Here is a 113172-nt window from a genome sequence, read left to right as displayed (position 1 = left end):
GCCACTGATCGTGGAGGCGGGCTGGGGCGGGGTGTCCACGCGGATGGTGGCCGAGCGGGCGGGGGTCGCGCCGGGGGTGGTGCACTACCACTTCTCGTCGGTGACGGACCTGCTGGCCGAGGCGGGCACGGAGGTGACGGGGCGGCTGCTGGAGGAGTTCGCGGGCGGCCTGGCGCGGCACGCCGACCTCGGCGACGGGGTGCGCTGGATGATGGCCGAGCTGGGCCGCTATCCGGGCACCGACCCCGCGTCGCTGCTGGTCGCGGAGCTCTACCTGGCCGCCACCCGGATCCCGGAGCTGCGGGAGCGGCTGCGCGGGCAGGTCGGCGGGTTCCGGACGGTCGTGGCGGCGTGGCTGCGCGAGCGGGGGCACGAGGGCGACGCGGACGCGGTGGCGGCCGTGCTGGCGGCGGCGATGGACGGCATCGTGCTGCATCGCGCGCTCGACCCCGCCCTCGATCCGGACCGGCTGGCCGCGCCGCTGCTGGCCCTGGTGCGGGAGGGGACCCGATGAGAGCGGTGGTGTGCGGCGCCGGCATCGCGGGGCTGACGCTGGCCTGGCACCTGGAGCGGGCCGGGTGGGACGTGGAGCTGGTGGAGCGGGCCGGGTCGTTCCGCGACGGCGGCTACATGATCGACTTCTACGGCCCGGGTGCCGAGGTGGCCGCGCGGATGGGGCTGAGCGAGAGGCTGCGCGAGCTGCGTTACGAGGTGAACGAGCTCGGCTACGTGGACGGGGACGGGCGCACCACCAGCCGGCTGACGCTGCCGCCCGGCGCGTACGGGGTGACCAGCCTGCTCCGGGGCGATCTGGCGCGGGCCGTCGCCGACCGGGTGCGCTCGCCCGTGCGGTACGGACTCACCGTGGACGCGGTGGAGCAGGGCTCAGGCGGCGTGCGCGTCCTGCTCTCCGACGGGACGTGGCGGGACGCCGACCTGCTCGTGGGCGCCGACGGCGTGCACTCACGGGTGCGGGAGCTGGTCTTCGGGCCGCGGGAGCGGTTCGTGCGCTACCTGGGCCACCACGTGGCCGCGTACTCGCTCGACGACGAGGAGCTGAGCCGGCGGGTGGGCGTGCGCTACCGCATGCTGACCGTTCCCGGGATGATGGCGGGCGCGTACGCGCTGCGCGGCGGCCGGCTCGCGATGCTGTTCCTGCACCGCGAGCCCGATCCGGCCTGGCCCGCCGCCCCCGCTGCCGCGCTGCGTGAGCGGTACGGGCACCTGGGCTGGATCCTGCCCCGGGTGCTGCCGCACTGCCCGGACCCGCCGGAGCTGTACTACGACCAGGTGAGCCAGGTGGAGATGGACGCGTGGAGCCGGGGCCGGGTGGTGCTGCTGGGCGACGCCTGCCAGGCGGTGTCGCTGTTCGCCGGGCACGGGGCGTCGCTGGCGATGGCGGCGGCCCGGGTGCTCGCGGAGGAACTGACCGGTGGCGGACCTGACGTGCCCGCCGCGGCGGCGCCCGGCGGAGGGCTCTTGGCGGACGTGCCCGCCGCGGCGGCGCGTTACGAGGCGCGGATGCGCGGGCCCGTGGCGCGGGTGCAGCGGTTCGGCCGCCGGTTCGTCAAGTGGATGGCGCCGCCGAGCCGGGGCCGGATCGCGGCCCGCGACTGGCTGCTGCGGCTGGCCGCGCTGCCGGGCGCGGGGCGGCTGCTGGCGGGCAGGCTCGGCCCCGGAGGTCACGAGCTGTTCAGCGCTTCACCTCATGCACCTGGCTCCTGGCCGGAGCGCTGATGCGCACCTTGCTCCCCCAGCCGGTGTAGCGGGTGTCGACGCTGATCGTCTCGCCGCCGTTGTGGCTGCGCCGCCACGGTCCGGACGCGGCGGGGAAGGTGGTGACGAGCCTCGCGGGAAGCTCGCCCGCGCTCAGCGTGAGCCGGTACTCCAGCACTTCCGGATCCGTGGGTTTGATCACCTTGGAGAGCCGGAACCAGGAAGAGATCTTCCACAGCTCTCCTTCGCTGATCTTGCCGGTGTACGTGCGCCCGGACTTCTCGCCGGAGGTGATCAGCGCCTTCAGCGTGGCGGGCTCGGCCGGGTTGATCGTCTGGCTGTACCGGCCGCCCAGGCCGAGAGAGGCGCGGGGGAGCTTGACCCAGGTCTTGCCCTCCGGCGCGCTGCGGGACAGGATGCCCCCCTTGACGTAGGTCCGCTTGCCGACGGCGATCACCCGCTCGTCGTCCACGATGCCTCCGAGGTGGTCCGCGTCGTTTTTCACGGTGCGGGCACGCACCTCGACGGCGGCGGCGCCCTTCCGGTCCAGCGTCAGCTTCCCGGTGCGGCGCAGCGCCGCCGTCGTCCCCTCCAGGTCGATGTACGAGACGGTGTCGGTGAACTTCAGCCCCGTGCCCTTGGCCAGCCGCTTCTGCAGGACCTTCACGGGGTCGGCCGGGGCGGTCGCGTGGGCGGGGGCGGCGGCGAGGAGGGCGGCGGCGCCCGCCAGCGCGGCTATGGCACGCTTCATCGGATGTCCTTCATGATCAGTACGGGATCGGGGCATCCTCGCAGACGATCATCACGGGGACGTCTCGGGGCCGTGTGAAACGATCGAGCCGAGCGTTGTCCCCTCACCCAGAAAGACGCGCATGGAGCCTGTCATCCACCACTTCAGGGCCTCCGGGGTCTCCGTGGTGATCGAATGCCCCTCCGACGCCCTGCCCGCCATCCTGTACTGGGGGCCCGACCTGGGCCCGCTCGACGACCGGGCGCTGGCCGCGCTGGCCTCCTCGCTGCGGCCCCGCCTCGACCTGACCTCCGACGTCCCCGTACGCACCGGCCTGGTCCCCGAGGCGCGCACCGGCTGGACCGGCATGCCCGGCCTGCGGGGTCACCGCGCGGGCCGCGACTGGTCGCCCGCCTTCACCGCCGTCACGTACGGGCTCGAAGAGGGCGGCGGGGTGCGGGCGCTCACCGCGGAGGCCGCCGACCCGCGCGCCCGGCTCACGCTGTCGCTCACCGTCGAGCTGCATCCTTCGGGGCTGCTGCGGGCCAGGGCCGGGCTGCGCAACGACCACGCGGACCCGTACACGCTGGAGGCGCTGCACCTGGCGCTGCCGGTGCCCGCCGTCGCCACCGACCTGCTCGACCAGGCCGGCCGCTGGTCCAAGGAACGGGTCCCGCAGCGGCGGCCGATCACCGTCGGCACCCACCTGCGCGAGGGCCGCCACGGCCGGACCGGCGCCGACGCCGCGACCGTGCTGTTCGCCACCACCCCGGACGCGGGCTTCCGGCGCGGCGAGGTGTGGGGGGTGCACGTCGCGTTCAGCGGCAACCACCTCTCCTACGCCGAACGCGTCCACACCGGCCGCACCCACCTCGGCGGCGGCGAGCTGCTGCTGCCGGGCGAGGTCGTGCTCGCCGAGGGCGAGTCGTACCCGGGGCCGTGGATGTACGCGGCGTACGGGCGCGGGCTCGACGAGGCCGCGCACCGCTTCCACGGCTTCCTGCGCGCCCGCCCGTCCCATCCGCCGGCGCCGCGGCCGGTGGTGCTCAACACGTGGGAGGCCGTCTACTTCGACCACGACCTGGACCGGCTGACCGAGCTGGCCGACCGGGCGGCCCGGATCGGCGTGGAGCGGTTCGTGCTGGACGACGGCTGGTTCAGGGGCCGGCGCGACGACCGGGCCGGGCTCGGCGACTGGTACGTCGACCCTGAGGTGTGGCCCGGTGGGCTCAAGCCTCTGGTGGAGCGGGTGCGGGCGCACGGCATGGAGTTCGGGCTGTGGTTCGAGCCGGAGATGGTCAACCCGGACTCCGACCTGGCCCGCGCCCATCCCGAGTGGATCATGGGGGCCGGTGACCGGCTGCCGCCCACCGCCCGTCACCAGCAGGTGCTCAACATCGCGCACCCGGACGCGTACGCCTACGTCAAGGAACGGCTGCTGGCCCTGATCGGCGAGTACGACATCGACTACGTCAAGTGGGACCACAACCGCGACCTGGTCGACGCGGGCTGGGCGGCGACCGGCAGGCCCGCGGTGCACGAGCAGACGCTCGCCCTTTACCGGCTGCTGGCCGAGATCCGCGCGGCCCGTCCGGGGCTGGAGATCGAGTCCTGCTCGTCCGGGGGCGCCCGGGTGGACCTGGGCGTCCTGGAGCACACCGACCGGGTCTGGGCCAGCGACTGCATCGACTCGACCGAACGGCAGCAGATCATGCGCTGGACCGCGCAGCTGCTGCCGCCGGAGCTGATCGGCAGCCACGTCGGCGCGCCCCGCTCGCACACCACCGGCCGCGTCCACGCGCTGCCGTTCCGCGCGGTGACCGCGTTCTTCGGCCACTTCGGGCTGGAGTGGGACCTCACCACGCTGACCGAGACCGAGCTGGCCGAGGTGGCCGCCTGGATCGAGCTGCACAAGCGGCACCGGGAGCTGCTGCACACCGGGACGGCGGTGCGGCTGGACGAGGCGCCTGAGGGCTTCCAGGCGCACGGGGTGGTGGCCGGTGACGGCTCCGAGGCGATCTTCGCCGTCGCCATGCTGGCGCTGCCCGTCACCTGGCCACCGGGCCTGCTGCGGCTGCCGGGGCTCGACCCCGGCACCGCCTACCGCGTCCGCCCGCTGACGCCGGTGCGCTCCCGGCCGCGGAACGGCGACCCGGTCTGGGTCACGGGCGAGCACGTGCTCACCGGGCGGGCGCTGGGCGTCTCCGGCATCGGGATCCCGTCGCTGTCTCCGGACGACGCGGTGCTGATCCACCTCACGGCGGTGTGACGGGCGACCGGCGGTCAGTCCGGCCGGCTCTGCCGCCGCCGCTCCTTCGCCAGCTCCTCGCGGAGCCGATCGAGCTCGGCCTCCAGTTCGAGGATGCGGCGGACGGCGACCAGCGTCATCCCCTGGTCGGTCATCCCGATGACGTGGCGCACGACCAGGATGTCGCGGCGCGAGTAGCGCCGCTGGCCGCCCGGTGAGCGCCGGGGGCTGATCACGTCGTGCTGGTCGAGGCGGCGCAGGAACGCCTGCTGGACCCGGAGCATGTCGGCCACCTGCCCGAGCGTGTAGAGCGGCGCGTGATCGTCGTCGATCGGCAGCTGGGACATCATGGCCTCCTCCGGGGCGGGGGGCGGGGAGCCGCCCCCCGCGCGGTGCGGCGTCAGCGCCTGATGGCCTTGACGTCCGCGCGCTGGATCTCGACCTTGCGCGGCTTGGCGCGCTCGAGGACGGGGATCCGCACGGTCAGGACGCCGTCCGCGTAGGCGGCGTCGATCTTGTCGCTGTCGAGGTGCTCCGACAGGTAGATCCGGCGGGTGAACGCGCCCATGGGACGCTCGCGGACGAAGAGACGCTCGTCCGCGCCGGTCTCTTCCTCACGGTGGGCGCTGACACTGAGGACACCCCGGTCGATGGTGACCTCGATCGAGCCGGGGTCGATGCCCGGCAGGTCGAAGCGGAGCACCACGTCGTCGTCGCGGCGCAGGCCGTCCATCGGCATGACGGCTCCGCCGGCGCCGAAGGCCTGACGGGTGAGCCGGTCGAACTGGCGCTCGAACTCCTGCAGGAACGGGTCGACGGTCGTCAGGAGCATGTCTGAACCTCCTCGCTGGCTAGGCGCTAACCTCCAACTGCATTTGTAGGTTACGTCAGACTCCACGAGAAGGCAACCGCCTCCGCGTCAGCCGCCGGGCAGGGCGCGGAACACGGTCCCCTCCCCCGTCAGCGTCAGCTCCGGGGCGTTCGCCGGGACGAACGCCGACTCGCCGGGCCCCAGTGTGAGCCCGCCCACGACGGCGTGGCCACCGGTGCACAGCAGGATCTGCGGGACCCCGCCCGGCACGGTGTGCGCGGCCCCCTCGGCGAGGTCGTGGCGGACGAGCGCGAACTGGGTGGCCGGCGGGTGGTAGCCGTGCCGCCCGTCGTCCGCGGACGGCCGGACCCGGTGCGGCGGCGCGGGCGTGAAGTCGACGATCCGCATGAGCTCGGGCACGTCGCGGTGCTTGCCGGTCAGGCCGCAGCGCAGCACGTTGTCGGAGTTGGCCATGATCTCGACCCCGACGCCGCCCAGGTAGGCGTGCGGCACCCCGGCGCCGAGGAAGATCGCCTCGCCGGGCTGGAGCCGTACGTGGTTGAGCAGCAGCGCGGCGGCCACGCCCGGATCCCCCGGATAGGCGCGCGCCAGCTCCGCGTACACCGCGAGCCCGCCCGCGGGACCGGAGCCGCCGCGGGAGGGCGCGCCGGTCAGGGCGTGCTCCACCGCTTCGCGGGCGTCCTTGGAGGCGTCGCCGAGCATGTCCTGGAAGACCTCGCGGAGCGCTTCACCGGCGGGGCGGGCGCGCAGGGTCTCCACCCAGCGGCCCGTCTCGGGGATGTCCAGGCTCTCCAGCAGGTCCGCCGCCTCGTCCGGCGCGCGGAAGCCGCAGAGCCCGTGGAACGGCGTGAGCGCGCACACCATCTCCGGCTTCGGGAACGGGTCGCGGTAGGTGCGCGCCGGGTCGCCGATCGGCACCCCGGCGGCCTCCTCCCGGGCGAACCCGGCCCGCGCCTGCTCGGCCGTCGGGTGCACCTGCAGCGACAGCGGGCCCGCCACCGCCAGCACCTTGAGCAGGTAGGGCAGGCCGGGGCCGGACGCCCCGGCCATGCCCAGCGGGTCACGGGCGATCAGCTCGGTGAGCGGGACCCCGCCCACGGTGGACGGGGCGGCCGGGTGGGCGCCCATCCACATCTCCGCTTGCGGTTCGCCGGTCGCGGGGGTGCCGAACAACTCGGGGAAGGCGGTCGGCGACCCCCACGCGTAGGGCTGGATCACCGGCGCCAGCCGCATCGGTGCCGTCACGTCGTCTGCTCCTCTGGGACGGGGCTGCGGGACGGCACCAGTCTAGGGACGATCGATCAGCGGGCCGCGTCGCCGGGCCGGTCGTACGCCCCGGTCACGGCCGGGCTCAGCGGTCCACGTACAGCCTGCCGAACTCGGCCTGCGGGGTGCTGCCGGCGAAGTTGCGGTCCACCTCGGCCCGCTCGGCGGCGCTCGGGTTGGCGTTCGTGCAGCTCACGGGGGCGCTGGAGCCGGACATCAGGTCGGTGCAGCGGCCGGTGCGCCGGTCGGGCAGGCCCAGGATGTGGCCGATCTCGTGGGCGGCGATGCGGACCGGGTGGTAGCCCTGGTCGGTGGCCTGCCGGCCCATCCAGATCCGGCCCCGGCCCAGGCTGGTCGGCTGGGCGCGGGGCCAGCCGTCGTCGGCGACGACGACGAAGTCGGCCGGCGTGCCCGCGACGAGCCGGACGTTCACGACGCTGGCGTTCCAGATCTGCGCGGCCTGGTCGACCGCGCCGCGGAACTCCGCCGCCCGGCTGGCGTCGTAGCGGAGGACCCTGACCAGGGCGGTGGCCTGCGCGGGTGTGGTGGCCAGCAGGAAGGCCAGGGTGAGGATGAGAGAGAGCGCGAGACGGAGGGGTCTTGGCATCGTGTCTCCTCGGACAGTGGGGGTGCTGTCACGGTAGACGCGACGGCATCGTCCGGGGACAAGGCACTTTGCCCCTATCACCGCGGTATGGTTCACCGGTCCTCTCGGTAGTCGGCGGCGACGCCGATGAGGGAGATGAGGCCGGCGGCGAACTCCATGGCCTCGGCGTGGCCCTCGGCGAAGGGCGGCTGGAAGCCGACGCCCTCCCAGGCCCCGGTCCGCGGGTTCCACAGGTCGCTGCCGACCTCGAAGTCCCACCCGTAGACGCCGTGGTCGTACCAGAGCTCGTCGGCGGAGTTGCCCGCGGCCGAGTAGAGCACGTCGGTGACCGGCCCGGTCTGCTGCGGCCAGGTGACGGTGCCGCGCTCGGCGGCGATGGCCTCCAGGATGGTGCGGGCCGAGCGCAGGAAGTACGCCTCCTGCTGACGGCTGGGCCTGGGCAGGGTGACGCGGCCGTCGAGCCGGTAGGCGCCGGGCGGCCACATGAAGTAGCCGCCGTAGCTGTGCACGTTGAGCGCGAACCGGATGTTCGGGTACGTCTCCGCCAGCCAGATCACGTTGCGGCTCTCCGGCTCGGAGTGCTCGCCGGGCCCGGCGTAGGTGCCGCTCTGGCAGTTGGCCGAGGCGCCGAAGTAGCCGTCGAACAGCGAACCGACGGCGTAGTTGCGGTTGACGTCCACGCCCCAGGTGTTCCGCAGCGCCGGGTCGGACTGGGCGGCCGGGCAGTGGTTGGTCATGTTCTTGCGCTGGGCGTTGAAGTCGTAGAAGGAGTAGTTGGCGCCGTCGGGGTTCACGGTCGGGACGATGAAGATGTCGGCGCGGCGCAGCAGCTTCCTGGTGGCCGGGTCGCGCGGGTAGTTGCGCAGCAGCCGCTCGGCCGCCTCGATGGTGACCAGCGGCGTCACCCACTCCCTGGCGTGCTCCTGGGCGTAGGCGAGGACGCCGGTGCGCGAGCCGTCCCGGTGCGTGCCGATGCGCAGCGCCAGCACCCGCCACGGCTCCCGCGACACGTCCGCGGGCGCGCCGAGGAAGTCGCTGAGCTGGGTGAGCGGCGCGGGCGCCAGGACGCCCGCGCCCGGGTCGGTCCGGTACGTGGCGGCGGTCACCGGGCTGCCCGGCGCGCCGGTGATCGCGGCGGCGACCTCGGCGGCGGTGCTCACCGGGGCGCCGGAGCCGTCGGTGGCCAGGCTGACCCTGACCTGCTTGCCGTCCACGACCACCGCCAGCGTCCGGTCGGCCGCGCCCGGGTCGGACAGCTCCACGGCCAGGTCGTTGCCGCCTTCCGACCCGTACGCGCGCGAGGTGACCACGACGGCGGCGCCCGGCGGGGTGCCGATGAGGGCCTGGGCGTGGCGCCGGTAGCCGTTGGTCAGGTGGGGCAGCTCGATGATCTCGGTGAGGGCGGGGAAGCGGCGGTGCAGGTCCTTGACCCGGGCGTTGAGCTGCGCGGGCGGCATGTACTGGGTGATGAAGTCCTTCTGGTAGCCCGGCCGGTCGCGGTCGGGCCGCTCGCCGTCGGGCCACTCCCCGACCCGCGCCTCCGCCACGCCACCCGCGGCGGAGGTGATGGTGACGCGGTCCGGCCTGACGCCGGCGGGCACCGGGACGCTGAACTGGTGGCCCAGATAGGCGCCGGCGTCCACGTACGGGACCATCTCGACCTGGCCGGTCGCGCCGCCCCTGCCTTTCCAGGTCACGGTGAGCGCGGCGTCGGCGCCGGCGCTGCTGGACGCCTCGACCGACAGGAAGTAGCCGTCGCGGGACTGGAACCACACCGCCCGCTCGACCACGATGCGGTCCTTCGTGCCGCCGCGGTGCTCGGGGGCGGGCGCCGGGGTGCCGGTGGCCAGGGTGGCGCCGAGCGGGCGCAGCTCGGCCAGCCGGCTGGGGGTGACCACCGCGTCGACGCGGATGCTGCCGTCGGGCTGCGGCCGCACCCGGCCGGTGAGGTCGGCGCCCGAGCCCACCAGCCGCTCCAGCGCGGCCCGGTCGGGCACCGTGAGCGTCACCAGCGAGGCGGGCTCCGGATCGGCGGGGCCGGCGACCGCCGGGAGCGACGGCTCGGCGGCCACGAACGTCGTGAGCACCATCGCCAGGACAACTGCGGACGCCCGTGAGCCACGCATCGGTTCCTCCGGTGATCGCCGTATGGCCGTCATTGAAGGCCGAACCGGCGACTCCGGCAAGACCCAAGGTTCCGTCGCGAGGGTACTGCGCTGAACGATCTCGCCCCAGCACAATGGGCGGGTGTCTGGACATTCCCGCGTCACCGTGCGGCGCGTCAGGGCGGACGACGCCGAGGAGTTCGTCGCGCTGTCCGGCGCGAGCCGGAGCCTCCATCACGGCTGGGTCAGTCCGCCGACGTCCGCCGAGGCGTTCGAGGACTACGTGGGACGCTTCGACGGTGTCACGGCGGTCGGCCTGGTGGTGTGCGTGAGCGACACGGGCCGGCTGGCCGGGTTCGTCAACCTCCGCGGCATCGTCCGGGGCGACGAGCACCGGGCCACCATCGGCTTCGGCGGTTTCGCCGCCACGGCGGGCCGGGGCTACATGCGCGACGGCGTGCGACTGGGCCTCGGCTACGCGTTCACCCTGCTCGCGCTGGACCGCGTCGAGGCCGACATCCAGCACGGCAACGAGGCGTGCCTGAAGCTGGCCGCCGAGGTGGGATTCCAGCGTGATCGCGCGACCGTGACCCGCATCCACGTCGGCGGGCTGTGGCGCGACCACGAACGGTGATTCATCACGTCCGGCATGCTGCGTCGGGCCGACGGGACAGTGACGCGGCAGCGCGTTTAGCGACCTCGCGGCTCGGGAACTCTCGTTGCCGTACCTGGGGCCGCTCGTCCTCGGCCGGGGAGCTGATCAGCGTGCTGGACGACGGGGGCGCCGACGCCGCTCCCGGCGTCGAGTGGCCCGCGGATCTCGATGTCCAGCGGCTTCTGGAGGGCGGCTGGCGGCCCACCGCGTTCCACCAGTTCGTCCTCAAGCTGCACAGCCGGTGCAATCTCGCGTGCGACTACTGCTACATGTACGAGATGGCCGATCAGGGCTGGCGTCTCCAGCCGCGCAGGATGTCCCGGCCGATCATCGACAGCGCGGCCGCGCGGATCGCCGAGCACGCCCGCTCGCACGGCCTGGACCTGGTCGAGGTCGTCCTGCATGGCGGCGAGCCGCAGCTCGCCGGCGTCGATCACCTCCGCTACGCGGTGTCCGCGCTGCGCCAGGCGATGCCTCCCGGCGTCCGGCTCACGGCGCAGGTGCAGACCAACGGCACCCTGCTGGACGGGCCGTTCCTGGACCTGTTCGCCGACCTGGGCGTGCGCGTCGGCGTCAGCCTGGACGGCGGTCGCGAGGAGCACGACCGGCACCGCCGCCGGCCCATGGGCGAGGGCAGCTACGAGGAGGTCCGGGCCCGGCTCGACCTGCTCACCACGGAGAAGTACCGCCACCTCTTCGGAGGGCTGCTCTGCACGATCGACCTCGCCAACGACCCCGTGGCCACCTACGAGGCGCTCCTGGAGGTCGGCCCGCCCTTCGTCGACTTCCTCCTCCCCCACGGCAACTGGAACACGCCCCCGCCGGGTTGGTCGCCCGAGCACCCGCACTACGGTGAGTGGCTCATCCGGATCTTCGACAGGTGGTACGAGGCGCCGCGCAGAGAGACGCACATCAGGCTCTTCCACCAGATCATGCTGCTGGCGGCGGGGAGGGCCTCTCGCAGCGAGTCCGTGGGGCTGTCTCCCGCCGCGCACGTCGTGGTGGAGACCAACGGCGGCATCGAGCAGGTGGACACCCTCAAGGCGGCGTATCCCGGCGCCGCCGCGACACCTCTGCACGTGCTGCGCGACCCGTTCGACCGGGCGTTGCTCCTGCCCGCCGTGGCCGCCCGCCAGATCGGAGCCAGGGCGCTGTCCGACACGTGCGCGGCGTGTGACATCCACCAGATCTGCGGCGCGGGGCTCTACTCCCACCGCTACCGTCCGGGCGCGGGTTTCCGCAACCCGTCGGTCTACTGCTTGGACCTCTACCGGCTCATCACCCATGTCCGGCGCCGGTTCGACGCCGACCGGAAGGCCCGCCAGGCTTCGGCCGGTCCCGGCGGCTGACGGCGTCAGATCGGTGGCGGGTCGATGTCCAGGTCGAGATGGCGCTGGTTGGCCGCCACCTTGACGTCCGCGTGTTCCCTGCCCAGGGTGGCGGCGTAGTGCTCCATGGTCCGCTCGAAGAGGATCTCGGCCTCCTCCTCACGTCCCGACGCGCGAAGGTCCGCCGACAGGTTAGACGCCGCGGCCAGGGTCGTGGGGTGCCGTTCGCCCAGCAGGGCGGTCAACCGCAGATGGTTGTCCTCGCCGAGCCGGCACGCGGCCTCCAGGTCGCCCAGCTCCGCCAGGTCGCTGGCGAGGTTGATGGCGATGATGAGGGAGTAGTGGTGGTCGCGGCCGAGCCTCTTCTCGATGCCCTCCAACGCCTGCTGGTTGAGCCTGCGGGCCTCTTCCGGCCGGCCTCTCACCCGGTGCAGCAGGGCGACGTTGCTGACGCAGCCGCAGGTGTAGGGGTGCTCGGCGCCGTACAGCTTGGGGAAGCGCTCCATCGTGTCGACGGCGAGCTTGAAGGCCTTCTCCGCCTCGTCGTTGACGCGCAGGGAGTTGGACAGGCAGGCCGCGGCGGCGAGAGTGCCGGGATGTTCCAGACCGTAGAGCCGGACGTACCGCGCGTGCACCTCCCGGGCCATCTCGAGCGCCTCCGCCCTGTCGCCCGCCCGTAGCAGCGAGATGGCCAGGTCCTTCTTGGCCAGCAGGATGCGGTAGTGATCCGCGTCGAGCTGCTCCTGCCCGTAGGCCAGGGCGTCGTGGCCGATGTCGCACGCCTCTTCGTACTCGCCGCAGCCGCGCACCGCCCGGCTCAGGCTGTTCCACAGGTTCAGGACGGTTCCCGTCTGGTCCTGGCGTTCGCCCTGCTGGGTCCGGAGCGCTTCCTCCAGGATCTCCCGGGCCTTCCAGTAGTCGCTCAGGAGCCCGTGGTCGATCGCCAGGTTGTTCATCGCCCGCAGCGTGCGCACGTGTCCGGGCCCCAGGACCTTCTTGTGGAGGTTCACGGAGTTGGTGTCATGCTCACGCGCCTCGCGGAAGAGCCCCTTGGCACGGAGATCGGCCCCGATCCCGTTGAGCAGGGCCAGGGTCTCGGGATTCTCGTTGCCGACCGCCTGACGCAGCGAGGCGAGCGTCCTGGTGTTCAGCTCGAACGCCTCGTTGTACTTCCCGAGGTAGCGCAGCAGGTCGCCTTCGGCCTTGGTCGCCTTGAGCACGTACACGTCCTCCGGGCCCGAGTCCCTGGTCCACTGCTCCCTGAACACCCGCACGTGTTCGCGCATGGAGACGTGGTTGCCGGAGGCGCTGAGGTAGTTGACGACGTTGAGCGCGAAGTCGCGCACGCCCGGCCGCAGGCTCTCCGCCACCTTCGCGGGCGCGATGTGCGGGAGCAGGGCGTCGTACCGGGCCCAGGCGGCCGGCACGTCCAGGTCGCTCGGGGCCCATCCCACGAGCAGCGAGTGGACCTCCGAGCGGATGGACTGGTGCTCCTCCGGACGCAGCTCCTCGCGCACGAGCGCCTGGATGAGGCGGTGCACCTGAAGCGTGCGCAGGCGGCTCTCGTTGTCGATGCGGACCAGGGCGTACTTGTTGAGCTTGCCGATGGCCCTGCCCAGGCGGATCGGGTCCGCCACGAGTTCGGCCGTCTGCGCGCGGACCGGTCCCTCGACCGGGGCGAAGACCGCCCGCGGGATGGGCTCGGGCCCGAAGAACGCGCAGCAGCGGAGGAGCTCCATCGCCTCGGGCGACTGCTTCTTGAGCTGCGCCATGGACAGCTCCCAGGCGGCCGTCATGGAGTGCCGGTACTCGATAGGCTTGCCCTCGCTGAGCAGCCGGCTCGTCCGCTCCTCCAGGAGCCTGAGGTACTCGTCGGTCGGCATGCCGGTCTCGGTCTGCAGAGCGGCCGCCTGTTCGAGCGCCAGGGGGAGGTCGCCGAGAGCGTCCGCGAGCCGGGTGGCGTCCTCGTCGGTGATCGCGCGGCGCATCCGCCGTTTGAAGAACTGGACGCTCTCCTCCCGCTGGAAGACGTCGATGGCGACGGTGTCGACCACGTTCTCCCAGCGATGGTTGCGGGATGTGACGAGAACGTGCCCGGGACCTTCGGACGGGATGACGTCGGTGAAGTCCGCGGGCTCGTCCGCGTTGTCGAAGATCAGCAGCCACGCGGAGTACGGAACGCCGCGGCGGAGCGCGTCGAGCACGGCGGCCGCGGCCTCCTCGATGCCCATCGCGGACGGCTCGGGCAGGCCGAGGCGAGGGGCGAGTTGCGCCAACGTCGTACGGACCAGGCCCGGCTGGTCGGCGGGCACCCACCAGACGAGGTCGTAGTGCTGCCGGAAGCGGTGCGCGTACTCGACCGCCGCCTGTGTCTTGCCGACACCGGCGAGACCGTACAGGGCGTGCGGGACCACGGCGGTGACCTTGCCGGCGATGTCGCTGCGCAGCCGGTTGAGCAGCTCCTCGCGCCCGGTGAAGTTCTTGTTGCGGGGCGGGACCTTCCACACCTCGGGATGGTCACCGGCACCTGTCATCGTGACACTCGGTCCGTCGGTCACCCGCGCCGCCCTCCCCGCCTCATGCGTCGATCGGACGATTGCACTGCTCGAATAAGGGGCAGCATACGAACGATAGATGCCGTCAAGACAGGCCTTCGCCGAAGACTACGCGCGGTTCGACAAAGGCACCCCGTGCGAAGACTGCTGAAAAAGGGAAACACCTTTTCTCGCGCTACCGACAGCACTTAATACGGCGCCGGGGACTTCCGCTGTATAACCCGGGAGTCACATCAAAGTCGAAAGCGTGGACGACCGATCACCCTTTGTGGTGAAGCTTGACCCGTAACCGCAGGCTGGTTCAGCTACACCGACGCCATGAAACTCCTCGGTCAGCCGAGCGAGGTGGTCAGCCGGCTCGATCGGCTGACCGGTGGCTTCCTGCTGGCTTTCACCGGGGTCGAGCCGGAGTTCTTCCTCGGGCTGTTCGACGCCAAGGCCGAGTTCGCCCGGCTGAGCCGGGACGCGAGTGCAGCCCTGCAAGACAGACGGCTCGGGCTGGGCCGGTATCGGCGGACGCAACGGGTCGCCGCCGCGCACGCCGTCATCGTCCTCACCGGGTTCTTCGACACGGTCAGGCAGGGCGGCCGGTTCCTCGGTCCGGGCCTGAGCCTGTTCAAGGCGGAGCAGGCACGCCTGGCCGGCGCTCCCGACGCCTCGTCCAACCGGCTGGGCGACCTCGCGGAACACCTCCTGCGCGCCAAGCTCCCCTGCCCGGGTCCCACGCAACCCACGAACGGGTCCTGGTCTTCCTGGGCGCGTACTACGAGGGCCTCGCGGAGCGGCTGCTGGACTTCCTGCGGGGCCTGCGGCTCTGGGAGGAACTCCGTGAGGCCGAGCGCGAGCGGGCGGAGCGGTGGCTCCTCGACGAGGTGCCCACCGCCGCCCTGGAGACATATCAGGAGCTCTTCCACCGCTTGAGCACCGAGGTGCCGGAGGTCGGGTCCTGGGTGAACCGCACCGACCACCAGGCGACGCGGGCCCTCATCGGCGACCTCGGAGCCGGTCTGACCGACCTGCGCCGGGACCTCCTGTCGGTGGCGACCGGCCCGCGGGCGGAGGGAGTCCGGGCCGCGCTGTCCCGCTCCTACCAGGCCCTGCTGGACAAGCCCATCGTCTCGGTGGCCGATCTTCCCCCTGAGGTGCGGATGCCGCCCCTGGCCGAGGCGTACATCGTCCCGTCCTTCCGGCAGGCGGTGACGGACAGCGCCGCCCGGCCCGCCGAACAACGCTGGTGGCAGGCCTTCCCGGTGCGGGACGATCTCCGCGGGTTCCTGTTCGGCTATCTCACCCACCCCGCCGCCACCCAGTCACCCCTGCTCGTCCTCGGGCAGCCGGGAGCCGGCAAGTCCCTGCTCACCAAGATCGTGGCGGCTCAGCTCCCGCCCGAGGAGTTCCTCGTGGTCCGCGTGCCACTGCGCGAAGTGCAGGCCGAGCACGACCTGCAGACGCAGATCGAGAGCGCGGTACGGCAGGCCACCGGGGAGTCCATCCACTGGCCCATGCTGCACCGTCCGGACACGAACACCGTCGCCGTGATCATCCTCGACGGCTTCGACGAGCTTCTGCAGGTGACGGGCGTCAGCAGTTCGGACTATCTGGAGAAGGTGGCCGCGTTCCAGGCGCGGGAGGCGGAGCAGTCACGACCGACCGCGGTGATGGTCACCAGCCGGACGGTGGTCGCCGATCGGGCCCGCCTGCCCAGCGAGACCGTGGTGATCCACCTGGAGCCTTTCGGGGACCGCCAGATCGCGCAGTGGGTCGGCATGTGGAACGCCCGCCACACCGGCTACTTCCACAGCCGCCGGCTGGAACCGCTCGACCTGGACACGGTGCGCGGGCTCAGGGAACTCGCCGCCCAGCCCCTGCTGCTGACGATGCTGGGGCGGTACGACATGGACGGCAACGCGCTCCGGCTCGTGGGAGTGCGTCTGGGCCGCGCCGAACTCTACGAGAGGCTCCTCGTCCGGTTCGCCGAGCGCGAAGCCCTGAAGAGCGGGCGGGGCCTGCCCGACCGGGACGTCAACTGGACCGTCAGACGGGAGCTCACCCGGCTGTCCGTGGTCGCGTTCGCCATGTTCAACCGCAACAGCCAGTGGGTCACCGGCGACGAGCTGTCCAGCGATCTCGTCATACTCCTGTCCGAGACGGCGGCACGGAAGACGAACCAGTTCCAGGCGCCTCTCGATCCCGGCGAGCTCGTCGTGGGCAAGTTCTTCTTCGTGCACGAGTCCCAGGCGATACAGGACACCAAGAAACGCAAGAGCTACGAGTTCCTGCATTCCACCTTCGGCGAATACCTGGTGGCCCGGCTGACGGTGCTGGAGATCCTGGAGCTGGCCGAGGTGGCGCGCGGGCATCGGAGCCACGCGCGGCCCGTCCGGCACGACGACGACTTCCTGCACGCCCTGTTATCCCATGCCCCGCTCTCGGCCCGGGAGTCCGTTCTCGAATTCCTCCAGGACCTCCTGGCCGATCTGCCCCCGGACACGCGGGAACTGCTGAAGACCACCCTGCTGGAGATCTTCCGCGACGCGCTCTACGCCCGGACGTCCTCCCAGTACGGCTCCTACCGGCCCGGCCGCGTCAAGGAGCTGCGCACGCTGCCCATGCGCCTGGCCGTCTACAGCCTGAACCTGCTCATCCTGCTCGCCATCTGCGGCGGCACCGTCGGCGGCAAGGAGCTCTTCCCCGAGCCGATGCAGGTGGTCAGCAGGTGGCGGAGCCTCACCCGCTTCTGGAGGTCGCAGGTCCCCTACAACGCCTGGGTGAACCTGGCCCGGGTGCTCGACGTGGAACGCACCTGGAGGGACGGCGAGCGCACGGTGCTGATCCGCTGGGCGGGGCGGGACACCTCGTCCCCGCCGGACGGCGACCTCTACTGGACCTACGACAAGGCGCCGGAGGACACCGACCGCGGGCACGTCTCCTGGATGTACGAGGACTTCCAGATGGCGGCCAGGAGCCTCCACTTCCTCTGCGGGTACGAGGAGGAACTGCTGCTGCACGCGGTGGCCCCGCTGGCGCCCGAGCTGAGCAGATCCCTGACGACGGTCGCCGGCTACTGGGAGGACCAGGCGAAGTCGCCGGCGCACGCCCTGCTCCGCATGTGGATGCTGTCCAGCAGGGCGTGCGCCGCCGCCGACCTCGCGGACGCGTACGCCGAGTGCCTGCGGATGAGCCAGGCGTTCGCGCCCTTCGCCGAGACGGACGCTCTCGCGTACCTCGACGTCGTCCTCGGCCACCTGGCGCTGGACGCGGCGCGGCTGCGGGGCGTGCTCACCCTCGACCGCCTCCATCTGCACCACAACAAGCCGTCGATCGAGTCGAGGATCCGCACGGCCGTCGCCGAGCTCGGTCTGGCATGAGGGCTACTGCCGGGGTGCGGCGGGGGCGGTCGAGCCGCGTACCACGAGTTCGGTGGCGAGCTCGATGTGGTGGGAGTCGATCCGTTCGCCGGCGGCCAGGCGCAGGGCCCGCCGGAGGGCGACGCCGCCCATCTCGCGGAGCGGCTGGCGGACGGTGGTCAGCGGTGGTGAGGCCATGCGGGCTATCTGGGTGTCGTCGAAACCGACGACGCTGAGGTCGTCGGGGACGCGCAGGCCGCGCGCCCGCGCGGCCTCCATCACGCCGAACGCGGTCTCGTCGCAGCCGGCGAAGATCGCGGTCGGCGGTTCGGGGAGGGTGAGGAAGCAGGCGCCGGCCTCCACTCCGTCGCCGTAGCGGAACCTGCGGTGCTGGATGTACTCCTGGCGCACCGCCACGCCCTCGGCCTCCATGGCGGCGCGGTAGCCGTGCAGCCGCGCCTGGTTGCACGCCGCCGTGGCGGGGCCGCCCAGGTAGGCGATGCGCCGGTGGCCGAGGGAGAGCAGGTGCTGGGTGGCGGCCAGCCCGCCGGCGAAGTTGGTCGACCCGACACTGGTCACGCGGGTGCGCGGCAGGTTGAGCGGGTCGATCACCACCAGGGGCAGGCCGGCCTCGGCCAGGGCGGCGAGCTGGGCGGCGGTCAGCTCGCTGGTGACGGCGACCAGCGCGCGCCGGCCGGTCGCCGCCAGTTCCCTGGCCCACCTGCTGGTGCGCTCGGAGCCCTTGCGGATGCTGATCACGACGGACACGCCGAGTTCGCCGCCGGCCCGCACCGCCCCCTGGATGATCTCGTTGGAGTAGGCGTTCAGGTCGGAGTCGAACTGCAGCTCGACGGTGCCGGCGGTCTCGTCGCGCCGGGGCGGCGGGGCCACGTAGTCGTGCTGCCGCAGCGCCGACAGCACCAGCGAGCGGGTCGCCGGCGCGACGTCGCTGCGGCCGTTGAGCACCTTCGAGACGGTCGCGACCGACACGCCGGCGGCGGCCGCGATCGTGGCGAGCGTGGCGCGCTTGGCCGGCACGGCTAGTCCCGATCCCCCGCCGGGTGCACGTCCACCGGTGTGAACAGCCGCCTGTCGTGGCCGACGGCCCGCAGCGGCCCGGTGAGCCGGACGGTGCCGGCGCACGGCAGGTCGCGGGCCGAGGTGCCGGCGAGCACCTCGATGTCGCCGGGCTCGACGATCCGCTGCAGGTCGCGGCCGGTGAAGGCGGTGCGGTCGGCGTGCACGCGGAAGCGCACGTCGGCGGCGGCCCCCGGTTCGAGCCGGACCCTGGCGAACCCGGCGAGCTGCCGCACGGGCCGGGTGACCTGGGCGAGCATGTCGTGCAGGTAGAGCTGGACGACCTCGTCCCCGGCGCGGGCGCCGGTGTTGCGGACCCGGACGGAGACGGTGAACTCGCCGTCGGTGGGCACCTCGGTGTCGCTGATCCGGAACTCGCCGAGCTCGAAGGAGGTGTAGGAGGTCCCGTACCCGAAGGGGAAGAGCGGGGTCGGGTCGAGGTTGCTGATGCCGTCGCTGTCGGCGCCGAGCGGCGGCTGCAGGTAGGTGTGCGGCTGGCCGCCGGGGGTGCGCGGGATCTGCACCGGCAGCCTGCCGCCGGGCTGGACGCGGCCGGACAGCACGCCGGCGATGGCCGCGCCGCCCTCCTCGCCGGGCATGAACGCCTGGACGAGCCCGGCCGCCCTGGGGTGGATCTCGCCGAGCGCGTACGGGCGGCCGGAGACGACGACCACGACGACCGGCGTGCCGGTGGCGGCCAGCTCGGTCACCAGGTCCTCCTGGACGCCGGGCAGGCGCAGGTCGTCGGCGTCGCAGCCCTCGCCCGAGGTGCCCTGCCCGAACATGCCGGCCAGGTCGCCGACGACGACCACGCACAGGTCGGCGTCGCGGGCCGCGGCGGCCGCGGCGGCGAACCCGGAGCGGTCCCCGTCGCGCACGTCGCAGCCGCGCTCGTAGGCGATCTCGGCGCCGGGCAGCTCGGCGCGGAGCGCGTCGAGCACGCTCGGCGCGTCGATGCCGAGACCGAGTCCGGGGTAGCGGGGCAGCACGTGGTTGGGGAAGGCGTAGCAGCCCATGAACGTGCGCGGGTCGTCGGCGCACGGCCCGACGACGGCGATCCGGCGCGGGGCGGTGCGGCCCTCGCCGAGCAGGGGCAGCGCGCTGCCCGCGTCGAGCAGGACGACGGACCTCTCGGCCAGTTCGCGGGCCAGCTCCCGATTGGCCTGCGAGTCCAGCTCGACGGTCTCGGCGCCGGTCACCGAGGACTGTGGCGTCCAGTCCGGGTCGAGCAGCCCGAGCTGCGCCTTCTGGGTGAGCAGGCGGCGCACCGCCCGGTCGATCAGCTCCTCGGGCAGCTCGCCGCGGCGCACCCGCTCGGCCAGGTGCTGGCCGAAGCCGAGGGTGTCGGGCAGCTCGACGTCGAGGCCGGCGGTGAGCGCCTGCACCCCGGCCTCGCCGGCGTCGGCGGCCACGAGGTGCATGGTGGCCAGGAACGGGATCGACCAGTAGTCGGAGACGACGGTCCCGGTGAACCCCCAGTCGTCGCGGAGCACCTCGGTCAGCAGCCACGGGTCGATGGCGGCGGGGACGCCGTCGACGTCGGAGTAGGAGTTCATCACCGAACGGGCGCCGCCCAGCTCGATGGCCGACTCGAAGGGCGGCAGGATCATGTCCATCAGCTCGCGCCGGCCCATCGGCACCGGGCCGTGGTTGCGTGCCGCCCGCGAGGCGGAGTAGCCGGCGAAGTGCTTGAGCGTGGCGATGACGCCCGCGCCCTCCAGCCCGCGCACGTACGCGGAGCCGATCATCGAGACGAGGTACGGGTCCTCGCCCATCGTCTCCTCGACCCGGCCCCACCGGTAGTCGCGGACCACGTCCAGCACGGGCGCCAGGCCCTGGTGCACGCCGACGGCGCGCATGTCGCGCCCGATCGCGGCGCCCATCCGGGCCACCAGCTCGGGGTCGAACGTGGCGGCCCAGGCGATCGCCGCCGGGTAGACCGTCGCGCCGTACGTGGTGAAACCGGTCAGGCACTCCTCGTGGACCAGCGCCGGGATGCCCAGCCTGGACTGCGCGATCACCTCACGCTGCAACCGGACCACCTCGGCGGCGCCCTCGGCGGGGCTCACCGGGCGGCTGCCGTGCACCCGCGTCAGATGGCCGATGCCGTGGCGGACCGCCTCCTGGAACGGGGAGGTGTTCGACGCGGCGAACGCGTCCTGCAAAGGGGCCACGTTGCCGGTGCCGCCGTCGCCCGGATCGGGGGCGGAGACGGGCTCACCCATGGTGTTGCCCTCCCACCGGCTGCCGAGCTGCGCGACCTTCTCCTCCACCGTCATCTCCGCCAGCAGGGCGTCCACCCGCTCCCCTACCGGAAGCGCGGGATCCTGCCAGGGACGGAGGGCTTGGCCCGCCGCCGGCCGATCTAGAGCCGTCATTGATCGCTCTCCTTAGAGGCGGCTCTTTGCCGCAAAGTTTCGAAACATTTCGGACGCGCTGCGCGGGGGTGGCGTGGGAGCGCTCTCGGCTCCAGATCACCCAGCGTGGCGCCCGTGCGAGCGTATCCCACTCGTCTCGCTCTTGCCGAGAGGGAGTTTCGTGCGGGGAGAGGTTGACACCCCTTCGGCCGAAATCTAGATTGGCGTGCCACGCGGTCGTTTCGAAAATGTTTCGACACTGTGGAGCCGCGGCACCATCCCCCGGCGTTCGAGTACGGAGATCAGCGTGGAATCCAGGACAACGTCTCGCCGCAACTTCCTCGCCCTGTCCATGGGCCTGCCCCTGGGAGCCGCGCTCGCCGCCTGCGGCACCTCCGGCCCCGGCAGCACGAGCACCAGCGGCGGTGGCGGTGGTGGCGCCACCGCCAGCTACTGGTACCTGTCGACGGAGCCGCAGGAAGGCGTCCGCAGGCGGACCATGGAGCGGTTCAACCAGGCCAACCCCAACGGGAAGATCGTGGGGACGACCTTCCAGAACGACGCCTTCAAGACGAAGATCAAGACGGCGATCGGCGCGGGCGAGGCGCCCACGATCATCTGGGGCTGGGGCGGCGGCGGTCTGCGCAGCTACGTGCAGGCCGGCCAGGTCGAGGACCTCACCTCGTGGTTCGACGAGAACGCGGCCGTCAAGGACAAGCTGTTCCCCTCGTCCTTCGGCGCGGCGACCGTCGACGGCAAGATCTACGCGATCCCCTGCGAGACGATGCAGCCGATCGTCCTGTACTACGACAAGCGCGCCTTCGAGAAGATCGGCGCCGAGCCGCCCCAGAGCTGGGGCGACATCATGGACCTGGTGCCCAAGTTCAACGCCAAGGGCATCGCGCCGTTCTCGCTGGGCGGGCAGTCGCGCTGGACCAACATGATGTGGCTGGAGTTCCTCTTCGACCGCATGGGCGGCCCCGAGGTGTTCCAGGCCGTGTTCGACGCGGAGAAGGACGCCTGGTCCAACCCCGTCGCCATCGACGCGCTGACCAAGATGCAGGACCTGATCAAGGCCGACGGCTTCATCAAGGGCTTCTCCTCCATCACCGCCGACTCCAACGCCGACCAGGCGCTGCTCTACACCGGCAAGGCCGCGATGATGGTGCACGGCGGCTGGACGTACGGCAGCATGAAGCAGGACGGCGGCGACTTCGTCTCCGGCGGTAACCTCGGCTACATGAACTTCCCGCCGATCGACGGCGGCAAGGGCGACCCCGGCAACACCGTCGGCAACCCCGGCCAGTACATGTCGATCTCCGCCAAGGCCACGGCCGAGCAGAAGGAGATCGCCAAGAAGTTCTTCTCCACCGAGGTCGTCAGCGACAAGTCGGCCGAGGAGTGGGTGGGCACCGGCGCGGTTCCCGTGATCAAGGGCTCGGAGAAGTTCTTCACCGGCTCCGAGGACGCCGACTTCCTCAACTTCGTCGTCGGCATCGCCAACAACGCCAAGGTCTTCCAGCAGTCGTGGGACCAGGCGCTCAGCCCGACCGCCGCCGAGGTGCTGCTCGACAACATCGCCAAGCTGTTCCAGCTGTCGATCGGGCCGCAGGAGTTCGCCACCAACATGAACGCGGTCATCGGCAAGTGAGCACGATCGTCACCGTTCCACCCCGGGGGAGACCGCCCGCCGCCACCCGTGTGCGCGGCAGCGGCTCCCTGGTGTGGCTGGCCGTCCCCGCCCTGCTGGTCTTCCTCGCCTTCGGCGTGATCCCCCTGCTCGGGGTGCTCGCGCTGAGCTTCACCACGTGGGACGGGCTCAGCCAGGACATCTCCTTCAGCGGGCTCGCGAGCTGGAGCGCGGTGCTGAGCGATCCCGGGCTGCCGCACGCCCTGTGGGTGACGTTCCTCATCATGGCCCTGTCGTGGCTGGTGCAGACGCCGGCCAGCATCCTCATCGGGGTGTTCCTGGCGGGCCATCAGCGTTACCGCACGCTGATCGCCGTGCTGTACTTCATCCCGCTGCTGCTCAGCTCGGCCGCCATCGCGATCACGTACAAGGCGCTGCTCGACCCGAACTTCGGGCTCGGCGCCGGCCTGGGCCTGGACTTCCTGGCGCAGGACTGGCTCGGCGAGGGCCCCCTCGCCGTCGGCGTGGTGATCTTCGTGGTGTCCTGGCAGTTCATCCCGTTCCACTCGCTGCTCTACCAGGGCGGGGTGCGGCAGATCCCGCGCTCGATGTACGAGGCCGCGGAGCTCGACGGAGCCGGGCGGGTGCGCAAGTTCTTCAGCATCACCCTGCCTCAGCTGAAGTACACGATCATCACGTCCTCGACCCTCATGGTGGTCGGCTCGCTGACGCTCTTCGATCTGATCTTCGTGCTGACGGCGGGCGGGCCCGGCGACGCGACCAGGGTGCTCGCGCTCGACATGTACAAGCGGGGATACCAGGCCAACCTGATGGGCCCGGCCAGCGCCATCGCCGTCATCCTCGTCCTGGTGGGCCTGGCCCTGGCGCTCGTGCTGCGCAGGCTCGGCGGGCGCGACGCCAGTGCGAGCCAGCTTGAGGGGGCCTGACATGGCGACCACGCTGTCCGACAAGCCGGGCCGGACCGTGATACGGCCGTCCGGTCGCCGCCGCCGCAGGACGAGGCCGCGCGAGACCAAGAACTGGATCGGCGGGACGATCTCGTGGCTCTGGCTGGCGATCGTGATCATCCCGATCTACTGGGTGGTCATCACCAGCTTCAAGGCCCAGAGCGACTACTACCTGTCGAACCCGATGGCGCCGCCCACCGCGCCGACGCTGGACAACTACCAGCTGGTCATCGAGTCCGACTTCCCGCTGTACTTCCTCAACAGCCTCATCGTCGCCGTCGGCTCGGTGGTCCCGGCGGTGCTGTTCTCGTTCATGGCCGCGTACGCGATCGTGCGGGCGAGCACCAACCGCTTCCTGAGGTCGGTGAACTGGCTCTTCCTCATGGGCCTGGCCATCCCCCTGCAGGCGACGATCATCCCGATCTACCTGATCATCATCAGGCTGCATCTCTACGACAGCCTGCTGGCGCTCATCCTGCCGTCGATCGCGTTCGCGATCCCGCTGTCGGTGCTGGTCTTGGCCAACTTCATCCGGGACGTGCCGAAGGAGCTGTTCGAGTCGATGCGGCTCGACGGCGCGAGCGAGCAGACCACGCTCTGGCGCCTGGCCTTCCCGCTGACCCGGCCGGCCGTGGTGACGGTGTCGATCTACAACGCGCTGCAGATCTGGAACGGGTTCCTGCTGCCGGTGATCCTGACGCAGAGTCCCGACAAGCGGACGCTGCCGCTCGCGCTCTGGTCGTTCCAGGGGGAGTACAGCGTCAACGTGCCCGCGGTGCTCGCCTCGGTCGTGCTGACCACGCTGCCGATCCTGATCCTGTACGTGGTGGGCCGCCGCCAGTTGCTGAGCGGCCTGACGGCGGGGTTCGGCAAGTGATCTGAGTCCCGCGCCGGGGCAGGAGTCCTCCCATGGAGGACGTGTGGGATCTCGTGGTCGTGGGCGCCGGGCCCGCCGGTTCCGCGGCGGCGCTCGGCGCGCTGCGGCGGCGGCCCGGCGCGCGGGTGCTGGTGCTCGACAAGGCGGACTTCCCCAGGGACAAGGCGTGCGGCGACGGCATCGCGGCCCACGGGCGTGACGAGCTGGCCAGGCTGGGCGTGCCGGGGCTGATCGACGACTACCGGCCCACGCCCCGCCTGACCGTGGTCTCCCCCGGCGGCACGCGGGTGTCGGCGACCGCGGCGCGGCCCAACCACGTGGTGCCGCGCCGGGTCTTCGACGCCCGGCTGGTCGAGGCGGTCCGGGCGGCCGGGGCCGAGGTGCGGCGCCACCGGGTCAGGGAGCTGGCCGAGGCCGGGCCGGTGGTGGTGATCGACGGCCGGATCCGGGCGCGGGTCGTGGTCGCGGCGGACGGGGCCAACTCGGCGGTGCGGCGGCTGATCGGGCTCCCGGCCACGCCGGAGCGGCACACCGCCATCGCCGTGCGCGGGTACGCGGACGTGCCCGACGAGGACGACGTGCAGCTCATCGCCATGCAGCGGGCGGGCTGGCCCGCGTACGCGTGGTCGTTCCCCATCGGCGACGGCACCGCGAACGTCGGGTTCGGGATGCTGCTGCCCCGGCTGCACGCCACCGGGCTGCCCGGGCGGCAGGTGCTGCACGGCAGGCTCGCCGAGCTGCTGCCCGACCGGCCCGCCCGCGACCTGCGCGCCCACCACCTGCCGCTGTCCACCGGCCGGCCGGCTCCCGGTGCCGGGCGGGTGCTGCTCGCCGGGGACGCGGCGAGCCTGATCAACCCGCTGACCGGCGAGGGGATCTACTACGCGCTGCTGTCGGGGCGGCTGGCCGGCGAGGCGGCCGCGGACGCGTCCGGCGACCCGCTGCCCGTCTACCGGCGCGGCCTGCGCGCGGCGCTGGGGCGGCACCTGCGGACCACGGACGTGCTGGCCCGGCTGGCGCAGTCGCCGGGGTTCATCGACGCCGCCATCGCCACCGCCGCCCACCGCAAGGAGGTGTTCGACCTGCTGGTGGAGGTGGGGCTGGGGTCGGGGACGGTGCCCGTCCCGCTGGCGTACGCGGTGGCCTCCCGCTGGCTGCGCGACACCGTCCGCCACCACCGACGCGGCCGTTGACCGTTGTATCCGCCCGCCATCAGCCGGTGAGGGAGGCACCGCCGGTCAGCAGCAGCGCCACGTCCACGCCCGCCACCGCGACGGCCGCCGCGAACGGCACCCGGGGGTGGTTGCGGGCCAGCAGAAGCCCGGCAGCCGTCAGGACGACGGCCGTGGCCAGCGCGATCCAGCCCATCAAGCTCGTACGGGCGAGGCCGGGAAAGGCCGGACCGTCCGCTTCGTCGGCGGACGGATCCGTGCTTGCCGGGGCCGATGGGGATGAGCCGTCCAGGAGCGCGGCGGAGTGGCCCGTGGCAGTCGAAGGTTCGGCGGTGGGAGGGGTCGTGGTGGATGGGCCGAAGGCGAGCAGGCAGGTGGCGGCGAGGAGCGGGAGCGGGAGCAGGGCGCGCAGGCGGGCGGCGCCGAGCCGCTGCGGCCAGCCCCGCACGCCGGTCGCCAGGTCGTCCGCCAGGTCCGGCAGCACGTTGGCCAGGTGAGCCCCCACCCCGAGCAGGGCCGCCGCCGCCGTCGCCCACCAGGCGGGCCACGGCTCCCCCGGCAGCCCCAGCGTCACGAACGCGGGCAGCACCCCGAACCCCACCGCGTACGGCGCCCACGACAGCAGGGTCGCCTTCACCCCCAGGTCGTACGCCCACGCCGCGAGCACCCCGGCGAGGTGCGCGGAGCCGGCGAGCACCCCCGAGGCGAACGAGAGCGGCACGCAGCACGCCAGCGCCACCGCCGCCGCGATCCCGAGGGCACGCGGCGTGATCGTGCCGTCGACCGCCGGCTTGTCCGCGCGCCCCGCCGCCACGTCGCGCCCGGCGTCGGCCGCGTCGTTGCACCAGCCGATGGACAGCTGGCCCGACAGCACCGCCAGGCCCACGAGCAGGCATCCGGCCGCGCCGTGCCCGGCCGCGGCGGCGAGCGCGGTGACCAGTGCCGTGACCGCCACGGTGGGCCCGGGGTGGCAGCCGCGCGCCAGCCCGGCGATCATCCGGCGCCCGTCGTCCGTCACAGGCCGATGCTACTCGGAAGATCCCTTCGGCAGGCGCTCGCGACGGGTGACGAATTGACCGGGCCTGACCGGCCGATCTACAGGGAAGACCGCCCGCTGGGCTTAGCAGATCAACCTGGGGGGAACCGTGGCATCGACGAGTGTTTTCGGCCGCCCGCCCAGGGGAGCCCTCCATGACCCATATCGCCGCAGTTCGCTGCGCCTTTCCCCCGAATCGATACGCACAGGCCGAGTTGACCGACATGGCGGCCCGTGTCTGCCTGCCTCCGGACGCCGACCGCCGCCTGCTCGACCGGCTGCACCGCAGCGCCCGCGTCGAGTACCGCAACCTGGCCCTGCCGATCGAGGACTACGAGAAGCTGGACGGCTTCGGCGCGGCCAACGACGCGTACGTGACCGCCGCGGTCGAGCTGGGGCGGGAGAGCGTCCGCGCGGCGCTGGACGGCGCCGGGCTGGTCCCGTCCGACGTGGACATGATCATGTTCACGTCGGTGACCGGCATCGCCGTGCCGTCGATCGACGCCCGGCTGGTGGGCGCGCTGGGTCTGCGGCCCGACGTCAAGCGGCTGCCGGTCTTCGGGCTGGGCTGCGTCGCGGGCGCGGCCGGGATCGCCAGGCTGCACGACTACCTGCGCGGCTGGCCCGACCACGTGGCCGTGCTGCTGTCGGTGGAGCTGTGCTCGCTCACCGTGCAGCGCGGCGACGGCTCCCCCGCCGGCCTGGTCGCCAGCGCCCTGTTCGGTGACGGCGCCGCCGCCGTCGTGGCCTGCGGCGACGGCCGCGCTCCGGACGAGACAGACGACCCGGCGGCCGGGCCTGTCGTGGTGGCGACTCGCAGTCATCTGTATCCGGACTCGGAGCATGTCATGGGCTGGCAGGTGGGTGGCGACGGTCTGCGGGTGGTGCTGGACGCGGGCGTGCCGGAGGTGGTGCGCCGCTACCTGGCCGACGACGTGCACGCGTTTCTTGGCGATCACGGGGTGACGGCCGGCGAGGTGTCGGCCTGGGTGTGCCATCCGGGCGGCCCGAAGGTCCTGGAGGCCGTGTCGGACGTGCTGGACCTGCCGCCGGGCGCGCTCGACGTCACCTGGCGCTCGCTGGCGGCCCACGGCAACCTGTCGTCGTCCTCGGTGCTGCACGTGCTGGGCGAGACGCTCGCCACGCGGCGGCCGGAGCCCGGCACGTGGGGGGTGCTCATCGCGATGGGCCCCGGTTTCTGTTCCGAACTCGTCCTGCTGCGCTGGTGACCCCATGACCTGGTATCTCGTCCTCATCCTGCTGGTCGGCCTGGAGCGGCTGGCCGAACTGGTCGTCTCCAAGCGCAACGCCGCCTGGAGCATGGCGCGCGGCGGCGTCGAGACCGGCCGCGGCCACTACCCGTGGATGGTGCTCCTGCACACGGCGCTGCTGGCCGGGGCGCCGCTGGAGGTGTGGCTGGCCGGGCGGCCGTTCCTGCCGGAGCTCGGCTGGCCGATGCTCGTCCTGGTGGTGGCCGCGCAAGGGCTGCGCTGGTGGTGCATCACCGCGCTCGGGCCGCGCTGGAACACCAAGGTGATCGTGGTGCCGGGGCTGCCGCTGGTGACGCGCGGCCCGTACCGGCTGACCTGGTTGCGCCACCCGAACTACGTGGCGGTAGTCGTGGAGGGGTTCGCGCTGCCGCTGGTGCACACGGCGTGGGTGACGGCGCTGGTGTTCACCGTGCTGAACGCGGCGCTGCTGACGGTGCGCATCCGCACCGAGAACGCGGCGCTCCTGCCGGCCGGGCGGCCCGCCACGTGATCGACGTGCTGGTCGCCGGTGGCGGCCCGGCGGGGCTGGCGACGGCCATCCACGCGGCGCTGCTCGGCATGGAGGCGGTCGTCGTCGAGCCGCGCGCCGGCCCGGTCGACAAGGCGTGCGGGGAGGGTGTCATGCCCGGCGGCGTGGCGGCGCTGGCCGCGATGGGGGTGACGGTGCCGGGGCGCCCGCTGCGCGGCATCCACTACCTCGACGACCGGCGCGGGGTCCGCGCGACGTTCGGCCCCGCCATGGGGCTGGGCGCGCGGCGCGTCGCCCTGCACGCCGCGCTCGCCCGGCGGGCCGCCGACCTCGGCGTGAAGACCGTCACCGGCCGGATCGCGCACGCCGTCCAGGACGGCGACGGGGTCGAGGCCGCCGGGCTGCGGGCGCGCTGGCTGGTGGCCGCCGACGGGCTGCACTCGCCGCTGCGCCGGTCGCTCGGGCTGGACGCGCCGCCCGGCGGCGTGCGGCGGTACGGACTGCGCAGGCACTACCGGGTGGCGCCGTGGACCGACTTCGTGGAGGTGCACTGGTCGGGCCACGGCGAGGCGTACGTCACCCCGGTGGGCGACGAGCTGGTGGGCGTGGCGATCCTCAGCTCCGTGCGGCGCACGTACGACGAGCACCTGGCGGGGTTCGGCGCTCTGGCCGAGCGGCTGCGGGGGCCCGCCGTGACGCCGGTGCGCGGCGCGGGGCCGTTCCGCCAGCGGGCGCGGGCGCGGCGCGCCGGGCGCGTCCTGCTGGTGGGCGACGCGGCCGGGTACGTGGACGCGCTCACCGGTGAGGGGGTGTCGCTGGCTGTGCGCTCGGCGGAGATCCTGGCCCGCTGTCTGGCTGAAAACCGGCCCGAGGAGTACGAGGGCGCGTGGCGGCGGTTGTCGCGCACCCACCGGCTGCTGACGGGCGCGCTGGTGCAGGTCGCGCGGCGGCCGGCCACGGCGCGGCTGGTGGTCCCGGCGGCGCGGGGGCTGCCGGGGGTGTTCACGTCAATCGTCCGGCTATTGGCCTGAAACCGGGTCGGTCCACCCTGCCCTTATGGCTGATACATGCACTTTTAGCGTTATGAGCCGGTTCTGTGGTCCTCCGGGGGTGGTGAACGGCGGATGGCTCTCCGGCCTGCTGGCGGGCGAGCTGGGCGCGGCGGGGCCGGTGGAGGTGACGCTGCGCGCCCCGGCGCCGGTCGACACGCCGTTACGGGTGGCGCACGCGCCGGACGGGCTCGGGCTCTTCGCGGGAGATCGGCTGCTGGCCGAGGCCAGACCCGCCGCCGGGGACCCGGTGCCGCCGCCCGCCGTGTCCCTGCGTGCCGCGGCGGAGGCCGAGCGGCGCTTCCCCGGCCACGGGAGCCACCCGTTCCCCGGCTGCTTCGTGTGCGGCCCGCGCGAGGACGGGCTGCGCGTCCATCCGGGCCCGACGGCCGACCCGGAGGTCTTCGCCGCGACCTGGTTCGCCGACCCGGAGCTGACCGGCGGGCAGGAGGTCCTGCCGCCCGCGTCGGTGTGGGCGGCGCTCGACTGCCCCACCGGCTGGACGCATCTCGCGCCGGGCGGCGCCGCGCTGCTCGGCAGGATGACCGCGCGGCTGCGCCGCCCGGTCAGGGCCGGCGTCACGTACGTGGTCGTCGCCCGCCGCGACGGCAGGGAGCGCCGCAAGCTGTTCGCCTCCGCCGGGCTGTACGAGCCGGACGGCACTCTGGTGGCCGCCTGCCGCACGACGTGGGTCGAGACCCGGGCGGCCCACGCCGGGAGCCCGGCCACGGGAACCGCCGTGGACCCGGGACTGCTGGAGCGCATCCGCGGCGGCGTCATCGGCGAGGACGAGGTCCTCGACGGCCCGTACGGGCCGCGCCGCATCACCTACGCCGACTACACCGCCTCCGGGCGGTCCCTGGACTTCATCGAGGACTTCATCAGGGCCCGGGTGCTGCCGCGTTACGCCAACACGCACACCGAGAGCTCCGGCACCGGCCTGCAGACCACCCGGCTGCGGGAGGAGGCCCGGCGGATCATCCACGACGCCGTGGGCGCCGGCCCGGACGACGTGGTCCTGTTCTGCGGATCCGGCGCGACCGGGGCCGCCAACAAGCTCGTCGCCATCCTGGAGCTGCGCGACCGCGCCACCCGCGCGGGCGGCCGGCCGGTGGTGTTCGTCGGGCCGTACGAGCACCACTCCAACGAGCTGCCCTGGCGCGAGTCCGGGGCCGACACCGTCGCCATCGGCCAGGACCGCGACGGCCGCATCGACCTCGGCGAGCTCCGCGCCCAGCTGGTGCGGCACGCGGACCGGCCGCTGCTCATCGGCAGCTTCTCGGCCGCCTCCAACGTGACCGGCATCCTGTCCGACACCGAACCGGTCTCCGCGCTGCTGCACGAGTTCGGCGCGCTGTCGTTCTGGGACTACGCCGCGGCCGGGCCGTACGTGCCGATCCGGATGGCGGCGAGCGCGCCGGGGCGGACCGACCACAAGGACGCGATCTTCCTGTCGCCGCACAAGTTCCCCGGCGGCCCGCAGACCCCGGGGGTGCTGGTCGTCCGGCGGGACCTGGTGCGCAACCGGGTGCCGACCACGCCGGGCGGCGGCACCGTGCGCTACGTGAGCCCCGGCGAGCACCGTTACCTGGACGATCCGGTCGCCAGGGAGGAGGGCGGCACCCCGGGGATCGTCGAGTCGATCCGCGCCGGGCTGGTCTTCGCGCTCAAGGAGGCCGTGGGCACCGGCCTCATCCAGGAGCGCGAGGAGCGCCTCCGGGAGCGGGCGCTGGAGCGGTGGCGGCGCAACCCGGACATCGAGATCCTCGGCGACGGGCCCGCGCGGAGGCTGCCGATCTTCTCGCTGCGCGTCCGCGCGGGAGACGGGCTCTACCTGCACCACAACTTCGTGGTCGCCGTGCTGAACGACCTGTTCGGCGTCCAGGCGCGCGGCGGCTGCTCCTGCGCGGGCCCGTACGGGCATCGGCTGCTGGGCATCGGCGCCGGGCGGTCGGCGGAGCTGCGCGACCAGATCGGGTACGGGTACGAAGGGGTCAAGCCCGGCTGGGCGCGGGTCACCTTCGCCTATTTCATGTCCGACACCGTGGCGGACTACGTCGTCGACGCCGTCGACCTGGTCGCCTCCCGGGGCCGGCGCCTGCTCCCCCACTACCGGTTCGACCTCCGTACCGGGCTGTGGCGGCACCGCGAGGCGGCCGAGCCCGCCGTCAGCCTGTCCGACCTGGTGTTCCGCTCCGGAGAGCGGCCGGCCCCGGGTGCGCGGGCCGGGGAGGACGCGCTGGCCGGCTACCTGGCGCGGGCGCGCGAGCTGCTCGCGGCCCTTCCGGACGAGCCGGACGCGAGCCAGGCGCGGCTGCCCGGAGACGCGGAGCGGCTGCGCTGGTTCGCGCTGCCCGCCGGGTGCGTGGCTCCGGAGGTGAGTTCCAAGTCGGTTGCAAGTCAGATGATCTAGGTTGGCCCGCCATGAGGAGATTGGTGCCGGCGGGCGCTCTGCTGGTGTGCCTGAGCGGCTGCGTGATCACACCCATGGCCCCGATGACCGCGGACACGCGGGCGGGAGAGCCGGTCGAGACCGCGCGGGAAGAGGGGGATCGCATGGGCGTCGAGCCGGGGGTGCTCAAGGGCAGGGTCGTGGGCGCCGACGGCAGGCCGGTCCAGGGGGCCAAAGTCGTGGCCGACAACCAGTTGCTCTACAACAGCAACCTCATCGTGTCGACCGACGCCGACGGCCGCTACCGGGTCGAGACCGACATCGCGGCCACGTTCCACGTGACGGCCTCGATGACGGTCGAGCACAACGGCGCCTCCTACCAGGTGGACCTGTCGCCGGACGACGACTCCTCGTTCGCCGGCCCGACCGGCGCGATCAGGGACTTCACCTGGAAGCTCACCGGCGAGAAGGCCGACGGCCTGGGCCACTACGGCGGGTCGGTCCTGTTCCACCTGGACATGACCGACCCGCGGAACCCGGAAGCGTTCCTGGAGGACGAGAAGGTCGAGCTCACGCTCACGCCCGAGAGCACGCTGCTGGACGGGTCGCAGGGTCAGGTCATCACCCGCAGGGCGGTCCGCACCCCTGACGGCTCCGGCCTGGTGGACGTCCCCATCGCCCGTTACCGCGTCTCGGCGTCCTACGAGGGACGCCCGCTGCAGGTGCGGCTCCGCGGTCAGGACGCGTACGCGCCCGAGATCGTCGCGGACTTCTCCCAGTACATCTCCAGCGTCTACTGGATCCAGCTCGAACTGAAGCTCTGACCTGTCACTTCCGGACTCCGCCCATGCCGGGGTCGGGCGTCATTTCACCTGAGGGGCGCTTTACCTGCCAGGTCATCGACCTAGCGGGGAGTGCGCATGAAAATGGCCGAGGGAGCGATCACTACCGCTCGCGATGACCCGGAGCACCGCATGACCCCGGAGGAGACGATGACAGCCCCATCCCTGTCCGCGTTCGATGTCGATTCCCGCACCGATTTCGTGGCCGCCAACCGATATGCGGGCATCGTCACTGATCGCTGGCATGCGCTTGGCGGTGGTCCGAACGGTGGTTACCTGATGGCGATGTATCTGCGTGCGCTGAAGCAGGAGATGCCGTTCCCCGATGTGCTCGTCGGCTCCGCCTTTTCCTGCGCCCCGCGGTCATCGGACCGGCGGAGTTGCGCACCGAGATCATCCGGACCGGGCGGCGTGTCGCCACGGGCCAGGTCGTGCTGTCGCAGGAAGGTAAGGAGCGACTGCGGGCGACGGCCACCTTCGGCACCCTCGACCAGGCCAACGGGCGTACGCTCGTCACCGGCGAGCCGCCGGTGCTCCCGGACCCGGATGACTGCGTCGATCCGCTCGGCGGCAAGTCGCTGGACGGTGTCAGCATCACCGAACGTGTGGAGTTCCGGTTCGCCGAGGTGCCCGGCTGGTGGCGAGGGAAGCCCGCCGAGCATGCCGGAACAGAGTTCTGGATGCGCTTCCGGGACGGCCGCCACGCCGATCCAGACGCGTTGCCGTTGCTGCTGGATGCCGCACCTCCGGCCGTGCTGGCCGTCGGCGAGTTCGCTTCCGCCACGCTCGAGTTGACCGCGCATCTACGGGCCCGGCCCGCTCCTGGCTGGCTCGCCTGTCGCGCCACCACGCGTCACCTGATCAACGGATACCACGAAGAAGACTTCGAGATCTGGGACACCAAAGGCGTCCTCGTCGCCCAGGGCCGGCAACTCGCCATGCTCCCGTAATCGGTGTCACGCATGCTGCTGCGTGCCGTACCGCTTCTACAGGGGCAGCCCCGCCGTCGGCGAGTTTCGCGAGCCCTCTCGCTCTCGGATCCGCCGGCGGCAGTACATAGGGATGGCGTCACCTGAGTCGGCGTCGCTCATATTCGGGGACGGTCACCACTGCGGCGTGGCACATATCTGGCCGATATCCGCTATTTCCCATCCTGGATGGAGATCCAGCGATGTGGGGCGCCGTATCTCGCGCGCGCCCTTCACGTCCAGCCTTGACAAAATTCGGATACATCAAGCATTTGCCACAATCACGATAAATCGGATGGTCACAAAACGACAACTTTCCCTGGAAGTGTCCGAAACTGGCCAGTGCGAGAACCCGTACAGGGGCGAGGGCGTCTCTTACTCGCGGCCGGATGACCATCCCCCGACATTCCACGTGCCGGGGATTCACCTGAGGAATTCCTCTATGAATGCAGGCGTGCGACACAGGAGCTGTCGCGCATCCCGCGGACGCGTGGCCCTGGCGCCGACGATCGCCCATCCGCTCCACGGGGCGTGCCGGCGCCCGGGAGGAGGCTCGTGAACCGCTGTGTGATCCAGCTCGACCTGCGCTCCACCACCGGCGAGGAGGCGGTCGCGCGGGCCGGGGCGCTGCTGTCGGACGAGGAGCAGCCCGATCTCCGGCTGCTCCTGCTGGTCGACGAGGCCCGGGCGCTGAAGGCGCATCAGCGCGCGTACGAGACGCTGACGTCCTCGGGGTACACGGACGAACTGCTGTGCGTCGCGGTCGGGCCGATCGACGGCAACCCCCCGAGACTGGAGGTGCCGGGCAGCCTCGCTCAGGGTGCGGGGATCATCTGGGTGCCGGACCCGTGCGGGATCGACTGGGAGCTCGCCGCCGCGGCTCCCGCCACGCGCAGGAAGCGGAGTCACGGGCCGGAGACCGAGCTGCTCCGGCTGCTCGACGTCCTGTCCCAGCCGGAGGTCTTCCACGGGACCCTCAGCCGCGTCCGGCGGTCGCCGGACCTGATCGCCAACCCCGGCCTGCGGCTGATGGGACCGAGCGGCGACGCGGGCGATCTCCAGCCGGCCATGGCCTCGGCCGCCGCCCGCATCCTGGCGCCGGGCAGAGGCCGGGCACCGAAGCTCCCCTGTGGCGAGGAGCACGGGCAGAGCCGGCCGATCCGGCTCCGTTCCGGCGGGCCGCTGGCGGTCGCCGCCGACGAGGCCAGGACGGCCGTCGCCGAGGCCACCGCGGTGGCCGGCGAGCTGATCGACGGTGCCTCCTTGTTCACCGGCGCCCCCGGCGCCGAGGCGGTCGCGGCCGGCGCCGGCCGCCACCTGAAAGCGCTGCGGGCGCGGCTCGAAGACCTTCTCTCCGCCGCGCACACCACCACGGGCCTCACCACCCGTCAGCAGGAGTCGATCGAGCGGGCCGGCGTCGTCCTCCCCGGCTTCGAGGAGTTCGAGCCCGCGGTGGCGCGTCACGCCATCAGCGGCTACCTGACCCGCGGGCTGCGGGCGGGAGCGTCCCTGCCCGTGCTCATCGGCGGCCTGGACGGGTGGCAGGAGAGACTGACGCCGGCGGGCAGCGGAGCCCGTCTCCCCGACCTGCGCCGGGCCTGCCCCGACGAGCTCCTGACCCGGCTGCTCCGTCCTCTGCCGATGCCGGAGCCGCAGAGGTGGCTGCCGGTCATCGGGCTGGTGACGGCCGCGCTCGCGACGTTCACCCCCTTCGGCCCGGCCGGCGGGGTGCTCATGGCGGCGCTCTGGACCCTGCTGGTGGCGCTCACCGTGACGCGTGGTCCTGGCGGACGGCTCGGCGCCCGGGCCGGCGCGCTCGTCGCGAACGCGACGGCGGGGGCGGCCGGGGTGGTGTGCGGGACCGTGATCACCATCAGGGCGATTCCCGCGCCCCTGCCGCCGGCGGTCTGGGCGCCGCTGCTCGTCGCGGCGCTGACCCTGGCGCTCGGGGCCGCGCGCGCCTCATGGCGGTCCAGAGCCGGCGCCTGGGCCCGGGATCGCGGGCTGGATTCGGCGGAGCGGGCGGTCGGCGACCTGCTCGCCGTCGCCACCGCCGCCGCCGGGGACTGGGCGCGGGCGGGGGCGCGGGCCGCCACCGCCGACGCGGCGGCCCGGATGGGCGCGGCGCTCGAACAGGTCTCCGCGGTGATCCGGAACCACGTCTCCTCGGCGCAGGTCATGCCCCGGCCGGACCCCCGGATCGAGCGCTGTCTCGCCGACCTGGTGGAGCGGGCGATGGCGCCGCGGGTGCGCGACCTGGCGGCGGGTTCGACCGCCGAGCACGCCGAGTGCGCCCGCGTCGTGACCACCGAGCTGCTCGCCGTCTGGCACGCGCACGCGTCCGAGCACGGGGTGTACGCTCCACCGCCGTTCGCCCGCGAACGGGACGGGGAGGCGGCCGCCCTACCCGAGGAGGAACTGCCCGAGCTGATAGCGGCCGCCGGGGCCGACGCGCACGCGACCATGTGGCAGCTCTGCGCGGCCGAGGACCTGCCCCTGCTGGACCTCGGCTCGGCGCCCACCGCCGTGGTCCGGTTCGCGCCGCAGCGCGACCGCGCCGCCCTCGAAGCCCTCCTGCCCGCCGGAACCGTGTGGACCCGGTCGGCCCGGCGTGCCGGCACCCTGCGCCTGGTCCCGGCACGGCCCGGTATCGCGTACCAGAGCCGGGCGGACGAGGCGGAGCAGGAGGCCGGCCGCTGATGTCACCCCCCAGCCGGCCGTCGCCAGGCCGGCCGGAGGGGTCGCTTCCCCTACTTTCGCGGGGTGCGGATGCGCGGGATCGGCACCTTCGACCAGTCCATGTCCGAGGCGAGGTAGAAGCTCGGGTAGGCGGGCTGGTTGTAGGTGGTCTGCTGGCGCGCGACCTCGGCGCGGTACTGCGGGTCGTGCATCAGCGTGTACAGCTTGCGGTCGGTGACCTCCGTGCTCAGGTAGATCCGTACGGCGGTGCTGTCGGCGGTGCGCACCAGCAGTTCCTCGCGCCAGTCGCCGAGCACGTCGGCGACCAGGCCGGGGTTGCCCTTGGTCCAGTTGTTGGTGAGCGTGCCCTCGGCGGTGAGCAGGGTGCCGCGCTTCCAGTCGTCGATGGTCGGCGTCTGCAGCACGGTGGTGGCGGTGCCGTTGACGACCTGGGTGGTCATGTCGGCTGCCCAGCGGATGCTCATGTTGGTGCCGGGCACGTTCCTGCCCAGGTGGTCGCCGCGGGCCGACCAGAGGCCGGCGTCGATGGCCTGGTCCGGCGGCATCGAGGACCACGCCTCCAGGCCGCGGACGGCGGGGTCGATGTCGCCGGCCATGCCGCGGCCGGTGTCGACGCCGCTGTAGCCGCCGAACAGCACCTCGCCGGTGGCCGCGGCGCGCATGGCCCAGCCGTACGGGGCCCACCGGCCGCCCTCGTGCACCGTCCAGATCTCCAGGCCCTCGCGGTCCGGGTCGAGGTCGGCGACGTGCATGGCGTCGCCGTGGCCGAGCCGCACGTTCTGGCCGGGGACGGCGCTTCCGGGCGGGCCCTCGGCGAACGAGGAGTACAGCAGGCCGCCGTCGTGGTCGATGGTCGCGGCCCCGTACACGATCTCCTGCTTGCCGTCGCCGTCCACGTCGGCGGCGCTCAGCGAGTGGAAGCCCTGGGTGGTGAGGGTGGCGTACTCGGGGTCGGTGCCGTCGACGCCGTGCGGGGAGGCGTTGAACGGGTTGTCCATCGGCACGTGGCCGCTGTCGACGTACCAGGCCTCCTTGAGCCGCCTGCCGTCCCAGTCGTAGGCGACCAGCGTGGAGCGGGTGTAGTAGCCGCGGGCGAAGACCGCCGACGGGCGCTCGCCGTCGAGGTAGGCGACGGCGGACAGGAAGCGGTCGACGCGGTTGCCCGGCTCGACCCTGGCCATGGCGTAGTCGCCCCACAGGAGGCCGTCGTCGCCGCGGCCGGGCTTGTAGGGAATGGTCTGCAGTTCCCTGCCGGTGGCGCCGTCGAAGACGGAGAGGTATTCGGGGCCGGTGAGAATGAAGCCCTCGAATTCCCGCAACCGGTTGTTGCCACTGCGGGCGGGCGCGTACACGTCCACGAAGTAGGTCGCCAGGTCGGCGGCCGACTCGCGGGAGAGCGGGTAGGCGTGCCGGGGCTCGATGCCGAACGCCTGCTCCAGCGTGGCGGGCCAGCGTCCGGCCACCACCTCGGGGTGCTCGTGCCAGCCCTGGAACATCTCGACGAGGTGGTCGAAGTAGCCGGCGGCGCTCTTGCGGTAGTCGTCGGCGTGCGAGTATCCGGCCCTGACGTCCTTCTTGGGCATCGTGATGTGGCGCTCGGACAGCACGCGGCCGTCGCGGCCGTAGCGGGTGACCTTCGTGCCGGGCGCGGTCTTGAGCATGGCCTCCGAGCGGCCGTCGCCGTCGAAGTCGTAGACCAGGAACTGGGTGTAGTGGGCCCCTGCGCGGATGTTGACGCCCAGGTCGAGCCGCCAGAGCAGGGTGCCGTCGAGCTCGTAGGCGTCGATGTAGGCGTTGCCGGTGTAGCCGCGCTGCGAGACGTCCTTGGAGTTGGACGGGTCCCACTTGACGACGTACTCGTACTGGCCGTCCCCGTCGACGTCGCCGACGCTCAGGTCGTTGGCGGAGTAGGTGTACGCCTCGCCGGCCGGGGTGACGCCGTCGGCGGGCTTCTTCAAGGGAAGATCGTGAAACGATTCAACCCACGGCGTCACGGCAGGGCCGCGTGGCCCCTCCCGTCCCTTGACGATCGGGGCGATCCGGTAGGAGGACGCGGCGGTGCCCGCGCTGTCGAGATAGTTGGTGCTGTCGGTGACGGTGGCGATCGGCCGGCCGTCGCGGTAGACGCGGAAGTCGGTGCCGGTCATGCCCCACCGGCCGTGCCCGGTGACCTCGTCACCGAGCAACCGCCAGCTCAGGAACACGCCCTGACCTGTCGGGACCGCGACCAGGCCGCGGTCGAGGCGTTCGAGCTGGACGCCGCCGTGGCGGCCATGACCGTCGCGGCCCGCCTCGGCGGGCTGGGCGGCGAGGGTCAGCGAGAGCAGGGCGGCGGAGGCGGCCGCCAGGAACCGGCGGGCGCTGCTGGGGGGAGACATGCCCGGATTGAATCGATATAACAACCGTTTGTCAAGAGCGGGATTCCTCGCGGCGACATTTCCGCAGGAATCGCTGTTCGGCTTCTCCATTGGATTTCGTTCGGGTAAATGTCAATTGGTGGACGGGACAGAGAGCAGTGCCCGGGAGCCGCTCGTACGGGTGAAAGGCCTTCACTGGGAGGCCGACGGCCGGCCGCGCGGCCTGACGCCCGACCCGCTGGCCGTGCGGTCCGGGCAGACGGCGGTGCTCGTCGCGCACGACGCCGAGGAGGCCGACCTGGTCGCCGACTTCCTGCTCGGCCTGTCCTGGGGCCACGACGGCGTGATCACCATCGGCGGCGAGCAGGTCACGCAGGCGACGTGGGAGCGCGAGATCGGGCTGGTGCCCGCCGGCGCGGGGCTGCTCCCCCACCTGACCGTCGAGAAGAACCTCGTGCTCACCTCCTTCGACGAGCGGGCCAGCGCCCGGGTCCAGGGCCGGGTCGCGTACATGGCCAGGCGGACGCAGATCGAGGGGTTCCTGCACGCCCGGCCGCACGAGCTGGCGCACGACGAGCGGCTGGCCGTCGCGCTGACCCGGGTGCTGTGCCGGCACCGTCCGGTCAAGGTGGTGGTGATCGAGGACCGTACCGGGTTCGGGCCGTGCCACGCGGCGGTGAGCGCCGCGCTGAGCGCCGACCCGGGGCTGGCGGTGCTGGTGATCACCGACGACCGCACCCGCGTGGCGAGCCTCGCGCCTCCCACGCTGTTCTGGGATGTCACCGACTGGGACGTGACCGACGAGGAGGTGGCGGGTGCTCAGCCGTAGACGGTTCCTCGCGGCGATCCCCGCCGCCGGGCTGGCCGCCGGGTGCGCCGGGACCAGGCCGCTGCGGGTCGCGGTGGTGTGGAGCGGCGACGAGTTACGCCGGTTCCTCACCGTGGCGCGCGACTACCCGCACCGGACGGTCACCGTCTACTCGGCGGGCGACAACATCGCCGCCCTGCTGCGCGGGCCATCGACGGAGGTCGCGCCGGACGTGGCCGTCATCCCCCGGCTCGGCATGCTGTACGAGCCGGGGATCCGGGCCGGGATCAGGCCCTTGGAGGACCCGCCGCCCCAGCCGGAGTTCTGGCGGCGGCTGGTGTCGCCGGTGCCCGGCCGGGTGCTCGGCGCCTGGTTCAAGATCGCTCACAAGTCGCTGGTGTGGCACCGCGACGACCACGGTCTCCCGCTTCCCGAGACGCTCGACGCGTGGACGCGGCCCCGGGGCACGCTGTCGATCGGCGCGGCCGACGGGTGGATGCTCAGCGACTGGTTCGAGAACGTGCTGCTGGCCCGCAGCCTCGGCACGTACCCCGGGCTCGGCTCACAGGCGGAGCTGTGGGGGTCCGCCGAGGTGGCGGAGGCGCTGGAGCTGCTGGCGGCCGTCTGGCAGGCGGGCATGACCGCGGAGCAGGGCCGCCGGGCGCTGACCCTGCAGTTCCACGACTCGATCCTGGACGTGTTCACCTACCGCACCGCCGATCTGGTGGCCGCGCCCGACTTCGCCTGGCCCGTCATCGCCCGCTACGGCGCGGCGGGCGTGACGGCCGCGCACTTCCGCTTCCCCGCCGCCTCGGCCGCCGCCGGGCCGCCGCTGGTGGTGGGCGGGGACATGGCGCTCGCGCTGAACGCGGGCGACCCGGACGCGGCCGCGTTCGTCACCTGGCTGACGGGCCCCGACCGGCCCGCTCCGCTGGAGGCGTGGGCCGGCGAGGGCGGGTTCCTGGCTCCGCACATCCCGCCGGAGGTGTCCCCGCCGGGGCTCCGGGGACCCGCGAGCGAGCTCGTCCAGGCGCGGAACGCGCGGTACGACCTGTCCGACCGGCTGACCGGCCCGCTCGCCGGGGGCGACGGGCGGGGGCTGTGGCTGATACTCACCGACCTGTTCACCGCGGCGACCGTGACGCGGGAGCGTCCGGCGGCGGCCGCCGCCGCGGCGGCCGCCCGGCTGGTGGCGACGGCCCGCAAGGGGGCGGCGTGAGCGAGGACGCGTTCCTGTACGAGGTGGCGCCGCACCACGACACCCGGGGCCCGGCGGCCCAGCACGGGATCGGCCGCTGGCGGGCGGCCCGCTACCTGCTCCTGGCGGTCCTGCTCGCGGCGGGGGTGCTGCTCGCGCCGCTGGCCGCCACGGTGCTGATCAGCCTGTCGGACGGGCTCGGCCACTACCGGGTGCTCGCCGACCCCGACGTGCTGCGGGCGCTCGGCAACTCGCTGGTCTGGCTGGGGCTGGCCGTGCTCGTGTGCGCCGCCGGGTTCGGGCTCGCCTGGCTGGCACGCGACGTCGGCCCACGGCTCGGCGGCGTGCTCCGCGTCGTCCTGGTGCTGCCGGCGGTGGTCTCGCCGCTCACCACCGGCGCGATCTTCCGCCTGCTGTTCGACACCAACCCGCAGCGGGGCGCGGTCAACGCGGTGCTGGCGGCGTTCGGCGCCGACGTGGCCTTCCTCGGGCTCGGCTGGATCTGGCTGGTGCTGGGGCTGGCGTTCTTGTGGCAGTGGTCGGGGGTGGCGTTCCTGGTCTTCCACGAGGCGCTGGCCAGGATGCCGGCGAGCCTGCTGCGGATGGCGCAGGCGTTCGGGCTGGAGCGGCGCCGCCAGATCTGGTCGATCGTGCTGCCGTCGCTGGCCGGGGCGGCGTCGCTGGCGTACCTGCTGGCGGTGGTGGCCGCGGCCCGGGTGTTCGACCTGGTGCTGATGGGGGCGCCGGGCTCGATGCAGCCGTGGGTGGAGCCCGGCGGCCAGTTCTGGTGGCGGCACCACAGCGACCTGGGCACCGGGCCCGCCGCCGCGCTCGCCGTGCTGCTGTCGGTGCTGGTCGGGCTGCTCGCGCTGCCCGCGCTGGCCGGGCTGCGCCGGCAGGTGACCTGGCCGGAACAGCGGGCCGCCCCGCACGGGCGGCGCTCGCGCCGGCGGCTGCTGATGGGGCCGCTGGCGGCGCTCTGGCTGCTGCCGTTCGTCGTGCTCGTGCTCACCTCGCTGCGCGCTCCGGAGACGGCGGCCGTGTCGGGATGGTGGCACATCCAGGCCGACCTCCGCTCGTACGGGGACGCGCTCGCCGACAGCGGGTTCACCGGCGCGCTGCTGACGACGCTGGTGCGCACCGTGGTGGTGGTCGCGCTGGTGCTGCTGGCCGCGGTCCCGGCCGCGTACGTGCTCGCGCAGGAGCACCTGGTGCCCCGCAGGGCCTGGCACCCGGTGCTCCTGGTGGCGGTGGCGCTGGCGGCGCTGCCGCCGCAGGCGTTCGCGGTGCCGCTGCAGGAGTCCCTCAGCCGGCTGGTCGGCTCCACCCTGGCGCTGGTCACCGTGCACGCGGCGCTGGTCATCCCGCTGGCCGTGCTGGTGCTGCACCGGGGGTTCGCGCGGGTGCGGGCGCCGGTGATGGCCCGGCACCGGTGGGCGCTCGTGCACGCGGTGCGCGAGGGGTCTCCGTCGGTGGTGCTGGCCGGGGTGCTGGCGTTCGTGCTGGTGTGGAACGACACGCTGGTCGGGCTGCTGCTCAACTGGCCGGCCGGCGACCATCTGCCGCTGATCCTGCTGGAGCAGAATCGCCACTTCATGAGCACGGCCGGGACGCTGGCGGCCCAGTCGGTGATCGCGACCGCCGTGCCGGTGGCCCTGGTGATCGTCACCAGGCGCCTGCTGTACCGCGGGCTGACGGGCGGGGTGCGCGCATGACCGGGATGTCGCGCAAGGAGCGGCTGCGCTTCTGGCTGGACCGCACCTCCCGGCAGGCGCGGGCGCACCTGCCCGAGCTCGGCCTGTCCGGGCTGGTGACGGCCGGTGAGCTGGTGCTGCTCCTGCAGGACGAGTTACGCGGGAAGGCGATCGACGCCGTGGTGGCGGTGCTCCCCGCGCCGCTGCTCATCCCGCTCGCGATCGTCGCGCCCGTCGTGGCGGGGCTCGGCACGCACCTCACCCGGCGCCTGCGCGCCCGCGAGACGCCGCCGCCGCTGCCCGTCGGCGGGCAGATGTCCTTCCCGGACCGGGTGGAGCCGCTGCTCGGGCGGGGGGACAAGGTGCGCGAGGTGGTGGACCGGTCGCATGACAGCGGCGTCGTGGTGGTGCAGGGCGGGACCGGCACGGGCACGTCCACGCTGGCCGTGCACGCCGCCTGGGAGCTGGCCCCGGAGGAGAGCCGGCAGCGGTACGTGGACGTGCGTGGCCCCGACCGGGACCGGCCGGAGACCGAGCTGAGCGTGGCCCAGCGGGTGCTGCGCGCGCTCGGCAGCCAGCCCGGCCTGATCCAGGAGCCGCACGACGCCGCGCCGCTGATCAAGGAGGCGCTCTCCGGCAGGGACCGGGTGCTGCTGCTCGACAACGTGAGCACCTGGAGCCAGGTCGCGTGGCTGCCGCCCCGGGTGCCGGACGCGCACATCGTGATCGCGGGCGAGCTGGCCGGAGAGCTGCCCCAGCACATCAAACCGGTCCAGGTGGGCCCGCTCTCTGCGGAGGACGGGGAGGCGCTGCTGGCCGCGCAGGTCCGCGACGACCGGGTGACCGGCGACCCCCTGGCGCTGCGGTCACTGGTGGAGGCGTGCGTGCGCAGCCCCGCCGAGATCGTCAAGCTCGGCCGGTGGCTCGCGCGGAACCCGGGCGTGACGCTCGCCGCCCTGGTCGACGACCTGAGCCGGCTGCCGGTGGACGAGAGGCTGGGGTTCGTGCTCCAGCGCAGCATGCAGGGGGTGGGCCCCGCCGCCAAGCGGCTGTTCGTGCTGCTGGCTGGCCTGCCGGTGGCCGAGGTCGACCATCGGGCGGCGGCGGCCCTGCTCGGCGTGCCGTCCGCGGACGACGCCATCGCCGAGCTGGCCGGGCGCGGCCTGGTGGAGAACGTGCGCATGACGCGCGTCCGGGTGATCGGCGCGTTCCACGACAGCGGCTCGGCCGACGACGCGGCCTGGCGGCGGCTGGTCGAGCACTTCGCCGCCCAGGCCGAGGCGTACGCCTCCCTGCTGCCCGACGATCCGGGCGCGGGCGCCTGGTTCGCCGCCGAGGACCGGGTGCTGCTGCAGGTGCTGGCCCGCGAGCAGCCCGTACGCAAGACCGCACGCGCGCTCGGCCGCATCGGCGCGGCGCTGGAGGCCTGGTTCGCGCTGGAGCAGCGGCACGAGGACCGGCTGCGGGCCGCCGCCCTGCTCGCCTGGGCGGCGTGGGAGCTGGGCGACGAGCGCGTACGGGCGGCGGCCGAGCTGCGTCAGGCGAAGGCGCTGATCACGCTCGGCAATCCGGAGAAGGCGCGCCAGCACTTCAACCGGGCCGCGGCGGCGTGGGGTGCGGTGGAGGCGTGGCCGCCCGAGCTGCACCTGACGCACGCGACGATCCTGCTCGCCTCCGGCGACGAGTTCACCGCCGTGGAGTCCGCCCTGGTCCGGTACGGCCAGGCGCTCGCCCACGGTGACACGGCCGGCCACGCGATCAGGCTGGTCAACGTGGCCGCGCTGCTCATGCGCCGCGCCCAGCCGCTGGACGGCGGTGAGGCGCGGCGCCTGTACGCGGACGCGCGGGCCGTCCTGTTCGAGGCGCTGCACCAGGCCGAGCAGAGCGCCGACGAGCGCACGCGGGCGCACGCCCACGAGCTGCTGGGGCTCGCCCACTGGCAGCTGGACCACGCTCGGGACGCCATGAAGCACTGGAAGGAGTCCGAGCGGCTGTACGAGCGGACCGCGGACGACATCGGCCGGGCCCGCTGCCGGGTGCAGCGGGCGACCGCCTGTGCGGCGGAAGCGGCCGCCCTCCCGGACCGGGCCGCGGCGCTGGCCGGGGAGGCGGCGCGGCTCAGACGGGAGGCGGCGGCGCACCCGGACCGGGCGGCGCGGCTGGAACGTGAGGCCGTGGCGGTGCTGGAGGAGGCGTCCGCCCTGCCGGCCCACGCGGCCGCGCTGGAACGGGAGGCGGTCGCGCTCCTGCGGGAGGCCGAGCCGCGGCTACCACCGGAAGGCCTCACCACGGCACTCGCCCACCTGCAACTGGCCGCCCTCTGCCGCGCCGAGGCGGCCCAGCACCGCGCGGCGGGCCTGGCGGCGCTCGCGCCCTGGGACGGGATCGCCGAACCCCGGCAGGTGACCGAGATCCGCAACCGCCTCCAACCACCCGAACCCCATCCGCCAGCCCCATCGTGACCCCCTACCGTCGCCGGATATCTGCGGGGACAGGTCGAGCGACCCCCCACCACAGCCACAACCACCTGCAGACACCGGAAACCTGAGAGGACAGACCAAGCCAGCCCCACCACAGCCACAAACACCCGCACACGCCGGAACCTCGCTCGTGCCCCACGACAGCCACAACTGGCACAGGAGATCTGAGGAGGCAGACCGAGCGGGCGGCGTCCGCGAGCACCTGTGAGGGCTCGGCCCAGGCCGGACGCGCCTGATCCTCTGGATCAGCAGGCGCCTGGAGGCGTGGTGGCACTCAGGAGCACGCCTGGTCCTTGTGACAAGCAGGCTCTCCCCGCAGGCGAGGCAGATCGAGCGGGCGACGTCCGCGAGCGCTTGCGGGCGCTCACCCCAGGCCGGACGCGCCTGCCCCTCGCGGCCGGCAGGCGCTTCCGCAGGCGCGGTGATGCTCGGAAACGCGCCTTAGCCTTGAGATCAGCAGGCGCGACTGGAGGCGCGGTCGCGCTCGGGAGCGCGCCTGATCCTCGGGATCAGCAGGCGCGGGTGCGCTCGGGAACGCGTCTGGTCCTCTGGATCAGCAGGCGCGGTCGCGTTCGGGAGCGCGTCTGGTCCTCTGGACCGGCAGGTGCTCCGGGGGCGTGGTCGGCGCTTGGGGGGCGCGGGTGCCGATCTCACGGTCGCGTGCCGCCCGGGTGAGGCGATCGGGAGGTGGTCATGCCGCCGCGGTGGGGTGTGATCGTACGATCGTGCCGGTGATCTGCTGTGGGGCGCGGAGCAGGTTGAGTATCGGGCACACTCGCTCCACCTCGGCGTGCAGCCGGTCCAGTTCCTCGTCGGAGGCGGGCGAGTCGATCAGCACCTCGTAGCGGAAGCCGTACGGGTGGACCGGGACGCCGCTCTCGCCCGGTTGCTGGGCTCTGGGATCGTACGAGGCCCGTACGTCCACTTCCAGGGCGTCCAGAGGCACTTCCAGCTCGGCCGCCTTGATCAGGAAGATGTGTGTGACGCAACTGCCCAGCACGCCCGCCTGCAGCTCCGGTGACCCGGGGCCGAGGTCGTAGCCGGCGAAGTCGGGGCCGCTGTCGCTGAGGATCCGGTGGTCGCGGATGCGGATGCGCCGCACACCGCTCCGGCCCTCGGCCGTGACGTGCGCGTGGAGGGGCACCGGGCCGCCGACCGGGGCGGCGCGGCGGGCCAGCAGGGCGGCGCGCTTCTGGGACAGGTACTCGCGAAGGGTGCTCATGCTCTCGTTTCCGGTTCAGTGCAGGGTGATGGGGCCGAGCGGGGTGGTGAGGACGGCGCGGAGCGCGGGCTCGGGACCTTGTGTGACGTCAAGCGAGGCGCCGACGGCGGCCAGGTCGCGGCGGAGGGCGTCCGGGTCGGGGTGGGAGGCGGTCAGGGATTCCAGCTCCAGCTGTGGCAGCCCGGAGTCCGCCGGGTGCGGGGTGCCGCCCCAGTCGATGAGGAACGGCACCGGCCTGACCGCCGCCGGATCGTCCCGCCTGGTGAGCCGCCACTCCAGCAGGACACCGCCGGGGGTGCGCCGGGACAGCGGCTGGACCTCGCCGGGGTCGTAACCCTTCCCGCGCGCCCTCCGGACGGCCTCGTCGAGGTCGTCCGGCCTGATCGCCCAGGCGGCCAGGCGGGGTTCACGCAGGTTCTCCAGGCCGAACGCGCGCGGCCGGGCGCCCGGCCGGTCCGGGTCGGGGCCGATGATCTCCAGGTAGCGGCCGGAGCCGAGGCCGACGAGGTGGTTGGCCGTGCCGCCGGGATGGCTGCCGCCCGCCACCGGTTCGACGCCGGTCAGCGCGGCGAAGGCGGCGACGCCCTCCTTCAGGTCGGGCACCGCGTAGACGAGGTGGTCGATGGTCACTGGTCCTCCTTGACGGGTTCGCCGAGCGAGAGCATGAGCCTGTTGGCCCAGTTGAAGAACGCGGCGGCGTGGATGACGTCGCTGATGGCCAGGTCGTCGAGGCCGGCCGCGCGCAGCGCCTCGACGTGGGCCGCGCCGAGCTCGCTCGGGGTGGCCGCGACCGCCACCGAGGCGTCGATGATCGCCCGCCATCTGCCGTCCTGCGGCGCTTGCACGCCCTCGTCGAGCAGCCGCCGCACGTCGTCCGGCCGCTTGGCGTAGTGGGCGGCGAACCGAGCGTGCACCGACGCGCAGAACACGCACCCGTTGCGGCGCGACGTGGCGGTGGCCGCCAACTCGCGCTCGGCGCGCGGCAACCCGCCGTCGGTGTTGTGGAAGATGTCGTTGTCGGTGTGCGTCCGCGCCTGCAGCACGTGCGGGTCACGTGCGAGCAGCAGGAAGTACGGCGACGCGGCGCGCGCCCGGTCGACCAGCGCCTCATGGTGCTCGTCGGTCAGCTCCTCCGCGCTCAGCGGCTCCAGCCACGGCGCCCACCCGAGCCGCTCCAGCGTGAAACCGCTCATACCGCCACCTCCGTACGATCGAGCCGCTCCAGCGTCACGACATCCACGCCCGCCACCCCCGCACGATCGACCCGGTTCTTCGTTACGACACTCACGCCGCCACCTCCGTACGGCCGAGCAGCCGCAGCCCGGCCGCTACCCGGATCTGGAAGCTGAGGAAGGCGACGAGCTGCGAGAGTGTCACGATGCCGGTGGTGCTCCAGCCCGCCTTCTCCAGCGCGCCGAGCGCTTCCCGGCTCGCCTCGCGCGGCCGGAACACGAGCAGGTGGGTGTGCTCGAACGCAGCGGTGAGGCGGACACCCAGCGCGCCGGGATTCCGTACGCGGTAGCGGAGTCCCTCGGCGCCGTCGGCAGGCACGGCGGGGTCGATCCCGTACGGTCCGGTGGTGAGTCCGGCCGCGGTCTCGGCCCGTACGGTGTCCGCCAGGCGAGGCGCCAGCTCGGCCAGCCGGTCGGCGTAGAAGCGGACGGCGGGGTCGTCACGGTGCAGCCCGGCCACGAAGGCCGCGACCGCGTCCCGTTCGACGAGCGTGACCTCGGTCTCCGAGCCGGGCGCGAACAGCGCGTCGAAGGAGCGCTGGGCGTGCTCACGGGCGGCGGGCCGCCGACGGCGCAGCCCGTCGAGCGGCGACCCGGGCGCGACCCCGGCCAGATGGTCGATGACGTCGGCGGTCATGTGCGGCTCGCTTCCTGGGCGGGGGTCCAGCCGAGCGCCGGGGCGACCTCGGTCGCGAGGAGCTCGATGGAGCGGAGGATGAGAGGGTGCGGCGGGTCGACCGAGTGGACCTGGAGGACCAGGTCGGTCGCCCGGTCGAGGGTCGGGTCGGCGCGCAGGCTGTCGATGACGTCCTGCGGGGTGCCGACGTGCACGTCGAAGGCGGCGATCCGGGTGTCGAGGCCGCCGTCCGGCAGCTCGAACGGCAGCCTGCCGCGGCCGAGCCCGCGTTCGGCCCAGCGCAGCGCCTCGGCCCTGCTGTCGGCCACGAACGCGGTCCGTGACGCCATGATCCGCGGGACGGCGCCGGGCGGCAGGTTGTCGTGGTACGCGTCGACGATGGGCCGCTGGATCTCCGCGAGGGTCGCCTGCGGCCGGTCGGCGGGCCTGGGCTGGGTGCGCGACAGCATGAGCCCGTGCCCGGCCCGGCCCGCGCGGGCGCCGCCGGCGGCGGAGAACGTCGCCTCCCAGACCGCGCCGGGCAGTCGCGGCGCCGGCGGGTAGAGCCGGTTGCCGCCGCCCAGGTCCGCGCCCGACCAGGCGGCGATGAGCACGGCGAGGTGCTCGGCGTAGAGGGCGGCCCGGTCGGCGCTGTCGTGGCCGAACGGGGCGAACGACGCGGGCGTGCCGCCGCTGCCCACCCCGACCTCGAGCCGGCCGCCGGTCAGCTGGTCGAGCACGGCGGTGTCCTCGGCCACCCGCACCGGGTGTTCGAGCGGCAGCGTGATGATGCCGGTGCCGAGCCGGATGCGGCTAGTAGTGGCGGCCACGTGGCCGAGGAAGACCAGGGGCGCGGGCAGGCCGCCCTCGTCGCCGTCGAAGTGGTGCTGGGCGACCCAGGCGGTGTCGAAGCCGGCGGCCTCGGCGTGCCGGATCTGCTCGGCGGCGAGCCGGTAGCGCTCACCCGGCGGCACGTCGTCGAGCAGCCGGGTGAAGAATCCGAGCCTCATCGCACCGGCTCCGGGATCGCGGCGAGCAGCTCACGGGTGTAGGGGTCGCCGGGCTCGGTGAAGACCTGCCGGGTGGTGCCTGATTCCACGATGCGTCCTTCGCTCATGACGGAGACGGTGTGCGAGATCTGCCGCACGACGGCGAGGTCGTGCGAGATGAACAGGTAGGTCAGCCCCAGGTCCCGCTGGAGCTGTTCGAGCAGGTCGAGGATCTGGGCCTGCACGGTGACGTCGAGGGCGGAGACGGCCTCGTCGAGGACGAGCACGCCAGGCTCGACGGCCAGCGCGCGGGCGATGGCGACCCGCTGGCGCTGGCCGCCCGAGAGTTCCCTGGGCCGGCGCCCGGCCAGGTCGCGCGGCAGCGCCACCCGGTCCAGCAACTCGGCGACCCGGGCAGCGCGGGCCGCGCGGTCGCCGAGCCGGAAGTTGCGCAGCGGCTCGGCGACGATCTCGGCCACGGACTGGCGCGGGTCGAGCGAGCCGTACGGGTTCTGGTGGACGAGCTGCACATGGCGGCGGAACCGGCGGCCCTCGCCGGCTCCGGGGATCGTCACGGTGCCGGAGGTGGGCTCGGTGAAGCGCACCACCATGCGCGCCGTGGTGGTCTTGCCGGAACCGGACTCCCCCACCAGCGCGTGGGTGGTGCCGCGCGGCACCTCGAAGGAGACCCGGTCCACGGCGCGGAACGGCCGCCGGCCGAGCCGGAACTCCTTGACCAGGTCGTGGAGCACGATCGCGGGCTCGCGGGGGGCCGGCTCCGCCTCGCGGTACTCGCGTACGGACAGGGCGGGCGCGTCCCGCAGGAGCTTCGCCGTGTACGCGGCCTCGGGGGCGGCGAGGACGGCGGCCGTGGGACCCTGCTCCTCGATGCGGCCTGCCTTCATCACGACGAGCCGGTCGGAGCGGGAGGCGGCCACGCCGAGGTCGTGCGTCACCAGCAGCACGGCCGTGCCGAACTCGGCGCGCAGGTCGTCGATGAGGTCCAGGATGCGCCGCTGCACGGTGGCGTCCAGCGCGCTGGTCGGCTCGTCGGCGATGACGAGCCTGGGCCGCAGGGCGATCGCGATGGCGATGAGCACCCGCTGGCGCATGCCGCCGGACAGCTCGTGCGGGTACTGGCGGGCCCGCGTCTCGGGGTCGGACAACCCGACGCGGGTGAGCAGCTCGATGACCTGCCGCCGGATCTCCCGCCGGTCGCCCCGTCCGTGGATGCGCATGACCTCGCCGACCTGGGCGCCGATGGTCTTGACGGGGTTCAGCGAGTTGGCCGGGTCCTGCGGCACCAGGCCGATCTGGGCGCCGCGCAGCGCCTCCATCCGCCGCGCGGACCAGGTCGCCAGGTCGGCGTCGCCGAGCAGGATCCGTCCCCGGTCGACGGTGGCGTTGCCGGGCAGCAGGCCGATGACGGCGTGCGCGGTGGTCGACTTGCCGGAGCCCGACTCGCCGACGAGGGCCACGACCTCGCCCGGATCGACGGTGAACGAGATGCCCTCCACCGCGCGCCGCCCGTCGTAGGAGACGGCGAGATCGCGTACGTCGAGCAGGCTCATGGGGTGTCCTTTCCGATCGAGCGGCTGATCCGGCCGGCCGCGAGCACGACGGCGACCACGACGGCGCCCGGCAGCGTGGTCAGCCACCACGACGTCGCCAGGTAGTTGCGTCCTTCCGCGATGAGCAGCCCCCATTCGGGGGTGGGCGGCTCGGCGCCGTAGCCGAGGAAGCCGAGCGTGGAGATGGCGAGGATGGCCAGGCCGAACTGCAGCGCGGCCAGGGCGACGACCGGCCCGAGCGAGTTGGGCAGCACGTGCCGCCAGAGCACGGCCGGGTAGCGTCCGCCGCTGCCGAACGCGGCCTCCACATAGTCGGTGCGGCGCACCCGTACCACCTCGGACCGGGTGAGGCGGGCGAAGGCCGCGACCGATCCGACGCCGACCGCGATGGCCACGTTGACCGTGCCGGGACCCAGCAGGATGATCACCGTGAGCGCCAGGAGCAGGCCCGGGACCGACAGCAGGACGTCGACCAGCCGCATGATGGCGTCGTCGGCCAGCCCGCCGGCCGAGCCGGCCAGCACCCCGAGCAGGGTGCCGAGCAGGAGGCCGACGGCGACGGCGGTGAACGCTCCCGACAGCGAGTGCGCCGAGCCGTGCACCACGCGGGCGAACAGGTCACGGCCCACCGGGTCGGTGCCGAACAGGTGCGGTCCGCCCGGCGGCCGCAGCTTCTCGGCCGGCACGCCCGCGATCGGGTCGTAGCCGGTGAACAGGCCCGGGACGACGGCCCAGAGCAGCGCGACGGCGATCACCAGCCAGGCGGCGGCGAGCCCGAGGCCGACGCGGTTCACGGCGCCGCCTTCAGCCGCGGGTCGAGCACCGGGTAGAGCAGGTCGACGACCAGGTTGACGAGCACGAACACGACGGCGGCGAGCACCACGACGGCGAGCATCACCGGCGTGTCCTGCGCGTTGACGGCCTGCTCGGTGAGCCGGCCGATGCCGTTGCGGCCGAACACCGTCTCGGTGACGACGGAGCCGGCGATGAGCTCGCCGAAGACGAGCCCCGCCATGGTGAGGGCGGGCAGTGTCGCGTTGCGTGCGACGTGCCGCCACAGGATCCACTGCCGCGAGGCGCCCTTGGCCGCCACCACGGGCACGAACGGCTGGGCCCTGACCTGGTCGACGGCGCGGGCCAGGACCTGCGCGATGGGCGCCGAGATGGGCACCGCGAGGGTCAGCACCGGCAGGATGAGCTGCTGGGCCGCGCTGCCGCCGATGACGGGCACCAGGCCCAGCCGGAACGAGAACACCTGGATGAGCAGGATGCCCAGCCAGAACACCGGCACGGACACGAACAGCGACGGCACCGACAGCAGCGCGCCCCTGATCCACGGGGACCTGCTGGAGGCGGCCGCGAAGGCGATGGCGACCGCGATGAGCACCGCCAGCCCGAATCCGGCGGAGGCCAGTTTGGCCGTCTCCGGCAGTGCCTCGGCCAGCCGCTCGGTCACCGGCGTGCCGGTGTCGATCGAGTAGCCGAGGCTGCCGCGCAGGAAGCCGGACAGGGTGTCGAGGTAGGTCGCCAGGGCGGAGGCGCCGCCGTCGTAGTGGGCGCGGATCTCCGCGATCTGCTGCGGCGACAGCCCGAGTTCGGGGTTCTGGAACTTGATCAGGATGGAGTCGCCGGGCAGCATCCGCAGCAGGACGTACGCGGCGGTGAAGGCCGCCCACAGCACGAGGACCGCCTGACCTGCCCTGAACAGGACGTATCTGGTCATCTAGCTTTTCCAGGTCGCGTAGAACCAGGGCCTGGCCACGGCCTCGAAGGCGATCCCGTGCACGTGCGGGGCGCCGCCGTAGACCTGCGGCTCCTCGAACAGGGGGATGGCGTAGGCCTGGTCGATCACGTAACGCTGGATCTCGCCCACCTTGGCGTTGCGCGCGGCGACGTCGGGCTCGGCGGACTGCTCGGCCAGCAGCCGGTCGAGCTTCTCGTCGTCGGACAGGATGGCGTCGCGGTTCTCGCTGTGGAAGTGGCTCTTGATGACGTCCTGGTCGGCGCGGCCCACCATGGAGTGCTGCAGGGGCGTCTTCTCGGCGTCCTTGATGTCGACGGCCTGGGTTCCGGCGTCGGCGGGGCGGATCTCCAGCTTGATCCCGAGCTCGGCCCACTGCTGGCCGATCAGCTCCAGCGTCTGCTTCGACAGCGGCTGCGGGCCGGCGACGAAGACGCCGAGCCGCAGCTTCCTGCCGTCCTTCTCGCGGACGCCGTCGGCGCCGCGGGCCCAGCCGGCCTTGTCGAGCAGCGCGTTGGCCTTGTCCGGGTCGTGGGCGAGCCGCGGCGACAGGTCCACGTAGCCCTGGGCGAGGTGGCTGAGCACCGAGGTGGCGACCGGGTAGCTCGGCGTGAACAGGGTGTCGACGACCTCGCGGGCGTCGGTGCCCGCCAGCAGGGCCTGGCGGACGTCGGGGTCCTTCAGGATGCTGTTGCCCGGCCGCAGGTAGAGGCCGTTGTTGACGCCTCTGGTGGGCTCGGCGTAGATGGTGAAGCCGGCGCTCTTGACGGTCTCCTCGTCGTACGCCTGGACGTATCGCACGAAGTCGGCCTGCCCGGAGGTGAGGGCGCCGACGCGTACGTTGTCCTCCGGCGTCACGATTATCTTGATCTCGTCCAGGTACGCCCGGCCCTGGTGCTCGGAGGAGGGCGGCGCCCAGTCGTAGTCCTCGCGGGCGGCCAGGTGCACCTCCTTGTCGACGACCTGGTGCTTGACGGTGAAGGGGCCGGAGCCGGCGATGTTCTTGAGCTGGCACTGCTCCTCGTACGGCAGCGAGATGGTCTTCTTGGAGACCAGGCCCGCGCCGATGACGGAGGTGCCCTGCAGGAAGCCGGGCGAGGGCTTGGCGAAGTGGAACCGCACGGTCAGCCGGTCGACGACCTCGCTGCGCTCGTAGTTGTTGACGAACTCGGCCACCGGGAGCTTCAGCTTCTCGTCGCCGAGGCCGTACACGTCGAAGTTGGCCGCGACGGCCTCCGCGTCGAGCGGGGTGCCGTCGCTGAACGTCACGCCGTCGCGCAGGTGGAAGGTGTAGGAGGTGGCGTCCTCGCTGACCTCCCACCTGGTGGCGATCCACGGCTCGATCTCGAGGGTTTCCGGGTTCTGCCAGGTGAGCTTGTCGGTGATCTGGTTGAGGATGCCGCCGTTGGGATAGAAGCCCGCGGCCGGCAGGTAGAGGCAGGTCGGCGGCTGGTGCTCCAGGTAGGTGAGGGTGCCGCCGTAGGCCGGCTCGCCCGCCGCCCTGGCCGCCCCGGCGGGGCCCGCACCGCCACAGGCGCCGAGCAGCCCCACGACGGCGAGCATGGCGGCGCCGGCCACGGCTGTGGATCGCAGTCTGGATCGTGACATGGGGAAATCGCCCTTCGAGGGAACGGAACGGGATAGAACCAAGTATAACCTACTGGAAAACCATGAAATAATCATGGGGGTGCCCCCGGGTAAGTGGGCATGGACGCTCTAGGAGGGCGCGGACTGGGACATGACGTCCGCGAGGGTGACCTCGCTGAGCAGGGAGTTCTCGTGGTCGCGCAGGCGGGCCCAGATCGCGTCCAGGGGCGCGGCCGCCCGGGGGAACTGCCGGGTGGCCTGCTCGACCCCCTCGGTCACGCGGATGACGTCGGCCAGGGAGATCTCGGCGGCGGGCCGGGCGAGCCAGTAGCCGCCGTCGGGCCCGCGCTGGCTGTGCAGCAGGCCGGCGCGGCGCAGCTGGAGCAGGATGTTGTCGCAGAACCTGCGGGGGATCTCCTGCGAGTCGGCGACCCGCTCGGCGTGCACCGGGCCGCCGGCCTCCGCGAGGGCGATCATGGCGGCGAGGGCGTACTGGGTGCGTGCGGAGATTCTCATGGATTCCCGTGCTGGTCGGAAAGGGCCCGGCTCCCGAAGGCGGGGGCCGGGCCCTGCGGGCGGTCCGGTGGGTCAGGCGGAGGCGGTGGGCTCCTCCTTGCGGAGCTCCGCCTCGTACGCGTCGACCGACTCGTTGGCCTTGTCCTTGCGGTACTCGCGCACCGAGTAGGTGATCGCGCCGGCCCAGAGGATGGCGATGGCCAGGTAGGCGACGGTCTGCACGCCGCCGGAGGCGTCGATCCAGTCGCTGCGCAGCAGCGTGCGCACGTTGGTCAGGATGATGAGGCCGCCCACCGCCGAGCCGAGGATGCGCGGCGGGATGTGGCGGACCAGCCACGCGGCGATCGGCGCGGCGATCACGCCGCCGGCCAGCAGCACGGCCACCCAGGCGAAGTCGATGTTCTCCGAGCCGATGCCGACGAGGAAGCCCACGCTGGCCGCGATCGCCACCAGGAACTCCGAGGCGTCGATCGACCCGATCACCTTGCGCGGCGCCAGCCGGCCGCTGGCCAGGATGGCGGGAGTGCCCACCGGGCCCCAGCCGCCGCCACCGGTCGAGTCGACGAACCCGGCGACCAGTCCGAGCGGGGCCAGGAACCGCTTGCGCAGCGGCTTGCCCAGGTTGCCCCGAGGCAGCCCGTAGGCGGTGAAGCGGACCAGGATGTAGACGCCCAGGGTCAGCAGGATGAGCGACATGACCGGGGCCGCCACCTCGGTCGAGAGGCTGGACAGGAACGTCGCGCCGGCGAACGCGCCGATCGCGCCCGGTACGCCGATCTTGCCGACGACCTTCCAGTCGATGTTGCCGAAGCGCCAGTGGGAGATGCCCGAGGCCAGCGTGGTGCCGATCTCGGCCAGGTGGACGGTCGCCGAGGCCGCGGCGGGGTTGGTGCCGATCGCCAGAAGCAGTGTGGTGGAGGTGACGCCATAGGCCATGCCCAGGCTTCCGTCGACGAGCTGGGCCGCGAAACCGACCAGCCCGAGCAGGAGGAGTGCTCGCACGATCGACCCTTTCCGATAAATCCTACTTAACTTGTAGGGTTAATCCTGAAGCAGGGGCGGGGCTCGGTCAAGCCCTAAATCCCTACTTTCTTAGACTGGATACTGGCTTGGGGGGCGACCCGCTCCGCCCAGCCCGCGAGGATCTCCGGAAGATCGGGCAGCCGGGACTCCAGCACGGCCAGGCCAGGGGTGGGCACGGTGGCGCCCAGCTCCACCAGCAGCGGTCGCAGGTGGACCTCCACCGCCAGCGAGTGGGCCGGATCCCCCATGACCAGCAGCGGCAGCGCGACCGTGCCGGCCAGGGCCCGGGGCGGGAGCCGGTCCAGGAACGCCTTGAGCAGGCCGGTGTAGGTGCCCTTGTAGGTGGGACTGGCGACCACCAGCACGCTCGCCTCGGCGACCAGTTCCAGCGCCACCTCCACGTCGGCCGACGGGATCGGCGACAGCAGGTGCGGGCCGAGGCCCGCCAGGTCGATGACGTCGTGCGGCGCCGGCAGGCCGACCCGCTCCCCGACCGCCAGCGCGGCCTCGACGGCCACGCCGCGCGTACGGGAGCCCTCCCGGGGGTTGCCGACCAGGACGACGAGGCTCATGCGGCCCTCCAGGGGATGAGGCGGCTCAGCCGGCTCCGGGGCGCGGGGGCCTCGTCGAGCTCCACTTCGTCGTCCGGCAGGTCGTACCAGTGGACGTCGCCGGGGTAGTCGTACTCTGTTCTACTCATGAGCTATTCCTATCTGAAATACATGAAATAGACGCTAGCCGGCCGCCGGCGGCACCGGGATGGCGGGGAAGGGGCTGTCGGGGAGGAGGATGACGCGCCGCGCGTGCTCGACGGCGTCCAGATGGAGCAGCGCGGCCCCGATGCCGGCCCCGCCGACCAGGTAACCGGTGTCGGCCGTCACCTCGGCGGGCCGCAGCCGCCGGTAGGCCTGATACCAGCGGTAGCCCCGCCCGTCGTGGTCGGTGGCCCGGCTGATCAGGTCGTCGGCCAGCGAGCGGGCGAAGGTCAGGTGCGCGCGCCGCCCGGTCGCCGCCCACAGGCCGACGAAGAGCTCGACCAGGCCCGCCGTGCCGCAGCACTGGCAGGCCACGTTCCAGTACCCGTCGGTGCGGCGGCGCGGCACTCCGCTCCGCACCACGCCGTTCGCGAGCCGCTCCACCCACTCCAGGTCGCCCGGGTCGCCGTCCACCCGGTGCAGCTCGTAGAACATCCGCGCCACGCCGGCCGACCCCGAGCAGAAGCCGAGGTAGTGCAGCTGCCTGGCCTGCGGCACGTGGTGCGGGACGACCGCGCACTGACCGGTCACGACGCTGAGCTCGCGGACGAAGCCGGCGCCCCGGCGCGCGGCCCGGAGGAAGACCTCCTCCCCCGTCACCCCGTACAGGCGGGCGAGCAGGAAGGCGGTGCCCGCGGTGCCGGCCAGGAAGCCCGGCGTGACCGCGTCCAGCGGCAGGTCGGCGCACTCGCCGAAGCGGTGGCCCGGCACGGGCAGCGCGGCGATGCGCAGCCCGGCCTCGACGGCCGCCTCCTCGTACGCGGGCGCGCCGAAGTGGGCGGCGGCGCGCAGCAGGCCGAGGACGATGCCGCCGTCGCCGCGCTGGGCCGGCTCGCGGGACCAGCCGACGCCGTCGCCGCCTTCGCGCCCTCTGCGGACGAGTTCGTCGGCGATGGCCGCCGCCTCCACCTCGAACAGGTCGTCACCGAGCGCCCACCCGGCCTCCATGAGCGCGACCATGGTGCCGGTCAGCCCGTGGTACAGGGTGGGGTCGCGCTCATCGCGCCAGGTGGCGGCGAGCCTGCGGGCGCCGGCCCGGGCGTCCTCCAGGTACGCCTCGTGCCCGGTGGCGGCGGCCAGCTCCAGGAAGAACAGCACGATGCCGGCCGCTCCCGAATAGAGGGAGGACGGCTCCGGGGTGACGGCCGACCTGCCGCGCGCGTCGGGGTTGGCCAGCCAGTGCCTGCCGTGGTCGTCGTCGACGGCGGCGGAACGGATCCACCGGCCCGCCGAGATGGCGGCGGTCAGCGGGGAGTCGGCCCTGGTTCTCTGCGGGCGCATCTCATCCAGGCTCACGGCTAGATTATCCCATACTTTTGGTAGGAAAATAAGGTTACCGACGGAAGGACGATGACGATGCCCCTGCCGGACTTCCTGGTGATCGGCGCTCCGAAGGCCGGGACCACCGCCCTGCACGCCGCGCTCCGCGAGCACCCCGGGCTCTACCTGCCGCCCGTGAAGGAACCCAAGTTCTTCCTCACGGACGGCCCGCCGCCGGACCGCGGCGGGCCCGGCGACCAGCAGACCTACCGGGAGCACGTGTGGCGCAGAGCCGACTACGAGGCGCTGTTCGCCGCCGCGCCGCCGGGCGCGGCGCGCGGCGAGGCCACCCCCTTCTACCTCTACGACCTGGACGCGCAGCGCCGCATCCACGCGGCGATCCCGCACGCGCGGCTCATCGCGATCCTGCGCGACCCGGTGGAGCGGGCGCACTCCAACTGGACCCATCTGTGGTCGGCGGGGCTGGAGCCGATCGGCGACGTGGTGCGCGCGTGCGCCGCCGAGGAGCGGCGCGTCGCGGACGGCTGGGCGCACTTCTGGCACTACGTCCGGCTGGGCAGGTACGGCGAGCAGCTCGCCCACCTGTTCACCCTGTTCCCGCGCGAGCAGGTGCTGGTCTTCCGCTACCGCGACCTGGTCGACCGGCCGGCGCACACGCTGGACCGCATCTGCGCCTTCCTCGGCGTGGAGCAGGGCCTGCTGACCGAGGCGCCGAGGGAGAACGTGACCGCGCACCCGGACGCGGGCGGCAGGCACCTGCTGCTCTCCGCGGCCCTGCGGGCGCTGGCCCGCACCGGCCGCGCGCTCCCCTACGGGCTGGCGCGGGCGCTGACGGAGCCGGTGGAGCACCTGCTGCAACGGCGGTCCGCCGCCCGCCGCCCGCTGACCTGGGAGCAGCGGCAGCAGCTCATCCCGCGCTTCGCTGACGACATCGAGCTGCTGCAGCGCGTCACCGGCGAGGACTTCGGCGACTGGGTGCGGCCCAGGGAGCGTTCGGGCGGGCAGGTCGGCGTGCGGCCGGACGGCCAGCGCCAGGCCCGCAACGGCCGCCCGGTGATCGGCTGATCACGGGCCGGTGCCACGCCGGTCAGCGCCGCAGCTCGGTGCGCAGCTCGTGCGCCCCGTCGGAGCGGGTGTACTCGTAGTAGAGGCGAACGCCGCCGTCCGGCAGGTCGACCACGTCCAGGTAGCGGAGCCCGCCGCCCGCGTACGGCGAGGCGGCGAACGGCTCGGACCCGAGCGGGGTGAGCGCCGCCGGGTCCGTCCCGGCCGCGACGCCGGTGCGCTCCTCGTAGTTCTCCGCCGCGCTCGCCCTCCCGTCGTAGAAGGCGAGCACGCCGTCATCGGTGAAACGGACCGCGCTCACCCGGACGCCGCGCGCGTCCCAGCAGCCGGGACGGCCGGTCAGCGCGGTGCCGTGCCAGGTCCAGGCCAGGCCGTCGGCACTGGTGGCGTAGTCGGTGACCATCCGGTCCTCCTCCCCCGGCCCGGTCAGCGGGTGACAGGAGGCCCACAGGTGCCAGGTGCCGCCCCGGCGGACGATCACCGGGTCCTTGACCCCGGTCTTCGGGTCGCCGGGCAGCACCGTGGCGCGCAGCCGGGGGTCGAAGGCCGCCGGGGCCGCGGCCTCCAGCACCTCCACCCGCCAGTGCTTGCTCCCGTAGGTGGCACAGCTCAGGTAGAGCCGCCAGCGCCCGTCCTCCGTCGTCGTCAGCCACGGGCGCTCCAGGGACTCGGCGTCCATCTCGTCCCTGGTGATGGTCAGCAGGGTCTCGAACCGCTCGCCGCCTGCGGAGCGCGCCACCACGACGGCGTGGCCGCGCCCTTCCCCGACCGGCCTGCGCAGCCGGTAGGCGAGGTAGACGAACCCGTCGGCGGCCACCGCGCAGGGCGCGCCCGCCCAGTGGCCGTCGCCGGCGCCCGGCGGGACGACCGCGACCACCGAGCGGGCGGGATCGGGAAGCCAGGCTGCGGCGGCGTTCTCATCGATCGGCATGCGCCCGAGACTAGGCCCCGTACCGGAGGCGCTCATGTGGATCCACCCTCTCTTTGGCCAATCTATGTATTTCCGATTACTTTGCCATAGAACCAGCCGCGGAGCGCGGGATCAGGACGGCCCGGGACGCGACCAGCCGTCCAGATGGAGCACCTGGTCGAGCGGGACCCGGGGGGCGGGCTTGAAGGTGTCGCCGGTGTAGTAGGCGGTCGGGATGAGGGCGCCCTGCCGGACCTCCGCCGGCAGGCCGAGCAGCTCGGCGATCTCGCTCTCGTACGCCAGGTGCAGGGTGGTCCAGGCGGTGCCGAGGCCGCGCGCCCGCGCCGCGAGCATGTAGCTCCACGCGGCGGGGAGCAGCGACCCCCACAGCCCCGCCTGGTTTCCCTCGGGGAACCCGCCGCCGGGCACCTCGATGCACGGGATGACCAGCACCGGCACCTCCCCCATGTGCTCGCCCAGGTAGGCGGAGCTGTCGGAGATGCGCCGCTGCGTCGCCGCCCGGTCCGGGTCGTCCTGGAACAGCTTCCCTGCGGACGACCCCGACGCGTGGTAGGCGCGTACGGAACGCCCGTAGTAGTCGCCGATCCGGGCGCGCAGGCCGGGATCGGTCACCACGATCCAGTGCCAGCCCTGGCGGTTGCCGCCGCTCGGCGCCTGCAGGGCGATCTCCAGGCATTCGCGTACGAGCTCCGCCGGCACGGGCCGGCGCAGGTCGAGACGCTTGCGGACGCTGCGGGTGGTGGTGAGCAGCTCGTCGGGGCTCAGCGGCAGGATCGTCATGATCTCATCCTGTCAAAAACGACGTCCGCAGGTCATGCGAGCGCCTCCTGCCCGGCCGTGTAACGGGAGGCGGGCCGGTCGAGGCCGTAGTGCCCGCGCAGCGTGCGTCCCTCGTACTCGTGCCGGAACAGCCCTCTGGACCGCGGCTCCGGCACCACGTGGTCGACGAAGGAGGAGCCCGCGTACCGTGAGGCGCTCGCGCCTGGCCAGGTCGACGACGAGCCGCCGCCGGCTCCGCGCGCCCTCGGTGCCGGCCGGCACGTCGGGCAGCGGGCCGTCCAGGTCGTCCTCGGTCAGGTCGATGCCGGTCATGGGGGAGAGCTGGGTGAGCCCGTACGCGGGGATGACGAGGTCCTCCAGCTCCTTCTCCAGGCGCAGCGCCTCACGCTCGGTGGACCCGGTGATCGGCGAGATTTCCGGCAGCACGAGGAGCTCGTCCGGCCGCCTGCCGTGACGGGCCAGCCCGCCCTTCACGTCGGCGTAGAACGCGCGCGCCTCCTCCAGCGTCTGCTGCGCGGTGAAGACGGCCTCGGCGTGGCGGGCGGCGAACTCCTTGCCGTCCTCCGACGAGCCGGCCTGCACCAGCAGCGGGTGACCCTGGGGCGGGCGCGCCGCGTTGAGCGGGCCGCGGACCGCGAAGTGCTCGCCCGTGTGGTCGACCTGGTGGATCTTGCCGGGGTCGGCGTACAGGCCGCGCACGCGGTCGTCCACGACGGCGTCGGTCAACTATTTCTTCTGGTTATACATAGATTGATTTTTACGAACTTGTGTTCGAGTATCAACTTGACGTCAGCATGATCGTCTATACATGATCAGCTGTCCTCACCCCCCGGTTTCCCAGAAGCAGGCCATGTCGCCCCTCACCCCCGCCCGAGAGCAACCCTCGCCGCCCAGCGGCGCGGTCTTCGTCGACCACAGCGGCCGGCGGAGGAGGTGGTTCACGATGGGCGCGGTCCTGGTCAGCACGCTCACTCTGGCGGCGACGGTGACGCTCGTGGGCGCGGTGCTCGCGGACACGCCGCTGCCGGCCGGCGGCTGGCCGAGCCGGCACGCGAGCCCGCCGCCCGGCGGCACGCACTCCGACGACGCCGCTCCCGGCAGCGAGCAGGCCGAGCCTGAGCCGTCCCTTTCCCGGTCCAGGTCCCGGCGGGCGCCGACCCGGTCAGCGCCCACGCGCGCCTCCGGCCGGCGCACCACCGCCGCGCCCTCCCGTACGCGAGCCAAGAGCCCGTCCGCCCGCCCCACCTCACCATCCGCGCGGCCGTCCCGTACGTCCGAGCCCCCGGACACGGGCGCGGCCGTGGAACCCGAGACGGCCCGCGACACCACACCCCCAGGCGAGACCACCCCCACCCAGCAACCGGAACCCGCCGCGACCCCCTCCCCGGACTCCAGCGACGAGCCCTCCCAGACCCAGAACCCCACCACCCCCGGAACCCCCTCATGACCCCCCGCCGCAGACGCCCCGTCCCACAACCGGACAGCGCGCCCGCGCCCGGATGGGGGCAGGCACATGACACGGGTCTCGGCAGGACGATCGGGCAGGCGGCGGATCGGGTGCCCGGTCCGGCGTACGGGCGTGAGGTCCGTCGGGGTGGGCGGCGGCGGGGCAGGAGGCGGGTGGCCGGGCGGGGTGTGGAGCCTTCGGGGCACTGGCTGATGTTGCTGGCCGGGGTGGCGCTGGCGGGGTGCGCGCTGACGCTCGACGGGTTCGTCAAGAACGTGGTCGGCGAGACCGGGCCCCAGCGAGGCGGCGGGGACCCGGCGTCGTGGCTGGAGCCGGTGCGCCGCAGCGGCCCGGTGCTCGACCTGACCGGGGACAAGCCGGCCGGCGCCCGCCCGAAGGCCCGCACGGTGGCGCTGACGTTCGACGACGGGCCCGACCCCGACTGGACGCCGCTCGTGCTGGACGCGCTGAAGAAGCACGGGGCGAAGGCGACGTTCTTCACGGTCGGCTCGAAGATCGCCGCCCATCCGGAGCTGGCCCGCCGGATCGTCGCCGAGGGACACGAGATCGGCAACCACACCTACACCCATCCCGACCTGTCCGCCGTCCCCGCCTGGCGGGCCGAGCTGGAGCTGAACCTCACCCAGAAGGCGCTGGCCGGGGCGACGGGGCTGCACACGATGCTGGCCCGCCCTCCGTACTCCTCGACCCCTGACGCCATCACCGGCGAGCAGTGGGACACCCTGGCGATGCTCGGCCGCGAGGGCTACCTGATCGCGCTGGCCGACCTCGACACCGAGGACTGGAGCAGGCCGGGCGCGGCCGGCATCGCCAGGGCCGCGTTCCCGCGGGGCGGGCGCGGGGCGGTGGTGATGATGCACGACTCCGGCGGCGACCGCGCCCAGACAGTCGAGGCCGTCGGCCGCCTGCTCGACCGGCTGGACCGGGCCGGCTACCGCGCCGAGACGCTGACCTCCGCGCTCGGCATGCCGTCGGCGCACCGGCCGGCCGCGCAGCCGGAGCGGATCGCCGGCGCCGCGCTCGGCCTGGCGCAGCGCGCGGCGAACGCGTTCACGGACGCGCTGTGGTGGGTGCTTTTCGCCACCGGCGTGCTGACGCTGGCCCGGCTGCTGCTCCTGGTGGTGCTGGCCCGGGTGCACGCCCGGCGCTCCCGGGGTCCGGGACCGGCCCTGACCTGGGAACGGCCGCCGGGGGTGAGCGTGATCGTGCCCGCGTACAACGAGGAGGCGGGGATCGCCGCGACCGTGCGCTCGCTCGTCGCGACCGCGTACCCCGGGCCGGTGGAGGTGCTGGTGGTGGACGACGGTTCCACCGACCGCACCGCCGAGGCCGCCGCCGGGCCGCGGCTGCCGGGAGTACGGGTGATCAGGCAGGACAACGCCGGCAAGGCCGCCGCGCTGAACACCGGCATCCGGCACGCGCGCCACGAGTTCCTCGTCATGGTCGACGGTGACACGGTGTTCGAGCCGGACACGATCGGGCATCTCGTGCGCCGGCTCGCCGACCCCCGCGTGGGCGCGGTGAGCGGCAACACCAAGGTCGGCAACCGGCGCGGGCTCATCGGCCGCTGGCAGCACGTCGAGTACGTGATCGGCTTCAACCTGGACCGGCGCGCGTTCGAGCTGCTCGACTGCATGCCGACGGTGCCGGGGGCGATCGGCGCGTTCCGGCGCGGCGCGCTGGTCGGGCTCGGCGGGGTGAGCACCGACACGCTGGCCGAGGACACCGACCTGACGATGGCGCTGTGCCGGGCAGGCTGGCGGGTGGTGTACGAGGAGCGGGCGCTGGCGTGGACGGAGGCGCCCGCGACCCTGGGGCAGCTGTGGCGGCAGCGCTACCGCTGGTGCTACGGCACGATGCAGGCGATGTGGAAGCACCGCCGCGCGCTGGCCGAGCCGGGTCCGTTCGGCCGCCGCTGCCTGGGTTACCTGGCGCTGTTCCACGTGCTGCTGCCGCTGCTGGCGCCGGTGGTGGACCTGATGGCCGTCTACCACACGGCGGTCGGCGACCCGCTGCCGGCGGTGGCGGTGTGGGCCGGGTTCGTGGTGGTGCAGGCGGCGGCGGGCTGGTACGCGCTGCGGCTGGACCGGGAGCGGGTGTCGGCGCTGTGGGTGCTGCCGCTGCAGCAGCTGGTGTACCGGCAGCTGATGTATCTGGTGGTGTTCCAGTCGGTGGCGACGGCGCTGCTCGGGGTGCGGCTGCGCTGGCACACGGTGCGCAGGCAGGGCACTTTCGCGGCGCCGTGACGGCACCGCCGGGAGATTTTACCCAGAGGCCGGATTCCCTTACGTACAAGGGGTTTCGGGGGTGTTACCCCGGGTCCGAACCTCCAAACCGGATATGTCATACTTGCAATATTTTTGTCTGCATATATACCTTTTGCGTATTCGCGGTGATACCTCAACTCTGTTGCCGCATCGATTGACCGGACCGTGCGCTGTCCTGACGGTGTCCCCCTCACGCCAGGGCAGCGCACGGCCGCCGAATCCGCGTCTCGCGGAGCCGGGGACCCACTTCCTGGGGTGAATCGGACGCCAGCGTCCGTAGGGGACTTCCAACTCCGAACCCGTCAGCTAACCCGGTAGGCGGCATGGAAGCAAGGAGTCATTTCCTCATGCCCAAGCCTCGGCTTGCCGCTGCGCTGAAGTACCGTCCCAGCAACCGTCTCAAGTACGCCTTCGCCGGCGCGCTGCTGGCGGGGACCACCGCCGTCGCCAGCGTGACCGGCACCGCCATCGCCGCCACCGGCGGCGCCGCCGCCCCCGTCGAGCCGAACCCGGCCATCGCCCAGCAGCAGGCGGCCCAGCTCACGTACGGGCAGGACGTGTCGAACTACCAGCCCGACCACGACTGGGAGGCCAGCCCGGCCGAGTTCGGCATCATCAAGGCCACCGAGGGCACCGGCTTCACCGACAAGACCTTCGCCCGGCACTGGCAGGAGCTGGACAAGAAGGGCATCGTGCGCGGCGCTTACCACTACGCGCACCCGCGCAACAACCCGATCGCCGAGGCCGAGCACTTCCTCTCGGTGGTGAACTCCCAGCCCGCCAAGCCCGGCGACCTGCTGGTGCTGGACCTGGAGACGACCAACGGCAGGTCCGTCTCCGAGGTGAACGCCTGGGCCAAGGCCTGGCTGTCGCACGTCAAGGCCAAGACCGGCGTCACGCCGCTGTTCTACAGCGGCTGGCACTTCGCCGACACCTACGGCGCGGGACTGTCGGAGTACCCGCTCTGGGTGGCCCACTACAGCAAGCCCAAGGGCGAGATCACCCCGCCGGCGGACTGGAAGTCGTGGACCATCCACCAGTACTCCGACAAGCCCATCGACCACAACGTCTCGGCCCTGACCCCCGACCAGCTCCGCAGCCTGGGCCGTCCGGCCTGACCCGCTCTGTGACGCCTCCCTCGAGGGAGGCGTCACAGTCGTCTCAGCCCTGGTGGATCCTGAGCCCACGCTCCTCCATGCGCCGCAGCAGCTCGGCCGGGCCCACCGCCGTCTCCGGCAGCAGGTAGAACTCCTCCAGGATCGGCCCCGCGTCATCGGGTGCGGCGGCGTCCCAGATCACCTCGTCACCCGGCGCCGTGACCTCGAAGGCGAAGAACGCGCAGCACGCCTTCTCCCGCGCGGCGAGATCCCGTACCCACTCCTCGACCCCGTCACCGGCGCGGAACCGGAACCGGATGCCCCCGGCGGTCCGCTCGCGTCCGGTGAGCGCCTCGCCGAACAGCCGCCGGTACTCGGCCAGCCGTTCCTCGGGGGTGTCGCGGGCGGTGGTCATGTCGCAGACGATCGGTGGGGTGTCCATGATGTGCTCTCCTTCCGTCACTTCCGGAGCGTAGAGTCTGGACCTAGGTCCAGAGTCAAGAGGAGAGCGGTGTGAAGATCGGCGAGGTGGCCCGCGAGGCCGGGGTCAGCGTGGACACGGTCCGCTTCTACGAGCGCCGCGGCGTGCTGCCGGCGGCGGGGCGCAGACCGTCGGGCTACCGGGTGTTCGACGCGTCGGCGGTGTCCAGGATCCGCGCCGCCAAGGCCCTGCAGGAGCTGGGTTTCACGCTGGACGAGGTGGCCGGCGCCCTGCGCTCCCACGACGCGGGCGGCGCGACCTGCGCGAGCGAGCGGTGGCGGCTGGAAGCGGTGGTGGAGCGCATCGACGCGAGGATCGCCGAGCTGGCCCGGGCCCGCGACCTCGCCGCCCGGAGCCTCGCCGACTGCCGCTCCGGCGACTGCCGCTTCCCGACCGGCCTGTCCTTCTAGCGCGAGCCCTCGCCGGACTCGGCCAGGTCGGCCTCCTCCTTGGTCTTGTGCACGGTGCCGTCGGCGTGCTCGGGCGGCCCGTACGCCGTGTGGAGCACCAGCGGCGCGGCGCCGGTGTTGACGAAATTGTGCGGGGTGCCCGCCGGGACGGCGACCAGGTCGCCCGCCTTCACCGGACGGACCTCACCGCCGACACGGGCCTCTCCGATCCCGGAGACGAAGGTGAGGATCTGGTCGGTGTCCTCGTGCACCTCCTCGCCGATCTCACCGCCCGGCGGGATGGTCATGGTGACGACCTGGACCTTCTCCCCGGTCCACAGAACCCGGCGGAAGTCGGTGCTCTCTTCGGCGACGGTGGCGATCGCGAAATGGTGCACGGTCGGCTCCTGTGTCTCGCGGTTCAAGCTGGCGTATGACTCTTGCCAGGACAAAAGCTGACATAAACGTAATGTCCGGCAGGCGGACACCGGGCGCGGTGCTAGTTTCGCCGTCATGAAGGTGCCGGAGAGGCTGCTGTGGGCCGTCGAGACCCTGGAAACGCGGCCGGGCGAGCGGGTCCTGGAGATCGGCTGCGGCCGCGGCGTCGCCGTCGGACTGCTCTGCGAGCGCTCCGCCTCCGTCACCGCGATCGACCGGTCGGCGACGGCGGTCGAGGCCGCACGCGAGCGCAACGCCCGCCACGTCGAGGCGGGCGCCGCGGTGATCGAGCAGGCCGAGCTCGACGGCGGCGGGCTGCCCGGCGGCCCGTACGACAAGGTGTTCGCCGTCAACGTGAACGTCTTCTGGACCCGCTCCCCCACCGCCGAGCTGGCGGCGGTCAAGCGGGCGCTCGCGCCCGGCGGCTCGCTCCACCTGTTCTACGAGCCGCCGGGCGCCGCCAAGGCGCAGGAGATCGCGGTCAAGGTCCAGGCCGCGCTCGCCGGGTCCGGCTTCACGTCCACCACCCTGACGCGCGGTCTCCTGCTGTGCCTGAAGGGTGAGCTCACCCCGTGACGGTGACCGTCAGGTCCCCGGTGACGGGCGCGCCGCCCGGCGTGCGGACCGTCAGCGTGCCGGTGTAGGTGCCGGGCCGGCTGAAGGTCCTGGCCGAGGTCACGGTGAAGGCGGCGTTGATCCGCATGCCGGGGATGCTTCCCTCCCTGGTGGTGGCCGGGGTCACGGGCTCCTGGACGCCGTCGCTCCAGGTGACGGCCGCCTCCAGGCCGGCGGCGGTGTGGCCGGGCGCGGTGAGGGTCCAGGAGGCGCCGGTGGGCCGGCCGGTGCGGGTGCTCACCGATCCGCCGAGGATCTCCAGCCGCCAGGGCACGTCGGCGGTCGGGAAGAAGTTCGTGCCCTGCACGGTCAGCCTGCCGCCCATCTTCGCCAGGCGGTTCTTGAAGTCGGCGTAGTCCCGCTGGTCCTGGGGTGTCCAGCCGACCTCGGCGGTGGCGATCAGACGCGGGTAGGCGTAGTACTGCGCCTGCTCGACGCGGCGGATGAACTCGCCCCACACCGCCGACTCCACGCCGAGCACGCTGCTCTCCTGGATGCCGGGGATGTACGTGCCGGGGTCCCAGTTGTAGTGGCGGTCCAGGCCGCACGGCCCGCCGCACGCCCAGGTGCCGCCCTCGGGCTGGCGCGAATCCTGCTTCTGCGGCACGTACGCGTGCGCGGCCGGGGAGAGCACGACCTGGGCGCCGCGGTCGTTCACGGCGGCGGCCACGGCGTTCCGGTTGCCGTTCCAGAACTGCACCACCGCGTTGTCCCGCGGCAGCGCGGTGCCGGCGTACTCGTTCCAGCCCACGACGGTCTTGCCGAGGGCGCGCACGTTGCCGGTGAAGGCGTCGACCATCTTGACGTAGTCCGCGTGGCTGGTCGAGAACGCCTCGTCGCCGCCGATGTGCAGGTAGGGGCCCGGGGTCATGGCGGCGATCTCGGTGAGCACGTGCTCGGCGAACTCGTACGTGACCGAGCTGTGCGCGTCCAGGGAGGAGTAGCCGACGGCGCCGGTGCCGTTGTGCGGGACGGTGGTCTCGCCCGGCTTGAGTGCCGGCCGCGCGCCCGGGGTGTTGAGCTGCGGGATGGAGTGCAGCGCCGAGTTGACGTGGCCGGGCAGGTCGACCTCGGGGATGACGGTCATCCCGTGCTCGCCGGCGTAGCGGACGATCTCGGCGTAGTCGGCCTTGGTGTAGAAGCCGGTGATGCCGGGCTCGGTGCCCCGCTCGGTCATCGCGGTGGCGCCGCCGACCTCGGTGAGGGCGCCGTAGTCGATGCCGGACGGGTTGCTCTCCGGGTCGTCGAGGGCGATGCGCCAGCCCTGGTCGTCGGTCAGGTGCAGGTGCAGGCGGTTGACCTTGAACTGGGCGGCGGCGTCGATGTAGGTCTTGACCTCGTCCACCGGGTAGAAGCTGCGGGCGACGTCGAGCATCATGCCGCGGTGCGCGAAGCGCGGGTAGTCGGTGATCTCCACGGCGGGCACCGTCCATTCGGCGCCGACGACCTCGCCCGACTCGGCCCACTGCGGGAAGAGCTGGCGGAGCGTCTGGACGCCGTGGAGCGCGCCGTTCGGGGTGGCGGCACGGATACGCACCTCGGCGGCGGTCACCGACAGCGTGTAGCCCTCGGCCTCGTGGCCCTCGGGCGCCTTGCCGGCGCCGACCTCGATGACGATGGGCGCCGGGCCGCGACCGGCGGCGGCGACCGTCAGCTTGTGGCCGGTGGCCCGGCGCAGCAGGCGGGCCAGGTGGTTCGCGGGCGCCTGGGCGCCGTCGCCGAGGGCCAGGACGCGGGTGTTGCGGTGCAGCGTGTACGGGGCGCCGCCGGTCTCGGTGAGCGACACCGGCTTGGGCAGCAGGCCGAGCGTGGGCTCGGGGGCGGCGGGCGGACCGTCCCAGATCTCGAACTCGGAGATCGAGTAACCGTACGCGGCCCAGCGCTGCTTCCCGTGCACGCGCACGTACGAGACCGGCTCTGCGGAGCGCACGTCGATCACGTCGGTGCGCGGGCAGGTGTCGCGCCGCAGCGAGGCGACGTCGGTCCAGGTCTGACCGTCGGCCGAGGTCTGCAGGACGAAGTCGCGCGCGCAGGCGTTCGGCCAGTGGAGTGTCACGTGGTCGACCTTGGCGGGTGCGGCGAGCTGGACCTGGACCCAGTTGTCGTCCTGGTACTTCGATGACCAGCGGGTGGCGGTGTCGCCGTCGTTGACGTGCGCGGCCGCGAAGTCGGCGCGGTCCAGCTCGACGCTGGAGGCGGTGGCGGCGCCGGCGAGCGCGAGGTTGACGGGCCCGGCGGCGGCCTGGGCCGGTGCGGGGATGGTGAGTGCGGGAGTTAAGAGCGCGGCGGTCGCTAGGGCCACGAGGGAGCGGCGCATGGGACTCCTTATCGATGCGCGGTGGTTCGCACAGTGTGATCACCCTTGCCGATTAACGTCAAGAGAGCGGAAATAAAGTAGCGGTAACGCCCAGGTCGCCCCTCTTGCGGTCAGCGCTGGTCACCTTTAACGTAAACGCCCAGGAAAAAATGAGCGATCGGAGTACGGGTGACCAGTCCACGCAACGTCCTGTTCCTGATGACCGACCAGCATCGGGTGGACACTCTCGGCTGCTACGGCAACCCGGAGGTCCGCACGCCCGCGCTGGACGGCCTGGCGGCGGAGGGCACGCGCTTCGACCGGTTCTACACGCCGACCGCCATCTGCACCCCGGCGCGGGCCTCGCTCTTCACCGGCCTGCACCCGTTCAGGCACGGCATGCTCGTCAACCCGGAGCGCAACGGCGGCGGACGCGACGAGGTCGCCGCCGGCCAGCCGGTCATGTCCGAGCCCCTGCTGGCCGCCGGCTACAACATGGGCCACGTCGGCAAGTGGCACATCGGCCGCGAACGGGGCCCCGAGTTCTACGGCATGGACGGCGAGCACCTGCCGGGCGCGCTGAACCCGTTCCACCACCCCTCCTACCAGAGCTGGCTGAAGGAGCACGGCCATCCCCCGTTCGCGGTGGAGCGGCCCGTCTTCGGCACGGCCCAGAACGGCACCGGCCGCGGCCACCTGATCGCCGGCCGTCTCAAGCAGCCCGCGGCGGCCACGGTGGAGACCTTCCTCGCCGACCGCACGCTGGAGCTGCTGGAGCGCTACGCCGGCGACTTCCACCGCGGCGACAGGCCGTTCGTGCTGTCCTGCCACTGGTACGGGCCGCACCTGCCGTACCTGATCCCGGACGAGTTCTACGACATGTACGACCCGGCGCGGGTGCCGCTGCCGGAGTCCATGGCCGAGACCTTCGACGGCAAACCCGAGGTGCAGCGCCGCTACTCCGAGTACTGGTCGGCCGACCACTTCGACGCCGACGCCTGGCGCGGGCTGATCGCCGCCTACTGGGGCTACGTGTCGCTGATCGACGCGCAGGTGGGGCGCCTGCTCTCCGCCCTGCGCGAGCTGGGTCTGTGGGACGACACGGCGGTGATCTTCACGGCCGACCACGGCGAGTTCACGGGCGCGCACCGGCTCAACGACAAGGGCCCCGCCATGTACGAGGACATCTACCGCATCCCGGGCATCGTCCGGGTGCCGGGCGCCCCGGCGCGGACGGTGGACGCCTTCGCCACGCTGATCGACCTCAACCCCACGATCCTCGACCTCGCCGGGCTGCCGCCGCAGGATCCGTGCGACGGCGCGAGCCTGCTCCCGCTGATCGGCGGCGAGCCGCCCGAGGGCCGCGACTCGGTGGTCACCGAGTTCCACGGCCACCACTTCCCCTACTCCCAGCGCATGATCCGGGACCACCGCCACAAGCTGGTGTTCAACCCCGAAGGCGTGCACGAGCTGTACGACCTGGACAGCGACCCGCACGAGCTGCGCAACGTCTACGCCGTGCCCGCCTACGCGGCGGTCCGGCGTGACATGACCGCGCGGCTCTACCAGGAGCTGCTGCGCCGCGGCGATCCCGCGTACAGCTGGATGAGCTACATGGCCGACATCGGCGAGGGCCGAGCCCCCGACGTGGACGGCGTCGCTGACGAGGTGGCCTGATGCCGCCCGTCACCCCACCCGTGAACCCAGAAAGGACCTCCCGATGAGGCGTCCTCGCATACTGGCCGCCGCCCTCGCGGCCCTGGCCATCCTGCTGCCCGTCACCGCGTGCGGCTCCTCCTCCGAGGAGGGCGGCGCCGAGCCCGCGAAGGTGCGCTTCGGCTACATCGCCGACTTCGCCGGCGCGGCGGTGCTCGCCGCCGCCGACAAGCAGGGCCTGTGGGCCAAGCACGGGCTGGAGCCTGAGCTGAAGGTGTTCACCAACGGCCCGCTGCAGATCCAGGCGCTCGGCTCGGGCGACATCGACTTCGGCTACATCGGCTCCGGCGCCACCTGGCTGCCCGCCAGCGGCAAGGCCAAGATCATCGCCCCGAACATGCTGGGCATGGCCGACCGTGTGATCGTCCACCCGGGCTCCGGCATCTCCTCGATCGCCGGCCTCAAGGGCAAGAAGATCGGCGTGCCCGAGGGCACCTCCGGCGACATGATCCTCGAACTGGCGCTGAAGGAGGCCGGGCTGACGGGCAAGGACGTCGAGAAGGTCAACATGGACCCGAGCACCGTGGTGACCGCCTTCAGCGGCAAGCAGATCGACGCGGCGGCCATCTGGTACCCGCTGATCGACACCATCAAGAAGAACGTGCCCGACCTGGTGGAGCTGACCAAGAGCGAGGACTACTATCCCGCGCTCAGCTTCCCCAGCTCCTTCGTGGCCCGCAACGAGCTGGTCGCCGAGGACGCCGCGACCGTCACCAAGGTGCTCAAGGTGCTGCAGGAGGGCAACGACTGGGTGGCGGCCAACACGGCCGAGGCCGAGACGCTGACGGCCACGTTCCTGAAGGCGCCCGGGGAGCAGTTCAAGGGCGCCTCGGCGGTGACGAAGATCGTGCCGACGGCGGAGCTGCGGAAGATGGCCGAGGACGGCTCGGTGGCCGGATGGTACAAGGGCCTGGCCGACATCTTCGTCACCATGGGCAAGCTGACCGAGTCACCCGACCCCGCCACGTACTTCACCGCCGACCTGTACGCGTCGGCGGCCGCGGGCTGATTTTTCGCGAGAAGATGACAGAAATCCGTCGCCCACCATCATGGTGCCATGTCGACCCCCACTGACGCGCTGCAGCGGCTGCGGCGGGTGCACGAGGACGCCGTGCTGTCCGCGCTGCGCTCGGCGGGCGCGCTGAGCCGCGCCCAGCTCACCGAGCGCACCGGCCTGTCGCGTACGACCTTGTTCGCCATCATCTCCGACCTGATGGAAAGGGATGCGGTGATCGAGACCGAGGCGGTGCCTGCCGAGCCGCGCGGCCGGGGCAGGCCCGCCGCGCTGGTCTCGCTCAACCCGGCCGCCGGCCTGCTCCTGGGCCTCGACCTGGGGCGGGGCCGGGTACGGCTGGCCGTGGCCAACGCCGCGCACCAGGTCGTCGCCACCGCCTCGGCCGCCCTGCGCGAGGACGCCGCCCCGGCGGAGCAGGCGGAGGCGGCGGTGCGGCTCGTCCGCGAGGTCGCCGCGGAGCGCGGGATCAGCCTGGGCGCGCTGGAGGCGGTCGGGCTGGGCCTGGTCGGAGTGCTCGACGACCACGTCCCCACCCCAGCACCGACCACACCCTCCCCCTCGGAACCAGCAGACGCACCGTCAGGCCCGTGGGAACCCACGGACGCACCGTCCGGCCCCTGGGAACCCGCGAACGCGCCGTCCAACCCCTCGGACTCCGCGGACGCGGCCGGACCTGCGGGACCCCACGCGCGGTCCGGCAATGCCGGACCGGCGGGCGTGGCCGGACCTCCCGGACCCCACGCGCGATCCAGCACTGCCGGATCTGCGGGACCGGCCGGACCGTCGGGAACGCGCGCGGGTTCCGGCGGGCTGCCGGAAGGGGTGCCCGCGCGCTACCTGCCGCTCGCCCTGCGGGTCGCCGAGGAGTTCGGCGTGCGGGTGGCGGTGGACAACAACGCCAGGCTGGCGGCGCTGGCCGAGGCGACCTGGGGGGTGGCCAGGCCGGTCCGGGACATGGTGTACGTGCGCTGGTCCGTCGGCGTGGGCGGCGGGTTCCTGGCCGGCGGCAGGCTGCTGCGCGGCGCGCACGGCGCGGGCGGCGAGGTGGGCCACGTCTCGCTCGACCCCGAGGGCCCGCCCTGCCACTGCGGCGGCCGGGGCTGCCTGGAGGGCCGCATCGGCGGTCAGCGCCTGCTGGACGCCTGCGCCGCGCGCGGGGTGCCGCTGGCGGGCCTGGACGAGCTGGTCACCGCCGCGCAGGACCGGGTGCCCGCGGTGTGCGAGGTGGTCGCCTCGGCGGCGGCCGACCTGGGCCGGGTGCTGGCGGGCACGGTCACCCAACTCGACCCCGCGCTGGTCGTGGTGGGCGGCGAGCTGGCCGCGCTGGGCAGCCTGGTCCTCGACCCCATCCGGGACGCGATCTCCCGTCAGGCGCTGCCCCGGTCGCCCCGCCAGATCGAGGTCACCCAGGCCGACCTCGGCGTGAACGCCTCGGCGATGGGCGCGATCGCGCTCCTGCTGCACGAGGAGCCGTCGATCCCCGCCCACCTCCGTCCCGCACTACCGTGATTTGTCCGAAGAAAGCCCAATATTTCAGGACCCTGTGGGCTATTGCGCCACCGAAGAGGATCTCCACTGAGCCATGAAGAGTCCCAGAACATGACCGCCGTGAGCGTGACCGACCCTCCGCCCTCCCCCGGCCGCCGGCTCCGGCGGCCGGGCCGCACCCTCGTCCTGAACGTGGTCGCCGTCCTGGCGGGCCTGGGCGCGTGGACGGCGCTGTCGATGTCCGGCATCACGGGCCTGACCGGCCCCGTCGAGGTGGCCGCGCGCGGCGTCGAGCTGGTCGCCGACGGCACCCTGACCAACGACATGCTGGCCAGCCTGCGCCGCGTGTTCACCGGCTTCGCGCTGGGCACCCTGCTCGCCATCCCGGTCGGCTTCCTGATGGGCTGGTACGCCACCGCGCGTGCCCTGATCGAGCCGTACGTGCAGTTCTTCCGTACGATCCCGCCCCTGGCGATCATCCCGCTGGCCATCCTGCTGATGGGCATCGGCGAGACGCCGAAGGTGTTCGTCATCTTCCTGGCGGCCTTCCTGTCGAGCGTGGTCTCGACGTTCCAGGGCGTGCTCGACGTGGACAAGACGCTCATCAACGCCGCCCGGGTGCTGGGCGCCTCGGACCGGACCATCTTCCTGAAGGTCGTGGTGCCGGCCTCGACGCCGTTCATCATCGTGGGCATGCGGATCGGGCTCGGCGCGGCCTGGGGGACGCTGGTGGCGGCCGAGCTGATCGCCGCCCAGGAAGGGCTGGGCTACCGGATGCAGCAGGCGCAGCTCTACTACGACCTGCCCACGATCTTCGTGGGTCTGATCAGCATCGGCGTGCTCGGCCTGATCATGGACCGGCTGCTGCTGCTGGCCGAGCGCCGATTCACCGGATGGCAGGAACGCCGATGAACACCAAGATCTCTTTCCAGGGCGTGTCGAAGACGTTCGAGCTCAAGGGCGGCCGGTTCCTCGCCCTCGACCGGGTGGACCTGGACATCGCCGACCGCGAGTTCGTCACCGTCGTGGGCCCGTCGGGGTGCGGCAAGAGCACGCTGATGGGCATGGCGGCCGGGCTGGTCGAGCCGGGGACGGGCCGGATCCTGCTGGACGGCGCGCCGGTCACCGGACCGGGGCCGGACCGCGGGGTGATCTTCCAGCAGTACGCGCTGTTCCCGTGGCTGACCGTGCGCAAGAACGTCGAGTTCGGGCTCAGGCTCCAGCCGATCTCCGCCGAGGAGCGGCACCGCCGCGCCCAGCACGCGATCGACCTGGTGGGGCTGACGGACTTCGCCGACGCGCTGCCCAAGACGCTGTCGGGCGGGATGAAGCAGCGCTGCGCGATCGCCCGCGCCTACGCGGTCGGGCCGCAGGTGCTGCTCATGGACGAGCCGTTCGGCGCGCTGGACGCGCTCACCCGCGTGCAGTTGCAGGATCAGCTGCTGGACACGTGGAGCCGGGAGCGGCGCACGGTCATGTTCATCACGCACGACGTGGACGAGGCCGTCTACCTGGCCAACCGGGTCGTCGTCATGGCGGCGCGACCGGGCCGCATCCACCGGATCATCGACGTGGACCTGCCGTACCCTCGCACCGAGGAGGTGCGGCTGTCACCGGAGTTCTCCCGCATCCGCAACGAGGTGTGGCACTCGGTCTACCACCAGGCCCCCGCGGCCTGACCCGTACGCCGGGGGCGGGCGCCCCCGGCCGGCCGGCGGTCACGTCGCCTCGGGAGGGGCCGCGCCCGTGCCGGTCGCGCGCAGGAACGGCTCCAGCAGGGCCCTGGCCGACTCCCAGACGGTCCCCAGGTCGGTGCCGGACTCGATCAGCCGGGACCCGGCGAACACGATGGCGTTGATCATCTCCGCCGTCTCGGGGACCGCGGGGACGCCGAGGCTGTGCAGCGTCTCCACGAGCGGCTCCAGGAGCTGCTGGTGCATGGTGCGGCTCTGCTCGGCGACCGTGTCGCCCGGCGCGACCTCCGCGAGGACGGTGGCCAGCGCGTGCTCGCCCTCGGTGATGAGCTCGAAGTTGGTCAGCACGTACGCGAGCACGCGGTCGGCCGGGGTCGCGGCGGCGTCCATCGCGGCGGCGACCCGGGCCGACCAGCGGGGGAAGACGTCCTCCACCACCGCGTTGAGCAGGTCCTCCGACGACCGGAAGTACTGGTAGAGGCTGGGCCGGGCCAGCCCGGCGCGCGCCGCGACCCGGCTCAGCGTGGGCGGCCGGCCGGTCTCCGCGAGGATCTCCCTGGCCGCGTCGAGCAGCGCCCGATGCTGGGCGGCCCGATGCTCGGCGACGGTCGACGCCCGGATGCGCGGCACGTGCCCTCCTCCACCATGGTCGGCCTACTCCGACAGTCTCCCATCGACCATCGACAGGACGCGGTCGCAGTGGCCGAGCACGTCGTGGTCGTGGGTGACCATGATCGTCGCGACGGCGGATTCGTGCGTCTCGTGCGCGAGCAACGTGACGATGTCGTCGCTGCGGGCGCGGTCGAGTGCGGCGGTCGGCTCGTCCACCAGCAACACCGCCGGACGGGTGACGAGTGCGCGGGCGATGCCCACGCGCTGCCGCTCGCCGCCGGACAGTTGATGGGGCCGGTGTCCCGCGCGGTGGCCCATGCCGACCCGGTCGAGCAGCTCTCGCGGGTCGTGACCGTCACCCGCGCGCCTGCCCGCCACGTCGAGCGCGAAGCGGAGCTGGTCCAGCGCGGTGAGGGCAGGGATGAGGTTGCCGGACTGGAAGACGAACCCGATCCGTTCGCGGCGGTGGCGTGCCTTCTCCCGGGAGCTCGCCCGGGAGATGTCGACGCCGTCGAGCAGGACCCGGCCGGTGTCGGGCGTGGTGAGCGCGCCGGCGACCGCGAGCAGGCTCGACTTGCCGGAACCGGAGGGCCCGACGACGGCGACGAACTCGCCGGACGTCACGTGGAGGTGGACGTCGTCGAGCGCGGTGACGGTGGCGTCGCCGTCGCCGAGGGCCAGGGTGACGCCCTCCACCCGCAGGCCGCCGCGTTCCTCGGCGCCGGTCCGGCGGGAGTCCGGGCGCGGGGACGTGTGGCTGGTGGTCATCTCTGCCCTCCCAGGGCTGCGAGCGGGTCGACTCGGACGATGCGGCCCACGGCCGCCGCGGCGCCGGCGAGGCCGAGGCCGACGAGCAGCAGGGCGGCGACGACGAGCGGGCCCGCCTCCAGGGCGAACGGCATGGGGGTGGTGGTGAGCAGCGCGCCGCCGCCCACTCCCATCAGGAAGCCCACGGCGGTGGACACCGTCAGGATGACGGTCGCCTGGATCATCGTGTCGCGCATGAGGTAGCCGGTCGAGGCGCCCATGGCCCGTACGACGGCGAGTTCGTGTTTGCGCTGGATCGTCCACACGGTGAAGAACGTCCCGACGACGAGCGCGGAGATGGCGTACAGGAAGACCTGGATGAGCGTGAGCGTGGAGATCTCGGCGGTGTAGCCGGGGGAGGCGCCGAAGGAGCCCTCCAGCGTCATGCTCGTGGTGCCCGCCGCGGCGTCGCCGCCGGACAGGTCGATCTCGTTCCCGTCCCGGGCGCGCAAGGCGATGGCCGTGGCCTCCTCGTACGCTCCCTCGCGCGCCTCGTCACCCGGCCCGGCGCCCGCGTGCACCTGCTGCCAGGTGCGCAACGGCAGGTACGCCACGTCGACATGGCCGAAGGTGCGCTGGTCGCCGGTGGTGCCGATGACCTTGAGCCGGGTGCCCAGGCGGTCGATGACGACGGTGTCGCCGATGGCCACGCCGTCGTCCAGGACGGTCTGGCTGACCACGATCCCGTCGGGGTCGCCGAGTCCGGCGCCGTCGGAGACGGCGGGTGCGAGGAACGAGCCGGGGTCGACGCCGAACAGGGCCAGGTCGATCGGTGTCTGGGTGCCCGCGGCGGTCGTGACCTTGGCGTTGACCAGCATGTTGCCGAACGGGACGGCGTCGCCGACGTCGTCGCGGCCCTTCCACGTCCCGGCCTGGTTCACGTTGACGGTGCTGCGGGAGAAGGCGGAGTCGGTCTTGGTCCCCTCGGCGAAGGCGAACGCGGTGACGGGCAACCGCTGGAGCCCGGAGACACCGTCGTTGACGAGCCCGGAGGAGAGACCGGACAGCAGCACGACGAGGATCGCTATGAGGGCGACGACTCCGCCCATCAGGCCGAAACGTGCGCGGGCGAAGACCAGCTCGCGCCAGGCCAGGAACATGGCACTCCTTCACAGGAAGGGATTTCACGGGACGGACGAGCGCCCCGACTTCCCGACGCGCCGTTGGCAAGATACCAACACTGCGTTGGAAAGACGCAACCGGCGAGGTCGCAACCGATGAGACGCGTAGGGCTGAAGGTCCCTTTCCGATGGTCTTTCTCCTCTACCGGCGTCCTGGCGTTCCGCGGTTGGCTGAGCTCGCAAGGAACGGCAGAAGGAGGCACGACATGAGACGCCGGAACGCGCCGGTCGCCATCGACCCCGCCGACGTTCGGGTCGAGACACGTGGCCCGGTCCGCCAGGGAGCCGTCGAGCACGCCAGGGAGGCCGTCGCCGCGCTCACCCGGCTGGCCGGCGAGCCCGTGCTGTTCGCGCGGGTCAAGCTGACCGCCCCGGACGCTCCCGACGCGAAGCGGCCGTACACGGCGCAGGCCAACCTCGACGTCAACGGGCGCCTGATCCGCGCCCAGGCCGCCGGCCCGTCCATGTACCAGGCGCTCGACCTGCTGGAGGACCGGGCGCGTACCCGGTTGCGGCGCACCGCCAGGCACTGGGAGGAGACGCGCGGACGCTACTCGCCGGAGCGGCGGGAGTCCTCGCTGCCGGTCTTGCCGCGCCCGGCGGACGCCGAGCGGGAGATCGTCCGCCGCAAGACGCTGGCCGCCTACCGGGCCACCCCGGACGAGGCCGCCTTCGACATGGAGCAGCTCGACTTCGGCTTCTACCTGTTCACCGAGGCCGGCAGCGGTCAGGACAGCGTCCTGTACCGGGCCGAGGAGGGCTACCGGATGGCCCAGGTGGAGCCGCGGCCGGAAGCGCTCGGCGAGGTGGCGGTGCCGCTCGCGATCGATCCGGGCCCGGCGCCCCGGCTGACCACCGCCGAGGCGGTGGACCGGCTGGAGGTCAGCGGGCGGGCGTTCGAGTTCTACGCCGACGCCGACACCGGCCGCGGCCGGCTGATCTACCACCGTTACGACGGCGGCTACGGGCTGATCACCATCGACTGACCGGCCGCCCACCGACCGGCGCCGGGACCTCAGCCCCCTGAGGTCCCGGCGCCCGCATCTCCGGGAGGGCACGAAGTCCCGCGGAATGGGAGCTCTCGGGGCAAGATCGAGACTTGGGATCTTCCTCGCGTTAGGCTCAGTCGCGTACAGCCCCTTCCCGGAAGGCACGACGATGACCGACGATCCGCTCAGCCGTGTGAACACCGAGATCCCGAGCCCGGCCCGGATCTACGACCTGTGGCTGGGCGGCAAGGACAACTACGAGGTCGACCGCGTCGTCAGCGAGCAGATCCTCCAGGCGGTCCCCGAGCTGCCGATCCTGGCCAAGACGAACCGCGAGTTCCTCGGCCGGGCGGTGCGCTACATGGCCGGGGAGGCGGGCGTCCGCCAGTTCCTCGACATCGGCACCGGGATCCCCACGGCCGACAACACCCACCAGGTCGCCCAGTCGGTCTCGCCCGACTGCAAGGTCGTGTACGTCGACAACGACCCGGTGGTGCTGGCCCACGCGCGGGCGCTGCTGCGCGGGCCGGGGCAGGGCGACACCTGGTTCATCGACAGCGACCTGCGCGAGCCCGCCGAGATCGTGGCCGCGGCGGCCGAGTACCTGGACTTCTCGCAGCCGGTCGGGCTGGTGCTGCTGGGCGTGGTGGAGTTCCTGCCCGACAGCGACCGGCCCAAGGAGATCATCCAGCGGCTGACGGCCCCCATGGCCCCGGGCAGTCACCTGGCCATCTCCCACGGCCTGGTCGGCAAGCAGCTGGAGGACGGGGTGCGCAGCTGGAACGAGAGCGGCGCCGTACCGATCACGCTGCGCACGCACGAGCAGCTGACCGGCTTCTTCGACGGGCTGGAGCTGCTGGAGCCGGGCGTGGTGGCGCTGCCGCGCTGGCGCCCCACGCCCGAGACGCTCTACGCCGACCGGGAGGCCGTCTACTACGCGGGCGTGGGCCGCAAGCCGTAGTCAGGAGAACGCGGCGGCGTTCTCCTCGATCCACTGGCGGAAGGTGCGGGGCGGCCGTCCGGTGACCTGTTCGACGGTGGGCCGCACCGTGCGGCCCACCTCCGGGGTGTCGGCGCGCACGGCGAGGAAGAACGCGACGTCCTCCTCGGAGTAGCCCTGCCGCCGCCACTCGGCGGTGATCTGCTCGCGGCTCAGCTCGACGAAGCGGATCTCCCTGCCGAGGACCTCGCCCAGCACCCGTACCTTGTCCGCCGTGGTGAACACCTCCGGGCCCGTCACCACGTACTCCCGCCCGGCGTGCCCGCCGGAGGTGAGCGCGGCGGCGGCCACGGCGGCGATGTCCGCGTCGTGCACCATGGCGCTCCTGGCCTCGGGGAACCCGTCGCGGACCACGCCCTCCTCCTTGACGGAGCCGGCCCATTCGAGGACGTTCGACATGAACTCCACCGGCCCCACGAACGTCCACTCCAGGTCGCTCGCCGCGACCGCCTCCTCCAGCGGGCTCCTGGACAGCCCGCCCTGAAGCACCGTCACCCTGCGCACCCCGGCCTCGACGGCGGCGGCCACGATGGCGGGGCCGTTCGCCAGGGGCGAGTAGTCGGCCCCGTCGAAGGTGATCAGATGGGCGGCGGTGACGCCTTCGAAGGCGGCGGCCAGGGATCCGGCGTCGGCCAGGTTGCCGGCGACGGCCCGCGCGCCTTCCGGCAGGTTCGCGCGCGCCGGGTCGCGGGTGAGCGCGCGCACCCGGTGGCCGGCGGCCAGCAGCCGCTCCACGAGTGGGCGGCCCACGTTGCCGGTGGCGCCGGTGACGAGGATGGTCATGCGGATCTCCTTCGGTCGGTGACGCCCCGAACGGTAGGAGATCTCGCGGTCAGTTCCTGTCCGCGAGCGGGGCCTTTCACCGGGGACGCACCTTACGGCCGCCCGGCCGGGCCGGGCGGCCGGGGCCTGGAAGGAGGCTAGAGGCCGGGCGCGGGCTGCCAGAGGCTGATGACCGTGCCCTGGTCGTCGGTGCAGGCGCAGCCGCGGCCTGACTTGCTCTCGTACGGCTCGTCCGTGGTGCCGCCCAGCTCGTGAACCCGGGCGATGGCGGCGTCGAGGTCGTCGACCTTGTAGTAGAGGTTCGGTTGGGACGACGGGCCGCCGGCGTTCAGGCCCATGGGCAGGGTGCTGTTGGTGACGTGCAGGTACGTCTCGTGCTCGCGCGTGAACTCCCAGCCGAACAGCGGCCCGTAGAAGGCCGCCGCCCGGTCCAGGTCCTTCACCGACAGGGTGTAGTAGCCGAGCTCGGTAGGCATACGCGAAACCTCCGCGATAATATTCAACGACAACGTTAAGCACTAATCTAACCGAGAAGGCAACGATTAACCAACACGTTAACGACTTGGACGCGACGCTGGCCGCGCTCGCCGACCCGACCCGGCGCAAGGTGATCGACCTGCTGCGTGACGGCCCCCGGCCGGCCGGGGAGCTGGCGGAGGCGGTCAGCATGAGCGCGCCCGCGCTGAGCAGGCACCTGCGGGTGCTGCGCGCGGGCGGCCTGGTACGCGCCGAGGCCGGCGGCGACGACGCCCGGCTGCGCGTCTACACCCTGCGGCCCGAGCCGTTCACCGCGTTGCAGGCCTGGCTCGACCAGGTGCAGGCGTTCTGGGCCGAGCAGCTCGGCTCCTTCAAGGACCACGTGGAGCGCGGCCGGTGAGCACCGTCAGGGCCGGCGTCACCGTGCCGGTGGACCCCGCGACCGCCTTCCGGGTCTTCACCGACGAGATCGACGCCTGGTACGTGCGCGGCCGGCACAGCTGGGTCGACCCGGAGCGGGCCGTCGGCATCCGGTTCCAGCACGGCTACCTGCGCGAGCTGTGGTCCGACGGCGGCCACGTCGACACCGGCCGGATCCTCACCTGGGATCCGCCGCACCGCCTGGTCTGGGCCGACCTGATCAACCCGACCGGCCGGATGGAGATCGAGGTCGCGTTCACCGAGGTCGACGGCGGCACCGAGGTGACGCTGGAGCACCGGGGCCTCGACACGCTGCCGCCCGACGTGGCCGGGCGGATCCGGCGCGGCTACTCGTGGAACATCGTGCTGGGCTGGTTCGCCCGCCGGTGGGCCTAGCGTTTGCCGTACTTCTTGTGCACGGCCTGCTTGGTGACGCCGATCGCGTGCGCGATCTGCGCCCAGGGCAGGCCGGCCACCCGGGCCCGCCGCACCTGGACGGCCTCCACCCGCTCGATCTCGCGGCGCAGCGCGGCGGTGGCCTGCAGCGCGCGCAGCGGGTCTTCGTCCTGGGCCTGCCGCACCAGCTCGGCCAGATCGTCCGCCATGGTCTAAAGGTAGTCCAGCAACAGCCGGGTGACCTCCTCCGGCCGCTCCAGAGCGGGCAGATGGCCGGCCCACTCCAGCTCGACCAGCTCGGCGTCCGCCAGCCGGCCGGCCAGGTGGCGGGCGCCGGCGCGGAAGTACGGCAGGTCGTACGGGCCGGTGACGATCAGCGCGGGCACCGTGATCGCGTCGAGGTCGTACTCCGGCGAGAACTGCGAAGGCTCCGGGTCGGCGGCCAGCTGCCCCGCGAACGCGTGCCGCTGCATCTCCACCACCCGCTGCCGGGTGGCCTCGTCGGCCTCCGGCCCGAGCCAGGTGCGGGCGTTCAGCTCGGCGGCGGCCTCGACGTCGCCGGCCTCCAGCAGCCGGTCCTCCTCCTCGCCGAACGCCCGCACGTCCTCGGTCTCGGGCAGGCCGGAGCCGGGGTTCATGAGCACCAGCCGGGTGGCCAGGCCGGCCAGCTGCAGCGCGACCCGGCACCCGTACGAGGAGGCGACCAGCGCCGCCCGCTCGACGCCGAGCTCGGCGAGCACCTCGGCCACGTCGCCGGCGTCGCTGTAGGGCCGGTCGGCCTGGTACGGGGTGTGGCCGAACCCCCGGTAGTCGACCCTGATCACCTGGAACCGCGCGGCGAGCGCGTCCCACTGGCCGTCCCACATGCCGGCGTCGGCGGCGCTCGACGGCAGCAGCACCACCGGCTCGCCCTCGCCCGCCCGCTCGTACCAGATCGTCATCGGCCCTCCAGCGCCAGTCGCACACCCAGCCCGACGAGGACGGCGCCGGACACCTGCTCCAGACGCCGCTTGACCGCGGGCCGCCCGAGCAGGTCCTTGGCCCGGGTCACCGCCCACACCAGCAGCCCGTACCAGAGCATGTCGACCAGCACCCAGACGACGGCGAGCGTGACCAGGGTGAGCGGCACGTCAGCGCCCTGCGGCACGAACTGCGGCAGGAACGACATCGCGAACACCGCCGCCTTCGGGTTGGCCACGCACGTGCCGAGACCGGCCAGGTAGGCGCGGCGGCGCCCGTCCACCGGCGCGACCTCGACGGCGGCGGCCCCGCCCTTGCGGGCCTGCCACAGCGCCTGCGCGCCCATCACCACCAGGACGACCGCGCCGGTGACCCGCATGACGTCGTAGGCGAGCTGTGAGGCGAGCAGCAGCGCCGACAGTCCGAAGGCGGCGGCCAGCCCCCACAGCAGGATGCCGGTCTCGTTGCCGAGCGTGGCCGCCATGCCGGAGCCGCGGCCGGAGCGGAGCGTCTGGCGCAGGATGACGGCGGTGCTGACGCCTGGGGCCATCGCCACCAGGACACACGCGCCGATGAACGCTAGGAGATACATACCGGGCATCGTGCCAGGAACGGGCCCGACTTACTCATACATTTTTCGCAGCTCCGCCACCGCCTCCACCATCAGAGCGCGCAGTTCGGGCGGGCCGAGCACCTCCACGCCCGCGCCCATGCGCAGCAGCAGCCAGCGGGCGTGGGTGATCGACTCGACCGGCAGGGTGAGCGTCCGCCACCCCTCGGCGTCGGGCTCGGCGGCCCCGGCCAGGGCGCCCGCCACCACGTCCTGGCCCATCGTGTAGGCGAGCAGCTCCTCCATGCCGGGGGCGAGCCTGATCTCGGCGGTCGCGGTGTACATCCGTTCGCGGAACTCGGCCGCGTACGCCTTCCAGAACCCGGCCAGGTCGAAGCCCTCCGGCCGGTCGAAGCGGCCGGGCTCGGCGGCGAGGGTGAGGACGCGCGCCACCCGGTAGGTGCGCGGGCTCTCGCCGGGCGGGGCGGCGACCAGGTACCACGACCCGCCCTTGAGCACGAGCCCGTACGGGTGGACGAGCCGCTCGACGACCTGCCGCCCCCAGCGCCGGTAGGTCATCCGCAGCGGCCGCTGCGCCCACACCGCCTCGGCCACCTCGCTCAGGTGGGGCACGTCGTCGGGCCCGCGGTACCAGCCCGGCACGTCCAGCAGGAACCGCTCGCGCATCCTCGCGGCCTGCGAGCGCGGCTCCGGCGGCAACGCGGCCAGCAGCTTCAGCTCGGCGTTGGCGGCCAGCTCGGCCATGCCCAGCTCGGCGGCGGGGCCCGGCAGCCCGGCCAGGAACAGCGACGACGCCTCCTCGGCGGTCAGCCCGTTGAGCCGGGTGCGGTAGCCGTCGAGCAGCTGGTAGCCGCCGGCGGGGCCGCGGTCGGCGTAGACCGGCACGCCGGCGGCCGACAGGGCCTCCACGTCGCGGTAGATCGTACGGATCGACACCTCGAGCTCCTCGGCCAGCTCGGGCGCGGTCATCCGGCCGCGCGTCTGCAGCAGCAGGAGGAGGGAGAGCAGACGGCTGGCGCGCATGCACCTATTGTAGAGCGCACATTGTCTATGTTTATATGAACATATGGATCGTTTACATCGCATACTCAACGCCCTGCGGACGAACGACACCGTCTCCGTCGCCGAGCTGGCCGAGGAGCACGGGGTGTCGGAGATGACGATCAGGCGCGACCTGGAGGAGCTGTCCCAGCAGGGGGTGGTGCGGCGGATCAGGGGCGGCGCGCTGTCGCTGCTGCTGCGCGGCGAGGAGCCGCCGTACGCGCTCAGGGAGCGGGAGGCGGTGGAGGCCAAGCGGCGCATCGGCGCCGAGGCGGCCTCGCTGATCGCCGACGGGGAGGCGGTGGTGCTCGACGGCGGCACCACGGCGGCCGAGGTGGGGCGGGCGCTGGTGGACCGCCGGCTGACCGTGGTGCCGCTGGCGCTGCAGGTGGTGTCGTTGCTGTCGGCGGCGCCGCGGGTGCGGCTGGTGCTGCCCGGCGGCGAGGTGCGGCCGGGCGAGCTGAACTTCATGGGCCCGCTGGCCGAGACGTCCATCGGGGCGCTGCGGTTCGACACGGCGGTGGTCGGCTGCTGCGGGCTGTCGGCCGCGCAGGGGCTGACCGCGCACGACCTGCCGGAGGTGGCGATCAAGCGGGCGGCGATCGCGTCGGCCCGGCGGGTGATCGCGGTGTGCGACTCGGGCAAGTTCGCGCGCACGGCGTTCGGCGCGGTGTGCCCGATCTCGCGCCTGGACGTCGTGGTGACGGACGACGGGATCCCCCGCGAGGAGCACGACGCCCTCCTCGCGGCGGGGGTCACGGTCCGGATCGTCCGGGAACCCTCGTGACCGCCCGGCCCGCGCACGGCCCCCGGCCTCCCGAAGACCCCGCGACCGCCACACCCGACCACAACCCCCGACCCCCCGAAAACCCCGCGACCGATCCGGTGGGAAGTGGCGGTGCGGGAGGCGGGGACACGGGCCTCGACCCGGGCGACGTCCGGCGCGCCAGGGTCGCCGTCTACCTGCTGTTCCTGCTGGCGGGGGCCGCGATAGGCACGTGGACGGCCCGGATCCCGGCCATCAAGCAGGACCTCGGGCTCGGCGAGGGCGAGCTGAGCCTCGCGCTGCTGGGGCTGGCGGCCGGCGCGATGGCGGGCATGCAGGCGGTCGGCCGGCTGGTGGACCGGTTCGGCAGCGCCCGTGTGATGATCCCCGCCGCGCTGCTGCACGGCCCCGCCCTGGTAGCCCCCGCGTACGCGGTGAACCTGGCGACGCTGGCGCTGGCCCTGCTGGCCTTCGGCGCGGTGCACGGCGTGCTGGACGTGTCCATGAACGCCAACGCGGTGGTGGTAGAGCGGGCGTGGGGGCGGCGCGTCATGTCCTCCTTCCACGCCGTCTTCAGCCTCGGCGGGTTCGCGGGCGCCGCCGCCGGCGGGGTGTTCGCGCAGGCCGGCCTCTCCCCCGCGGTCACGTTCTGGTCGGCAGGCGCGGCGATCACCGCGCTCGCGCTGTGGGCGTCGCTGTGGGCGCTGCGCCCGCCGCCGGTCAGGGAGGCCGCCGGGCCGGGGAGCCGGCCGAAGGGGATCGTGTTCCTGGGCGTGCTGGCGTTCTGCTGCCTGGTCGGCGAGGGCGCGGCGGCCGACTGGAGCGCGGTCTACCTGCGCGAGCACATGGGGGCCGCGGCCGGCTTCGCCGCCGCCGGTTACGCCGCCTTCTCCATCATGATGACGGCGGGCCGCCTGGCGGGCGACCGGCTGGCGGCCAGGTTCGGCCCGGTGCCGCTGGTCCGGGCGTGCGGCCTGCTGGCGGCGGCCGGGCTCGGGATGGCGCTGCTCGTCGGCCACCCGGTGGCGGGCGTGGCGGGGTTCGGCCTGTTCGGGGCCGGGCTGTCGTGCATCGTGCCGCAGGTTTTCTCGGCCGCCGGGCACCGCGACCCGGCCTTCGCGGGCCGGGCCCTGGCCAGGACGGCGAGCATCGGCTACCTGGGCTTCCTGTCGGGCCCGGTGCTCATCGGCGCCGCCGCCGAGCTGACCGGCCTGCCCCGGGCCCTGGCCATCCCCGCGATCCTGGCCGCCTTCGTCGCCCTCGCCGCCGCCGCCCTGCGCGCCCGCTGACGGTGTCCGTACGAACGCGTCACCTGACCGTCAGCCGAACTGCTGCCAGGCGAGCCTGGACACCATGGCCGCCACGACGCAGAGCAGCACGATCCGGACGAAACCCGTACCTCGCCGGATCGCCATGCGGGCGCCGGCCTGGGCCCCGGCGATGTTGCAGGCGGCCATGCCGAGGCCCAGCACCCACAGCACGTGGCCGTGCCAGCCGAAGAACAGCAGGGCGCCGATGTTCGTGCCGGTGTTGATGATCTTCGCCGAGGCGGAGGCGGAGACGAAGTCGAGGCCGAGCAGGGCGGTGAACGCGATGATCAGGAACGTGCCCGTGCCGGGGCCCATGATGCCGTCGTAGAAGGCGATGGCCACGCCCGCCGTCAGCACCGCCACGGTCACGCGGGCCCGGGTGCGGAGCTGCGGGCGGGCGACCGCGCCCATGGCCGGCCGCAGGGTGACGAACGCCGCGACGCCGAGCAGGATCACCATGACCAGGGGCCGCAGCACCTCCGCCGAGATCGCCGCCGCGGCCGACGCGCCGAGCGCCGCGCTGAGCACGGCCAGCCCGGCCGCGGGCAGCGCGACCGGCCGGTCCACCTTGGTGGTGCGGGTGTACGTGACGGCGGCGGACGCGGTGCCGAACACGGAGGAGAACTTGTTCGTCGCCATCGCCTCGACCGGCGCCACCCCGGCCATCATCAGCGCGGGCAGTTGCAGCAGCCCGCCGCCGCCCACGACGGCGTCCACCCAGCCCGCTCCGGCGGCGGCCACCAGCAACATCAGGACCTGCTCCAGCGGCACGCCACTTCTCCCCCGAGACCCCGACAAATCCCCGCAAGCGTAGCGACCTTCGTCCAGCGCCGGAGGGCACGGGTCCAGGGCTTACAGGTGCGGGCGCCCGGAGCCCATCTTCCGGGCGCCCGCGGCTCAGCGGGCGGTCACCAGGGACCGCTTGCGGGAGGCGTAGATGTCGTCGATCAGCCGGTAGGTGCGCGCCTGCTCGGCGGTGAAGACGCGGTCACGCTCGATGTCGCGCCTGATCTCCTGCGCGGTGCGCCCGGTGTGGCGGGCCAGGATCTCCTCCTGCTGGTCGCGCATCCGCAGGATCTCCCTGGCGTGGATCTCCAGGTCGCTCGACTGGCCCCGGCCGCCCTCGGTGGCCGGCTGGTGGAGCAGGATCCGGGCGTGCGGCAGCGCGGCCCGCTTGCCCGGCGTGCCCGCCGCCAGCAGCACCGCCGCCGCCGAGGACGCCTCGCCGACGCAGACCGTGTGGATCTCCGGCCGGACGAACTGCATCGTGTCGTAGATGGCGGTCATCGCGGTGAACGAACCGCCCGGCGAGTTGATGTAGAGGTTGATGTCCCGGTCGGGGTCGATCGACTCGAGCGTGAGCAACTGGGCCATCACGTCGTTGGCCGCGGTGTCGTCGATGGGGGTGCCGAGGAAGATCACCCGGTCCTCGAAGAGCTTGTTGTACGGGTTCATCTCCTTGATGCCGTACGAGGTGCGCTCGGTGAAGGACGGCAGGACGTATCGCCCGCTCATGTCAGTTCATCCCTTCGGCGATGTGGTCGACGAACCCGTACTCCAGAGCCTCCTGCGCGGTGTACCACCGATCGCGGTCGGAGTCGGCCTGGATGCGCTCCAGCGGCTGGCCGGTGTGGTGGGCGATGATCTCGGCCATCCGCCGCTTGGTGTAGATCATGTTCTCGGCCTGGATCTGGATGTCGGTGGCCGAGCCGCCGATGCCGCCGAGCGGCTGGTGCATCACGACGCGGGCGTTGGGCAGGGCGTAGCGCTTGCCGGGCGCGCCCGCGCACAACAGCAGCTGCCCCATCGAGGCGGCGAACCCCATCGCGACCGTCGCCACGTCGCACGGCACGAACTGCATCATGTCGTACAGCGCCATGCCGGCCTGCACGGAACCGCCCGGCGAATTGATGTAAAGCGTGATGTCGCGCTTGGGATCCTCGGCCGCCAGCAAAAGCAGCTCACCGCACAGCCGGTTGCATATGTCGTCGTCGACTTCCTGGCCGAGAACGAGGATGCGTTCCTTCAGAAGGCGCTGGCTGAGCTGGTCAGGCCATTGCGTGCGCGCGTTCTCCGTCATGGACGTCGCCCTTTCCGACTCGAACCAATTGCATGGTCGACGCTAGACCCGCGCGCCCTCGACTAAGGAATCTTTTCGCCTTGGGCGCATTTCTCTGAAGGCGCATTCCACCGAGAGCGAATAAAGCTCGACATAGAATCACCGGTGTGAGATGGAATCGGCGCCTGGCGCGGCGGTGGGCGTGCCTGATCCTCGGCGGGGCGCTGCTGATGCCGTACATGATGGCCGGGGTGCTGATCGCCGGATGGGCGCAGCGGGAGTCGACGACCCTGCTGTTGCTGCCCCTGCAGCTCGGCGTGTTCGCCGCGGCGCTGCCGGTGGTGGCGCTCACCGGCCTGTTCCTGCCGGTGCGCGCGCTGGAGGTGAACGCGGCGCAGAGCCTGCTCGGCGTCGCCGTCGAGACCGCCCCGCAGGAGGGCCGGCGCTCCTGGCAGGAACGCCGGCGCACCGCCGCCTGGTACACCCTGCACCTGGCGATCGGCGGCTTGGCCAGCGGCTGCACGCTCGCGATCGTGCCGTTCACGGCGGTGACGATGGCGCTGCCGTTCACCGGCGATCCGGCCGACGTGCTCGGCGTGCGCGTGCAGCCCGGCTGGTCGGCGATCGGCTGGCCCGCCGCGGGGCTGGCCATGCTGGCGCTGCTCGTCCTGCTCGTGTCCGCGTCCGGCGGGCTGCTGGCCAGGCTCGCCCCGGCGCTGCTCGGCCCCACCCCGGCCGAGCGGCTGGCCGCGGCCGAGTCGCGGGCCCGCGTGCTGGCCCAGCGCAACCGGCTGGCCCGCGAGCTGCACGACTCGGTGGGGCACGCGCTCAGCGTCGTCACGCTCCAGGCCGCCGCCGCGGGCCGGGTCCTCGACCGCGACCCCGGCACCGCCAGGACGGCGCTGGCGGCGATCGAGCAGTCGGCCCGCGCCGCCCTGGAGGACCTGGACCACGTGCTCGGCGTGCTGCGCGCCGGCGACGACCGCGACCGGGCGCCGCGGGCCACCCTGGCGGACCTGGACGCGCTGGTGCGCTCCACCGGGGCCGAGGTGCGGCAGGAGGTGGGCGACCTGTCGTCCGTGCCCGCCGTGGTCTCCCGCGAGGCCTACCGGATCGTCCAGGAGGCCCTCACCAACGCCATCAGACACGGCCGCGGCCCGATCAGCCTGTCGGCCCACGTCCGCGACGGGGACCTCTGCCTGAGGATCGGCAACCGCACCTGCGCGAACCACGGCACGCCGGGCGGGGGCAGAGGGCTGGAGGGGATGCGGGAGCGGGTCAGGCTCCTCGGCGGTGAGATCACGGCGGGGCCTGACGGGGGCGGCTGGCGGGTCTCGGCCCGGCTGCCGCTACGGTCGGAACCATGACGATCAGGGTCGTGCTGGCCGACGACGAGGACCTCATCCGGGCCGGGCTGCGGATCATCATCGACACCGAGCCGGGCCTGACCGTGGTCGGCGAGGCCGCCGACGGCGCCGCGGTGCTGCCGGTGGTGCGGCGCGAGCGGCCCGACGTGGTGCTCATGGACGTGCGCATGCCCGCGCTCGACGGCATCGAGGCCACCCGCCGCCTGACCGCCCTGGAGGAGCCGCCCAAGGTCCTGGTGGTGACCACGTTCGAGAACGACGACTACGTGTACGACGCGCTGCGCGCCGGCGCCGACGGGTTCCTGCTCAAGCGGGCCAGGCCGGAGGAGCTGGTGCGGGCGGTGAAGCTGGTGGCGTCCGGCGAGTCGCTGCTGTTCCCCGCCGCCATCCGCGCGCTCGCCGCGCGACGGCCCGGCGCCCGCGTGCCCGGCGTCGACCGGCTGACCGGGCGCGAGGGCGACGTGCTGCGGCTCATGACCAGAGGGCTGTCCAACGGCGAGATCGCCGCCGAGCTGGTGGTGAGCCCCGAGACCGTCAAGACCCACGTCGGCAACGTGCTCACCAAGCTCGGCGCGCGCGACCGCACGCAGGCGGTCATCGCCGCCTACGAGTCCGGCTTCGTCTCCCCCGGCTGACCGGCGCGCCCCTACCCGGCCGTACGGACGATCTCGGCGACCGGCAGCCCCGACAGCTCCACCACCGTCCTGCCCGTCCCCGCCAGCGCCCGGTCCACCAGCCGCAGCCCCACCGCGTACCCGGCCATGTTGGGGATCCCCTTGGGCTCCTGCCCGAACGCCCGGGTCGCGTCGTCGCCGAGCACGTACGCGGGCGTGTTCCACATGCCCCGCAGCCCGAAGTCCGCCATGATCCGCTCGTACGCCAGGTCGAAGTCCGCGCCGGTCACCATCGACGACCACGGCCCCATCGCCTCCGGCCCCGACAGCTCGCGCACGAACGCCTCCGCCAGCCCTTCGGAGATCACGTGCTCCCCGACGGTGACGTTCTCCGGGTCCCACTCCACGTTCGTGTACCGCACGTTGTGGTGGAACTCGTGCACGGCGCAGTGCGCGATCCGCCCGATGACCCGCTCGTCCGGCCAGGCCAGCAGGTAGAGCCAGCCGGGGGCGCCGCCCATGCCGTAGTAGCCGCCCGCGGTGCCCATCAGATGGGCGTTGTCCGGGTTGCCGAGCACGAACATCACCTGCAGCGTCTCGGCCTGCTTCAGGTGCCCCAGCGCCGCGGAGGCGCGCTCCAGCTCGCGCTCCACCTGGCCCAGCACGTCCGCCGCGGCGAGCCGGTCGAGCGCCTCCAGGTAACGGGGGTCCTCGCCGTCGACACGGAAGCCGCCGCCCTGGTGGTGGATGTCGACGATGTCGCCGGGCATCGGGATCACCTCGCGCATCGGGGCCAGCATCTCCCTCAGCGCGTCCGGCCGCCGCTCCAGCGGCTCCCGGAGCGTCGCGGCCATGGCGGAAACGGTGTCGTGAACGATGAACTCCATGACGGCGAGGCTAAAGCCTCCCGTTACGGGAGAGTCAAAGTTGCGGATCCTGCGAGGAGTCGTCACCGGGCGAGCGGCCGGGCGTCTGCTCACCACTCTGCGACGGCGAGGGCGACGGCGACGGGGTCGGCTCCTGCGGCTCCGGCGAGGTCGGCGTCGGCGGCGGGGTCGGCAGGAACTGCGTCGGCGGCAGCGGCTGCGGCATCGGGTCGCCGCCGGAGCGTCCCAGCAGCATCAGCAGCAGGAACACCGTCACCAGCAACAGCAGCAGCACCAGGGCCAGGGCCGCCATCAGCACCCGCTTGCGCGTCTCGGTGAGCGGCCGCCGCCTGACCGGCGGCGCCAGCGCCGGCGCCCGGTCGGTCAGCCAGTACGGGACGAAGTCCGGGCCGTGCGCCTGCCCGATGAGCGTGCCGCCCACCATCACCGGGTCCAGGAACCGCTCGGCCCCCGGGCGTCCCGGCGCGTACGGGACCGCCACCCACGGCGCCCGGCCGGTGTTGATCGCCAGCACCGGCGGCGTCTCGTCCAGCACCGCGGTCCGCGACCTGCCGCCGCGCCCGAACCAGCCGCGCACGCCCGGCCGCTCCTGCTCCGGCGCCGCCTGCCTGATCGCGGTGACGAACCGGTCGCGCGCCGCGGGGTCGAACGCCGCGCCTCTCGTCAGCAGGGCCAGTGAGACCGCGCGGCCGTCGGGCCCCTGGCCCAGGTAGACGAAACCGGCCGGGGCGGTGTGCAGGCGCGCCTGCACCACGTACGGCCCGAGCCGTGGTGGATCGCCGTACTGAAGCGGACTGGCCACATCTGCCATGAAAGCACAGACGTGGCGTCGTGCACGTTTGCGACACCTTTGGTGGAATAGCGTCATGAGCGTCGCCGAAGAGTTGCCAGGCGGAACGGACGCGGACGTGCTGCGTCAGACCCTCGACGAGGTCCGGCGGGTCATCGTCGGGCAGGATCACATGGTCGAGAGGCTGATCGTCGCGCTGCTGGCGCGTGGTCACTGCCTGCTGGAAGGCGTCCCCGGCGTCGCCAAGACCCTCGCCGCCTCGACCCTGTCCACCGTCGTGGGCGGCACGTTCGCCCGCATCCAGTTCACGCCCGACCTGGTGCCGAGCGATATCGTCGGCACCCGCGTCTACCATCCGTCCACCGAGAAGTTCGACGTCGAGCTGGGCCCGGTGTTCGTCAACTTCCTGCTCGCCGACGAGATCAACCGCGCCCCCGCGAAGGTCCAGTCGGCGCTGCTGGAGGTCATGGCCGAGCGGCAGGTCACGCTCGCGGGCGTCACCCACCCGCTGCCCAGGCCGTTCATCGTGCTGGCCACCCAGAACCCGATCGAGTCCGAAGGCGTCTACCCGCTGCCCGAGGTGCAGCGCGACCGCTTCCTGTTCCGGGTGCGGGTGCCGCACCCGAGCGCGCACGAGGAGCTGCAGATCCTCCAGCGCATGAGCGTCACCCCGCCCGCGCCCTCCCGGGTGCTCGACCCCGAACGGCTGACCGCGCTGCAGGAGACGGCCGAGAACGTCTCGGTCCACCAGCTCGTCGCCGACTACGTCGTCCGGTTGGTCATGGCCACCCGCTCCCCCGCCGAGTACGGCCTGCCCGACCTGGTCGACACCATCGAGGTCGGCGTCAGCCCGCGCGCCACGCTCGGCCTGGTCTCCGCCGGGCGGGCGCTGGCCGTGCTGCGCGGCCGCGACTACCTGCTGCCCGACGACGTGCGCGACGTGGCCGTGGACGTCATGTCCCACCGGCTCATGCTCACCTTCGACGCCCTCGCCGACGGCGTCGACCCCGAAGAGGTCGTACGCCAGATCCTGCACGCCGTCCCCCCGCCCCTCGTCGTCTGGAACCAGAACCGTTGAGCATCACATGAGCACAGCCGAACAGGCCCTGCGCCGCCTGGAGCTCACCGTGACCCGGCGGCTCGACGGGCTGCTGCACGGCGCCCACCAGGGCCTGCTGCCCGGCACAGGCAGCGAGGCCGGCGACAGCCGCGTCTACGTGCCCGGCGAGGACGACGTGCGGCGCATGGACTGGAACGTCACCGCCCGCACGACCGTCCCGCACGTGCGGGACCTGGTCGCCGACCGCGAGCTGGAGACCTGGGCGCTGGCCGACCTGTCCCCCAGCATGGACTTCGGCACCGCCGACACCGACAAGCGCGACCTGGTCGTCGCCGCCGTCGGCGCCATCGGGTTCCTGTCCAGCCGGATGGCCGACCGGTTCGGGGCGCTCGTCATCCACGACGAGCACATCCACCGCATGCCCGCCCGCACCGGCAGGCCCGCCCTGTACGGGCTGCTCAGCGCGCTCATGGACGCCCCGCGCGGCCAGGTGGTCGCCGACCCGCCCGACCTCGCCGAGGGCATCGACGTCCTGGCCGCCACCCGCAGGCGGCGCGGCATGCGCGTGATCGTCTCCGACTTCCTGGATGCCGCACCCACCCTGGACCCCGACGCGGAACGCCCCTGGGAGCGCCCGCTGCGCCGCCTGTCGGCCCGCCACCAGACGCTGGCCGTCGAGGTCATCGACCCGCGCGAACTCGAACTGCCCGACGTGGGCCGCGTCGCGTTCGCCGACCCGGAGACCGGGAAGGTACGCGAAGTGCACCTTTCCCCGAAAATCCGCCGCGACTACGCGGAGGCCGCCGCCCTCCAGCGGGAGGGCACCCGCCTCGCGCTGCGCCGTGCCGGCGTCGGACACCTGGTGCTGCGTACCGACCGCGACTGGGTGTTCGACGTCGCCCAGTTCGTCCTGCGCCAGCGGCGCATGAGCCACCTGGCACACCGGAAGGTGAACCCTTGACGTTCCTGTCGCCCGCCTGGCTGTGGCTGTTCGTGCTGGTGGTGCTCCTCATCGCCGGTTACGTGGCCGCGCAGTTCGCCCGGCGCCGCTACACCGTGCGCTTCACCAACCTGGCCCTGCTCAACCTCGTCGCGCCGAGCGGCCCCGGCTGGCGCCGCCACGTGCCCCCCGTGCTGTTCCTGGTCATGATGTCGCTGCTGGTCGTCGGCGCCGCCCGGCCCGCCGGCGAGGTACGGGTGCCGCGCGACCGCGCCACCATCATGATCGCGCTCGACGTCTCGCTGTCCATGGACGCCGGCGATGTCGAGCCCGACCGCATCTCCGCGGCCAAGACCGCCGCCCAGGCGTTCGTCCAGGAGCTGCCCGACCGGTTCAACGTCGGCGTGGTGGCCTTCGCCCGCGCCGCCAACGTGGTCATCTCCCCCACCACCGACCACCAGGCCGTGGCGACCGCCATCGGCAACCTGAGCACCCGGCCCGGCACCGCCATCGGCGAAGCGGTCTTCAACTCGCTCGACGCGGTCCGCTCCTTCGACCAGGACGCCACCAGCGACCCGCCGCCCTCGGCGATCGTGCTGCTGTCCGACGGCGACAACACCTCCGGCCGCTCGGTCCGCGAGGCCACCGACGCCGCGCAGCAGGCCCACGTGCCGGTCTCCACGATCGCCTACGGCACCCCCGACGGCACCGTCTCCATCGACGGCCGCCCGGTGAACGTCCCGGTCAACAAGCAGACCCTGCAGGCGCTGTCCGACGGCACCAGCGGCCGCGCCTACACCGCCGAGTCCGGCAGCGAGCTGCGCGAGGTCTACGAGCAGATCGGCACCTCGCTCGGCTACAAGGTGGTCGAACAGGAGATCACCCAGCAGTTCATCCTGGCCGCGCTCTTCGCCGGGCTGCTGGTCGGGGGCGCGGCGGTCTTGTTCGGCAGCCGGATCCCGTAACGTTCTCCGCTGTGGGGCACTACTTCTCCGAACGGCCGGGGGCCGAGAGCAGGCCGGGTCAGGCCGATCTCGTCCTGCCCGACCTCCATCTGCGGCTGGAGACCGACAGCGGCGTGTTCTCGCCCGAGCGGGTCGATCTCGGCACGAAGATCCTGCTGGAGACGGTCCCGCCGCCGCCCCCGCACGGCGACCTGCTCGACCTCGGCTGCGGCTACGGCCCGATCGCGCTGACGATGGCCTCCCGGGCGCCCGAGGCGACCGTGTGGGCCGTCGACGTGAACCGGCGGGCCGTCGAGCTGACGGCGCGCAACGCCCGGGCCGCGGGCCTTGACAAAGTAAGGTCGATGCATGTCGACGAGGTCCCCGACGACGTGACGTTCCAGGCGATCTGGTCCAACCCCGCGATCCGCATCGGCAAGGCGGCCCTGCACGACATGCTCACCAGGTGGCTGACGCGGCTGGCCCCCGGCGGCGCCGCCCACCTGGTCGTCCAGAAACACCTGGGCTCCGACTCCCTGCAGCGCTGGCTCGGCGAGCAGGGCTGGCGGGCCTCCCGTGAGGCCTCCAGGGCCTCCTACCGCGTACTGAAGGTCGAAAGATGAGAAGGCAGCTGCGCCCCACCGACGTCAAGCGGCTCAACCGCACCTGGCGCAGGAACACCGCCAACCGCCTGGCGCTGATCCTGGAGTCGGTCACCGGCCCGTTCAACGTCGGGTCGATCTTCCGTACCGCCGCGGCGTTCGGCGTGGAGCAGATCTGGCTGGCCGGCAACGCCACCCCGCCCACCAACCCGAAGGCGGGCAAGACCGCGCTCGGCACCGACCGGCTGGTGAAGTGGCACGACCCGGTGCCCGCGCTGGAGGCCGTCAAGGCGGCCAGGGAGGACGGCTTCACCGTGATGGCGGTCGAGCTGACCGCCGAGGCGGTGCCGCTGCACCGGGCCGCGCTGGGCCGCGACGTGTGCCTGGTCGTCGGCAGCGAGGACCACGGCTGCTCCCCCGCGCTGCTGGACGCCGCCGACGGCGTCTGCTACATCCCGCAGGTGGGTCGGGTCGGCTCGGTCAACGTGGCGGTGGCGGCCGCCATCGCGCTGGCCGAGGCCCGCCGCCAGGAGTGGCAGAATCTACCCGATTCGTAATCTTTTTGTTCACCCGTGGAAGGCATACTTCAGACCGTGCTCAGCCGCCGATTCGCCTTTCTCGACCATCCGGGCCCGCTGGCCTTCGCCCACCGGGGCGGGGCGCTGGAGGGGGCGGAGAACTCCTTCGAGGCGTTCGATCGGGCCGTGCGGCTCGGCTACACCCATCTGGAGACCGACGCGCACGCCACCTCCGACGGCGTGCTGCTCGCCTTCCACGACCACACGCTGGACCGGGTGACCGACCGGCGGGGCCGCGTCTCGGAGCTGCCCTACCAGGAGGTCAAGCGGGCCCGCATCGGCGGCGTCCACGAGATCCCGCTGCTTGAGGACCTGCTGGGCACCTGGCCGGAGATCCGGTTCAACATCGACGTGAAGGAGCCGGGGGCGATCGCGCCGCTGGCCGAGGCGATCCGCCGGACGAACTCCTACGACCGGATCTGCCTCACCTCGTTCTCCGACGAGCGGCTGGTGCTGGCCAGGGCGGCGCTCGGGCGGGAGGTGTGCTCGGCGCTCGGGCCGCGCGGCGTGGCCGCGCTCCGCGCCGCCGCCGCCACCTCCGGCTACGGCCGCCTGCTGGCCAGGCTGAAACGCGCGGCGATCCCGTGCGCGCAGGTGCCGGTCGGCTTCCGCGGGCTGCGGGTCGCCACCCGCCACCTGGTGCGGACGGCCCACGCGCTCGGCATGCAGGTGCACGTCTGGACCATCAACGACACCCCCCGGATGGAGCGCCTGCTCGATCTGGGCGTCGACGGCATCATGACCGACAACATCACCGGGCTGCGCGACGTCCTGGAGCGGCGCGGCCAGTGGCATCCCGGCCGCATGGCCGCCTAGGAGCGACTCCACACCATGTCCGTACCCGCACCCCCCGCGGCCTCCGACCCCGCCTCCGAGTCACCCGCCGTACGCCGGCGCGAACAGCGCGGCTGGTACGTCTACGACTGGGCCAACTCCGCCTTCTACACCACGATCATCTCCGTCTTCCTCGGCCCGTACATCATCGAGGTCGCCAAGACCGCCTCGTGCGCCAAGGACTTCGCCCAGGTCGACGCCGCCACCTGCGCGGCCGGCTTCGACCGGCTCGCCGCGCAGAACCCGGGCCTGGGCTACGTGGACGTGCTCGGCATGGACATCCGGCCGGTCGCGTTCTTCGGCCTGATCACGACAGTGGCGGTGCTGCTGCAGATCGTGGTCCTGCCGATGGTGGGCGCGCTGGCCGACCACACCGGCCGCAAGCGGGAGATGCTCGGCGTCTTCGCCTACGTCGGCGCGCTCGCCGCGATGGGGCTGTTCTTCGTCGAGGGCGACCGCTACATGCTCGGCGGCTGGCTGTTCGTCATCGCGAACGTCGCCTACGGGGCCTCGGTCGTCGTCTACGACTCGTGGCTGCCGCAGATCTCCACCCCCGACGAGCGCGACCGTGTGTCCTCGCGGGGCTGGGCGATCGGCTATCTCGGCGGCGGGCTGCTGCTGGCGCTCAACCTGGTGCTCTTCCTGAGCCACGAGAGCCTGGGGCTGACCCAGGGCGAGTCGGTGCGCATCGCGATGATGTCGGCCGGGCTGTGGTGGGCGACCTTCACGATCGTGCCGCTGCTGCGGCTGCGCAACCGGCCGGCGCCGGCGCACGAGCACACCGCGCTCGCGTCGGTGGGCGGCAGCTTCCGCCAGCTCTGGCGGACGCTGAAGGAGCTGCGCCGCTACCCGCTGACGCTGCTGTTCCTGGTGGCCTACCTGGTCTACAACGACGGCATCCAGACGGTGATCGGCAACAGCGCGGCCTTCGCCTCCGAGGCGCTCAAGCTGGACCGCACGGTGCAGATCACCGCGATCCTGATGGTGCAGTTCGTGGCGTTCTTCGGGGCGCTGCTGCTGGGCAGGCTGGCGGAGCGGTTCGGCACCAAGCGCACGGTGCTGGCCAGCATCGTGGTGTGGACGGTGATCGTGATGATGGCGCTGTTCGTCCGCGAGGGGCAGGCGGTGCAGTTCTACCTCATGGCCTTCGCCATCGCGATCGTGCTCGGCGGCACCCAGGCGCTGTCGCGCTCGCTCTTCTCCCAGGTGATCCCGAAGGGCCGGGAAGCCGAGTACTTCAGCCTGCTGCAGATCAGCGACAAGGGCTCGGCGTTCATCGGCGCGCTGACGGTGACGATCGCGCTGCAGCTCACCAACAGCTACCGCATCGCCATCATGTCGATGGTCGTCTTCTTCGTGCTCGGGTTCGTGCTGCTGGCGCTGGTCAACCTGCCGAAGGCGATCCGCGCGGCGGGCAACGAGGTGCCGAGGAACCTCTGACGAGCGGGCGCGGCCCCGAACTCCTCGGCGGTATAGCGATTGGATCTCCCCGCGGGTGGGAATCCCATCACGGTACCAAGCGTTACACACCGTGGGAGACAGACCCCCCACGCATGGGGGCCCTGTAGGAGGCATTCAAACATGGGCGAGCGCGCGCTTCGTGGCACCCGGCTCGGGGCAACCAGCTACGAGAACGACCGTAACACGGATCTGGCCCCGCGCCAGGAGGTGTCTTACACCTGCCCCAAGGGGCATCGCTTCGAGGTTCCGCTTGCCGCCGAGGCTGAGATTCCCGCGACCTGGGAGTGCCGCATGTGCGGCGCGACCGCGGTGCGGGTCGACGGCGAGCAGCCGGAGTCGAAGAAGACCAAGCCGCCGCGGACTCACTGGGACATGCTCCTCGAGCGGCGGTCCATCGAAGATCTGGAAGAGGTGCTCAACGAGCGGCTGGCGGTCCTGAGGGCCCAGCGCCGCAAGAGCGCCTGACATCACTCTCACGGTGAACCCCCGGGCCGGCGGCCCGGGGGTTTTCTGCTGCGCGCGTGACCGGCGGCGTCGCTAGTCGCGGTCCTCGCGGATGACCTCGCCGTGCACGACCTTCCCGCGCGGCGCGCCGCCGTGGGGACCGGCCTGCGGGACGTCCGCGCGCACCGGCCCCGCGGACTGGGGCGGGAACATGTTCGCGTACGGGGAAGCCGCCGCCATCCGCTTGACCCGCCGGTCGAAGAACCACCCGCCGAGCCGCCGCATCCCCGGCCGGGTGAACGGCAGGACGCACGCGAGGCCGACCACGTCGCTGAGGAATCCCGGCATCACCAGGAGCACGCCGCCCACCAGCACGAGCGCCCCGTCGGCCAGCTCGCGCTCGGGCATCACGCCGGTGCGCATCGACTCCTGCAGCCTGTGCCAGGCGCGGCGTCCCTCACGCCGCACCAGCCATGAGCCGAGCAGCGCCGCCGCCGCCAGCAGGCCCACGGTCGGCCAGCCGCCGATCACCGACCCGACCTGGATCAGCAGCCACACCTCCAGGATGGGGATCGCCAGGAAGGCCAGGAAAAGCAGAAGCCGCATCGTCGCCTCGTTCTGTGCACATCAAGGACACGTCTAGGTAGAACAACGCCCGGAACCGTCCTCGCGTTCCGGCGGTCAGGAGCGCCGGCCGCGCAGCCGCGCGGGCAGCCCGACGAGCCCCCACTGGAAGATCCGCCAGAACGCCTCGGCCATCACCCGGCCGCTCATCTTGCTGGTGCCGACCGTCCGCTCGACGAACGTGATCGGCACCTCCGCGACCCGCAGCCCGTGACGGCAGGTGCGCAGGGTCAGGTCGACCTGGAAGCAGTAGCCCTGCGACTCCACGTCGGCCAGCCCGACCTTCTCCAGGACGGCCGCCCGGTAGGCGCGGAACCCCGCGGTGGCGTCGCGGACGGGCAGGCCGAGCATGATCCGCGTGTAGAGGTTGGCGCCCCGGGACAGGAGCTCACGCGTGGCCGGCCAGTTCTTCACCTTGCCGCCCGGCACGTATCGCGACCCGATCGCCAGGTCGGCCCCTTCGGACAGCGACGTCAGCAGCTTGTGCAGCTCCTCCGGCTGGTGCGAGCCGTCGGCGTCCATCTCCACCAGCACGTCGTAGCCCTCGCCCAGCCCCCACCGGAATCCCGCGATGTAGGCGGCGCCGAGCCCCTGCTTGGCCGGCCGGTGCAGGACGTGCACGTGGTCGTCCTCCGAGGCGAGCTCGTCGGCGATCTTGCCGGTGCCGTCGGGACTGTTGTCGTCGGCCACCAGCAGATGGGCCTCGGGCAGCGCGGCCCGCAGCCGCTCGGTGATCGACGGCAGGTTCTCGCGCTCGTTGTAGGTCGGGACGATGACCAGCACCCGGCCGAGCGTCTCCATCGTCAGTCGTCCCCCATCATCCGGTCGGCCCGGCGCCCGCGCCGGGCGGCGACGACGGTGGCCGCCGCTCCCAACATCATCAATGCCCACTCGGGAGCCGCGCCGACCCTCGTGGCGATCGTCTGTTCGGTGCGTATCGGCACGGTCACAACGGTGCTGTCGGCGACCAGTTCCCTGGTTTGCCACGAGACCTTACCGTCCGGCGTGACGAACGCGGAGATGCCTGTCGTGGCCGCCGTCACGACCGCCCTGTTGTGCTCGACCGCCCGCAGCTGGGACATCGCCAGCTGCTGGGCGGGCAGATTGGACAGGGCGTAGGAGGCGTTGTTGGTCTGCACCACCAGCGGCGTGCCGCCGGCCCGCACGGTGGCCCGCACGGTGCCGTCGTAGGCCACCTCGTAGCAGTTGACGGCGCCGACGGTGACCGGGCCCATCTTCAGGTCGCCGGGTCCGGTGCCGGGGACGGACTGCCTGCCGACCAGGTTGGCGCGCTCGTACAGGGCGAGCACGAGCTCCTTGAACGGGGTGTACTCGCCGAACGGCACCAGGTTCTGCTTGTCGTAGTAGTCGCCGGGACCGGTGGCGGGATCCCACACCAGGCTGCGGGTCGCGCGATGCTCGTCGCCGATCGCCACGACCGCGCCGACCAGGGTCGGCACGCCGATGTCGCGCACCGAGTCGTGGATGGTGCCGTAGGCGAACGCGTCGGTGTAGGGGTCGATGTCGGTGGAGTTCTCCGGCAGCACCACCAGGTCGGGCGCGGGCAGCTCGCCGGCGCGGACCCGCCCGGCCAGCCGCTTGGTCTCCTCGGCGTGGTTCCTCAGCACGACGGCGGGCTCGTCGCCGAAGATGTGCATGCCGCGGCCCGGCACGCTGCCCTGGACGATGCCGACGTTGACCGTGCGGCCCTCGTCCGGCGGCCTGGGCACGGCCAGGGCGACGACGGGGACGGCCACGGCCAGCGCGACCGGCACCCCGCGCAGCAGGCCCGTACGCGGCCGTACGAGCACCGCGTGGGCGATCAGGGCGCCGCACACCACGACGGCGAACGAGACCAGCGGAGCGCCGCCCAGCGCGGCGTACGGAGTGAACAGCGACTCGCCCTGACTGAAGGCCACCCGCGCCCACGGGAACCCGCCGATCGGGACGAGCCCGCGCGCCCACTCCATCGCCACCCAGAGCGCCGCGAACCACACCGGCCACAGCCGCAGCCGGAGAACCAGCGCCGCCGCGGCGGCCATGGCCGCGTAGAACAGGCTCTCGACCGCCACCAGCATGATCCACACGTCGACGCCGATCGTGCTGACCCAGGCCAGCGCGGGCGTCAGGAACACGGCAGCGGCGACGTAGCCGAGCCACGCCGCCCTCCTGGGCCACGCCCCGTACAGGGAGGCGACGATCAGCGCCAGCCCGGGCGGCGCGCACAGCCACCACCCGAGCGGCGGGAACGCCAGATAGAGCAGCACCCCACCGGCCACGGCGGCGGCCAGCCGGGCGGCCAGCACCCGCCGCGACTCCCCCACCGTCCGCCCCCGCCGCTTCCGCCCTTCCGACGGCCCATCACCACTGGGACGAGAGCCCGCACGCTCGGCCGGAAGCGGCCGTTCGCCGTCCGTGGGGGCGGCAGAGCCGGTGAAACTTTCAACGGCCGGGGCGCCGGATGAGGGCGTGGGCGGGCCGCTCCCGTCTCCGGGGGTGGCCGGTCGGCCCGTCTTCTCCTGCACCACTGCGGGGTCTCCTCGCGATCCGCACGCCTTGCTATGCGAAAACGCTACCGCCCCGGAGGCGCTCTCCGGTCATGCCGGACGCGGCGACAGGGTGATCCCGCGAGGAACGGGACCACCCGGCGCACTGACGAGCCCGGCGCACGGGAACGGGAAGAGGGCCCGGAAACCCTTCGGACCGGACCCGTCTCGTCGGCGGCGAGCGCGGAATTCCGTTGTCTACTGGGCTCCCGGGCCCGTCCCGGGTCCAACCCCCCGCCCGGTTGGGGTGCCCCGACTCGACGGACCGACGGCCCTGCACCTGGCTGTGTGGACGAAGCCACGCTCCGTCACGGACGCAGGATCCGGCGATGTCAGAGACGGCCAACCGGCCAAGTCCCGTGCTGGACTGGGCAGCAAACTACCGACTCAGCCTCAGATGTCAACCGTGTCCCGATCAGCAGAAACATCAAGTTTTCCCAGGTGGGCGGCCATTTCCCGGCACGGCAGGCACCCCACCGGCACTGCCGGAGTCTCCATCGGGCCGCCTCGCCAAGCCGCGCAAAGCATCTGAGAGCGGGCGATCGTGGACCACGCCCAGCCGCTGCGTGGCACGGGTGAGCGCCACGTACAGATCGCTGGTGCCGCGCGGCGACTGGGCCGCGATCAGGTCCGGCTCGGCCACGATCACCGAGTCGAACTCCAGCCCCTTGGCGTCGGCCACGCCGAGCACGGCGACGGGCGCGTCGAGCGCCTCCGCGCCGCGGGAGCGCCCGGCGCCGGGGGTGACGACCACGGCGCCCTCCACCGACTCCCCCAGCGAGAAGAGCAGCTCGTCGGGCGCCACGACCGCGACCTTGCCCCCGCCTGCCACCTCGTCCGCGACGATCGCGGGCAGCTCGGCCAGCGGCGCGGCCCACGGGCTCGCCCCGATCTCGCGGACCGACCGCGGCGCCTCCAGGTCAGGATCGATGGTGGCGAGCACGCGGGCGGCGACCTCCATGAGCTCGACGGGCGTGCGGTAGTTGACGGTCAGCCGCTCCTGGCGCCACCGCCCGGCCACGTACGGGTCGAGCACCTCGGCCCAGGAGCGCGCCCCGGCCGCCGAACCGGTCTGGGCGATGTCGCCGACGATCGTCATGGACCGGGTCGGGATGCGCCGCATGACGGCCCGCCAGGCCATCGGCGACAGCTCCTGCGCCTCGTCCACGATGACGTGACCGTAGGCCCAGGTGCGGTCGGCGGCGGCGCGTTCGGCGGTGGTGAGGTGCGGCCCCTCGCCGCGCTGACGCTCGGCCAGCCGCTCGGCCTCCATGACGTCGGACAGCCCGGTCAGCTCCAGCACCTCGCGGGCGTAGGCGAGCTCGGCCTCGCGCTCGTGCTCCTCGGCCTGACGGGCCGCGGCCAGCTCCTCCTCCGCCGCCATCGCGCTGGCCCGCAGCACCTGCTCGTCGATCTCGCCGAGCAACTCGGCCGCCTCGTCCAGCAGCGGCACGTCGGACTCCGTCCACTCGCCGCCCCGGGCCCCGTCGCGCCGCAGCAGGGCCCGCTCCTCGGGCGTCAGGCCGGCGGCGGCGTAACCCAGCCGGTCCGGCGACCCGTACAGGCCGAGCAGCAGCCGCTGTGGCGTGAGGTAGGGCCAGAGCCGGTTGAGCGCGGACCTGACGACCGGCTCGGTGCGCAGCTCCTCGCGCAGGTCGGCCAGCTCGTCGTCGTCGATCAGGCCCTTGCCGATCTGTCGGGCGGCCTGCCTGGCCAGCGCGTTGAGCAGGGAGCGGACGAACACGGCGCGGGCCTGGTTGTGCGGGCGGCGGGAGCGGGCGGCCTTGTTCGCGGCCGACTCCAGCATCTTGCGGTCCATGGTCAGGGTGTAACGTCCGAGCCGCAGCTCGACGGGCTTGCGCGGGACGCGCTGGCGGTCGCGCACCGCCCTGGCGATCACCTCGGCCATGCGCAGGTCGCCCTTGACCGCGGCCACCTCGGGCTTGTCCCTGGCGGTCGCGGTCAGCCCGGGATACAGCTCGCCGACCGCCGACAGCAGCACGTCGGTCTCGCCGAGCGAGGGCAGCACCTGCTCGATGTAGCGCAGGAAGGTCAGGTTGGGGCCGAGGATGAGCACGCCACGCCGCTCCAGCCGCTCCCGGTGCGTGTAGAGCAGGTAGGCGGCGCGGTGGAGCGCGACGACGGTCTTGCCGGTGCCGGGGCCGCCCTGGACGACGAGCACCCCGTTCAGGTCGGACCTGATCACCTTGTCCTGCTCGGCCTGGATGGTGGCCACGATGTCGCGCATCCGGCCGGTGCGCCGCTCGTCCAGCGCCGCCAGCAGGGCGGCCTCGCCGTTGAGCGTGGCCCGGTCGTCCTCGGTGAGCGCGTCGAGGTCGAGCAGGTCGTCGTCGACCGCGACGACCGTGCGGCCCCGGGTCTGCAGGTGGCGACGCCGGGTGAGGCCCATGGGAGCCGCCGGGGTCGCGCGGTAGAACGGCTGCGCGACCGGGGCCCGCCAGTCGATGAGCAGGCGCTCCTGCTCGTCGTCGGTCAGGCCGAGCTTGCCGATGTAGAGCCGGCCCTCGTCGACGTGGTCGAGCCGGCCGAAGACCAGGCCGCGCTCCACCGCCCACAGCCGGGCCAGCCGGGAGGCGTACATGTCGGCGAACGTGTCGCGCTCCGACCGGTTCTGCATCGTTCCGACGGCGCCGGACGCCAGCACCTCCTTCAACTGGTGCTGGGTGCGCTCGCGCAGCTCGTCCAGCCGCTCGTAGAGGCGGGTGACGTACGCCTGCTCCCTGGCGAGTTCCGATTGACGGGTTGCCGCCAGACCATTATTGTGGTTAATGGGACACTCCGGGCCATTCTGCTTGTTGTTACGACAAACGACGAGATTAGCATGCCTGTCGCGGCGCTCTCCCGCGTTTTACTCTCTCCCCTCTCCCGTGCGGCCCCTTCATTCTGCGCGACCCTCTCTTCGGTACGGTCACGGGTTCGCCGCACCTCTTGACCGGACGCCCCGGCGCTCCTTACGGTCACCTTCGGTTAGGAAAGTTTCCTAACCTCCGGGGGGAAGAGGTGACAGTGAGCGGTTCCGTACCGGGCACTCCCAGTCTGCTACGCGCGATCAACGATCGCGCGGCCCTGCGCCTGCTTCTGGAGCGCGGGCCGCTCACCCGTCCCGAGCTGGGCGCGCTGACAGGGCTGTCGAAGCCGACGGCGTCGCAGTTGCTGCTCCGCCTGCGCGAGGCGGGGCTGGTGGTGCTGGACGGGGTGCGGGAGGGGCTGCCTGGCCGTACCGCCGAGGTGTACCGGGTCAACGCGTCGGCGGCGTACGCGGCCGCGCTGGACGTCACCTCGGGCAGGATCGAGGCGCGGGTGGCGGACCTGACGGGGGCGGTGGTCGGCGAGCACGTGCTGGAGCCGCCCGGCGGCGACCTGATCGGCGGGCTGCGCGCCGCGCTGGCCGGGGCGCGGCCTCCCGCACCGCCGCGCCATCTGGTGATCGGGGTGCAGGCGGCGGTCGACCCGACGACGGGGCGGCTGGGGTACGCGACCGCCGAGGACATGCCCGGCTGGCACGTCGACGACCTGGTGGACCGGCTGTCCATGGGGCTGGGCGTGCCGGTGTCGGTGGAGAACAACGTCAACCTGGTGGCCCTGGCGGAGCGGGCGCACGGGGCGGCCGCGGGCACACCGGACTTCGTCCTGCTGTGGGCCGACGCGGGCATCGGCTCGGCGATCGTCCTCGGCGGCCGGCTCCACCGTGGCGCGACGGGCGGTGCGGGCGAGGTCGGCTACATGCCCGCGCCGGGCGCGCCCACGGCACGCGAGAGCGGCCCGTACGCCGACCACGGCTTCCAGGCGTTGTCCGGCGGCGCGGCGGTGCTGCGGGTCCTCCGCCGGCACGGCATCCCGGGCGCGGACCTCCGCGAGACGGTCAGGAACGCGGCCCGAGCCGCCGAGGACCCGCCGGCGGGCCCACCGCAAGAGAGCACGGCGGCGAACCCGCCGGACACCCGCATGGCCGGCGCGGTGGACGCGGTGCCCGCGGGTTCGGGTGAGGCGGCGTTGCGGGAGGTGGCGGGGCGGCTGGCGGTGGGGCTGGCCGCGATCACCTCGGTGATGGATCCGGCGCTGATCGTGCTGACCGGGGCGGTGCCGCTGGCGGGCGGGGAGCCGCTGCGGCGGCTGATCGAGGAGGAGCTGCACGCGCTGACCATCGCCCGCCCGCGGATGCGGCTGTCGCAGGTGGCGGGCAACCCCGTGCTGGTGGGAGCGCTCGACCTGGCGCTGGCCACGGTGCGGGACGAGGTGCTCGACTCCACGGGCGTGACGGGTTGACGTCACGCCCTCGACCGCTTCGCCGCCGCCGAGGCCGCGAAAGCCCGGCTGCCTGCCCGCTTCGTCCACCTTTGACACTGTCGTGGGCGTGACAGAGTAGGCCTGTCCCTGGCGTGTCACGCGTGCCCTCATCATGCTGCGGTCATGGACGGGTTCCTGGACACCAGCACGAGCGGCATGACCGAGTTGCGGGTGCACGGCGTGTCCGGCACGCCGCCCGGGGAGATGCTCAACCATCCGCATCCCCTGCTGGTCGCGGGCGACGGGACGACGGGGTTCTACCGGCGCTGGTGGCCGGCGGGCCGGCCGGAGACCGAGGACGCGGACGTGCCGGGCGAGCGTCACCGCGAGGCGTACGCGTGGGCCGGGCTCACCTCCGGCGGCCGGACCATCGCGCTGTGGCTGCTGCTCCTGCCGTTCGCGCTGGCCAACCTGGCGTACTTCATGCTGCCCAGGCCGGAGGGCGGGCGGCCGGTGCGGCGGGCCCTGGAGGCGGCTCAGCGGCTGTTCGCGCTGCTGCTGACGGGCACGCTGGTGGCGGCCGTCACGCGGGCCAGCGTGGATCTGATCGGCTGGCAGTGCACCGCCGCCGGGCGGGCGTGCGCGTACGCGACCGCGCCCGGCTGGGTGCGCTGGATGGCGGAGCTGTGGGGCGCCGAGCACTCGCGGCGGCTGGCCGTGACCGCGCTGGTGCCGCTCGCGGTGGTGGTGGTGCTGTGGGTGGTCGGGCGGCGGACGTGGCAGCGGGACGAGCGGACCGCCATGCCGCCCGACGGGTTCGAGCGGCCGGGCGTGCTGCTGGCCCGGCCGCGGCTGTGGCACGGCGACGAGCCGGTGCGGCGGCTGCGGGCGGTGCACGTGGCGTTCGCCCTCGGGTGGATCGGGCTGGCCGTGGCGGCCCCGTTCACCCGCTCGGGCCTCGGGCTGGTGCTGGCGGTGGCGAACGCCGTGGTGCTGGTGGCCGCGGTCCTGGCGGTGGTGGCGCCGGGGGTGGCGCGGCGGGTGGATCCGGGCGCCGACGATCCCGGCGGGGCGGTGCTGAGCCGGGTCTGCGCGGCGCTGGAGGCGGCGGGCGCGGCGGTGCTGGCCGTGACGCTGGTCGCGGCGGCGGCCGGGCTGCCCGGCGCGTCCGGTTCGCGCCAGTTGCCGGGGGTCGGGGCGGGGACGGTGCAGTTCGTGCTGACGCTGGGGCTGGTGGCGTTCACGCTGGCGGGCACCTGGTGGCTGGCCCGGCGCGACCGGGGGACGGGGCCGCGGGCGCTGGGCGGGCTGGCGAGCTGGTTCGCGCTGCTGGTGGCCGCGGCCGTGGCGAACGCGCTGGGCCTGGGCGTGATGTTCTGGACGGCCTCGTTCTTCGGCGTGCCGGCCTCACCGGGCGCGGGCGGGCCGGTGGGCCACAGGCTGTTCCTGGACGAGCCGGTGTGGTGGACGGCCGCGCTGGTGCCGGTCCTGGTCGCGGGCCTGGTGGTGGTCGGGCTCGTGCTGTGGAACGCGCGCAGGTCCGAGGCGGCCCGGCTGACTCCCGGGCTGGAGCCGCACTACGGGCGGCACAGCGAGGAGGTGGCCGGCTGCTGGGCGCTGGCCGGGCTGACCGACCGGGCCGGGCAGGTGCTGGGGCTGCTGACCGGGATCGGGCTGGCGGGGTTCGCCCTGGTGACCGTGTTCTACCAGTTCCGGCTGCTGAGCCCGGTGGACGGGCTGGCCGGGCTGTTCGCCACGATCGGCAGCTGGGCGATGGCCGCGTTCCTCGTCGGGCTGGTGCTGCTGGGCCGGCGCGCGTACAGCGATCCGGGGCTGCGCCGGACGATCGGGATCCTGTGGGACGTGTCCACGTTCTGGCCGCGCGCCACCCACCCGCTCGCCCCGCCCTGCTACACCGAGCGGGTGGTGCCCGAGCTGATCTCCCGGGTGCGCCGGCTGGCCAGGGATGACGCCGATCTGGTGCTGCTTTCCGGACACAGCCAGGGCAGCGTGATCGCCGCCTCGGTGGTGCTGCAGCTCGACCCGGCGGCGCGCGGGCGGGTGCGGCTGCTCACGCACGGCTCGCCGCTGCGGCGGCTGTACGCGGCGTTCTTCCCCGCCTACTTCGGGCCCGCCGCGCTGGGTGCGGTACGGGACGCGGTGCCCTGGTTCAACCTTTACCGGCTGAGCGACCCGATCGGCGGGCCCGTCCTGGGGCGGGTGGACCCGTTCGGGCCGCGCGAGTCGCTGTCGGCGGTGGACCTGTTCTGCTGGGACCCGGCCAGGCCGGAGCCGGGCGATCCGCTGCCGGAGACCCGCTGGCACGCCGGTTACTGGTTCGACCCGCCGTACGCGGAGGCGCTGCGCAGGCTCACCACGGCGACCCTGCGCGGCGGGTGAGCGGCCGCTAGTGGAGTTCGAGGATGAAGGCGGCGGCCAGCGCGGGCGCGCACGGCCAGGCGGCGCCGCAGGAGGCGCAGGCGTGCGCGGCTCCGGCCCGGTGGGCGTCCAGCGCGCCGGCCGCCCTGGCGAAGCAGGTCTCGCCCAGCGGGTCGTCGTGAGCGGGCTTCGTACCGAGGAGAACGGCCATGTCGGTCACCTTCGCTGCGTGTTCGGCTGCGCTCACTCTCTCCCGCCGGAGCGTCGCCGTCCGGGTCGAAGGACTCGCCCGGACCGCGTCTTCGGCCACACTTGACCGAAAGGCGGGTCAGCGGGCCAGGATGGCGGCCACGCGCTCGCGTACGGACGGGGTGTCGAGGCCGCGGACGGTCAGCGTGGTGCGGCGGCGGACCACGTCGTCGACCGTGACCGCCCACTCGTGGTCGCGGGCGTAGACCGCCTGAGCCCAGATGTCGGGGCCGTCGGGGTGGATGCGCTCGCCCAGGCCGGGGTCGTCGCGGATGAGCCGGGCCAGGTCGAAGGCGATCGAGCCGTAGTGGGAGGCGAGGTGGCGGGCCACCAGGGGGTCCATGCGGGCGTCGGGGTCGCGCTCGGTCCACAGCCGCATGGCCACCGCGTCGGGGCTCGCCAGCCCCGGCAGCGGCACGGCCGGCAGGATGTCGGCCAGGTCGTCGCCGAGCGGGTGGCCGGGCAGGTGGGCGAGCGTGTCGAGGACCACCCGGCCGATGTGGCGGTAGGTGGTCCACTTGCCGCCGGCGACCGACAGCATGCCGCCCGTGCCGCGGGTGAGCACGGTCTCGCGCTTGGCCGCGGTCACCTGGCCCGGGCCGCCGGGGAGCACGCGCAGGCCGGCGAAGGAGTAGGTGATGTCGTCGCGGCCCAGCTGGGAGCCGAGCACGGCGTGGCCGGCCTCGTCGAGGATCTGCGTGATGTCGGCCTCGGTGGGGCGCACCTCGGCCGGGTCGCCCTCGTAGGGCTCGTCGGTGGTGCCCAGCAGGAGGTGGTCCTCCCACGGGATGGCGAACGACACGCGGTACTTGTCGATCGGGATGGTCAGCGCGGCCTTCCAGGGCTCGTGGCGGCGCAGCACCAGGTGGGCGCCCTTGGACAGGCGGATGCTGGGCTCGGCGCCGGGGTCTTCCATGCGGCGCAGGTGGTCGATCCACGGGCCGGTCGCGTTGAGCACCAGCCGGGCCGACACGCCGAACTCGCCGCCGTCGAGCCGGTCGCGCAGCTCGGCGCCGGTGACGGTGGCGCCGGTCTTGCGCAGCCCGACGACCTCGGCGTGGTTGAGCACGGTCGCGCCCGCGTCGACGGCGGCGCGCACGGTCATGACCGCGACCCGGCTGTCGTTCATCTGGTGGTCGCCGTAGACGGCGGCGGAGCGCAGGCCGTCCATCTTGAGCGCGGGCACCCTGGCCTGCGCCTGCTGCGGCGTGATCACCTTGCCGACGCCGTCGCCGAACACCGACAGCGCGGAGTAGAGGAAGACGCCCGCGCCGAGCTTGGCCGCGCCGTGGGGGCCGCCGCGGTAGATCGGGACCACGAACGTGAGCGGTTTGACCAGGTGGGGGGCGATGTCGCCGGCCAGCGCCCGGCGCTCCCTGTGGTTCTCCGCGACGAGCTTGACGTTGCCGGTCTGAAGGTAGCGCAGGCCGCCGTGGACGAGTTTGGACGAGGCGCTGGAGGTGGCCCCGGCGAAGTCGCCGGCGTCGACCATGGCGACGCGCAGCCCCGCCTGGGCGGCCATCCAGGTGACGGACGTGCCCAGGATGCCGCCGCCGATGACGAGCAGGTCGTAGGAGACCCGGCTCAGCTCCTCGCGCGTCTCGGCGCGGGTGGTCATCGCGGCGGTGCTCTTGGCGATCATGTGGTGCTCCAGTCGAGGCGGCGCCTCTATGATCTCACGCGGCCGGCGGTCGATCGGGCCCGGCGCTCTCGCCGCCCCGGGTCACGTCGGGGGCGCGGTGCTCGTACGGGGTGCTCAGCACCACGGTGGTCCGGGTGGACACGTTGGCGGCGGCCCTGATCTGCTGCAGGAGCTCCTCCAGCGCCACGGGGGACCCCACGCGGACCTTGAGGATGTAACTCTCGTCGCCCGCGACGCTGTGGCACGCCTCGATCGCGCTCAGGTGGGCCAGCCGGTCGGGGGCGTCGTCGGGGGCGGCCGGGTCGATCGGCTTGATCGAGATGAACGCGGTCAGCGGCAGCCCGATCGCGTCATGGTCGACGATCGCGGCGTAGCCGCGCACCACGCCGCGCTTCTCCAGGCGGCGCACCCGCTGGTGGACCGCCGAGACCGAGAGCCCGGTCTCCCTGGCCAGGTCGGTAAAGCTCATCCGGCCGTCGCGGGCCAGCAGCGCGACGATCCGGCGATCGATCTCCTCCATCGGTCAAAGGTAGCCGGTCGCGTTCACGACATGGACCCGACGGGAGAGGCGCCCATGCGCATCGCGTGCTCGACGAGGGTCACGAGCACGTCCCTGCCGGACTCGCGGCGGCGGGCGTCGCAGCGCACGATCGGCACGCCGGGGTCGAGGCCGAGCGCCTGGCGCACCTCGCCGATGGTGAAGGGGCGGGCGCCGTCGAAGCAGTTCAGCGCCACCACGAAGGGCTGGCCGCGCTTCTCGAAGTAGTCGATGGCCGGGAAGCAGTCGGCCAGGCGGCGGGTGTCGGCCAGCACGACGGCGCCGAGCGCGCCCAGCGCCAGTTCGTCCCAGACGAAGAAGAACCGCTCCTGGCCGGGGGTGCCGAACAGGTAGAGGGTGTAGTCGCCGCGGATCGTGATGCGGCCGAAGTCCATGGCCACGGTGGTGGTGGGCTTCGTCTCCACCCCGGTCAGGTCGTCGACGGTGACGCCGGCGTGGGTGAGCATCTCCTCGGTGCGGACGGTCCTGGTCTCCGACACCGCGCCGACCATGGTGGTCTTGCCCGCGCCGAAGCCGCCGGCGATCAAGATCTTGATCGGGACGGGCAGCCGCCAGTGATCAGAGCGCCCGAAGTCCATCCAGCACCGCCTGTACGTCCCTCCGCGGCCGTGCCGCGCCCGCACGCCTCGGCCCGATCAACGGTGCTTGTCAAGGCGAGTCAGGGAGATCCATCTGCCTGGCATCGAGTCACCCTAGCAATGCCGTAAACCCCACTCAAGCACCCATGCCTCTTAAAAATCAATATGTAACTTTTGTCGCCTACAGCACCTTCAGGTGGGGCGGATTTCTCCACCGAGTAAACCCGGTTGTCAGGTCATCGAACCGCTTCACCACTTCTGATGGTCATAGCCCGAAATATTGTGATAACCAGCACTAAAGCCGATTTGTCGCCACAAGTAGGTGGCCGTGCGTGGACTGCGCTCCCGTACCCCGTGGATCAGCTCGCCCGCGTCGCGGGCGAGGCCGGTCATGGCCTCGTTCACGTCGGCCCTCGCCACCCCGAGCAGCAGCACGTTGAGCCCGCCCCAGCTCAGGTCCCTGCGGTACGAGGCGAGGTCGCCGAGCAGGTGGAGGTAGCGCTGCACCTGCTCGCTGGCCGGGCGCAGGTCCTCCAGGTGATCCCTGACCCACGCGTCGCCGGCGTAGATGAGGTGGGACAGGTCGACGAAGCAGGTGCCGCGGCTGTCGGCGTTGCCGACGTAGCGGTCGAGCGAGACCTCGGCCGCGGTGTCGCGCCACACCCAGGCCCTCCCCATGCCCGCCAGGGTCCTGCCGAGCTGCTCGCGCCAGAGCCAGTGCAGGTCGGCGAACTCCTGGACGGTGGCCAGCTCGTCGCGCAGGTCGGCCAGGAAGCGGGTGACGGCCGCCCTGGGCGCGGCGCCGTCGGCGACCGCCAGGCAGTCGCCGATCAGCTCGTTCACCTGCTCGCGGGTGGTGGCCGTGTGGTCGACGAGCCGGTCCAGGGCGAGCACCCACAGCGCGGCGCGGTTGACCACCTTGAGCCGCTCCGCCGTGGCCCACGGCGCCCCGAACGCGCTCGTCAGGGTCAGAGCCGAGTAGATTTCCGGGCCGAACGCCGCCCCCGGGAAAAGGCCTCCGTACATCTGGGCACAGCGCCGCAGGTCCCTGTCGCACTCGGCCGCCAGCGCGCAGGTGCGGCCGAGTTCGAAGGCCTCGTCAAGCTCGCCGGGGGTCCTCACGGCCGCTCGGTCGGGAACATCGGCGACTCCCCCCAATAACCGGCTGATATCGCTGTGTAGCGAATTGTCACATGATCAGCATCATCCGATCAAGGTACAGCAGCGTGGCGTCAGGCCCCGATGGCGATGAACGAGACGTCGTCGCCCCTCGCCCGCCTCAGCGCCTCGGCCAGGCCCAGCCCGCTGCTGAGCCCGGCGTGCAGCCGGACCATGAGCGGGACCGCGTTCTCGTCGTTGACCGGCACCACGCTGGCGACGATGCCCGCGGTGCCGAGGTGGAGCAGCGCGGTGGCCAGGCCGAGCAGCTCGTCGGCGCCCACGGCGGCCATCTGGGCGGAGTCGCAGCTGGACAGGACGAGCCGGTAGGGGGCGCGGCGCAGGCGTT

The 113172-nt window shown here is 72.8% G+C and carries 104 protein-coding genes, 1 pseudogene and 1 riboswitch (2 of these 106 running past the window's edge); of the genes and pseudogenes, 50 read left to right on the top strand and 55 right to left on the bottom strand.

Annotated elements, in window-relative coordinates:
- Positions 1-514 carry the 3' portion of a TetR/AcrR family transcriptional regulator gene (locus FR742_RS14945; protein ID WP_148031522.1) on the top strand. It extends 44 nt beyond the left edge of the window, so the window shows 514 of its 558 coding nt (coding positions 45-558); its start codon lies beyond the left edge, outside the window; it ends in the stop codon at positions 512-514.
- Positions 511-1737 (top strand): FAD-dependent oxidoreductase, encoded by a 1227-nt coding sequence (locus tag FR742_RS14940; RefSeq protein WP_148031521.1) that lies wholly within the window; start codon positions 511-513, stop codon positions 1735-1737. Before FR742_RS14945 ends, FR742_RS14940 begins: the two co-directional genes overlap by 4 nt.
- Here the strand turns inward: FR742_RS14940 and FR742_RS14935 are convergent.
- On the bottom strand, positions 1694-2467 hold the full coding sequence (locus tag FR742_RS14935) for a hypothetical protein (RefSeq protein ID WP_148031520.1): 774 nt from the start codon (positions 2465-2467) through the stop codon (positions 1694-1696). The genes FR742_RS14940 and FR742_RS14935 overlap by 44 nt on opposite strands.
- Before the next feature lie 121 nt (positions 2468-2588).
- Between FR742_RS14935 and FR742_RS14930 the strand changes: the two genes are divergently transcribed.
- Complete coding sequence (locus FR742_RS14930) at positions 2589-4715, top strand: alpha-galactosidase (RefSeq protein WP_148031519.1); 2127 nt, start codon at positions 2589-2591, stop codon at positions 4713-4715.
- A gap of 14 nt (positions 4716-4729) precedes the next feature.
- Here FR742_RS14930 and FR742_RS14925 read toward each other — a convergent pair whose 3' ends face one another.
- From FR742_RS14925 to FR742_RS14905, 5 genes are all read right to left on the bottom strand, one after another.
- Positions 4730-5041 carry a MerR family transcriptional regulator gene (locus FR742_RS14925; RefSeq protein ID WP_261808541.1) on the bottom strand — a complete coding sequence of 104 codons (312 nt, stop codon included), beginning with the start codon at positions 5039-5041 and terminating at the stop codon, positions 4730-4732.
- Between the two features lie 53 nt (positions 5042-5094).
- On the bottom strand, positions 5095-5526 hold the full coding sequence (locus FR742_RS14920) for an Hsp20/alpha crystallin family protein (protein ID WP_148031517.1): 432 nt from the start codon (positions 5524-5526) through the stop codon (positions 5095-5097).
- An 87-nt stretch (positions 5527-5613) separates the two neighbouring features.
- Positions 5614-6771, bottom strand: a complete 1158-nt coding sequence (gene manA, locus FR742_RS14915; protein WP_261808540.1) for a mannose-6-phosphate isomerase, class I — start codon at positions 6769-6771, stop codon at positions 5614-5616.
- Positions 6772-6877: 106 nt separating this feature from the next.
- Positions 6878-7399: a snapalysin family zinc-dependent metalloprotease gene (locus FR742_RS14910; protein ID WP_148031516.1), complete on the bottom strand. Its 522-nt coding sequence runs from the start codon at positions 7397-7399 to the stop codon at positions 6878-6880.
- A 92-nt stretch (positions 7400-7491) separates the two neighbouring features.
- A complete protein-coding gene (locus FR742_RS14905) occupies positions 7492-9525 on the bottom strand; it encodes a M14 family zinc carboxypeptidase (RefSeq protein WP_148031515.1) in 2034 nt (677 codons plus the stop codon).
- 121 nt (positions 9526-9646) lie between these two features.
- On the opposite strand from FR742_RS14905, the gene FR742_RS14900 reads away from it, so the two are divergent.
- Positions 9647-10138 (top strand): GNAT family N-acetyltransferase, encoded by a 492-nt coding sequence (locus tag FR742_RS14900; RefSeq protein WP_187281154.1) that lies wholly within the window; start codon positions 9647-9649, stop codon positions 10136-10138.
- A gap of 131 nt (positions 10139-10269) precedes the next feature.
- Positions 10270-11508: an FxsB family cyclophane-forming radical SAM/SPASM peptide maturase gene (locus FR742_RS14895; RefSeq protein ID WP_261808539.1), complete on the top strand. Its 1239-nt coding sequence runs from the start codon at positions 10270-10272 to the stop codon at positions 11506-11508.
- Between the two features lie 5 nt (positions 11509-11513).
- Here the strand turns inward: FR742_RS14895 and fxsT are convergent, their stop codons facing one another.
- Positions 11514-14021, bottom strand: coding sequence for an FxSxx-COOH system tetratricopeptide repeat protein (fxsT, locus tag FR742_RS14890; RefSeq protein ID WP_261808538.1), 2508 nt, complete (start codon positions 14019-14021; stop codon positions 11514-11516).
- Between the two features lie 339 nt (positions 14022-14360).
- On the opposite strand from fxsT, the pseudogene FR742_RS14880 reads away from it, so the two are divergent.
- Positions 14361-17410 (top strand): annotated as a pseudogene (locus FR742_RS14880) (NACHT domain-containing protein).
- Positions 17411-17413: 3 nt separating this feature from the next.
- Here the strand turns inward: FR742_RS14880 and FR742_RS14875 are convergent.
- Both FR742_RS14875 and FR742_RS14870 read right to left on the bottom strand, forming a co-directional pair.
- On the bottom strand, positions 17414-18427 hold the full coding sequence (locus FR742_RS14875) for a LacI family DNA-binding transcriptional regulator (protein WP_148031511.1): 1014 nt from the start codon (positions 18425-18427) through the stop codon (positions 17414-17416).
- 2 nt (positions 18428-18429) lie between these two features.
- Positions 18430-20844 carry a glycoside hydrolase family 3 N-terminal domain-containing protein gene (locus FR742_RS14870; protein WP_148031510.1) on the bottom strand — a complete coding sequence of 805 codons (2415 nt, stop codon included), beginning with the start codon at positions 20842-20844 and terminating at the stop codon, positions 18430-18432.
- Between the two features lie 286 nt (positions 20845-21130).
- On the opposite strand from FR742_RS14870, the gene FR742_RS14865 reads away from it, so the two are divergent.
- Genes FR742_RS14865 through FR742_RS14850 form a run of 4 tightly spaced genes read left to right on the top strand, consistent with a single transcriptional unit; the run spans position 21131 to position 25491 of the window.
- Positions 21131-22474, top strand: a complete 1344-nt coding sequence (locus FR742_RS14865; protein WP_261808537.1) for an extracellular solute-binding protein — start codon at positions 21131-21133, stop codon at positions 22472-22474.
- Positions 22471-23400 (top strand): carbohydrate ABC transporter permease, encoded by a 930-nt coding sequence (locus FR742_RS14860; protein ID WP_261808536.1) that lies wholly within the window; start codon positions 22471-22473, stop codon positions 23398-23400. Before FR742_RS14865 ends, FR742_RS14860 begins: the two co-directional genes overlap by 4 nt.
- A 1-nt stretch (position 23401) precedes the next feature.
- Entirely contained in the window at positions 23402-24298 is an 897-nt protein-coding gene (locus tag FR742_RS14855) for a carbohydrate ABC transporter permease (RefSeq protein WP_148031509.1), read from the top strand.
- A gap of 32 nt (positions 24299-24330) precedes the next feature.
- Positions 24331-25491: an NAD(P)/FAD-dependent oxidoreductase gene (locus FR742_RS14850; RefSeq protein WP_148031508.1), complete on the top strand. Its 1161-nt coding sequence runs from the start codon at positions 24331-24333 to the stop codon at positions 25489-25491.
- A gap of 19 nt (positions 25492-25510) precedes the next feature.
- On the opposite strand, the gene FR742_RS14845 is transcribed toward FR742_RS14850, so the two are convergent.
- Positions 25511-26488 (bottom strand): UbiA family prenyltransferase, encoded by a 978-nt coding sequence (locus FR742_RS14845; protein WP_261808535.1) that lies wholly within the window; start codon positions 26486-26488, stop codon positions 25511-25513.
- 173 nt (positions 26489-26661) lie between these two features.
- Here FR742_RS14845 and FR742_RS14840 point away from each other — a divergent pair, with 173 nt between their 5' ends.
- From FR742_RS14840 to FR742_RS14810, 7 genes are all read left to right on the top strand, one after another.
- A complete protein-coding gene (locus FR742_RS14840) occupies positions 26662-27735 on the top strand; it encodes a type III polyketide synthase (protein WP_148031507.1) in 1074 nt (357 codons plus the stop codon).
- A 4-nt stretch (positions 27736-27739) separates the two neighbouring features.
- Positions 27740-28267 carry an isoprenylcysteine carboxyl methyltransferase family protein gene (locus FR742_RS14835; RefSeq protein ID WP_148031506.1) on the top strand — a complete coding sequence of 176 codons (528 nt, stop codon included), beginning with the start codon at positions 27740-27742 and terminating at the stop codon, positions 28265-28267.
- Positions 28264-29277, top strand: coding sequence for an NAD(P)/FAD-dependent oxidoreductase (locus FR742_RS14830; protein WP_148031505.1), 1014 nt, complete (start codon positions 28264-28266; stop codon positions 29275-29277). Before FR742_RS14835 ends, FR742_RS14830 begins: the two co-directional genes overlap by 4 nt.
- 52 nt (positions 29278-29329) lie before the next feature.
- A complete protein-coding gene (locus tag FR742_RS14825; RefSeq protein ID WP_222708929.1) occupies positions 29330-31708 on the top strand; it encodes an aminotransferase class V-fold PLP-dependent enzyme in 2379 nt (792 codons plus the stop codon).
- Positions 31709-31719: 11 nt separating this feature from the next.
- On the top strand, positions 31720-32511 hold the full coding sequence (locus FR742_RS14820) for a carboxypeptidase-like regulatory domain-containing protein (protein ID WP_148031504.1): 792 nt from the start codon (positions 31720-31722) through the stop codon (positions 32509-32511).
- Between the two features lie 398 nt (positions 32512-32909).
- A complete protein-coding gene (locus FR742_RS14815; protein WP_261808534.1) occupies positions 32910-33479 on the top strand; it encodes a thioesterase family protein in 570 nt (189 codons plus the stop codon).
- Between the two features lie 573 nt (positions 33480-34052).
- Positions 34053-36197, top strand: coding sequence for a hypothetical protein (locus FR742_RS14810; RefSeq protein ID WP_148031503.1), 2145 nt, complete (start codon positions 34053-34055; stop codon positions 36195-36197).
- Between the two features lie 50 nt (positions 36198-36247).
- On the opposite strand, the gene FR742_RS14805 is transcribed toward FR742_RS14810, so the two are convergent.
- A complete protein-coding gene (locus FR742_RS14805) occupies positions 36248-38575 on the bottom strand; it encodes a rhamnogalacturonan lyase (protein WP_187281153.1) in 2328 nt (775 codons plus the stop codon).
- A 118-nt stretch (positions 38576-38693) separates the two neighbouring features.
- Here FR742_RS14805 and FR742_RS14800 point away from each other — a divergent pair, with 118 nt between their 5' ends.
- The 4 genes from FR742_RS14800 to FR742_RS14785 are packed head-to-tail and all read left to right on the top strand — an operon-like array spanning position 38694 to position 44716.
- Positions 38694-39383, top strand: coding sequence for an ATP-binding cassette domain-containing protein (locus FR742_RS14800; protein WP_148031502.1), 690 nt, complete (start codon positions 38694-38696; stop codon positions 39381-39383).
- Positions 39370-40581 carry a hypothetical protein gene (locus tag FR742_RS44540; RefSeq protein ID WP_187281152.1) on the top strand — a complete coding sequence of 404 codons (1212 nt, stop codon included), beginning with the start codon at positions 39370-39372 and terminating at the stop codon, positions 40579-40581. The genes FR742_RS14800 and FR742_RS44540 overlap by 14 nt, the downstream gene beginning before the upstream one ends.
- Complete coding sequence (locus tag FR742_RS14790; RefSeq protein WP_187281151.1) at positions 40578-42275, top strand: ABC transporter permease subunit; 1698 nt, start codon at positions 40578-40580, stop codon at positions 42273-42275. Before FR742_RS44540 ends, FR742_RS14790 begins: the two co-directional genes overlap by 4 nt.
- A complete protein-coding gene (locus tag FR742_RS14785; protein WP_148031499.1) occupies positions 42272-44716 on the top strand; it encodes a hypothetical protein in 2445 nt (814 codons plus the stop codon). Before FR742_RS14790 ends, FR742_RS14785 begins: the two co-directional genes overlap by 4 nt.
- A 709-nt stretch (positions 44717-45425) precedes the next feature.
- Here the strand turns inward: FR742_RS14785 and FR742_RS14780 are convergent.
- The 14 genes from FR742_RS14780 to FR742_RS14720 all read right to left on the bottom strand — a co-directional run bounded on the left by FR742_RS14780 (position 45426) and on the right by FR742_RS14720 (position 57282).
- Complete coding sequence (locus FR742_RS14780; protein WP_148031498.1) at positions 45426-45956, bottom strand: OsmC family protein; 531 nt, start codon at positions 45954-45956, stop codon at positions 45426-45428.
- Between the two features lie 15 nt (positions 45957-45971).
- Positions 45972-46586: a VOC family protein gene (locus tag FR742_RS14775; RefSeq protein ID WP_261808533.1), complete on the bottom strand. Its 615-nt coding sequence runs from the start codon at positions 46584-46586 to the stop codon at positions 45972-45974.
- On the bottom strand, positions 46583-47149 hold the full coding sequence (locus FR742_RS14770) for an alkylhydroperoxidase domain protein (protein ID WP_148031497.1): 567 nt from the start codon (positions 47147-47149) through the stop codon (positions 46583-46585). The genes FR742_RS14775 and FR742_RS14770 overlap by 4 nt, the downstream gene beginning before the upstream one ends.
- Before the next feature lie 91 nt (positions 47150-47240).
- The gene (locus FR742_RS14765; RefSeq protein WP_148031496.1) at positions 47241-47825 is read right to left on the bottom strand and encodes a CMD domain protein; all 585 of its coding nucleotides are present in this window, start codon (positions 47823-47825) and stop codon (positions 47241-47243) included.
- Positions 47822-48814, bottom strand: a complete 993-nt coding sequence (locus tag FR742_RS14760; RefSeq protein ID WP_148031495.1) for a putative FMN-dependent luciferase-like monooxygenase — start codon at positions 48812-48814, stop codon at positions 47822-47824. Before FR742_RS14760 ends, FR742_RS14765 begins: the two co-directional genes overlap by 4 nt.
- Entirely contained in the window at positions 48811-50364 is a 1554-nt protein-coding gene (locus tag FR742_RS14755; protein ID WP_148031494.1) for an ABC transporter ATP-binding protein, read from the bottom strand. The genes FR742_RS14760 and FR742_RS14755 overlap by 4 nt, the downstream gene beginning before the upstream one ends.
- A complete protein-coding gene (locus FR742_RS14750; RefSeq protein ID WP_148031493.1) occupies positions 50361-51158 on the bottom strand; it encodes an ABC transporter permease in 798 nt (265 codons plus the stop codon). The genes FR742_RS14755 and FR742_RS14750 overlap by 4 nt, the downstream gene beginning before the upstream one ends.
- Positions 51155-52087 (bottom strand): ABC transporter permease, encoded by a 933-nt coding sequence (locus FR742_RS14745; RefSeq protein ID WP_148031492.1) that lies wholly within the window; start codon positions 52085-52087, stop codon positions 51155-51157. Before FR742_RS14745 ends, FR742_RS14750 begins: the two co-directional genes overlap by 4 nt.
- A complete protein-coding gene (locus FR742_RS14740; RefSeq protein ID WP_148031491.1) occupies positions 52088-53713 on the bottom strand; it encodes a TIGR04028 family ABC transporter substrate-binding protein in 1626 nt (541 codons plus the stop codon).
- 108 nt (positions 53714-53821) lie between these two features.
- Positions 53822-54208 (bottom strand): Rrf2 family transcriptional regulator, encoded by a 387-nt coding sequence (locus FR742_RS14735; RefSeq protein ID WP_148031490.1) that lies wholly within the window; start codon positions 54206-54208, stop codon positions 53822-53824.
- Between the two features lie 72 nt (positions 54209-54280).
- Positions 54281-55210: a sulfite exporter TauE/SafE family protein gene (locus FR742_RS14730; RefSeq protein WP_148031489.1), complete on the bottom strand. Its 930-nt coding sequence runs from the start codon at positions 55208-55210 to the stop codon at positions 54281-54283.
- A 74-nt stretch (positions 55211-55284) separates the two neighbouring features.
- On the bottom strand, positions 55285-55803 hold the full coding sequence (locus FR742_RS14725) for an NADPH-dependent FMN reductase (protein WP_148031488.1): 519 nt from the start codon (positions 55801-55803) through the stop codon (positions 55285-55287).
- Complete coding sequence (locus FR742_RS45795) at positions 55800-55931, bottom strand: hypothetical protein (protein ID WP_261808532.1); 132 nt, start codon at positions 55929-55931, stop codon at positions 55800-55802. Before FR742_RS45795 ends, FR742_RS14725 begins: the two co-directional genes overlap by 4 nt.
- Before the next feature lie 34 nt (positions 55932-55965).
- On the bottom strand, positions 55966-57282 hold the full coding sequence (locus tag FR742_RS14720; RefSeq protein WP_261808531.1) for a lanthionine synthetase LanC family protein: 1317 nt from the start codon (positions 57280-57282) through the stop codon (positions 55966-55968).
- Between the two features lie 54 nt (positions 57283-57336).
- On the opposite strand from FR742_RS14720, the gene FR742_RS14715 reads away from it, so the two are divergent.
- Positions 57337-58332: a sulfotransferase gene (locus FR742_RS14715; protein ID WP_261808530.1), complete on the top strand. Its 996-nt coding sequence runs from the start codon at positions 57337-57339 to the stop codon at positions 58330-58332.
- 22 nt (positions 58333-58354) lie between these two features.
- Here the strand turns inward: FR742_RS14715 and FR742_RS14710 are convergent, their stop codons facing one another.
- From FR742_RS14710 to FR742_RS14700, 3 genes are all read right to left on the bottom strand, one after another.
- Positions 58355-59263 carry a hypothetical protein gene (locus FR742_RS14710; RefSeq protein ID WP_148031487.1) on the bottom strand — a complete coding sequence of 303 codons (909 nt, stop codon included), beginning with the start codon at positions 59261-59263 and terminating at the stop codon, positions 58355-58357.
- A 111-nt stretch (positions 59264-59374) separates the two neighbouring features.
- Positions 59375-60043, bottom strand: coding sequence for a nitroreductase family protein (locus FR742_RS14705; protein ID WP_148031486.1), 669 nt, complete (start codon positions 60041-60043; stop codon positions 59375-59377).
- A 12-nt stretch (positions 60044-60055) separates the two neighbouring features.
- Positions 60056-60769: an LLM class flavin-dependent oxidoreductase gene (locus FR742_RS14700; protein ID WP_261808529.1), complete on the bottom strand. Its 714-nt coding sequence runs from the start codon at positions 60767-60769 to the stop codon at positions 60056-60058.
- A gap of 124 nt (positions 60770-60893) precedes the next feature.
- Between FR742_RS14700 and FR742_RS14695 the strand changes: the two genes are divergently transcribed.
- The 3 genes from FR742_RS14695 to FR742_RS14685 all read left to right on the top strand — a co-directional run bounded on the left by FR742_RS14695 (position 60894) and on the right by FR742_RS14685 (position 64896).
- Positions 60894-61490, top strand: coding sequence for a hypothetical protein (locus tag FR742_RS14695; protein WP_148031485.1), 597 nt, complete (start codon positions 60894-60896; stop codon positions 61488-61490).
- Positions 61491-61663: 173 nt separating this feature from the next.
- Complete coding sequence (locus tag FR742_RS14690) at positions 61664-63757, top strand: bifunctional polysaccharide deacetylase/glycosyltransferase family 2 protein (protein WP_261808528.1); 2094 nt, start codon at positions 61664-61666, stop codon at positions 63755-63757.
- A 223-nt stretch (positions 63758-63980) separates the two neighbouring features.
- Positions 63981-64114: riboswitch (cyclic di-AMP (ydaO/yuaA leader) on the top strand.
- Between the two features lie 11 nt (positions 64115-64125).
- Entirely contained in the window at positions 64126-64896 is a 771-nt protein-coding gene (locus FR742_RS14685; protein ID WP_187281150.1) for a glycoside hydrolase family 25 protein, read from the top strand.
- A gap of 43 nt (positions 64897-64939) precedes the next feature.
- Here the strand turns inward: FR742_RS14685 and FR742_RS14680 are convergent, their stop codons facing one another.
- Entirely contained in the window at positions 64940-65317 is a 378-nt protein-coding gene (locus FR742_RS14680; RefSeq protein ID WP_148031483.1) for a hypothetical protein, read from the bottom strand.
- A 71-nt stretch (positions 65318-65388) separates the two neighbouring features.
- Between FR742_RS14680 and FR742_RS14675 the strand changes: the two genes are divergently transcribed.
- Complete coding sequence (locus FR742_RS14675) at positions 65389-65766, top strand: MerR family transcriptional regulator (protein WP_148031482.1); 378 nt, start codon at positions 65389-65391, stop codon at positions 65764-65766.
- Here the strand turns inward: FR742_RS14675 and FR742_RS14670 are convergent.
- Positions 65763-66143: a cupin domain-containing protein gene (locus tag FR742_RS14670; RefSeq protein ID WP_148031481.1), complete on the bottom strand. Its 381-nt coding sequence runs from the start codon at positions 66141-66143 to the stop codon at positions 65763-65765. The two genes, FR742_RS14675 and FR742_RS14670, sit on opposite strands and share 4 nt — an antisense overlap.
- Before the next feature lie 115 nt (positions 66144-66258).
- On the opposite strand from FR742_RS14670, the gene FR742_RS14665 reads away from it, so the two are divergent.
- Positions 66259-66759, top strand: coding sequence for a class I SAM-dependent methyltransferase (locus FR742_RS14665; protein ID WP_148031480.1), 501 nt, complete (start codon positions 66259-66261; stop codon positions 66757-66759).
- Here FR742_RS14665 and FR742_RS14660 read toward each other — a convergent pair.
- The gene (locus tag FR742_RS14660) at positions 66749-69115 is read right to left on the bottom strand and encodes a family 20 glycosylhydrolase (RefSeq protein ID WP_148031479.1); all 2367 of its coding nucleotides are present in this window, start codon (positions 69113-69115) and stop codon (positions 66749-66751) included. The two genes, FR742_RS14665 and FR742_RS14660, sit on opposite strands and share 11 nt — an antisense overlap.
- A gap of 168 nt (positions 69116-69283) precedes the next feature.
- On the opposite strand from FR742_RS14660, the gene FR742_RS14655 reads away from it, so the two are divergent.
- From FR742_RS14655 to FR742_RS14630, 5 genes are all read left to right on the top strand, one after another.
- A complete protein-coding gene (locus tag FR742_RS14655; RefSeq protein WP_261808527.1) occupies positions 69284-70771 on the top strand; it encodes a sulfatase-like hydrolase/transferase in 1488 nt (495 codons plus the stop codon).
- Between the two features lie 43 nt (positions 70772-70814).
- Positions 70815-71819 (top strand): aliphatic sulfonate ABC transporter substrate-binding protein, encoded by a 1005-nt coding sequence (locus FR742_RS14650; protein WP_148031478.1) that lies wholly within the window; start codon positions 70815-70817, stop codon positions 71817-71819.
- Between the two features lie 48 nt (positions 71820-71867).
- Positions 71868-73334, top strand: a complete 1467-nt coding sequence (locus tag FR742_RS45790) for an ROK family protein (protein ID WP_261808526.1) — start codon at positions 71868-71870, stop codon at positions 73332-73334.
- Positions 73335-73424: 90 nt separating this feature from the next.
- On the top strand, positions 73425-74225 hold the full coding sequence (locus FR742_RS14635) for an ABC transporter permease (protein ID WP_148031477.1): 801 nt from the start codon (positions 73425-73427) through the stop codon (positions 74223-74225).
- Positions 74222-74992: an ABC transporter ATP-binding protein gene (locus tag FR742_RS14630; RefSeq protein WP_148031476.1), complete on the top strand. Its 771-nt coding sequence runs from the start codon at positions 74222-74224 to the stop codon at positions 74990-74992. Before FR742_RS14635 ends, FR742_RS14630 begins: the two co-directional genes overlap by 4 nt.
- Before the next feature lie 39 nt (positions 74993-75031).
- On the opposite strand, the gene FR742_RS14625 is transcribed toward FR742_RS14630, so the two are convergent.
- The 3 genes from FR742_RS14625 to FR742_RS14615 are packed head-to-tail and all read right to left on the bottom strand — an operon-like array spanning position 75032 to position 77526.
- Positions 75032-75637: a TetR/AcrR family transcriptional regulator gene (locus tag FR742_RS14625; RefSeq protein ID WP_148031475.1), complete on the bottom strand. Its 606-nt coding sequence runs from the start codon at positions 75635-75637 to the stop codon at positions 75032-75034.
- 24 nt (positions 75638-75661) lie between these two features.
- Positions 75662-76387 carry an ABC transporter ATP-binding protein gene (locus tag FR742_RS14620; RefSeq protein WP_187281148.1) on the bottom strand — a complete coding sequence of 242 codons (726 nt, stop codon included), beginning with the start codon at positions 76385-76387 and terminating at the stop codon, positions 75662-75664.
- Positions 76384-77526, bottom strand: a complete 1143-nt coding sequence (locus tag FR742_RS14615) for an FtsX-like permease family protein (protein WP_148031474.1) — start codon at positions 77524-77526, stop codon at positions 76384-76386. Before FR742_RS14615 ends, FR742_RS14620 begins: the two co-directional genes overlap by 4 nt.
- A 227-nt stretch (positions 77527-77753) precedes the next feature.
- Between FR742_RS14615 and FR742_RS14610 the strand changes: the two genes are divergently transcribed.
- Together FR742_RS14610 and FR742_RS14605 are read left to right on the top strand one after the other, a co-directional pair.
- Positions 77754-78533: a sigma 54 modulation/S30EA ribosomal C-terminal domain-containing protein gene (locus tag FR742_RS14610; protein ID WP_148031473.1), complete on the top strand. Its 780-nt coding sequence runs from the start codon at positions 77754-77756 to the stop codon at positions 78531-78533.
- A 172-nt stretch (positions 78534-78705) separates the two neighbouring features.
- Positions 78706-79497 (top strand): SAM-dependent methyltransferase, encoded by a 792-nt coding sequence (locus tag FR742_RS14605; RefSeq protein WP_148031472.1) that lies wholly within the window; start codon positions 78706-78708, stop codon positions 79495-79497.
- Here FR742_RS14605 and FR742_RS14600 read toward each other — a convergent pair whose 3' ends face one another.
- Both FR742_RS14600 and FR742_RS14595 read right to left on the bottom strand, forming a co-directional pair.
- Positions 79498-80319, bottom strand: a complete 822-nt coding sequence (locus tag FR742_RS14600; RefSeq protein WP_148031471.1) for an NAD(P)H-binding protein — start codon at positions 80317-80319, stop codon at positions 79498-79500.
- A gap of 137 nt (positions 80320-80456) precedes the next feature.
- On the bottom strand, positions 80457-80795 hold the full coding sequence (locus FR742_RS14595) for a VOC family protein (protein ID WP_148031470.1): 339 nt from the start codon (positions 80793-80795) through the stop codon (positions 80457-80459).
- An 86-nt stretch (positions 80796-80881) separates the two neighbouring features.
- Between FR742_RS14595 and FR742_RS14590 the strand changes: the two genes are divergently transcribed.
- Complete coding sequence (locus FR742_RS14590) at positions 80882-81196, top strand: helix-turn-helix transcriptional regulator (RefSeq protein WP_246640116.1); 315 nt, start codon at positions 80882-80884, stop codon at positions 81194-81196.
- Positions 81193-81612 (top strand): SRPBCC domain-containing protein, encoded by a 420-nt coding sequence (locus FR742_RS14585; protein ID WP_187281147.1) that lies wholly within the window; start codon positions 81193-81195, stop codon positions 81610-81612. Before FR742_RS14590 ends, FR742_RS14585 begins: the two co-directional genes overlap by 4 nt.
- Here FR742_RS14585 and FR742_RS14580 read toward each other — a convergent pair.
- The 4 genes from FR742_RS14580 to FR742_RS14565 are packed head-to-tail and all read right to left on the bottom strand — an operon-like array spanning position 81609 to position 84166.
- Positions 81609-81821, bottom strand: coding sequence for a hypothetical protein (locus FR742_RS14580; RefSeq protein ID WP_148031467.1), 213 nt, complete (start codon positions 81819-81821; stop codon positions 81609-81611). The genes FR742_RS14585 and FR742_RS14580 overlap by 4 nt on opposite strands.
- 3 nt (positions 81822-81824) lie before the next feature.
- A complete protein-coding gene (locus FR742_RS14575) occupies positions 81825-82553 on the bottom strand; it encodes an alpha/beta fold hydrolase (protein WP_148031466.1) in 729 nt (242 codons plus the stop codon).
- Positions 82550-83164, bottom strand: coding sequence for a LysE family translocator (locus tag FR742_RS14570; RefSeq protein WP_148031465.1), 615 nt, complete (start codon positions 83162-83164; stop codon positions 82550-82552). Before FR742_RS14570 ends, FR742_RS14575 begins: the two co-directional genes overlap by 4 nt.
- A 30-nt stretch (positions 83165-83194) precedes the next feature.
- Complete coding sequence (locus tag FR742_RS14565; RefSeq protein WP_148031464.1) at positions 83195-84166, bottom strand: YafY family protein; 972 nt, start codon at positions 84164-84166, stop codon at positions 83195-83197.
- 43 nt (positions 84167-84209) lie between these two features.
- Between FR742_RS14565 and FR742_RS14560 the strand changes: the two genes are divergently transcribed.
- A complete protein-coding gene (locus FR742_RS14560; RefSeq protein WP_148031463.1) occupies positions 84210-84971 on the top strand; it encodes a DeoR/GlpR family DNA-binding transcription regulator in 762 nt (253 codons plus the stop codon).
- A gap of 98 nt (positions 84972-85069) precedes the next feature.
- On the top strand, positions 85070-86239 hold the full coding sequence (locus FR742_RS14555; protein WP_148031462.1) for an MFS transporter: 1170 nt from the start codon (positions 85070-85072) through the stop codon (positions 86237-86239).
- A 30-nt stretch (positions 86240-86269) separates the two neighbouring features.
- On the opposite strand, the gene FR742_RS14550 is transcribed toward FR742_RS14555, so the two are convergent.
- The 3 genes from FR742_RS14550 to FR742_RS14540 form a co-directional block, all read right to left on the bottom strand.
- Positions 86270-87031 carry a TSUP family transporter gene (locus FR742_RS14550; RefSeq protein ID WP_148031461.1) on the bottom strand — a complete coding sequence of 254 codons (762 nt, stop codon included), beginning with the start codon at positions 87029-87031 and terminating at the stop codon, positions 86270-86272.
- Between the two features lie 126 nt (positions 87032-87157).
- Entirely contained in the window at positions 87158-87775 is a 618-nt protein-coding gene (locus FR742_RS14545; RefSeq protein ID WP_148031460.1) for an ATP-dependent Clp protease proteolytic subunit, read from the bottom strand.
- A gap of 1 nt (position 87776) precedes the next feature.
- Positions 87777-88340: a ClpP family protease gene (locus FR742_RS14540; protein ID WP_148031459.1), complete on the bottom strand. Its 564-nt coding sequence runs from the start codon at positions 88338-88340 to the stop codon at positions 87777-87779.
- Between the two features lie 146 nt (positions 88341-88486).
- On the opposite strand from FR742_RS14540, the gene FR742_RS14535 reads away from it, so the two are divergent.
- Together FR742_RS14535 and FR742_RS14530 are read left to right on the top strand one after the other, a co-directional pair.
- On the top strand, positions 88487-89686 hold the full coding sequence (locus FR742_RS14535; RefSeq protein ID WP_261808525.1) for a sensor histidine kinase: 1200 nt from the start codon (positions 88487-88489) through the stop codon (positions 89684-89686).
- Entirely contained in the window at positions 89683-90321 is a 639-nt protein-coding gene (locus FR742_RS14530) for a response regulator transcription factor (RefSeq protein WP_148031458.1), read from the top strand. The genes FR742_RS14535 and FR742_RS14530 overlap by 4 nt, the downstream gene beginning before the upstream one ends.
- A gap of 11 nt (positions 90322-90332) precedes the next feature.
- Here the strand turns inward: FR742_RS14530 and FR742_RS14525 are convergent, their stop codons facing one another.
- Positions 90333-91187: a DUF2268 domain-containing protein gene (locus FR742_RS14525; protein ID WP_148031457.1), complete on the bottom strand. Its 855-nt coding sequence runs from the start codon at positions 91185-91187 to the stop codon at positions 90333-90335.
- Positions 91188-91221: 34 nt separating this feature from the next.
- A complete protein-coding gene (locus FR742_RS14520) occupies positions 91222-91998 on the bottom strand; it encodes a hypothetical protein (protein WP_187281146.1) in 777 nt (258 codons plus the stop codon).
- Between the two features lie 55 nt (positions 91999-92053).
- Here FR742_RS14520 and FR742_RS14515 point away from each other — a divergent pair, with 55 nt between their 5' ends.
- The 8 genes from FR742_RS14515 to FR742_RS14480 all read left to right on the top strand — a co-directional run bounded on the left by FR742_RS14515 (position 92054) and on the right by FR742_RS14480 (position 98861).
- Positions 92054-93055: a MoxR family ATPase gene (locus tag FR742_RS14515; protein ID WP_148031456.1), complete on the top strand. Its 1002-nt coding sequence runs from the start codon at positions 92054-92056 to the stop codon at positions 93053-93055.
- A 7-nt stretch (positions 93056-93062) separates the two neighbouring features.
- Positions 93063-93998, top strand: coding sequence for a DUF58 domain-containing protein (locus FR742_RS14510; protein ID WP_148031455.1), 936 nt, complete (start codon positions 93063-93065; stop codon positions 93996-93998).
- Positions 93995-94942, top strand: a complete 948-nt coding sequence (locus FR742_RS14505; protein WP_148031454.1) for a VWA domain-containing protein — start codon at positions 93995-93997, stop codon at positions 94940-94942. The genes FR742_RS14510 and FR742_RS14505 overlap by 4 nt, the downstream gene beginning before the upstream one ends.
- An 11-nt stretch (positions 94943-94953) precedes the next feature.
- Positions 94954-95544 carry a class I SAM-dependent methyltransferase gene (locus FR742_RS14500; RefSeq protein ID WP_148031453.1) on the top strand — a complete coding sequence of 197 codons (591 nt, stop codon included), beginning with the start codon at positions 94954-94956 and terminating at the stop codon, positions 95542-95544.
- Positions 95541-96080: a TrmH family RNA methyltransferase gene (locus FR742_RS14495; RefSeq protein WP_148031452.1), complete on the top strand. Its 540-nt coding sequence runs from the start codon at positions 95541-95543 to the stop codon at positions 96078-96080. Before FR742_RS14500 ends, FR742_RS14495 begins: the two co-directional genes overlap by 4 nt.
- 36 nt (positions 96081-96116) lie before the next feature.
- Positions 96117-96917, top strand: coding sequence for a glycerophosphodiester phosphodiesterase (locus tag FR742_RS14490; RefSeq protein WP_148031451.1), 801 nt, complete (start codon positions 96117-96119; stop codon positions 96915-96917).
- 15 nt (positions 96918-96932) lie between these two features.
- On the top strand, positions 96933-98375 hold the full coding sequence (locus FR742_RS14485) for an MFS transporter (RefSeq protein WP_148031450.1): 1443 nt from the start codon (positions 96933-96935) through the stop codon (positions 98373-98375).
- 141 nt (positions 98376-98516) lie between these two features.
- A complete protein-coding gene (locus FR742_RS14480; RefSeq protein ID WP_043625492.1) occupies positions 98517-98861 on the top strand; it encodes an RNA polymerase-binding protein RbpA in 345 nt (114 codons plus the stop codon).
- A 72-nt stretch (positions 98862-98933) separates the two neighbouring features.
- On the opposite strand, the gene FR742_RS14475 is transcribed toward FR742_RS14480, so the two are convergent.
- The 4 genes from FR742_RS14475 to FR742_RS14460 form a co-directional block, all read right to left on the bottom strand.
- Positions 98934-99446: an FxsA family protein gene (locus FR742_RS14475; protein ID WP_148031449.1), complete on the bottom strand. Its 513-nt coding sequence runs from the start codon at positions 99444-99446 to the stop codon at positions 98934-98936.
- A 75-nt stretch (positions 99447-99521) separates the two neighbouring features.
- On the bottom strand, positions 99522-100265 hold the full coding sequence (locus FR742_RS14470) for a polyprenol monophosphomannose synthase (RefSeq protein ID WP_148031448.1): 744 nt from the start codon (positions 100263-100265) through the stop codon (positions 99522-99524).
- Between the two features lie 2 nt (positions 100266-100267).
- Positions 100268-101788, bottom strand: a complete 1521-nt coding sequence (lnt, locus tag FR742_RS14465) for an apolipoprotein N-acyltransferase (protein WP_261808524.1) — start codon at positions 101786-101788, stop codon at positions 100268-100270.
- A 649-nt stretch (positions 101789-102437) separates the two neighbouring features.
- Positions 102438-104675 carry a UvrD-helicase domain-containing protein gene (locus FR742_RS14460; RefSeq protein ID WP_261808860.1) on the bottom strand — a complete coding sequence of 746 codons (2238 nt, stop codon included), beginning with the start codon at positions 104673-104675 and terminating at the stop codon, positions 102438-102440.
- A 362-nt stretch (positions 104676-105037) separates the two neighbouring features.
- On the opposite strand from FR742_RS14460, the gene FR742_RS14455 reads away from it, so the two are divergent.
- Positions 105038-106297, top strand: a complete 1260-nt coding sequence (locus FR742_RS14455; protein WP_148031446.1) for an ROK family transcriptional regulator — start codon at positions 105038-105040, stop codon at positions 106295-106297.
- A gap of 144 nt (positions 106298-106441) precedes the next feature.
- The gene (locus tag FR742_RS14450; RefSeq protein WP_148031445.1) at positions 106442-108658 is read left to right on the top strand and encodes a hypothetical protein; all 2217 of its coding nucleotides are present in this window, start codon (positions 106442-106444) and stop codon (positions 108656-108658) included.
- Between the two features lie 7 nt (positions 108659-108665).
- On the opposite strand, the gene FR742_RS14445 is transcribed toward FR742_RS14450, so the two are convergent.
- From FR742_RS14445 to FR742_RS14420, 6 genes are all read right to left on the bottom strand, one after another.
- Positions 108666-108848 (bottom strand): hypothetical protein, encoded by a 183-nt coding sequence (locus FR742_RS14445; protein WP_148031444.1) that lies wholly within the window; start codon positions 108846-108848, stop codon positions 108666-108668.
- Positions 108849-108965: 117 nt separating this feature from the next.
- Entirely contained in the window at positions 108966-110528 is a 1563-nt protein-coding gene (locus tag FR742_RS14440; RefSeq protein WP_148031443.1) for a glycerol-3-phosphate dehydrogenase/oxidase, read from the bottom strand.
- Between the two features lie 34 nt (positions 110529-110562).
- Positions 110563-111048 carry an Lrp/AsnC family transcriptional regulator gene (locus FR742_RS14435; RefSeq protein WP_148031442.1) on the bottom strand — a complete coding sequence of 162 codons (486 nt, stop codon included), beginning with the start codon at positions 111046-111048 and terminating at the stop codon, positions 110563-110565.
- A 23-nt stretch (positions 111049-111071) separates the two neighbouring features.
- Positions 111072-111665 (bottom strand): ATP/GTP-binding protein, encoded by a 594-nt coding sequence (locus FR742_RS14430; RefSeq protein ID WP_148031441.1) that lies wholly within the window; start codon positions 111663-111665, stop codon positions 111072-111074.
- 249 nt (positions 111666-111914) lie between these two features.
- Positions 111915-112787, bottom strand: coding sequence for a terpene synthase family protein (locus FR742_RS14425; RefSeq protein ID WP_148031440.1), 873 nt, complete (start codon positions 112785-112787; stop codon positions 111915-111917).
- 110 nt (positions 112788-112897) lie between these two features.
- Positions 112898-113172 carry the 3' portion of a CHAT domain-containing protein gene (locus FR742_RS14420; RefSeq protein ID WP_148031439.1) on the bottom strand. It continues 2308 nt past the right edge of the window, so 275 of the gene's 2583 nt are visible here — the last part of the coding sequence; its start codon lies beyond the right edge, outside the window; it ends in the stop codon at positions 112898-112900.

The sequence above is a fragment of the Nonomuraea sp. C10 genome (assembly GCF_008017515.1).
Lineage (GTDB): Bacteria > Actinomycetota > Actinomycetes > Streptosporangiales > Streptosporangiaceae > Nonomuraea > Nonomuraea ferruginea.
Note: the sequence above shows the minus strand (reverse complement) of the source record. Positions and strands in the feature narration are given on the sequence as shown.

Coding starts and splice junctions, on each gene's coding strand:
- FR742_RS45790 (WP_261808526.1), top strand. CDS start 71,868: ATGTCGACCCCCACTGACGCGCTGCAGCGGCTGCGGCGGGTGCACGAG.
- FR742_RS14920 (WP_148031517.1), bottom strand. CDS start 5,526: ATGCTCCTGACGACCGTCGACCCGTTCCTGCAGGAGTTCGAGCGCCAG.
- FR742_RS14930 (WP_148031519.1), top strand. CDS start 2,589: ATGGAGCCTGTCATCCACCACTTCAGGGCCTCCGGGGTCTCCGTGGTG.
- FR742_RS14785 (WP_148031499.1), top strand. CDS start 42,272: ATGACCGGGATGTCGCGCAAGGAGCGGCTGCGCTTCTGGCTGGACCGC.
- FR742_RS14935 (WP_148031520.1), bottom strand. CDS start 2,467: ATGAAGCGTGCCATAGCCGCGCTGGCGGGCGCCGCCGCCCTCCTCGCC.
- FR742_RS14575 (WP_148031466.1), bottom strand. CDS start 82,553: ATGACGATCTGGTACGAGCGGGCGGGCGAGGGCGAGCCGGTGGTGCTG.
- FR742_RS14760 (WP_148031495.1), bottom strand. CDS start 48,814: ATGAGGCTCGGATTCTTCACCCGGCTGCTCGACGACGTGCCGCCGGGT.
- FR742_RS14495 (WP_148031452.1), top strand. CDS start 95,541: ATGAGAAGGCAGCTGCGCCCCACCGACGTCAAGCGGCTCAACCGCACC.
- FR742_RS14450 (WP_148031445.1), top strand. CDS start 106,442: ATGGACGGGTTCCTGGACACCAGCACGAGCGGCATGACCGAGTTGCGG.
- FR742_RS14910 (WP_148031516.1), bottom strand. CDS start 7,399: ATGCCAAGACCCCTCCGTCTCGCGCTCTCTCTCATCCTCACCCTGGCC.
- FR742_RS14620 (WP_187281148.1), bottom strand. CDS start 76,387: ATGACCACCAGCCACACGTCCCCGCGCCCGGACTCCCGCCGGACCGGC.
- FR742_RS14475 (WP_148031449.1), bottom strand. CDS start 99,446: ATGCGGCTTCTGCTTTTCCTGGCCTTCCTGGCGATCCCCATCCTGGAG.
- FR742_RS14820 (WP_148031504.1), top strand. CDS start 31,720: ATGAGGAGATTGGTGCCGGCGGGCGCTCTGCTGGTGTGCCTGAGCGGC.
- FR742_RS14610 (WP_148031473.1), top strand. CDS start 77,754: ATGAGACGCCGGAACGCGCCGGTCGCCATCGACCCCGCCGACGTTCGG.
- FR742_RS14540 (WP_148031459.1), bottom strand. CDS start 88,340: ATGACGGAGAACGCGCGCACGCAATGGCCTGACCAGCTCAGCCAGCGC.
- FR742_RS14565 (WP_148031464.1), bottom strand. CDS start 84,166: ATGCGCGCCAGCCGTCTGCTCTCCCTCCTCCTGCTGCTGCAGACGCGC.
- FR742_RS14520 (WP_187281146.1), bottom strand. CDS start 91,998: ATGGCAGATGTGGCCAGTCCGCTTCAGTACGGCGATCCACCACGGCTC.
- FR742_RS14735 (WP_148031490.1), bottom strand. CDS start 54,208: ATGAGAATCTCCGCACGCACCCAGTACGCCCTCGCCGCCATGATCGCC.
- FR742_RS45795 (WP_261808532.1), bottom strand. CDS start 55,931: ATGAGTAGAACAGAGTACGACTACCCCGGCGACGTCCACTGGTACGAC.
- FR742_RS14870 (WP_148031510.1), bottom strand. CDS start 20,844: ATGACGGCTCTAGATCGGCCGGCGGCGGGCCAAGCCCTCCGTCCCTGG.
- FR742_RS14680 (WP_148031483.1), bottom strand. CDS start 65,317: ATGGACACCCCACCGATCGTCTGCGACATGACCACCGCCCGCGACACC.
- FR742_RS14445 (WP_148031444.1), bottom strand. CDS start 108,848: ATGGCCGTTCTCCTCGGTACGAAGCCCGCTCACGACGACCCGCTGGGC.
- FR742_RS14805 (WP_187281153.1), bottom strand. CDS start 38,575: ATGTCTCCCCCCAGCAGCGCCCGCCGGTTCCTGGCGGCCGCCTCCGCC.
- FR742_RS14925 (WP_261808541.1), bottom strand. CDS start 5,041: ATGTCCCAGCTGCCGATCGACGACGATCACGCGCCGCTCTACACGCTC.
- FR742_RS14665 (WP_148031480.1), top strand. CDS start 66,259: ATGAAGGTGCCGGAGAGGCTGCTGTGGGCCGTCGAGACCCTGGAAACG.
- FR742_RS14755 (WP_148031494.1), bottom strand. CDS start 50,364: ATGAGCCTGCTCGACGTACGCGATCTCGCCGTCTCCTACGACGGGCGG.
- FR742_RS14435 (WP_148031442.1), bottom strand. CDS start 111,048: ATGGAGGAGATCGATCGCCGGATCGTCGCGCTGCTGGCCCGCGACGGC.
- FR742_RS14570 (WP_148031465.1), bottom strand. CDS start 83,164: ATGTATCTCCTAGCGTTCATCGGCGCGTGTGTCCTGGTGGCGATGGCC.
- FR742_RS14825 (WP_222708929.1), top strand. CDS start 29,330: ATGAGCCGGTTCTGTGGTCCTCCGGGGGTGGTGAACGGCGGATGGCTC.
- FR742_RS14545 (WP_148031460.1), bottom strand. CDS start 87,775: ATGAGCGGGCGATACGTCCTGCCGTCCTTCACCGAGCGCACCTCGTAC.
- FR742_RS14470 (WP_148031448.1), bottom strand. CDS start 100,265: ATGGAGACGCTCGGCCGGGTGCTGGTCATCGTCCCGACCTACAACGAG.
- FR742_RS14780 (WP_148031498.1), bottom strand. CDS start 45,956: ATGAGCACCCTTCGCGAGTACCTGTCCCAGAAGCGCGCCGCCCTGCTG.
- FR742_RS14600 (WP_148031471.1), bottom strand. CDS start 80,319: ATGACCATCCTCGTCACCGGCGCCACCGGCAACGTGGGCCGCCCACTC.
- FR742_RS14530 (WP_148031458.1), top strand. CDS start 89,683: ATGACGATCAGGGTCGTGCTGGCCGACGACGAGGACCTCATCCGGGCC.
- FR742_RS14525 (WP_148031457.1), bottom strand. CDS start 91,187: ATGGAGTTCATCGTTCACGACACCGTTTCCGCCATGGCCGCGACGCTC.
- FR742_RS14430 (WP_148031441.1), bottom strand. CDS start 111,665: ATGGACTTCGGGCGCTCTGATCACTGGCGGCTGCCCGTCCCGATCAAG.
- FR742_RS14765 (WP_148031496.1), bottom strand. CDS start 47,825: ATGACCGCCGACGTCATCGACCATCTGGCCGGGGTCGCGCCCGGGTCG.
- FR742_RS14685 (WP_187281150.1), top strand. CDS start 64,126: ATGCCCAAGCCTCGGCTTGCCGCTGCGCTGAAGTACCGTCCCAGCAAC.
- FR742_RS14770 (WP_148031497.1), bottom strand. CDS start 47,149: ATGAGCGGTTTCACGCTGGAGCGGCTCGGGTGGGCGCCGTGGCTGGAG.
- FR742_RS14480 (WP_043625492.1), top strand. CDS start 98,517: ATGGGCGAGCGCGCGCTTCGTGGCACCCGGCTCGGGGCAACCAGCTAC.
- FR742_RS14580 (WP_148031467.1), bottom strand. CDS start 81,821: ATGGCGGACGATCTGGCCGAGCTGGTGCGGCAGGCCCAGGACGAAGAC.
- FR742_RS14510 (WP_148031455.1), top strand. CDS start 93,063: ATGAGCACAGCCGAACAGGCCCTGCGCCGCCTGGAGCTCACCGTGACC.
- FR742_RS14440 (WP_148031443.1), bottom strand. CDS start 110,528: ATGATCGCCAAGAGCACCGCCGCGATGACCACCCGCGCCGAGACGCGC.
- FR742_RS14740 (WP_148031491.1), bottom strand. CDS start 53,713: ATGTCACGATCCAGACTGCGATCCACAGCCGTGGCCGGCGCCGCCATG.
- FR742_RS14515 (WP_148031456.1), top strand. CDS start 92,054: ATGAGCGTCGCCGAAGAGTTGCCAGGCGGAACGGACGCGGACGTGCTG.
- FR742_RS14560 (WP_148031463.1), top strand. CDS start 84,210: ATGGATCGTTTACATCGCATACTCAACGCCCTGCGGACGAACGACACC.
- fxsT (WP_261808538.1), bottom strand. CDS start 14,021: ATGACAGGTGCCGGTGACCATCCCGAGGTGTGGAAGGTCCCGCCCCGC.
- FR742_RS14745 (WP_148031492.1), bottom strand. CDS start 52,087: ATGACCAGATACGTCCTGTTCAGGGCAGGTCAGGCGGTCCTCGTGCTG.
- FR742_RS14835 (WP_148031506.1), top strand. CDS start 27,740: ATGACCTGGTATCTCGTCCTCATCCTGCTGGTCGGCCTGGAGCGGCTG.
- FR742_RS14940 (WP_148031521.1), top strand. CDS start 511: ATGAGAGCGGTGGTGTGCGGCGCCGGCATCGCGGGGCTGACGCTGGCC.
- FR742_RS14725 (WP_148031488.1), bottom strand. CDS start 55,803: ATGAGCCTCGTCGTCCTGGTCGGCAACCCCCGGGAGGGCTCCCGTACG.
- FR742_RS14695 (WP_148031485.1), top strand. CDS start 60,894: ATGTCGCCCCTCACCCCCGCCCGAGAGCAACCCTCGCCGCCCAGCGGC.
- FR742_RS14715 (WP_261808530.1), top strand. CDS start 57,337: ATGACGATGCCCCTGCCGGACTTCCTGGTGATCGGCGCTCCGAAGGCC.
- FR742_RS14605 (WP_148031472.1), top strand. CDS start 78,706: ATGACCGACGATCCGCTCAGCCGTGTGAACACCGAGATCCCGAGCCCG.
- FR742_RS14855 (WP_148031509.1), top strand. CDS start 23,402: ATGGCGACCACGCTGTCCGACAAGCCGGGCCGGACCGTGATACGGCCG.
- FR742_RS14710 (WP_148031487.1), bottom strand. CDS start 59,263: ATGCCGATCGATGAGAACGCCGCCGCAGCCTGGCTTCCCGATCCCGCC.
- FR742_RS14635 (WP_148031477.1), top strand. CDS start 73,425: ATGACCGCCGTGAGCGTGACCGACCCTCCGCCCTCCCCCGGCCGCCGG.
- FR742_RS14840 (WP_148031507.1), top strand. CDS start 26,662: ATGACCCATATCGCCGCAGTTCGCTGCGCCTTTCCCCCGAATCGATAC.
- FR742_RS14615 (WP_148031474.1), bottom strand. CDS start 77,526: ATGTTCCTGGCCTGGCGCGAGCTGGTCTTCGCCCGCGCACGTTTCGGC.
- FR742_RS14660 (WP_148031479.1), bottom strand. CDS start 69,115: ATGCGCCGCTCCCTCGTGGCCCTAGCGACCGCCGCGCTCTTAACTCCC.
- FR742_RS14630 (WP_148031476.1), top strand. CDS start 74,222: ATGAACACCAAGATCTCTTTCCAGGGCGTGTCGAAGACGTTCGAGCTC.
- FR742_RS14905 (WP_148031515.1), bottom strand. CDS start 9,525: ATGCGTGGCTCACGGGCGTCCGCAGTTGTCCTGGCGATGGTGCTCACG.
- FR742_RS14595 (WP_148031470.1), bottom strand. CDS start 80,795: ATGCCTACCGAGCTCGGCTACTACACCCTGTCGGTGAAGGACCTGGAC.
- FR742_RS14705 (WP_148031486.1), bottom strand. CDS start 60,043: ATGACGATCCTGCCGCTGAGCCCCGACGAGCTGCTCACCACCACCCGC.
- FR742_RS14485 (WP_148031450.1), top strand. CDS start 96,933: ATGTCCGTACCCGCACCCCCCGCGGCCTCCGACCCCGCCTCCGAGTCA.
- FR742_RS14850 (WP_148031508.1), top strand. CDS start 24,331: ATGGAGGACGTGTGGGATCTCGTGGTCGTGGGCGCCGGGCCCGCCGGT.
- FR742_RS14650 (WP_148031478.1), top strand. CDS start 70,815: ATGAGGCGTCCTCGCATACTGGCCGCCGCCCTCGCGGCCCTGGCCATC.